At 69.1% G+C, this 86840-nt stretch carries 73 protein-coding genes (1 of these 73 only partly in view); 48 read left to right on the top strand and 25 right to left on the bottom strand.

The genetic code is table 11. From position 1 onward, the window contains the following. Nucleotides 1-146 precede the first annotated feature (146 nt). The 3 genes from Pmi06nite_RS25875 to Pmi06nite_RS25865 all read right to left on the bottom strand — a co-directional run bounded on the left by Pmi06nite_RS25875 (nucleotide 147) and on the right by Pmi06nite_RS25865 (nucleotide 2088). A complete protein-coding gene (locus tag Pmi06nite_RS25875) occupies nucleotides 147-1232 on the bottom strand; it encodes a Zn-dependent alcohol dehydrogenase (RefSeq protein WP_203955701.1) in 1086 nt (361 codons plus the stop codon). Nucleotides 1233-1282: 50 nt separating this feature from the next. Beyond that, nucleotides 1283-1477, bottom strand: coding sequence for a ferredoxin (locus Pmi06nite_RS25870; RefSeq protein ID WP_203955700.1), 195 nt, complete (start codon nucleotides 1475-1477; stop codon nucleotides 1283-1285). A 98-nt stretch (nucleotides 1478-1575) separates the two neighbouring features. Then, complete coding sequence (locus tag Pmi06nite_RS25865; protein ID WP_239114206.1) at nucleotides 1576-2088, bottom strand: pyridoxamine 5'-phosphate oxidase family protein; 513 nt, start codon at nucleotides 2086-2088, stop codon at nucleotides 1576-1578. A 148-nt stretch (nucleotides 2089-2236) separates the two neighbouring features. Here Pmi06nite_RS25865 and Pmi06nite_RS25860 point away from each other — a divergent pair, with 148 nt between their 5' ends. Then, nucleotides 2237-2881: a class I SAM-dependent methyltransferase gene (locus tag Pmi06nite_RS25860; protein ID WP_203955699.1), complete on the top strand. Its 645-nt coding sequence runs from the start codon at nucleotides 2237-2239 to the stop codon at nucleotides 2879-2881. A gap of 166 nt (nucleotides 2882-3047) precedes the next feature. Here Pmi06nite_RS25860 and Pmi06nite_RS25855 read toward each other — a convergent pair whose 3' ends face one another. The 3 genes from Pmi06nite_RS25855 to Pmi06nite_RS25845 form a co-directional block, all read right to left on the bottom strand. Then, nucleotides 3048-4109: a prenyltransferase gene (locus Pmi06nite_RS25855; protein WP_203955698.1), complete on the bottom strand. Its 1062-nt coding sequence runs from the start codon at nucleotides 4107-4109 to the stop codon at nucleotides 3048-3050. After that, nucleotides 4106-4819 (bottom strand): class I SAM-dependent methyltransferase, encoded by a 714-nt coding sequence (locus Pmi06nite_RS25850; RefSeq protein WP_203955697.1) that lies wholly within the window; start codon nucleotides 4817-4819, stop codon nucleotides 4106-4108. The genes Pmi06nite_RS25855 and Pmi06nite_RS25850 overlap by 4 nt, the downstream gene beginning before the upstream one ends. An 82-nt stretch (nucleotides 4820-4901) precedes the next feature. Continuing rightward, nucleotides 4902-6200: a glycosyltransferase family 4 protein gene (locus Pmi06nite_RS25845; RefSeq protein WP_203955696.1), complete on the bottom strand. Its 1299-nt coding sequence runs from the start codon at nucleotides 6198-6200 to the stop codon at nucleotides 4902-4904. Between the two features lie 206 nt (nucleotides 6201-6406). On the opposite strand from Pmi06nite_RS25845, the gene Pmi06nite_RS25840 reads away from it, so the two are divergent. After that, on the top strand, nucleotides 6407-7432 hold the full coding sequence (locus Pmi06nite_RS25840; protein WP_203955695.1) for a GDP-mannose 4,6-dehydratase: 1026 nt from the start codon (nucleotides 6407-6409) through the stop codon (nucleotides 7430-7432). 160 nt (nucleotides 7433-7592) lie between these two features. Here Pmi06nite_RS25840 and Pmi06nite_RS25835 read toward each other — a convergent pair whose 3' ends face one another. Beyond that, on the bottom strand, nucleotides 7593-8561 hold the full coding sequence (locus Pmi06nite_RS25835; protein ID WP_203955694.1) for a type IV toxin-antitoxin system AbiEi family antitoxin: 969 nt from the start codon (nucleotides 8559-8561) through the stop codon (nucleotides 7593-7595). Between the two features lie 306 nt (nucleotides 8562-8867). Next, nucleotides 8868-10070, bottom strand: a complete 1203-nt coding sequence (locus tag Pmi06nite_RS25830; protein WP_203955693.1) for a cytochrome P450 — start codon at nucleotides 10068-10070, stop codon at nucleotides 8868-8870. 253 nt (nucleotides 10071-10323) lie between these two features. On the opposite strand from Pmi06nite_RS25830, the gene Pmi06nite_RS25825 reads away from it, so the two are divergent. From Pmi06nite_RS25825 to Pmi06nite_RS25800, 6 genes are read left to right on the top strand one after another with little or no spacing between them, the layout of a single operon-like run. Beyond that, nucleotides 10324-11181: a fumarylacetoacetate hydrolase family protein gene (locus Pmi06nite_RS25825; protein WP_203955723.1), complete on the top strand. Its 858-nt coding sequence runs from the start codon at nucleotides 10324-10326 to the stop codon at nucleotides 11179-11181. Continuing rightward, a complete protein-coding gene (locus tag Pmi06nite_RS25820; RefSeq protein ID WP_203955692.1) occupies nucleotides 11178-12488 on the top strand; it encodes an L-fuconate dehydratase in 1311 nt (436 codons plus the stop codon). Before Pmi06nite_RS25825 ends, Pmi06nite_RS25820 begins: the two co-directional genes overlap by 4 nt. Nucleotides 12489-12522: 34 nt before the next feature. Continuing rightward, the gene (locus tag Pmi06nite_RS25815; protein ID WP_203955691.1) at nucleotides 12523-13275 is read left to right on the top strand and encodes an SDR family NAD(P)-dependent oxidoreductase; all 753 of its coding nucleotides are present in this window, start codon (nucleotides 12523-12525) and stop codon (nucleotides 13273-13275) included. 25 nt (nucleotides 13276-13300) lie between these two features. After that, nucleotides 13301-13606, top strand: a complete 306-nt coding sequence (locus tag Pmi06nite_RS25810; protein ID WP_203955690.1) for an L-rhamnose mutarotase — start codon at nucleotides 13301-13303, stop codon at nucleotides 13604-13606. After that, nucleotides 13603-14517, top strand: coding sequence for an aldo/keto reductase (locus tag Pmi06nite_RS25805; protein WP_203955689.1), 915 nt, complete (start codon nucleotides 13603-13605; stop codon nucleotides 14515-14517). The genes Pmi06nite_RS25810 and Pmi06nite_RS25805 overlap by 4 nt, the downstream gene beginning before the upstream one ends. A 44-nt stretch (nucleotides 14518-14561) precedes the next feature. Continuing rightward, nucleotides 14562-15434 carry an amidohydrolase family protein gene (locus Pmi06nite_RS25800; protein ID WP_203955688.1) on the top strand — a complete coding sequence of 291 codons (873 nt, stop codon included), beginning with the start codon at nucleotides 14562-14564 and terminating at the stop codon, nucleotides 15432-15434. Here the strand turns inward: Pmi06nite_RS25800 and Pmi06nite_RS25795 are convergent. After that, the gene (locus Pmi06nite_RS25795; RefSeq protein WP_203955687.1) at nucleotides 15377-16336 is read right to left on the bottom strand and encodes an AraC family transcriptional regulator; all 960 of its coding nucleotides are present in this window, start codon (nucleotides 16334-16336) and stop codon (nucleotides 15377-15379) included. The two genes, Pmi06nite_RS25800 and Pmi06nite_RS25795, sit on opposite strands and share 58 nt — an antisense overlap. A 106-nt stretch (nucleotides 16337-16442) precedes the next feature. On the opposite strand from Pmi06nite_RS25795, the gene Pmi06nite_RS25790 reads away from it, so the two are divergent. Next, entirely contained in the window at nucleotides 16443-17477 is a 1035-nt protein-coding gene (locus Pmi06nite_RS25790) for an aldo/keto reductase (protein WP_203955686.1), read from the top strand. A gap of 8 nt (nucleotides 17478-17485) precedes the next feature. Here the strand turns inward: Pmi06nite_RS25790 and Pmi06nite_RS25785 are convergent, their stop codons facing one another. Then, nucleotides 17486-18157: a FadR/GntR family transcriptional regulator gene (locus Pmi06nite_RS25785; protein ID WP_203955685.1), complete on the bottom strand. Its 672-nt coding sequence runs from the start codon at nucleotides 18155-18157 to the stop codon at nucleotides 17486-17488. Nucleotides 18158-18316: 159 nt separating this feature from the next. Next, nucleotides 18317-19477: a steroid 3-ketoacyl-CoA thiolase gene (locus Pmi06nite_RS25780; protein ID WP_203955684.1), complete on the bottom strand. Its 1161-nt coding sequence runs from the start codon at nucleotides 19475-19477 to the stop codon at nucleotides 18317-18319. 398 nt (nucleotides 19478-19875) lie between these two features. Between Pmi06nite_RS25780 and Pmi06nite_RS25775 the strand changes: the two genes are divergently transcribed. From Pmi06nite_RS25775 to Pmi06nite_RS25740, 8 genes are read left to right on the top strand one after another with little or no spacing between them, the layout of a single operon-like run. Further along, the gene (locus tag Pmi06nite_RS25775) at nucleotides 19876-21666 is read left to right on the top strand and encodes a peptide ABC transporter substrate-binding protein (protein WP_203955683.1); all 1791 of its coding nucleotides are present in this window, start codon (nucleotides 19876-19878) and stop codon (nucleotides 21664-21666) included. A 4-nt stretch (nucleotides 21667-21670) separates the two neighbouring features. Continuing rightward, nucleotides 21671-22618 (top strand): ABC transporter permease, encoded by a 948-nt coding sequence (locus tag Pmi06nite_RS25770; RefSeq protein WP_203955682.1) that lies wholly within the window; start codon nucleotides 21671-21673, stop codon nucleotides 22616-22618. A 24-nt stretch (nucleotides 22619-22642) separates the two neighbouring features. Next, complete coding sequence (locus tag Pmi06nite_RS25765) at nucleotides 22643-23569, top strand: ABC transporter permease (protein WP_239114205.1); 927 nt, start codon at nucleotides 22643-22645, stop codon at nucleotides 23567-23569. 6 nt (nucleotides 23570-23575) lie between these two features. Then, on the top strand, nucleotides 23576-25627 hold the full coding sequence (locus Pmi06nite_RS25760; protein ID WP_203955681.1) for an ABC transporter ATP-binding protein: 2052 nt from the start codon (nucleotides 23576-23578) through the stop codon (nucleotides 25625-25627). Continuing rightward, nucleotides 25614-26345 carry a TetR/AcrR family transcriptional regulator gene (locus Pmi06nite_RS25755; protein WP_203955680.1) on the top strand — a complete coding sequence of 244 codons (732 nt, stop codon included), beginning with the start codon at nucleotides 25614-25616 and terminating at the stop codon, nucleotides 26343-26345. Before Pmi06nite_RS25760 ends, Pmi06nite_RS25755 begins: the two co-directional genes overlap by 14 nt. Beyond that, nucleotides 26342-27946 carry a N,N-dimethylformamidase beta subunit family domain-containing protein gene (locus Pmi06nite_RS25750; RefSeq protein ID WP_203955679.1) on the top strand — a complete coding sequence of 535 codons (1605 nt, stop codon included), beginning with the start codon at nucleotides 26342-26344 and terminating at the stop codon, nucleotides 27944-27946. The genes Pmi06nite_RS25755 and Pmi06nite_RS25750 overlap by 4 nt, the downstream gene beginning before the upstream one ends. Nucleotides 27947-28005: 59 nt before the next feature. Beyond that, nucleotides 28006-28980: an agmatinase gene (gene speB / locus Pmi06nite_RS25745; protein WP_203955678.1), complete on the top strand. Its 975-nt coding sequence runs from the start codon at nucleotides 28006-28008 to the stop codon at nucleotides 28978-28980. 39 nt (nucleotides 28981-29019) lie between these two features. Then, nucleotides 29020-29376: a cupin domain-containing protein gene (locus Pmi06nite_RS25740; protein ID WP_203955677.1), complete on the top strand. Its 357-nt coding sequence runs from the start codon at nucleotides 29020-29022 to the stop codon at nucleotides 29374-29376. Nucleotides 29377-29393: 17 nt separating this feature from the next. On the opposite strand, the gene Pmi06nite_RS25735 is transcribed toward Pmi06nite_RS25740, so the two are convergent. Next, a complete protein-coding gene (locus Pmi06nite_RS25735; protein WP_373317334.1) occupies nucleotides 29394-29996 on the bottom strand; it encodes a TetR family transcriptional regulator in 603 nt (200 codons plus the stop codon). 311 nt (nucleotides 29997-30307) lie between these two features. On the opposite strand from Pmi06nite_RS25735, the gene Pmi06nite_RS25730 reads away from it, so the two are divergent. From Pmi06nite_RS25730 to Pmi06nite_RS25710, 5 genes are all read left to right on the top strand, one after another. Further along, nucleotides 30308-31378: an acyl-CoA dehydrogenase family protein gene (locus Pmi06nite_RS25730; protein ID WP_203955676.1), complete on the top strand. Its 1071-nt coding sequence runs from the start codon at nucleotides 30308-30310 to the stop codon at nucleotides 31376-31378. Next, on the top strand, nucleotides 31378-32550 hold the full coding sequence (locus Pmi06nite_RS25725; protein WP_203955675.1) for an acyl-CoA dehydrogenase family protein: 1173 nt from the start codon (nucleotides 31378-31380) through the stop codon (nucleotides 32548-32550). The genes Pmi06nite_RS25730 and Pmi06nite_RS25725 overlap by 1 nt, the downstream gene beginning before the upstream one ends. Before the next feature lie 87 nt (nucleotides 32551-32637). Then, nucleotides 32638-33552 carry a bifunctional MaoC family dehydratase N-terminal/OB-fold nucleic acid binding domain-containing protein gene (locus tag Pmi06nite_RS25720; protein WP_203955674.1) on the top strand — a complete coding sequence of 305 codons (915 nt, stop codon included), beginning with the start codon at nucleotides 32638-32640 and terminating at the stop codon, nucleotides 33550-33552. After that, nucleotides 33552-33977: a MaoC/PaaZ C-terminal domain-containing protein gene (locus Pmi06nite_RS25715; RefSeq protein WP_203955673.1), complete on the top strand. Its 426-nt coding sequence runs from the start codon at nucleotides 33552-33554 to the stop codon at nucleotides 33975-33977. Before Pmi06nite_RS25720 ends, Pmi06nite_RS25715 begins: the two co-directional genes overlap by 1 nt. A 127-nt stretch (nucleotides 33978-34104) precedes the next feature. Then, entirely contained in the window at nucleotides 34105-35277 is a 1173-nt protein-coding gene (locus tag Pmi06nite_RS25710) for a lipid-transfer protein (protein ID WP_203955672.1), read from the top strand. 230 nt (nucleotides 35278-35507) lie between these two features. Here Pmi06nite_RS25710 and Pmi06nite_RS25705 read toward each other — a convergent pair whose 3' ends face one another. After that, nucleotides 35508-36746 carry an RNA polymerase sigma factor gene (locus Pmi06nite_RS25705; RefSeq protein ID WP_203955671.1) on the bottom strand — a complete coding sequence of 413 codons (1239 nt, stop codon included), beginning with the start codon at nucleotides 36744-36746 and terminating at the stop codon, nucleotides 35508-35510. A 323-nt stretch (nucleotides 36747-37069) separates the two neighbouring features. Here Pmi06nite_RS25705 and Pmi06nite_RS25700 point away from each other — a divergent pair, with 323 nt between their 5' ends. From Pmi06nite_RS25700 to Pmi06nite_RS25680, 5 genes are all read left to right on the top strand, one after another. Further along, nucleotides 37070-38146 (top strand): ABC transporter ATP-binding protein, encoded by a 1077-nt coding sequence (locus Pmi06nite_RS25700; protein WP_203955670.1) that lies wholly within the window; start codon nucleotides 37070-37072, stop codon nucleotides 38144-38146. Further along, complete coding sequence (locus tag Pmi06nite_RS25695; RefSeq protein ID WP_203955669.1) at nucleotides 38143-38820, top strand: ABC transporter permease; 678 nt, start codon at nucleotides 38143-38145, stop codon at nucleotides 38818-38820. The genes Pmi06nite_RS25700 and Pmi06nite_RS25695 overlap by 4 nt, the downstream gene beginning before the upstream one ends. Next, nucleotides 38817-39479, top strand: a complete 663-nt coding sequence (locus Pmi06nite_RS25690) for an ABC transporter permease (protein WP_203955668.1) — start codon at nucleotides 38817-38819, stop codon at nucleotides 39477-39479. Before Pmi06nite_RS25695 ends, Pmi06nite_RS25690 begins: the two co-directional genes overlap by 4 nt. Nucleotides 39480-39515: 36 nt before the next feature. Then, the gene (locus Pmi06nite_RS25685) at nucleotides 39516-40430 is read left to right on the top strand and encodes an ABC transporter substrate-binding protein (protein ID WP_203955667.1); all 915 of its coding nucleotides are present in this window, start codon (nucleotides 39516-39518) and stop codon (nucleotides 40428-40430) included. Between the two features lie 351 nt (nucleotides 40431-40781). Continuing rightward, nucleotides 40782-41279 carry a flavin reductase family protein gene (locus Pmi06nite_RS25680; RefSeq protein WP_308442528.1) on the top strand — a complete coding sequence of 166 codons (498 nt, stop codon included), beginning with the start codon at nucleotides 40782-40784 and terminating at the stop codon, nucleotides 41277-41279. On the opposite strand, the gene Pmi06nite_RS25675 is transcribed toward Pmi06nite_RS25680, so the two are convergent. The 8 genes from Pmi06nite_RS25675 to Pmi06nite_RS25640 form a co-directional block, all read right to left on the bottom strand. Beyond that, nucleotides 41276-42136, bottom strand: a complete 861-nt coding sequence (locus Pmi06nite_RS25675) for a hypothetical protein (RefSeq protein WP_203955666.1) — start codon at nucleotides 42134-42136, stop codon at nucleotides 41276-41278. The two genes, Pmi06nite_RS25680 and Pmi06nite_RS25675, sit on opposite strands and share 4 nt — an antisense overlap. Next, nucleotides 42133-42687, bottom strand: coding sequence for an RNA polymerase sigma factor (locus tag Pmi06nite_RS25670; RefSeq protein WP_203955665.1), 555 nt, complete (start codon nucleotides 42685-42687; stop codon nucleotides 42133-42135). The genes Pmi06nite_RS25675 and Pmi06nite_RS25670 overlap by 4 nt, the downstream gene beginning before the upstream one ends. 133 nt (nucleotides 42688-42820) lie before the next feature. Continuing rightward, nucleotides 42821-43351, bottom strand: coding sequence for a GNAT family N-acetyltransferase (locus tag Pmi06nite_RS25665; protein ID WP_203955664.1), 531 nt, complete (start codon nucleotides 43349-43351; stop codon nucleotides 42821-42823). A gap of 29 nt (nucleotides 43352-43380) precedes the next feature. Further along, nucleotides 43381-45072: a signal peptide peptidase SppA gene (sppA, locus tag Pmi06nite_RS25660; RefSeq protein ID WP_203955663.1), complete on the bottom strand. Its 1692-nt coding sequence runs from the start codon at nucleotides 45070-45072 to the stop codon at nucleotides 43381-43383. 371 nt (nucleotides 45073-45443) lie between these two features. Continuing rightward, entirely contained in the window at nucleotides 45444-47591 is a 2148-nt protein-coding gene (glgB, locus tag Pmi06nite_RS25655) for a 1,4-alpha-glucan branching protein GlgB (RefSeq protein ID WP_239114204.1), read from the bottom strand. 70 nt (nucleotides 47592-47661) lie between these two features. Continuing rightward, a complete protein-coding gene (locus Pmi06nite_RS25650) occupies nucleotides 47662-49011 on the bottom strand; it encodes a maltokinase N-terminal cap-like domain-containing protein (RefSeq protein WP_203955661.1) in 1350 nt (449 codons plus the stop codon). Continuing rightward, on the bottom strand, nucleotides 49008-50741 hold the full coding sequence (gene treS / locus Pmi06nite_RS25645; protein ID WP_239114203.1) for a maltose alpha-D-glucosyltransferase: 1734 nt from the start codon (nucleotides 50739-50741) through the stop codon (nucleotides 49008-49010). Before treS ends, Pmi06nite_RS25650 begins: the two co-directional genes overlap by 4 nt. Nucleotides 50742-50772: 31 nt before the next feature. Beyond that, a complete protein-coding gene (locus Pmi06nite_RS25640; protein WP_203955660.1) occupies nucleotides 50773-52830 on the bottom strand; it encodes an alpha-1,4-glucan--maltose-1-phosphate maltosyltransferase in 2058 nt (685 codons plus the stop codon). Between the two features lie 524 nt (nucleotides 52831-53354). Between Pmi06nite_RS25640 and glgP the strand changes: the two genes are divergently transcribed. The 14 genes from glgP (at nucleotide 53355) to Pmi06nite_RS25570 (ending at nucleotide 73286) form a co-directional block, all read left to right on the top strand. Next, nucleotides 53355-55952, top strand: a complete 2598-nt coding sequence (gene glgP / locus Pmi06nite_RS25635) for an alpha-glucan family phosphorylase (RefSeq protein WP_203955659.1) — start codon at nucleotides 53355-53357, stop codon at nucleotides 55950-55952. Between the two features lie 1056 nt (nucleotides 55953-57008). Next, on the top strand, nucleotides 57009-58424 hold the full coding sequence (locus Pmi06nite_RS25630) for an HNH endonuclease signature motif containing protein (protein ID WP_203955658.1): 1416 nt from the start codon (nucleotides 57009-57011) through the stop codon (nucleotides 58422-58424). A gap of 291 nt (nucleotides 58425-58715) precedes the next feature. Continuing rightward, nucleotides 58716-60023, top strand: a complete 1308-nt coding sequence (locus Pmi06nite_RS25625; protein WP_239114202.1) for a glycosyltransferase family 4 protein — start codon at nucleotides 58716-58718, stop codon at nucleotides 60021-60023. Between the two features lie 62 nt (nucleotides 60024-60085). Then, complete coding sequence (locus Pmi06nite_RS25620) at nucleotides 60086-60859, top strand: enoyl-CoA hydratase/isomerase family protein (protein WP_203955657.1); 774 nt, start codon at nucleotides 60086-60088, stop codon at nucleotides 60857-60859. Between the two features lie 66 nt (nucleotides 60860-60925). Next, complete coding sequence (locus Pmi06nite_RS25615) at nucleotides 60926-61354, top strand: hypothetical protein (RefSeq protein ID WP_239114201.1); 429 nt, start codon at nucleotides 60926-60928, stop codon at nucleotides 61352-61354. 6 nt (nucleotides 61355-61360) lie between these two features. Next, nucleotides 61361-62596, top strand: coding sequence for a DUF6395 domain-containing protein (locus Pmi06nite_RS25610; RefSeq protein WP_203955656.1), 1236 nt, complete (start codon nucleotides 61361-61363; stop codon nucleotides 62594-62596). Further along, nucleotides 62593-63435: a M55 family metallopeptidase gene (locus Pmi06nite_RS25605; RefSeq protein WP_203955655.1), complete on the top strand. Its 843-nt coding sequence runs from the start codon at nucleotides 62593-62595 to the stop codon at nucleotides 63433-63435. The genes Pmi06nite_RS25610 and Pmi06nite_RS25605 overlap by 4 nt, the downstream gene beginning before the upstream one ends. Nucleotides 63436-63590: 155 nt before the next feature. After that, complete coding sequence (locus Pmi06nite_RS25600; protein WP_239114200.1) at nucleotides 63591-65156, top strand: flavin monoamine oxidase family protein; 1566 nt, start codon at nucleotides 63591-63593, stop codon at nucleotides 65154-65156. A gap of 1 nt (nucleotide 65157) precedes the next feature. Continuing rightward, complete coding sequence (locus Pmi06nite_RS25595; protein ID WP_203955654.1) at nucleotides 65158-65682, top strand: YbaK/EbsC family protein; 525 nt, start codon at nucleotides 65158-65160, stop codon at nucleotides 65680-65682. Nucleotides 65683-65787: 105 nt separating this feature from the next. Beyond that, the gene (locus Pmi06nite_RS25590; protein WP_203955653.1) at nucleotides 65788-67914 is read left to right on the top strand and encodes a serine/threonine-protein kinase; all 2127 of its coding nucleotides are present in this window, start codon (nucleotides 65788-65790) and stop codon (nucleotides 67912-67914) included. 11 nt (nucleotides 67915-67925) lie between these two features. Next, the gene (locus Pmi06nite_RS25585) at nucleotides 67926-69893 is read left to right on the top strand and encodes a serine/threonine-protein kinase (RefSeq protein WP_203955652.1); all 1968 of its coding nucleotides are present in this window, start codon (nucleotides 67926-67928) and stop codon (nucleotides 69891-69893) included. A 23-nt stretch (nucleotides 69894-69916) separates the two neighbouring features. Beyond that, nucleotides 69917-71257 carry a serine/threonine-protein kinase gene (locus tag Pmi06nite_RS25580; RefSeq protein ID WP_203955651.1) on the top strand — a complete coding sequence of 447 codons (1341 nt, stop codon included), beginning with the start codon at nucleotides 69917-69919 and terminating at the stop codon, nucleotides 71255-71257. 284 nt (nucleotides 71258-71541) lie between these two features. Continuing rightward, the gene (locus tag Pmi06nite_RS25575) at nucleotides 71542-72321 is read left to right on the top strand and encodes an electron transfer flavoprotein subunit beta/FixA family protein (RefSeq protein ID WP_203955650.1); all 780 of its coding nucleotides are present in this window, start codon (nucleotides 71542-71544) and stop codon (nucleotides 72319-72321) included. An 11-nt stretch (nucleotides 72322-72332) separates the two neighbouring features. Beyond that, the gene (locus Pmi06nite_RS25570; protein ID WP_203955649.1) at nucleotides 72333-73286 is read left to right on the top strand and encodes an electron transfer flavoprotein subunit alpha/FixB family protein; all 954 of its coding nucleotides are present in this window, start codon (nucleotides 72333-72335) and stop codon (nucleotides 73284-73286) included. A gap of 122 nt (nucleotides 73287-73408) precedes the next feature. On the opposite strand, the gene Pmi06nite_RS25565 is transcribed toward Pmi06nite_RS25570, so the two are convergent. Both Pmi06nite_RS25565 and Pmi06nite_RS25560 read right to left on the bottom strand, forming a co-directional pair. Continuing rightward, nucleotides 73409-74608 (bottom strand): MFS transporter, encoded by a 1200-nt coding sequence (locus Pmi06nite_RS25565; protein ID WP_203955648.1) that lies wholly within the window; start codon nucleotides 74606-74608, stop codon nucleotides 73409-73411. A 140-nt stretch (nucleotides 74609-74748) separates the two neighbouring features. Beyond that, nucleotides 74749-75240 carry a TetR/AcrR family transcriptional regulator gene (locus tag Pmi06nite_RS25560; protein ID WP_203955647.1) on the bottom strand — a complete coding sequence of 164 codons (492 nt, stop codon included), beginning with the start codon at nucleotides 75238-75240 and terminating at the stop codon, nucleotides 74749-74751. 106 nt (nucleotides 75241-75346) lie between these two features. On the opposite strand from Pmi06nite_RS25560, the gene Pmi06nite_RS25555 reads away from it, so the two are divergent. Then, on the top strand, nucleotides 75347-76516 hold the full coding sequence (locus Pmi06nite_RS25555; protein ID WP_203955646.1) for a cysteine desulfurase family protein: 1170 nt from the start codon (nucleotides 75347-75349) through the stop codon (nucleotides 76514-76516). Between the two features lie 47 nt (nucleotides 76517-76563). Here Pmi06nite_RS25555 and Pmi06nite_RS25550 read toward each other — a convergent pair whose 3' ends face one another. Further along, the gene (locus tag Pmi06nite_RS25550; RefSeq protein ID WP_203955645.1) at nucleotides 76564-77604 is read right to left on the bottom strand and encodes a DUF695 domain-containing protein; all 1041 of its coding nucleotides are present in this window, start codon (nucleotides 77602-77604) and stop codon (nucleotides 76564-76566) included. Nucleotides 77605-77706: 102 nt separating this feature from the next. Here Pmi06nite_RS25550 and mnmA point away from each other — a divergent pair, with 102 nt between their 5' ends. Next, nucleotides 77707-78792 (top strand): tRNA 2-thiouridine(34) synthase MnmA, encoded by a 1086-nt coding sequence (gene mnmA, locus Pmi06nite_RS25545; protein WP_275409604.1) that lies wholly within the window; start codon nucleotides 77707-77709, stop codon nucleotides 78790-78792. Nucleotides 78793-78816: 24 nt separating this feature from the next. Here mnmA and Pmi06nite_RS25540 read toward each other — a convergent pair whose 3' ends face one another. Next, nucleotides 78817-79449, bottom strand: coding sequence for an MBL fold metallo-hydrolase (locus tag Pmi06nite_RS25540; RefSeq protein ID WP_203955644.1), 633 nt, complete (start codon nucleotides 79447-79449; stop codon nucleotides 78817-78819). A 19-nt stretch (nucleotides 79450-79468) separates the two neighbouring features. Here Pmi06nite_RS25540 and Pmi06nite_RS25535 point away from each other — a divergent pair, with 19 nt between their 5' ends. From Pmi06nite_RS25535 to gatA, 5 genes are all read left to right on the top strand, one after another. Further along, nucleotides 79469-80554 carry a methionine synthase gene (locus tag Pmi06nite_RS25535; RefSeq protein ID WP_203955643.1) on the top strand — a complete coding sequence of 362 codons (1086 nt, stop codon included), beginning with the start codon at nucleotides 79469-79471 and terminating at the stop codon, nucleotides 80552-80554. Nucleotides 80555-80680: 126 nt separating this feature from the next. Beyond that, entirely contained in the window at nucleotides 80681-82870 is a 2190-nt protein-coding gene (gene ligA / locus Pmi06nite_RS25530) for an NAD-dependent DNA ligase LigA (RefSeq protein WP_239114199.1), read from the top strand. Between the two features lie 272 nt (nucleotides 82871-83142). Beyond that, nucleotides 83143-85224 carry a putative bifunctional diguanylate cyclase/phosphodiesterase gene (locus Pmi06nite_RS25525; protein WP_203955642.1) on the top strand — a complete coding sequence of 694 codons (2082 nt, stop codon included), beginning with the start codon at nucleotides 83143-83145 and terminating at the stop codon, nucleotides 85222-85224. A gap of 105 nt (nucleotides 85225-85329) precedes the next feature. Next, nucleotides 85330-85629 carry an Asp-tRNA(Asn)/Glu-tRNA(Gln) amidotransferase subunit GatC gene (gatC, locus tag Pmi06nite_RS25520; protein ID WP_203955641.1) on the top strand — a complete coding sequence of 100 codons (300 nt, stop codon included), beginning with the start codon at nucleotides 85330-85332 and terminating at the stop codon, nucleotides 85627-85629. Further along, on the top strand, nucleotides 85626-86840 hold the 5' portion of the coding sequence (gene gatA / locus Pmi06nite_RS25515) for an Asp-tRNA(Asn)/Glu-tRNA(Gln) amidotransferase subunit GatA (RefSeq protein WP_203955640.1). 276 nt of this gene lie beyond the right edge of the window; only the first 1215 of its 1491 coding nucleotides appear in the window; the start codon lies at nucleotides 85626-85628; the stop codon falls past the right edge of the window. Before gatC ends, gatA begins: the two co-directional genes overlap by 4 nt.

Here is an 86840-nt window from a genome sequence, read left to right as displayed (position 1 = left end):
AGTCTCGCTGGACCGAGGTGTGACCTCGGTCCAGAGCGTCACGGAGTGAGAAACGGCTCCGGTCCGGGTTCATCGGGGGCCCGGACCGGAGCCGTTTCTCGTCGTTGCCGTGGCCGACGCGCCGGGTGCCGGCACGTCGTACGGGCTCAGTCGAACATGACGATCTGGCGGAGCACCTCACCGCTCTTGAGCGCCGCGACGGCGTCGTTGAGGTCGGCCAGCCGGATCCGCGAGCTGATCATGCTCTCGAGATCGAGCTTGCCGGCCTTGTAGAGGTTCGCGAAGAACGGGAAGTCCCTGCGGACGTCCGCGCCGCCGTACAGGGAGCTGAGGAGGTTCTTGCCCTCGAACAGCAGCCCGAAGGCGGTCAGCGGCACCTGGTCGTCCATCGCCCCCGCGCCCACGACGATGACGTCGCCGCCACGCCGCGTGGCCTGCCAGGCGGTCATGATCGCGGCGGACTTGCCGACGACCTCGAAGCCGTAGTCGAAGCCCTGGCCGCCGGTGAGCGTGCCGATCGCGTCCATGAGCTGGTCGGGCGTGCACGCGTGCGTGGCGCCGACCTTCTTGGCCAGCTCGTGCTTCGACTCGAGCGGGTCGATGGCGAGGATCGTCGTCGCCCCCGACACCCGGGCTCCCTGGATCACCGACAGGCCCACACCGCCGCAGCCGACGACCGCGACCGTCGATCCCGGCCGTACCTTCGCCGTGTTGATGACGGCGCCGACGCCCGTGGTGATGCCGCACCCGATGAGCGCGGCGGCCTCGTAGGGGACCTCCGGGTCCACCTTGATGGCGCCCTGCCACGGGACGACGATCTCCTCGGCCCAGGTGCCGCAGCCCGCCATGCCGAAGGCGGGCGTCTGGCCGCCGTAGAGGAAGCGGGCCTCCATGAAGCTCTTCATGACGTAGGTCGTGCACAGGTTCGGCTGGCCGACGATGCAGTTGGGGCAGTCCCCGCAGGCCGGAGTCCAGTTGATGATGACGTGGTCCCCTGGCTGGACGGAGGTCACGTGGTCCCCGACCTCGACGACCTCGCCCGCGCCCTCGTGGCCGGGGATCACCGGCAGCGGCATGGGCAGGACGCCTGTCAAGACGGAGAGGTCGGAGTGGCAGACACCCGTAGCCTTGATCTTCACCCGAACGTCGGACGGGCCGACGGGCGTGAGGGTGAAGTCGTCACGGATGTCGAGTTTGTCGTCGCCGACCGCGTGCAAGAGAGCGCCGCGCATTGGACCTCCTGGGGGGTTACTCGTCTTCGAGTTATGAGTCTTCGAGCGACTTATGAGTCTTCGAGCGTCAAGGCGGCTTTGGGGCACGAGCGGACCGCGTGACGCACTCGGTCCAGCATCTCGGCGGGCGGCTCCGGCAGCAGGACGTGCAACTGGTCGTCGTCATCGACCTCGAACACCTCGGGCGCGAGGCCCATGCAAACGGCGTTCGCTTCGCAGATCAGGTAGTCGACCTTGACCTTCATGTCCGGCTCTCCTTCGCACGGTGGCTCGTCCGCACTCTCACTCCGGCGGCCGAGATCGTGTCGTTCCACCGACCTCCCGCCGACCGGTGAGGTCGCGCTCACCCAACGCTAGCGCCGGGCAGCTTGCGATGATCCCACGAGACGACGCGGGAAGGCTCGACGACGTAGGCGATCCGCTTGCGGGCGGTGTGCGCGACGTATTCACGCAACGAGCCGTCCTCGCCGCCGTTGGAAGCCGTGCCGTCGGGGGCGGCCATGCCCGTCATCCGCCGGGTGACGTCCATCCCGACATCGAGGACCGCTTCCGGGTCGTCGATGAGGCGGGCCGTGCCGTAGACCATGACGCCGCGCAGATCGAAGTAGTCGTCGCCGGACTCGACGAGGCAGGTGACTCTGGAGTCGCGGTCGATGTTCTTCGCCTTCTGGGCCTTGCGGTACGTCCAGAAGGTGATCTTTCCGTCGCTCAGGCCGTAGAACATGGTGACGAGGTGGGGGGTGCCGTCGCCGTTGATGGTGGCGAGCTGGAGCTTGCGCGCGTCGCGCAGGAACCCGGCGATCTCCTCGTCTTCCATCGCGATGCCTGCACGGCGGTTCACGCTGGGCTGGGTCACGCTGCAAAGTAGAACATGTTGCAGCAGTGCGGACAAGAGGCGAATGGAATGTTGTTCGGGTGCGTGTGCGGTGGTCGAGCGGGGCTCGGTAGGGTTCGACCGCGACGGCGAAACGGCCGTCCGCGAGAGCCGTACAGAGGGACAGCACATGGCCGTCACGATGCCCGACGATCTCCGCCGCCTTGCCGAGGAGGCGAGGGGTTTCATGCCACCCGCCGAGGGGCTGGCGCTGTTCGAGATCGCCGCCCAGTACGGCTCCCGCGGCCCGATCTGCGAGATCGGCACCTACTGCGGCAAGTCGGCCGTCTATCTGGGCGCGGGTGCGCGCGAGGCGGGCTCGGTGGTGTTCACCGTGGACCACCACCGTGGCTCCGAGGAGATCCAGCCGGGCTGGGAGCACCACGACGCGGACCTGATGGACCCCCGCTTCGGGAAGATGGACTCATTGCCGTTCTTCCGGCGGACCATCGCGGAGGCCGGCCTGGAGGACGAGGTCGTCGCGGTCGTGGGCGGCTCGGCGGCGGTGGCCCGATTCTGGAACACGCCGCTGGCGATGCTCTTCATCGACGGCGGCCATTCCGAGGAGCCGGTCACGAGGGACTACGAGGGATGGGCGCCCCACGTCCTGGTGGGAGGGGTCCTGGTGTTTCACGACATCTATCCCGACCCGGCCATGGGCGGCCAGGCCCCGTATCGCGTCTACCTGCGTGCGCTCGCCTCCGGAGCCTTCAAGGAGACCCGAGTGGTGGGCTCCCTCCGCGTCCTCGAACGCACCACCCCCTCCTTCGCGTGATCATGCTCAGGTTCGGCGACACGCCGTCCTGCCTGCGGCTCCTCCACCCGTGATCATGCACAGGTTCGGCCGCATGCCGTCCCACCTGCGCGAACCACGAGCGTGATCATGCACGGATTCGCGCGCACGCCCGATGACCTGCGGCTCAGCCGTAGTGATCACGCGATCAGGCGTGAGCGCGCTCGCACCCGCACTCGCCGGTGATCCGCACCTGCTGGCTCCCCGCGTCGCGGAAGACGCCGGACCCGGGAGTGGTCCGCGAAAGGGCGTCGGCCGCGAGGATCACCGCGGCCGCGGTGTAACCCGATCGCTCATGCGGGAAGTGCTTGCCGTTCACGAACTGCCAGCCGGTCCAGTAGGACCCGTCCTCGTGCCGCAGATGCTGCATGTCCGCGAACACCGTCAGCGCCCGCTCGTCGTCCCCGAGCGCGTCGAGGGTCATGACCAGCTCGCACGACTCGGCCCCGGTGACCCACGGCTGGTCGGACACGCAGCGCGCGCCGAGTCCGGGGACCACGAACGTGTCCCACTCCAGATCGAGCCGCTGGACCGCCTGCGGGCCGCGTACGGCACCGCCCAGGATCGGGTAGTACCAGTCCATCGAGAATCGGCTCTTGTCCGCGAACGCCTCGGGGTGCGCCGTCAGCACGTGCGCCAGCCGGTCGGCCGCCAACTCCCAGTCGGGTTGCGGATCGCCCAGCCGTTCCGCCAGCAGCACGCCGCAGCGCAGTCCCTGATGGATGGACGAGGAGCCGGTGAGCAGGGCGTAGGGGGCGGGTTCGCCGGAGGTGTCCCGCTCCCACACGATCTCGCCCCGGGTGGTCTGGAGATCGACGACGAAGTCGAGGGCCTTGGTGACCACGGGCCACATCGACCGGGCGAATTCCATGTCGCCCGTCACGAGGAGGTCGTGCCAGACGCCCACGGCGACGTAGGCGGCGTGGTTGGACTCCCCGCCCGTCTCGGAGGCCTCTCCGCCGACGAGCTTCATCGGCCAGGAGCCGTCCGGACGCTGATGCCGTACGAGCCAGTCGTAGCCCCTGCGCGCCTCGTCGCGGAGCCCGGCCACGGTGAGGGCCATCAGGCACTCGATGTGGTTCCAGGCGTCGACGTGACCCTCAGGCCAGGGGATGCCGCCGGTGGCGTCCTGGACCGCGGCGATGCTCCGCGCCGTCTGGACCACCTGCTCGGCGGTGATGACCCCCGGGACGGACGGCGCCGCCGTCATGCGGGCTTCCGGACGTAGACCACCACACTCTTCCCGATCAGAGGGTTGAGCACGGCTTCCGCGATCCGGGTGGCGGCGGGGCGCTTCATGATGTCCCACACCAGGAGTTCGTGGTACGCCTTGGCCAGCGGGTGGCCGTCGTTGTTCACGCCGACCGCGCATTTGATCCACCAGTACGGCGAATGCAGGCCGTGGGCGTGATGGTGCGGTCCGACCTCGAGGCCGGAGGACTTCAGCTTGGCCTGGAGCTCCGCCAACGTATAAATACGGATATGTCCGCCAGGCGCTGTGTGGTAGTCCTCGGAAAGGGCCCAGCAGATGCGCTCGGGGATGAAGTTCGGGACCGTGATGGCCGCCTGTCCGCCCGGCTTGAGGACCCGGACGATCTCCCGCATCGCGGCCATGTCGTCGGGGATGTGCTCCAGGATCTCGGCGGCGATGACGCGGTCGAACGACGCGTCGGGGAACGGCATGCCGAGCGCGTCGCCGACGACCGTCTCCCCGGTGGCTCCCGCGGGGATCTGCCCTTCCTTGTCCATCGCCGCGAACATCGCGGCCACGCCCTCGAGCTCGGCGGCGTCCATGTCGAAGGCGACCACGTCGGCGCCCCTGCGCAGCACCTCGAAGGCATGCCGGCCCGCACCGGCGCCGAGATCGAGAACGCGGTCACCCGGTCCGACGGGCAGCCGATCGAAGTCGACGGTCAGCACTAGCGCCACCTTTCGTATCGCAATGTCTTCGGGCCGCCGCACGGCAGGGCCCCATGTTCAGCGGCCCCGGTGGGGCCGGAGGTCAACGGGTGCGACCCGCATGCGCTGAGATGGCCTCGCGGTAGGCCTCGACCGTGCGCTGGGCGACGACGGGCCAGGCGTAGCGCTCCATGGCCCGGTCGTAACCCTTGCGGCCCACGGCCTCGCGCTCCTCAGGGGAGTCCAGGAGACGGCGCAGGACCGCCGCCAGTTCCTCGGGATCGCCCGGCTCGACCTGGATCGCGGCGTCGCCGACGACCTCGGGGAGGGCGCCCGTCCTGGAGGCGACCAGGGGGGTGCCGGAGGCCATGTGCTCGACGGCGGGCAGTGAGAAGCCCTCGTACAGCGAGGGGACGACCGACACCTCCGACGTGGCGATCAGCTCGGCGAGGGCCTCGTCCGAGATGCCGTGGACGAACGTGACGTGCTCACCGAGTGAGAGCTCCGAGACGAGCTTCTCCGTGGGCCCGCCGGGTGTCGGCTTGCTCACCACGGTGAGGTGGACGTCGCGCTCGGTGGCGAGCTTGGCGGTCGCCCGCAGCAGCGTCGCGACGCCCTTCATCGGGGAGTCGGCGCTGGCCACGGCCACGATCGAGCCCGGTCGCTTGGGCAACTCCGGCCGGGGGTGGAAGAAGCGGGTGTCGACGCCGAGGGGGATCAGCCGCATGTTGGCCTCGGGAACGCCGAAGTCGCGGTGGATGTCGGCCAGCGACGACTCGCTGACGGTCAGAATCGGGCTCAGCCGCGGGGCGACGATGCTCTGCATGCGCACGAACCCGTACCAGCGGCGCATCGAGAGCTTCTTCCAGCCCTTCGCGGCCTTGAGCTCGATCCGCCGGTCGACGCTGATGGGGTGATGGATCGTGCCGACGACCGGGAAGAACTTCTTGATCCCGAGCACGCCGTACCCGAGGGTCTGGTTGTCCTGGACGACGTCGAAGTCGCCCTGGCGCTTTTCCAGTTCACGGCGCGCGCGAAGGCTGAAGGTCAGCGGCTCGGGGAAGCCGGCCGTCCACATGGTGGCGACCTCCAGCACGTCGATCCAGTCGCGGTACTCGCGCAGCTTCGGCGTGCGGAACGGGTCGTCGTCGTTGTAGAGGTCCAGGCTGGGGACCTTGTTGAGGATCACGCCCTCGTCCAGCTCGGGGTACGGCTGGCCGGAGAAGACCTCGACGTGGTGGCCGAGGGCGACCAGTTCACGGCTGATGTGGCGCAGGTACACCCCCTGGCCGCCGCAGGTGGGCTTGCTGCGATAGGACAGCAGCGCGACTCGCAGCCGTTCCGCCAAGGGGCACCTCTTTCCCGCTGTGCCCTCTAGGGGGCTGGCACCGAACCCTACCATTTGACCTTTGATGGGACAGCTGGGGTGGAATTGTTCCTCGCGTTGCCCGCACCACGCCGGAACTGCGAAGTTAGCTTACCCGAACGATATTCGGTGTAACACGTTCTATCTAACGGTGGGCGACGATGGCATCCTGAGGCGGGCAGGGCGGTACATTCGCCTCTTATAGCTCTCATCGGGCTGGTCGGGCACAGCGAGGAGGACCGTTGGCCAAGCGCGCGCTTGTTACCGGCATCACCGGTCAGGACGGCTCTTATCTCGCCGAGCACCTGCTCAGTGAGGGCTATGAGGTCTGGGGCCTCGTCCGCGGCCAGGCCAACCCCCGCGTGTCGCGCGTACGGAAGCTCCTCCAGGATGTGCAACTCGTCCGGGGGGATCTGCTCGACCAGGGCTCGCTGATCTCGGCCGTCGAGAAGGTGCGGCCCGACGAGGTCTACAACCTGGGCGCGATCTCGTTCGTCCCGATGTCGTGGGAGCAGGCGGAGCTCACGGCGGAGGTGACCGGCATGGGAGTGCTCCGGATGCTGGAGGCCATCCGGGTGTGTTCCGGGATCACCGGTTCACGGGGCTCGGCTGCTGACCAGATCCGCTTTTATCAGGCTTCGTCGTCTGAAATGTTCGGGCAGGTCAGGGAGACGCCGCAGACCGAGAGCACACCCTTCCACCCCCGCTCCCCGTACGGCGTCGCCAAGACGTACGGGCACTTCCTGACGCAGAACTACCGGGAGTCGTACGGGATGTTCGCCGTGTCGGGCATCCTCTTCAACCACGAGTCGCCGCGCCGCGGCGCCGAGTTCGTCACCCGGAAGGTGACGCTCGGAGTGGCACGGATCAAGCTCGGCCTCGCCACCGAACTGCGCCTGGGCAACCTGGAGGCGCGGCGCGACTGGGGATACGCGGGGGACTACGCCCGTGCCATGCATCTGATGCTGACCGCGGCCCAACCCGAGGACTACGTGATCGGCACCGGGCGGACGAGGTCCGTACGGGAGTTGGTGGAGGCCGCGTTCACGGCCGCCGGGCTGGACTGGGAGCAGCACGTCGTCTGCGACCAGACCCTGCACCGGCCGGCGGAGGTCGACCTGCTGTGTGCGGATCCCAAGAAGGCCAGGACCCAGCTCGGCTGGGAGCCGACGGTGTCGTTCGAAGAGCTCATCGCGATGATGGTCGAGGCCGATCTCCGTCTCCTGGCGGACGGCCACGACCCCGATCACGACTCCTCCTGGCCCTAACCCCCACCTTTTCGGCGTGATCATGCACAGCTTCGGTGATGTGCGTCCTGACCTGCGCGTTTCCCGGTCGTGATCATGCGCAGATTCGGAGAAACACCCTCCCACCTGGGAAAACCTTCGTCGTGATCATGCACTCGCGGACGACCATCCCCGCCAGGCGTCACGCGGCATAACGACGATGCCTTGCCTCGCGGTCACGCAGCATGCGCAACTGCGTGAGGACGAACGTCATCTTCTCCCTGGACGGCCGCCAGCCTCTGGAGAGGAGTTTTCCGGCCAAGTCCTCCAGATACTCGGCGGGCCGCCCGAGAACATCGGATTTGCGAACGATGACGAGCTTCCAGCCGCATTCCCGAAGCTGAGCGCGCCGCCACGCGTCGTGGGCCCTGTCCTCGCCGCTGCTGTGATGTCTCGCCCCGTCGTATTCGACGCCGACCAGATGGCTCGGATAACCCATGTCCACGAACACCTCCGCGCCCGACGGCAGGATGACGGGTATCTGCGTCTCAGGCCTCGGCAGGCCGGTGTCGATGATCAGCACACGGGTCCAGCTCTCGCTCGGAGCCTGCGCGCCCGCGTCGCCGAGTCTCAGGACCTCGCGCAGCCTCTTCGCGTTGCGCTGCCCGGCGAGCGCGAGGGCCCGCTCGTGCAGGTTCTCGATCTCGACGCGGCGCCGGAGGAACTGGTCGAGCGCCGCCACGGCCTCCAGTCGCGGCAGAAAACGCGCGCAGTCGAGAGCCGTACGTTCTTGAGTGGTGATCGTCACGCCGCCCACGAGCGTGAGGTCCGCGGCGGCGATCTCGGCCTCGTATCCTCGGCAGCCGGGACGTCTCGGCCGCGTCCTTTCGCCTGCGGCGACCAGGAGTTCCACCGGCCAGTCATGGCTTTCCTTGCCCGGAGGAAGCACGTCGAGGCCCCACAACCACGCGGCCGTGCGGCGGCAGATGATCGCTGTGGGACCGCTCATAGCGGCGATGATCTGCGCTCGTACGGCCAGGGCACGCGGATGGTCTCCGGCGTAATAGGCCCCGAGCGCGAGCCGGTGAATCTCGCCCGTGGCGACGAGCGTGGTGAGCTCGTCCTTGTCGATTCCGCGCGCCCGGGCGGCTGCCGTCGTTATGAGATCCATGGCCGCACAGCATGCGGCTTCGCGCCCAAGGCCGTACGCGATTCCGCCTGGGCTGTGGATAACAAGGCACGCGCCGTCCCAGGGCCGGTACGGCGCATGCATGATCACGCAAGGAGTCGATGCAGGTGGGCCGGTGTTTCGCCGAAGCTGCGCATGATCACGAACAACAAAAGCCCAGCTCGCACAGCATGCCGCCGAACCTGTGCATGATCACGGCCAAGAAACGCGCAGGTCAGGCCGTCCATTCACGAACCTGTGCATGATCACGCCCAAGGGTCATGCCAAGGGGTCACGCCCAAGGGGGGACTACAGGGTGACGGGGAGGGATTTGATGCCGTTGATGAAGCTGGACCGGAGGCGGGCGGCCTCTCCGGCCTGCTGGAGGGTGGGGACACGCTCCGCCAGGACCTCGAACAGGACCCTCAGCTCCAGCTTGGCCAGGTGGTTGCCGAGGCAGAAGTGGGCGCCGCCGCCGCCGAAACCGATCTGCGGGTTGGGGGTCCGGCCGATGTCGAAGACGTCGGGGGACTCGAACACGTCCGCGTCGCGGTTGGCCGAGGTGTAGAAGACGACGACCTTGTCGCCCTCGGCGATCTCCTGGCCCCGGATGACCGTGTCGGTCGTGGCCGTCCGCCGGAAGAGGTTGACCGGCGAGATCCACCGGACGATCTCGTCGGCCGCAGGCCCCGCCAGGCCGCGGTCCGCGACCAGCCTGGACCACTGATCGGGGTGCTCGAAGAGAGTGAGCATGCCGCCTGAGGCCGCGTTCCTCGTGGTCTCGTTGCCCGCCACGACGAGGAGCAGCACGAACAGGTCGAATTCGTCGACGGTCAGCGTCTCGCCGTTCTCGGCCGGCTGGAGCAGCTTGGTGACGATGTCGTCCTGGGGGTCGTCCTTGCGGGCCGCGGCCAGCGCGTTGGCGTACGCGTAGACCTCCATGGCGGCGTTCTGGCCCTCGTCCGGGGCGGCGGCGTAGTCGGGGTCCTGGGCGCCGATCATCCGATTGGACCACTCGAAGATCTTGTCCCGGTCCTCGATCGGGGCGCCGAGCAACTCGCAGATCACATACAGCGGCAGCGGGGCCGCGAAGTCCGTGACGAAGTCGATCGAGGACTTGGCCTTCGCCTCATCGACGAGCTGGTGGCAGATCTCCCTGATGTGGTCTTCCAGCTTGCCGATGGCGCGCGGGGTGAAACCCCGGTTGACGAGCGAACGACGCCGGGTGTGCTCCGGCGGGTCCTGGTTGAGCATCATCATGCGCTGGAGCTCGCGCTGCGGCTCGGGCATCTCGTCGAACAGGGCGAGCTTCTGCGACGAGGAGAACAGGTCCGAGTGCCGTGACACGTGGACGACGTCCTCGTGCTTGGTGAGCGCCCAGAATCCGGGCCAGCCCCGCTCGGCGTCGCCCTCGTGCCAGAAGACCGGAGTGTTCTCGCGCAGCCAGCGGAGCTGGTCGTGCGGGGCCCCCTTGCTCGCGTAGTGGTCCTGGTCGACGAGGTTGATATCCATGGGACCACCTAGTGTCGAGGGTGAGGCCGGGGCTGGAAGATCGTTTATACCAGCCGTGTGACGAACCTCTTACTGAAACGTGTTCTATTACGGCTCCGGATCGTACGTCAAGGTGTGGCCGGGGTGGCCGGAGGGTGACATGACGCACCTTCGCCCGCAGGTCATCCGATGTGTGTGAGGCCTCGCACTTGACACCGGCCCCAGCTGTCAGGAATCTTCTCCTTGAGAAAACATCGGATGTATGGGGGCCCTTGTGAAGCTGCTCCGTGTTGGTGCGATAGGTGAGGAACGTCCGGCCGTGTTGGACGGCGAAGGCCGCGTCCGCGACCTGACCGGCCTGCTCGGGGGAGCGGACATCGACGGGCCGTTCCTGGCCGGTGGCGGCCTTGATCGGGTCCGCGCCGCGCTCGCCGGAGACGACCTGCCCGTCGTCGACACCGAGGGCCTGAGGATCGGGGCGCCCGTCGCCCGGCCGGAGAAGGTCGTGTGCATCGGCCTCAACTTCCGTGACCACGCCGCCGAGTCCGGCGCGGCCATTCCGGAGGAGCCGGTCGTCTTCATGAAGGCGCCGAACACAGTCGTCGGACCTTTTGACGAGGTGTTGGTCCCGAGAAAGAGCGTCAAGACCGACTGGGAGGTCGAGCTCGCGGTCGTGATCGGCAAGACCGCCCGCTACCTCGAGTCCCACGAGGAGGCGCTCGCCGTGATCGCGGGCTACGCGATCTCCAATGACGTCTCCGAGCGAGAGTTCCAGCTCGAGCGCGGCGGTCAGTGGGACAAGGGCAAGTCGTGCGAGACCTTCAACCCGCTCGGCCCGTGGCTGGTGACGGCCGACGAGGTCGCCGACCCCCAGGGCCTGGGCATGCGGCTGTGGGTCAACGGTGAGCTCCGCCAGGACGGCGACAGCAAGAACATGATCTTCGGGGTGGCCGAGGTCATCCGGTACCTGAGCTGGTTCATGGTCCTCGAGCCCGGCGACGTGATCAACACCGGTACGCCGGCGGGGGTCGCCCTCGGCATGCCCGACCACCCGTACCTGCGCGAGGGTGACGTCATGGAGCTCGAGATCGACGGTCTGGGCCGCCAGCGCCAGCCGGTCGGCCAGGCATGACGGCCGAGCAGGTCGTCGCACGGGGGTCCTCTGTGATCACGGCGATGGAGACCCACGACATCCGCTTCCCGACGTCGAGAGAGCTCGACGGCTCGGACGCGATGAATCCCGACCCCGACTACTCGGCGGCCTACGTCGTGCTGCGTGACGGCGACGACGAGGGCCACGGGTTCGCCTTCACGATCGGCCGCGGCAACGACGTCCAGACGGCCGCCATCAAGGCGCTGGAGCCGTACGTCATCGGCAAGAGCGTCGACGACCTCGGCGCGCTGTACCGCGACATGGTGGGCGACTCGCAGCTGCGCTGGCTCGGCCCGGAGAAGGGCGTCATGCACATGGCGATCTCCGCGGTCGTCAACGCCCTGTGGGACCTCAAGGCCAAGCGGGAGGGCAAGCCGGTCTGGCTGCTGCTGAGCGAGATGTCGCCCGAGGAGATCGTCGACCTCGTCGACTTCCGCTATCTCTCGGACGCCCTCACGCGCGAGGAGGCCCTCGCCATCCTCCGCGCCGCCGAGCCGGGCCGGGCCGAGCGGATCGAGCGGCTCAAGGAGAGCGGCTACCCGGCGTACACCACCTCTCCCGGCTGGCTCGGCTACAGCGACGACAAGCTGCGCCGCCTCTGCAAGGAGGCCATCCAGGACGGCTTCACGCAGATCAAGCTGAAGGTCGGCGCCGACCTCGACGACGACATCCGCCGCATGCGGATCGCCCGCGAGGTCTGCGGCCCCGGGTTCCGCATCGCCGTCGACGCCAACCAGCGGTGGGACGTCGGCGCGGCCGTCGCCTGGGTCAAGGCGCTCGCCGAGTTCGACCCGTGGTGGGTGGAGGAGCCGACCAGCCCCGACGACGTGCTCGGCCACGCCACCATCGCCCGTGAGATCGCGCCCATCAAGGTGGCGACGGGTGAGCACGTCCAGAACCGGGTGATCTTCAAGCAGCTGCTGCAGGCCGGCGCCATCTCCTACCTCCAGCTGGACGCCGCCCGCGTCGCCGGTGTGAACGAGAACATCGCGATCCTCCTGCTCGCCGCCAAGTTCGGCGTCCCGGTCTGCCCGCACGCCGGCGGCGTCGGCCTGTGCGAGCTGGTCCAGCACCTGTCGATGTTCGACTACGTCGCGGTGAGCGGATCCATGGACGACCGGGTCATCGAATACGTCGATCACCTGCACGAGCACTTCGTGACGCCCGTGGTGATCGAGAACGGCGCCTACCGGACGCCGCTCGCCCCCGGCTTCAGCGCCACCATGCACTCCGAGTCGATCGCGGACTACTCCTTCCCGGACGGGCCCGTCTGGAGATCCGCATGAGCCGCGCGGCCCACACACGTCAGGGATGTGACCGATGAGCACCGAATTCGAAGGACTTACCGCACTCGTTACGGGAGGCGGTTCGGGGATCGGCCTCGCCACGGCCACGCTGCTGGCCGAGCGGGGCGCCCGCGTGGCCTGCCTCGACGTCAACCCCCCGGGGGAGCCGTTCCTCGGGCTCAAGGCCGACGTCACCGACGACGCCTCCGTCCGTACGGCGGTGGCCGCGGCGGCCGAGCACTTCGGCGGGCTCGACATCGTCGTCAACAACGCCGGAATCGGGGCTGCGGGCACGATCGCGGACAACCCCGACGACGAGTGGCTGCGGGTCCTGGACATCAACGTCGTGGGCATGGTCCGGGTGGCCAGGGCGGCTCTGCCGTACCTGCGGCAGTCGAGTCATGCGGCCATCGTCAACACGTGCTCCATCGCCGCGACGGCGGGGTTGCCGAATCGCGCCCTCTACAGCGCCAGCAAGGGGGCCGTACTATCGTTGACCCTCGCGATGGCGGCGGATCATGTTGAAGACGGCATCCGGGTCAACTGCGTCAACCCGGGCACGGCGGACACCCCGTGGGTGGGCCGGCTGCTCGACGCCGCGACCGACCCGGTGGCCGAGCGCGCCGCACTCGAGCAGCGCCAGCCGATGGGGCGGCTCGTGAGCGCGCAGGAGATCGCCCACGCCATCGCCTACCTGGCCAGCCCGCTCGGCTCCGCCACCACCGGTACGGCCATCGCCGTCGACGGTGGCATGCAGGGCCTGCGGCTCCGGCCTCGATCGAACTGACATCGAGCTAGCAGGGAGTTCGCCCATGCAGAGGATCGCTCTGCGCACCCGGCTCAAGGCGGATGCCGTCGACGAGTACGAGAAGGTCCACGCGGTGATCCCGGAGGATCTGGACGCCGCCCTGCGAGAGGGCGGCGTGCACACCTGGCGGATTTGGCGCGACGGACTCGACCTGTTCCACTACGTGGAGGTCGACGACTATGAGAGCCTGCAGCGCTTCCTCCGGGACAGCCCCGCCGACCAGGCGTGGCAGGCCCGGATCAACCCGCTGCTCGACGCCGACTTCGACCCGGCCGCGACCGGCCTTCGCATGGTGTGGGAGCTCCCATGAACGTCACCCCCTACGGATTCGGCTCCGCCCCGCTCGGCAACCTCTACTCGGCCCTCTCGGACGAGGAGGCGTCCGCCGCGATCGACGCCGCGTGGGATGCCGGCATCCGCTACTTCGACACCGCCCCCCATTACGGCCTGGGCCTGTCGGAACGGCGGATCGGCGCGGCGCTGCGGGACCGGCCGCGGGAGGACTACGTCGTCTCCACGAAGGTGGGCCGTCTGCTCGAGCCGAGCTCGGCCGGTGGGCGTGACGACCAGGGCTTCGACGTGCCCGCGACCCACACACGTGTCTGGGACTTCTCCCGCGACGGCGTGCGGCGCTCGCTCGAGGAATCCCTGGAGCGGCTCGGCCTCGACTCGGTCGACATCGCCCTCCTCCACGACCCGGACGCCCATTACAAGGAAGCCCTCTCCGAGGCCTATCCCGCGCTGGCCGAGTTGCGTGCCCAGGGCGTCGTCAAGGCGATCGGCGCAGGGATGAACCAGACGCGGATGCTCGGCGACCTCGTCAGGGAGACCGACATCGACGTGGTGCTGCTGGCCGGGCGCTACTCGCTGCTCGACCGGTCGGGCGAGGAGGAACTCCTGCCGCTGTGCCTGGATCGCGGTGTGTCCGTCTTCGTCGGGGGAGTGTTCAACAGCGGGCTGCTCGCCACCCACGACCCCGCCGGCACCTACGACTACGCGCCCGCTCCCGCGGAGCTGCTGGAGCGGGCCAGGGCCATGGCCCGGGTGTGCGAACGGCACGAGGTCACGCTGCCGCAGGCGGCCCTGGCGTTCCCGCTCAGGCACCCGGCGGTGGCCTCGGTCGTCGTCGGCATGCGCTCGGCCGCGGAGGTCGAGCAGAACATGGCCCTGACCGACCTGTCCGTCCCCGACGACCTCTGGCCGGACCTCCTCTCCGTCTGACCGTCCGTCTGATCCAGCCGCGCACGACGACAAGGAGACGTGTCGTGATCGACGCGCATCACCATCTCTGGGACCCGTCCCGCCGGACCTACCCCTGGATGTCCGGGGACGCCCTCGCGCCGGTGCGCAAGCCGTACGGGCTGGAGGATCTCAGGCGGGAGACGGCCGCCGCCGGGGTGAGCGGGACGGTCCTCGTGCAGACCGTCTCCGACTTCGGCGAGACGGTCGAGTTCCTCGGCACAGCCGAAGGGTCGGACGGGCTGATCGCCGGTGTCGTCGGGTGGGTGGACCTCACCACCGGCGTGACCGATCAGGTGGAGCGACTGCGCGGATCGGCCGGGGGAGAGCTGCTCGTCGGCATCCGCCATCAGGTGCAGGACGAGGCGGACCCCGAGTGGATCGCCCGTTCCGACGTCCGCGCGGGGCTGCGCGCGGTCGCCGAGGCGGGACTGGCCTACGACCTGCTGGTGCTGCTGCCGCAGATCCCGGCGGCCCTGTCCGTCGTGCGGGACATGCCCGGCCTGCGTTTCGTGCTTGACCACGGGGCCAAGCCGCCTGTCTCCACCGGTGAGATCGAGCCGTGGGCGAGCGGGCTCGCCGAGCTGGCCAAGCTGCCGAACGTCGCGTGCAAGCTCTCCGGGCTGGTGACCGAGGCGTCGTGGACGGACTGGGAGACCCCGCAGATCGCGCCTTACGCGGCCCGCATCCTGGACTCCTTCGGCCCCGACCGGGTGATGTTCGGCTCCGACTGGCCGGTGTGCGAGCTCGCCGCGTCGTACGCGCAGGTGGTCGAGCTTGCGGGTGAGCTCACGTCGGGTCTGTCCGAGGCGGAGCGTGCGCGGGTCTTCGGCGGCACCGCTCAGGAGTGGTACGGACTGCCCGACATCGACGACCTGGACGCGTCCCTGCTCCGGTAGGCCCGGGGCGAGGTGCCCATGACCCGTTTGAACGCGTTGCTGAAGGAGCTCTCCGAGCCGTAGCCCCAGTTGCCGGCGATCGCGTGCACGGTCCGGTCGGTCTCGCGCAACTCCCGACTGGCCGCGTGCATGCGCCAGCGCATGAGGTAGTCGAGCGGGGTGGAGCCGACGACGGCCTTGAACCTCTCCGCGAAGGTCGACCGTGACATGCCCACGGTGGTGGCGAGGTCGTCGACCGTCCACTTGCGCGCGGCGTCCTCGTGCATCAGCCGCAGCGCGCCCCCGATCTGGGGATCGAGCAGAGCGCTGAGCCAGCCGCCCGGCGACTCGCCGTCCGCCGCCATCGTGGCGGCGTAGGTGCGCAGGGCCTGCACGAAAACCATGTGGACGATGCGTTCGGTCATGAACGCGGAGCCGAGCGCGGGCGTGGCCGTCTCCTGGTCGAGCAGCCGCATCGCCATGTGCAGGACTTCCGCCTGATTGGACGACGCGGGGACGTGCACCAGCGACGGCAGCACGTCGAGGAGCAGCCTGGCGTTGTGCTCGTCGAAGGTGAGGGCTCCGCCGAACAGGACGGTGTCGACGGTCGCGTCCCCGTACCGGACGCGGTCGATGCTCTCGGCCGCCAGGAACACCGGCACGGCGTCGACGGCCCGCGTCTCCAGGTCGCTGGACATGACGTACGGCCCGCCGCTGGTGACCATCCAGCAGTCCCCCTGCCGCAGCAGTGCCGGCGCGGCGTCCTTCGGCGAGATCCAGCAGGAGCCCGCCAGCACCACGCCGAACTTCGCGTACCGGTAGCCCCCCGGGAACCTCAGCGCCCAGGGGCCCCCGGCCTCGAAGCGGGAGGGCGCGGCGCTCTCGACGTTCAGCAGGGACAGGACGTGGGACAGGGCATCCAAGGGGGAACTCCGGACGATCGATCAGACAAATCGGACTTTCTCGCATGGATTGTCCGGATTTCCGTCTCTAGGGTTCAAGGGCAAGCTCGTAAAGACGGGGGAAATTATGAAATATCGCCTATTGGGCCGTACTGGCGTGCTCGTGTCGGAGATCTGCCTGGGTGCGATGACCTTCGGAGGTGCCGACCATGCTCTGTACAGCATGCTGGGGCACCTCGAGCAGGATGAGGCCGACCGCATCGTCGGCGCCGCCCTCGACGCCGGGGTGAACTTCGTCGACACCGCGGACGTCTACTCGGCCGGTGAATCCGAGATCATGCTCGGCCGGGCGCTCAAGGGCCGCCGGGACGAGGTCGTCCTGGCGACCAAGCTGGCCGCACGCGTGGGACCGGGGGTCAACGAGATCGGCCTGTCGCGTCTCCACACGGCTCGGGCCCTGGAGGACAGCCTGCGCCGGCTGCAGACCGATCACATCGACCTGTACCAGCTCCACAACGTCGACCCGCTGACGCCGATAGAGGAGACGCTGGGTGCACTGAACGACGCCGTACGGCAGGGCAAGATCCGATACATAGGATGTTCGAACCTCGCCGCGTGGCAGGTGGCGAAGGCGCTCGGCGTCTCGGCGTTGCGTGATCTGGCGGGATTCGTCTCGGTGCAGGCGTACTACTCGCTGGTCGGGCGGGACCTCGAGCACGAACTGCTGCCCATGATCGAGGAGCACGAGCTGGGCCTGATGGTGTGGGCGCCGCTCGCCGGGGGGTTCCTGTCCGGGAAGTTCGACCGTGCCGGCGCGTCCGACCCGGGCTCGCGGCACGCGCAGCAGGGCTACCCCGACTTCCCCCCGATCGACCGGACGCACGCCTACGACGTCATCGACGTGCTCAAGACGGTCGCCGCGCGCCACGAGGTCAGCGCCGCACGCGTCGCGCTCGCGTGGGTCCTGGCGCGGCCCTCCGTCACCTCGGTCATCGTGGGCGTCCGCAGGCCCGAGCAGCTCGCCGACAACGTCGCGGCGGCCGATCTGTCCCTCACCGAAGAGGATCTCGCTCAGCTCGACGAGGTGAGCCGGATCCCCGCGCTCTACCCCGCGTGGGTCCAGCGGAACAGCATCGCGGGCCGGCAGCGCCCCTCCCGGTGAGGAAGGGCTCACAGGGCCTGGCGGAGCCACTCCTCGACCCCGGCCACGTGGACGGTCGCCCAGGCCATCGCGATGTCGGGCTGGTGCGAGGCGATCGCCTCGTAGATGGCCACGTGTTGCTCGCGCGTCTTGCCCAGGGCGCCCTCCTGGGTGAGACCGCGCCACACCCGCGCCCGGGTGGTCGGCCCCGACAGGCTCTCGATCAGCGAGGCCAGGACGGCGTTGCCTGAGCCAGCCGCGATCCGCTGGTGGAACTCCAGGTCGTTGGCCACGAGCTGCTCGACGCTCGGCTCCGCCGGAAGGGAGTCGAGGATCTTGCGCAGGTCCTCGATGTCCTCGCCGCCCATCTGGGTCGCCGCCATCGCCGTGGCCGCCGGCTCCAGGATCCTTCTCACCTGGAAGAACTGCAGGACCGTGTCGTCCAGGTGGAAGTCGACCACGAACGACAGCGCATCCAGCAGCAGATGGGGTTCCAGGCTCGTGACATAGGTGCCGTCGCCCTGCCGTACGTCGAGGACGTTGATCAGGGCGAGCGCCCGGACGGCCTCGCGGAGCGAGTTGCGGGACAGGCCGAGGCGCTCGGCCAGGTCGGCCTCCTTGGGCAGCCGGTCGCCGGGGGCCAGCTCGCCCGAAATGATCATGTCCTTGATGCTGTCGATCGCCGCGTCGGTGACTGCCACGCCATGCACTCCTTGGAGTCCTGTCAGCGGGGGCGATCCCAGCGTGCGTGGACTCTTAGACATCCGATGTCTAAGAGTGTATGACGGGAAGTCCTCCCGTAGATCCCGACCGGAGTCCCGACCTCCTGTGGATTCCCGGGTTTCTCCGGAGACGACGTCTCAGATGCGCTCGAGGATGGTCGCGGTGGCCAGGGCTCCGCCGGCGCACATCGTGACGAGGGCGGTCGAGGAGTCCGATCGTTCCAGCTCGTGCAGCGCCGTCGTGACCAGCCGTGCGCCCGTCGCGCCGACCGGGTGCCCCAGCGCGATCGCGCCGCCGTTCACGTTGACCCGGTCCATGTCGGGCCGGTGGACCGACGCCCATGACAACACGATGGCCGCGAACGCCTCGTTGACCTCGAACAGGTCGAGGTCGCCGATCGACATCCCCGACCGGTCGAGCACCTTCGCCGTCGCGTCGACCGGCCCGTCGAGGTGGTAGTAGGGCTCGGACCCGACCAGCGTCTGCCCGAGGATCCGGGCGCGGGGCCGCAGGCCGTGCCGTCCGGCCGCCTCCTCGCTCATCAGCAGCACCGCGGCCGCGCCGTCGGAGACCTGTGACGACGTGCCGGCCGTGTGCGTGCCGTTCTCCCCGAGGACCGGGCGCAACCGCGCGAGCCCCTCCGTCGTCGTCTCCCGCAGTCCCTGGTCTCTGGTGACCGTACGGCTCTCGCCCGTCGGCTGTCCGTCCTCGCCGAGCACGGGAGCGGCCACGGAGAGCACCTCACGGCCGAACCTGCCGTCGGCCCAGGCCTTGGCGGCCAACTGCTGCGACCGCGCTCCGAACGCGTCCAGGTCCTCGCGGGTGAGAGCGCGGCGGCCGGCGATCCGTTCGGCGGCGGTGAACTGGTCGGGCAGGTCGATCGACCAGTCGTCCGGCCGCGGTTTCGCGGGCAGCACGTTGCTGCCGAGGGGCTGGCGGCTCATGACCTCCACGCCGCACGCGATCCCCACGTCGATGACGCCCGCCTGGATCAGCGCGGCGACGAGATGCACGGCCTGCTGCGACGACCCGCACTGCGCGTCGACCGTCGTGACCCCCGCCCCGTACGGCAGGCCCGCGTAGAGCCAGGCGTGCCGGCCCACATGACCGCCCTGCTCGCCCGCCTGGGTGACGCAGCCGGCGAAGACCTGCTCGACGGCCGTGGGATCGACGCCCGACCGGTCGACGAGCCCCTTCAGGGCGGCGCCGAGGAGAGCCTGCGGCTTGACGCCGGCGAGCAGGCCACCCCTCTTCCCGATCGGAGTCCGTACCGCTTCGACGATCACCGGGCTGCCCACGAGACCTCCGCCACGTCAGAACATCATTCCAGTGGAATGTAACGCGTTCTACTCCGGAGGGGAAGTCCGTGATGTATCGGCGGGGACCGAATCACCGCGAAGACGTGATCAGGGTGCCGTCCAGGTGATGGAAATGCAGGTGAAACGTAGTGTGGGGTCGCGTAACCAGTCGGAAATGGGTCGGGCAAAAAGGGATGGCCGATACCTTGTGCCCTATCAATTGATAGGTCTACTCTCTGCTCCACGGCCTCGGGTGGAGGCGGTTGGCTCCGCCCGATGACCCTTGGTCGACACCTGCTGAAGAGACATGAGGTGGTCCCATGCGGGAGACCGTGCCGTCGTCGCGGAGCAGAATCCCGTTACGTCGCCGATCGCTGGCAATCGCGTCCGTGCTCGTCATGAGCTGGCTTCTCGCCGCCTGTACCGGGGGCGGCGCCCCCTCGGCCGGTGTGAACGCTCCGGCGACCGGCGCACCGCAGGAGGGGGGCACGGCCACATGGGCCGAAGCGCCAGGAACCCCTCCGAACTACATCTTTCCGCTGGATGCCCTGCAGTACTTCAGCACCTCGAACATCAACCAGTTCCAGTACCTGATGTGGCGGCCGCTGTACTGGTTCGGCGACGGCGACAAGATCGTCGAGAATGACGATCTGAGCCTGGCCGAGCCGCCCAAGTACACCAAGGGCAACACCGTCGTCGACATCACACTGAAGCCGTACAACTGGTCGGACGGCAAGCCGGTGACCAGCAGGGACGTCACCTTCTGGATCAACATGCTGCGGGCCAACTCGGCGAACTACGGCGAATACGTCCCCGGGTTCTTCCCCGACGACGTGAAGTCGGTCGATGCGCCGAAGCCGAACGAGATCGTCCTGACCCTGGACGCCCCGGTCGACCCGACGTGGTTCACGTTCAACGAGCTCAGCCAGATCACCCCGATGCCGCAGCACGCCTGGGACAAGACCTCCGCCGCGGGCGCCGTCGGTGACTACGACCAGCAGACCTCGTCCGCGCGGGCCGTCTACAAGTTCCTCGACGGCCAGGCGAGCAAGTTGCAGTCGTACGCCTCCGACCCGCTATGGCAGGTGGTCGACGGGCCGTGGAAGCTGTCGGCGTTCCGGCCCGACGGGTACGCGGAGTTCGTCCCCAACGCGAGCTACTCGGGGGCGAACAAGCCACACCTGGCCAAGTTCGTCGAGCAGCCGTTCACGTCGGCCGCCGCCGAGTTCAACGCCCTGCGCGCCGGACAGCTGACCTACGGCTACATCCCGGCGACCGATCACGGCCAGGAGAAGGCGCTGCAGGCCACGGGCTACACCGTGGACCCCTGGTACCTCTGGTCGATGAACGTGATGCCCATGAACTTCCACAACCCCAAGGTGGGCGCGCTGTTCTCGCAGTTGTACGTCCGGCAGGCGATGCAGAGCCTGATCGACCAGCCGCAGTACATCAACGCGATCCTGCACGGCAACGGAGGGCCGGACAACGGCCCGGTGCCCACCAAGCCCGACTCTCCCTACCTCAGCGACGCCGGCAAGACGCCGCTGTATCCGTACGACCCGAAGCACGCCGCGGACCTGCTGCGGGCCAACGGCTGGAACGTGACCTCCGGAGGCGTGTCGACCTGCGCCTCTCCCGGCACCGGTAGCGGGCACTGCGGCGCGGGCGTCACGGCCGGGCAGAAGCTCAGTTTCGATCTCGTCTACGCCTCCGGCGTCCCGGAGGTCGACCAGGAGATGCGCGCCTTCAAGTCGGCGCTGAGCCAGGTGGGCATCGAACTCAACCTCTCGCAGACGCCCACCAGCGACATCTTCGGCGTCACCACGCCGTGCAAGCCGTCGGAGGCGGCGTGCTCCTGGCAGATGGCCTACTGGGGCACCGGCTGGGAGTTCGCGCCGGACAACTACCCGAGCGGCGAGGTGGCCTTCTCCACCGGCGCGGTCGGCAACTGGGGCAGCTACAGCGACAAGACCATGGACGAGAAGGTCAAGGCCACGACGACCGAGAACGACCCGTCCGTGTTCGCCGATTGGGAGGACTACACCGCCCAGCAGTTGCCGATGCTCTTCATGCCGACCGAAGCGAGCCAGGTGTCGGCCATCAAGAGCAGTCTCGGCGGCGCGATCCCGCAGCCGTCCGACGGCCTTTCGCTCACCCCGGAGAAGTGGTACTTCGTGAAGCAGGGATGACGACGTGAGCAAGTTCATCGTCCGGCGCCTGTGGCAGAGCGTGCTCGTCGTCCTCGGCGTGACCATCGTGGTGTTCGTTTTCACCAGGCTGTTGCCCGGCGGCCCGGCCCGGGCGATCCTCGGCCCCAGGGCCACGCCGGCGGCGATCGCGGCGTTCGACCACGCGAACGGGTACGACCGTCCGCTGGTGGCGCAGTACGTGGTGTGGCTGGGGCATCTGGCCACGGGAAACCTCGGGTACTCCTACAAGCTGAACCAGAGCGTGGCCGCCCTGATCGCCGACCGGCTGCCCAAGACGGTCCTGCTCGTCGGCATCGCGAACCTGATCGCCCTGGTCGTCGCCGTGCCGCTCGGGCTGGCCCAGGCGGTGAGGCGCAACCGGCTCACCGACTACGCCGTCACCGGTGTCGCGTTCGTCTTCTACTCGATGCCGCTGTTCTGGTTGTCGATCCTGCTGGTGATCGTCTTCTCGATCGACCTCGGGGCGCTGCCGCCCCAGGCGCCCCAGGGAGACTTCCTCGACGTGCTCACGCACCCGTCCGGGCTGGTGCTGCCGGTGCTCACCCTCACCCTGGTGACCGTCGCGTTGTTCACCCGGTACACCCGGTCGTCGGCGATCGAGGCGCTGACCCAGGACTACGTCCGGACCGCCCGAGCCAAGGGAGCCTCGACGAACCTCGTCGTGGTCCACCATGTCCTGCGGAACTCGCTCCTGCCGATCATCACGATGATCGGGCTCACCATCCCGGTCGTCGTGAGCGGGGCCCTGGTGGTCGAGTCGGTCTTCAACTTCCCCGGAATGGGCCTGCTGTTCTGGAGCGCGGCGCAGACCCAGGACTACCCGATCCTGCTCGGCACCACCGTCGTGGTCGGCGTGGCGACCGCGCTGGGGTCGCTGCTCGCCGACCTGTTGTACGCGGTCGTCGACCCCCGCATCCGATCCGCCCGATAGCCGGCCAGCAATGAGGAGACACCGATGACCCTCACCGAGGCGGAGATGCCGCCCCGACCCGGCCTCCCCGCCGCCCCGGCGCAGGAGGGCCGCGCGGCCGCCTCGCCGATCAGGGCCGCGCTCAAGGTCTTCGTGCAGAACAGGCTGGCGGTCCTCGGCCTCGTGCTGGTGGTGCTGATCGTCCTGTTCTGTTTCGTGGGGCCGCTGGTCTACCACACCGACCAGGTGCACACGAATCTCGACCAGGTGACCCTGCCCCCCGGGGCCGGGCACCCCGTCGGCACCGACAGCGTGGGATACGACGAACTGGGGCGGCTCATGGCGGGCGGTCAGACCTCGCTTGAGGTCGGCCTGGCCGCCGCGCTGATCGCCACCTTGTTCGGCAGCGTCTACGGCGCCATCGCCGGCTACGTCGGAGGCGTGGTCGACGGCCTGATGATGCGGGTCACCGACATCCTGCTGTCCATCCCGACGCTGTTCTTCCTCCTGCTGATGGCGACGATCTTCCGGCCGTCCAAGCCGGTGCTCATCATCGTCATCGCGGTGGTCTCCTGGCTCATCCCCGCCAGGCTGATCCGCGGGGAGACGCTTACTCTCAAGATCAGGGAGTACGTCCAGGCGGCTCGCGGCATGGGCGCGGGCGGACCGTACAACCTCTTCCAGCATGTGCTGCCGAACGCGATCGGCACGATCGCGGTCAATGTGACCTTCCAGATCGCGGATGCGATCCTCGCGGTCGCCGCCATGAGTTACCTCGGGCTCGGCGTCCCCCCGCCGGCCGCCGACTGGGGCGGGATGCTCTCCGACGGTGTCAACTACAGCTACTCCGGCTACTGGTGGCTGATCTATCCGCCGGGCCTCGCGATCGTGCTGACGGTCGTGGCCTTCAACTTCATCGGCGACGCGGTCCGCGACTCCTTCGAGTCCCGGCTGCGGACGGTTAGGGGCTGACCCGCCATGACCCAGAACGTCTCCGCCGCCCCCGCGGGGCTGCTGCGCATCGAGGACCTGCACACCCAGATCCGGTCCGGGGACACGACCGTGCACGTCGTCAATGGCGTCGACCTGCACGTCGACCGCGGCGAGGTCCTCGGGATCGTGGGCGAGTCCGGCAGCGGCAAGACGCTGACGGCCCTGTCGGTGATGAGGTTGCTGCCACACGGCGGGCGCATCACGGGCGGGCGGATCATGCTCGACGGCCGCGACCTGGTCCCCCTGTCGGAAAGCGGGTTGCGCCGGGTTCGTGGCGGTGAGATCGGCATGGTCTTCCAGGACCCGATGTCGTCGCTCAATCCGACCATGGCGATCGGTGACCAGGTCGCCGAGGCCGTACGGCTGCACCGGCGGGTCTCCCGGCGCCAGGCGGCCGCGCGTGCGGTCGAGGTGCTCGACCAGGTCGGCATGCCGGCCGCGGCCCGGCGCGTCCACGACTACCCCCATCAGTTGTCCGGGGGCATGCGGCAGCGGGTCATGATCGCGATCGCGCTGGCCTGCGAGCCGAAGCTGCTCATCGCCGACGAGCCGACGACTGCTCTCGACGTCACCATCCAGAAGCAGATCCTCGGTGTCATCGACCGGCTGCGGCGCGAGCTCGACATGGGCGTCGTCCTCGTGACCCACGATCTCGGCGTCGTCGCCGGCTACGCCGACCGGGTCGCGGTCATGTACGGCGGGCGGATCGTGGAGACGGCGGCGACCGACGAGTTGTACGGGCGGGAGAGACATCCGTACACGGCCGCGCTGTTCGACGCGCTGCCGGAGAGGGCCGTGAACACCGGCGAGCCGTTGCGGACGATTCCAGGGCAGCCGCCCGACCTGTCCTCGCCCATCACCGGCTGCGCCTTCGCCCCACGGTGCGTCCGGGCGACCGACCGGTGCCGCGCGGAGTTCCCCGCCGTGACCGTCGAGGCGGGCGGTCATGCCTACCACTGCTTCGTCCCGCTCGAGCACGTCGGCGCGGCCCCGCGCGCGGCCGTGGCCGAGCCCGCGGCCGGCCGGCCGTCCGATGAGGCGCCGGTCGTGGTGGAACTCGTCGACCTGCACAAGGAGTTCCCGGTGAACCGCGGCGTGCTCCAGCGCAGGGTCGGAAGCGTCAGCGCCGTCGCCGGTGTCAGCCTGAGCATCCGGGCAGGGCAGACCTTCGGCCTCGTCGGCGAGTCCGGCTGCGGCAAGACCACGATCGGCCGCATCCTGGCCGGCCTGGAGCGGCCCACGTCCGGACGGGTGCTGTATCACGGCGACGATCTCGCCGGCCTGCGTGGTGCGCGGCGCAAGCGGCTCCTGCGCGGAATCCAGTTCATGTTCCAGGACTCATACGCCGCCATGGACCCGCGGATGCGGGCGGGCTCCATCCTGGCCGAGCCGATGCGCGTCCAGCGCTCCGAGGACAGGACCGCAAGGCGGGCACGCGTGGAGGAGTTGCTGGGTCAGGTCGGGATGGCGCGCGGAGCGGTGCGCCGCTACCCCCATGAGTTCTCCGGCGGTCAGCGGCAACGGCTCGGACTGGCCAGGGCCCTCGCGCTGCGGCCCGAACTCGTCGTCGCCGACGAGCCGGTGTCCGCTCTGGACGTCTCGATCCAGGCGCAGATCCTGAACCTGATGCGCGACCTGCAGCGACAGACGGCGATCAGCTATGTGGTCATCTCGCACGACCTGTCCGTCGTCCGCTACATCTCCGACGTGATCGGTGTGATGTACCTCGGCAAGCTCGTCGAGGTCGGGCCCGCCGAGATCGTTTACGGGCGCCCGGCGCATCCGTACACTCGGGCGCTGATCGACACGGTGCCGGTGGCGGACCCCCCGCGCGAGCGGGCCCGACGCAATCAGGTACTCGGCGGTGAGATCGCGAGCGCGACCAACCCGCCGAGCGGCTGCCGGTTCCGGACGCGATGCCCCTACGCGGCCGACGTCTGTGCGTCGTCCGAGCCGCCACTGCGGCCCCTCGGACCCGGACTGCAGAGCGTGGCCTGTCACTTCCCCCTGGAGGTCAGCCCCGATGGCAGCACGTGAGCCCAACCGCTCGGCCGAGCAACTGGAGACCCGGCACCGGATCCTCAGAGAGGCCGCCACGCTGTTCGCCGACAAGGGATACGCCGCGACGACCACTCGGGAGATCGCTGCCGCAGTCGGCGTGCAACAGCCCTCGTTGTTCCATCACTTCGGGTCCAAGCAGGAGATCCTCGACAGCCTGCTCCGGGTCAGCATCGAGGTGCCGGCGGCGACTTTGAAGGCGCTCGTGCGCCAGGAGGGTTCACCGGCGGAGCGGCTCATGGCCCACCTGTTCCTCGACGCCCGGCACATCCTCAGCTGCCCCTACAACCTGCTGGGGCTGCACGCCGACGACGTGCTGCTCGGCGACTTCGGACGCTGGCGGGCCAAGCTCGACGAACTGCACCGGGGGATCCGCCGCCTCGTCCGCAGCGCCGTACAGGAGGGCGAGTTCGTCGCGGTCGAGCCGGAGTTCGCCCAGTGGACGCTCACCGGAGGCACCCTCGCGGTCATCCGGATCCACGGAGGAGCGCCACGCCCGCGCCCCGACCGGACGGCCTGGCAGGCGAGCCGCTTGCTCACCCGGATGTACCTCGCGCGGCCGGAGACGCTCGACGCGTGCCAGCGCGGCGCCTCGGAGATCGTCGACCGCATCCGCGCCGAGGCCACGCCGGAAGATTCGCCGGCGGACAAGCCGAAGGCGAAAGAGAAAGTGAAAGAGAAGGAAGTAGCGCCGTGACCCAACTACGCCCGGAATACGCCTGGTCACCTGTCGGCTGGTCGTCGGAGTTCCCCACCGATGACCCCGCCCACGCGGAAGTGTGGTGCTACGCGGACCGGTTCAGCTATCACCGGGGGGACCAGGTGCGGCTGCACGGCTCGACTACGGCTGAGACCTTCGACATCGAGGTCGTCCGGGACGGAGCGCGGCCGCGCACGGTGTTGCTGCTGGAGGGGGTCCCCGGAAAACACGCCTCGACGGCGCCGGACTGTTATGCCACCGGATGCGGCTGGCCGGTCCTCGCCACGATCGACGTGGACGCCTCGTGGTCGAGCGGCTTCTATCTCGTGCTGGTGCGCACCACGCGTGCGGACGGCACCGTGTTCGAGCGCGAGCACTTCTTCGTCGTCAAGCCGGACGCCGACGGGCCCAAGAAGCCCCTCGCGCTCGTGTTGTCGACCAGCACGATGATGGCCTACAACGACTGGGGCGGTGCGAACCAGTACCGCGGCATCGGCGACGATCCCCGCAACGACATCGGCGCGCCGGTCGTCTCCGCACGCAGGCCGATCGCGCGCGGCATGTTGCGCAAGCCTCCGGGGGCGCCCCGGGAGTCGAACTCGTTCACCCCGCCGCCCTTCTGGCAGCCTCGGTACGAGGCCTACGAGTGGGCGCGGTACAACGGCTACTCCCGCCATCACGCCGACGCGTTCTGGGCGACGTACGAGCGTCCGTTCGTGGTGTGGGCGGAGGAGGCCGGCTACGAGCTCGACTACCTCACCCAGCACGACCTCGACGCGGACCCCGACGTGCTCGCCGGTCACCGTTGCGTGATCCTTGTCGGCCACGACGAGTACTGGTCGTGGCGGATGCGCGACGCCGTCGACCGCCTCGTCGACAGTGGCGGGAACGTGGCGCGGTTCGGCGGCAACTTCTTCTGGCAGGTGCGCATCACCGACGACGGCGGCACGCAGATCTGCTACCGCGACCCGGCCGCCGACCCTGTGACGGAGACCGCGGACGCCCATCTGGTGACCACGGCCTGGGACTATCCGCCGATCGGCCGGCCTGCCGCCGAGACGATGGGCCTGACCGGCTCGTCGGGCGTCTACGCCCGGTACGGCAACGCGGCGCCGAGGTCCTCCGGCGGATTCACCGTCTACCGGCCGAACCACTGGGCGTTCGACGGCACCGATCTGTACTACGGCGACGTCATCGGCGCCGCGCCCGTCACCATCGCGGCATTCGAGCTCGACTCGGTCGAATACACCTTCCGGCAGGGCCAGCCGTACCCGACCTTCGTCGACGGAGCGCCGGAGAATCTGGAGATCATCGCCATGTGCCCGGCGGTTCTCGCGGAGGAGGACCGCTGGTCGGGCACCATGCCGCTCGGCAGCGGCGGCGCGTCGGAGAGCCAGGGCCTGCGCGAGCTGACGGGACGGACCGGTGATCCCGCCGATCCGTCCTGGCAGTACGGATCCGGGATGATGGCGACGTTCACCCGCAATGGCGGCACCGTCTTCAACGCCGGGACCACCGAGTGGGTCAACGGCCTCGTCGCGGGCGACTTCTTCACCGAGAAGATCACCCGTAACGCCCTCGACCGGCTCGGCGGATAGCGGCCGAGACGGCCGCCGCCAGTTCCCTGCCCGAACCGCGTACCCGAAGGACCCTGAGCATGCCTGAGCACACCGACGACGGCCCGATCGGTCCGGTCGACGCCTCTCTCGTCCCGCGATACGGCGGCGAGTCGACGTTCGCGAGGCTGCCACGCCTCGACCAGGTCTCCCACGCCGACGTCGCCCTGCTGGGCGTGCCGTTCGACAGCGGGGTCAGCTACCGCCCGGGTGCGCGGTTCGGGCCGGGGCACATCCGGCAGTCCTCGCGGCTTCTGCGCCCCTTCGATCCCGCGTTGCGGGCCGAGCCGTTCGCCGAGCAGCAGGTCGTCGACGCGGGCGACGTGGTCTGCAATCCCTTCGACATCAAGGCGGCGATCGAGGCGATCGACCTGGCGGCGAGTGACCTGCTGGGCCGGGGCACCAAGGTCGTGGCCCTCGGCGGCGACCACACGATCGCCCTGGCGATGTTGCGCGCTCTCGCCCGGCGGCACGGGCCCGTTGCCGTCCTGCACTTCGACGCGCATCTGGACACGTGGGAGACCTACTTCGGCGAGCCGTACACGCACGGCACGCCGTTCCGGCGCGCGGCCGAGGAGGGCCTGCTCGACGAGCGGCGCTGCGCGCACGTGGGCATCCGCGGCCCCCTGTACAGCTCGCTCGATCTCCAACAGGACGAACAACTCGGCTTCCAGGTCTTCACGGCCGACGACGTCGAGGGTCGCGGCGCCGCGGACGTCGCTCGCGGGGTGCGTGCGCGCCTCGGCGACGGCCCCGTCTACGTCTCGATCGACATCGACGTGCTGGATCCCGCGCACGCGCCGGGGACGGGCACGCCGGAGGTCGGCGGCCTGAGCTCGCGTGAGCTCCTGGTCATCCTGCGCGGGCTGGCCGGCATGGAGATCGTCGGCGCCGATGTCGTCGAGGTCTCGCCGTCCTACGACCATGCCGAGATCACCGGCATCGCGGCGGCGAACGTCGCCTACACGCTGCTGTCGTTGCTGGCGCTGAACTCCCGGCCGGACTCCGGCGGCTGAGCGTCACCTTCATCCGAGCCACGACTCTAGGAGGGTTCCATGGACATTTCCGCGATAACGGTGCTGGGCGCGACCGGCCGGGCTCCCTACGTGCCGCCGCTGAGCGACTACGCCTCGGCGTCGCCGTCATGGGCCGAGGCGGAGTTCGGCTGCTTCGACACGGCGACGGACTCGGTCCGGGTGGGCTACTGGACCGGTGAACCCGGCACCGTACGGCTGGATCCGTGGCCCTACACGGAGATCTGCTCCATCCTCACCGGGCGGGTCGCCGTGGCGGACACGGCCGGCGGGCGGATCGATTTCGGTCCCGGCGACGGTTTCGTGGTGCCGAAAGGCTTCGTGGGTGACTGGCTGACGCTGGAGCCGGCCACGAAGTACTTCATCGCGGTGGGATGACGCGTCCGGCCGAGCGGTCAGAAGTCGGAGAAGAGCCGCCCGGCGGCGATCTCGATCCTGCGCTGGACCTGCTCGTAGGTCCGGCGGCCGCGGAGCATCTCGAGCAACTCCTGCACCCAGACGCCGGACAACGACCCGGCCAGCGCGAACTGCTCCTCGGTCGCGCCCTCCATCGTCAGCCCGTCTCCCGCGACCCGCAGCAACAGCCCGGCCATCCGGTCGCCGAACGGTATGTCCACCTCGGCCATGATCAGCGAGCGGATCAGGGCGTCGGCGAGCTCCGGCTCGCGCATCAGCCCCCGGGTGGCCCGCATCAGGATGTCGACGGCCCGGCCCGCGGGTGTGGCGGCGCTGGGCGGGCGGCGCTCGATACTCGACTCCAGCGTGTCGATCTCCTCGCCGACCACGGCGACGACGAGATCCATCTTGGAGGGGAAGTAGCGGTAGAGGGTCCCGAGGGCGACGCCCGCACGCTCGGCGACGGTGCGCATCTGCATGGCCTCGACGCCGCCCCGTGAGGCGAGCGCGGCCGCCGCCTGGACGATGCGCTTGCGCCTTTGGTGCTGGCTCCGCGTCCGCACTCCCGGTGTGGGAGTGGGAGAGATCGGATGGCTGTCCACCACGGATGCCCCCTCGGAATGTGGCCCCGGGGCGTCCGCGCCGACAGGCGAGATACGCATAGGAACACGTTATCTGATTCCCGGTCTGACCCGGTGGTTACTCGCCAGTCACAAATACCGGGCCCCTTGCATGTCTTTTCATGTTTCAAGGGGATGTGGGAGCCGATCCGGGGATCACCCTATGGACACAGATTAGAATGTGTTCTAGTTTTCGGTTCTGTCAGGTATGCGAGGAGGCGGGTCCGGGGCGTACGGCGATGCCCCGGGGACGGCGCGGAAATCGGGACCGAGTTCGCCCTTCTGGAGGGCCAGTGGACTTCAATGTGGACGAGACCCAGGCAGAGCTGCGCACGCTTGCGTCCGACGTGCTCGATCGGGAGGCCGCGCAGGCGCGGATCGAGGCCCATGAAAAGAGCGGCCTGCCGTACGACGCGAAGACGTGGAAGGCGATGGCGCAGGCCGGCCTGCTGGGTGCGTGTCTTCCCGAGGAGGCCGGAGGCGCGGGCCTCGGCGCGGTCGAGATGGCGGTGATCCTCAGGGAGACCGGCGCCCGGGTCGCGCCCGTCCCCGTCCTGCCCAGCCTCGTCGCCGCTCTGACCGTCTCGCGGTACGGCACGGCCGCGCAGAAGGAGGCCCTCGCGCCGCTGGCCGAGGGAGAGTCGGTGCTCACGTTCGCCTTCAGGGAGCCGGGCGCGGATCCGGGGGAACCGCCGACGGTCACGGCCGCCGGCGGAAGGATCACTGGGCGCACGACCGTCGTCTCCCACGCCGCGGCGGCGTCGGGGATCCTCGTCCCCGCCCGGGTCGAAGGGGCGGGGGTCGGTCTCTTCCTCGTCGAGCCGAGGGCCGTGGCCGTACAGGAGGTGACGCTGTCGACGGGCGAGCCGGGCTCGGTGATCACCATGGACGGCGCTCCCGGAGAGGCGGTCGGCGAGGCCGACGGCGCGGCGTGGGAGTCGCTCCGGCTGCACGCGCTCGCCGGCGTCACCGCGACCGCGTCCGGCGTGCTGGCGGGGGCGCTCAAGCTGACGACCGACTACATCAGGACGCGCCGCCAGTTCGACCGGGTGCTGGCCGAGTTCCAGGCCGTGACCATGCAGATCGCCGACGTCTACATCGCGGGCAGGGCGCTCGACGTGGCCGTGTGGTCGGGAGCCTGGCGACTGGCCCAGGGGCTGCCCGCGGAGGAGGACCTGGCGATCGCCGCCTTCCACACCACCGATTCCGCCCTCAAGGCCCTCTACACCTGCCAGCACCTGCACGGAGGCATCGGCCTCGACGTGACCTATCCGCTGCACCGCTACTTCGCCTGGGGCAAGAACGCCGCCCACCTCCTCGGCGGCTCGGAGGCCCAGCTCGACCTGATCGGAGCGCTGGTCTGATGTACATCGAACTGACCCCGGAGCAGCGGCGGCTCAGAGACGAGCTCAGGGAGTACTTCGCGGCCTGCCTCACGGCCGAGGACCGGGCGAAGCTGGCCCAGGATCCGTTCGGCCAGGCGTACATGGAGCACTGCCGCAGGCTGGGACGGGACGGCAAGCTCGGGCTCGGCTGGCCCAAGGAGTACGGCGGCGGCGGGTACGGGCCGCTGGAGCAGCAGATCTTCGCCAACGAGATCGCCAGGGCCGAGGTGCCCTACCCGATCATCACGCTGCAGACCGTCGGGCCGACGCTGATGCAGTACGGCACCCCCGAGCAGAAGGACTTCTTCCTGCCGCGCATCCTCGCGGGGGACTGCCACTTCGCGATCGGCTACAGCGAGCCGGGCGCGGGCACGGACCTCGCGTCGTTGCGGACGACGGCCGTCAGGGACGGCGACGACTACGTCGTGAACGGGCAGAAGATCTTCACATCGGGGGCGCACCACGCCCAGTACATATGGCTGGCCGCCCGCACCGACCCGAAGGCGAGCAAGCACCGCGGGATCAGCATGATGATCGTGGACTGCGCGGACCCCGGCTTCTCCTGGACGCCGATCGTCACGATGGACGGGCGCCACCACACGAACTCGACGTACTACTCCGACGTCCGCGTCCCGGCGACCATGGTCGTCGGCACGGAGAACAAGGGCTGGGACCTCATCGTCAACCAGCTCAACCACGAACGGGTGACCCTCGGGCCCGCCGGCAACATCGCGCACACCCACGTCAGGTTCGTGGCGTGGGCGAAGAACAAACCGGGCCGGGACGGCAGGCCGCTGTACGACAACCCTGCGGTGCGGCGGGCGATCGCCCAGGTCTACGCGTACTTCCGGACGAACGAACTGCTGAACTGGCAGGTCGCCGCGAACATGGACCTCGGCTGGCTGGGCGCGCCCGACGCGTCCGCCACCAAGATCTACGGTTCTGAGCGCATGCAGGACGTGGGCCGGATCGTGGGCGACACCCTGGCCCGCTTCGGCGACCCCGGAGACGAGGAGACGCGGGACCTGATCGAGCGGGTCGACCGCGGCGTCAAGGGGGCGATCGTCCTCACGTTCGGGGGCGGCGTCAACGAGGTGCAGCGCGAGCTCATCGCCATGCTGGGTCTCCAGCTTCCGAAGCCGCCGCGATGAGCCTGCCGGGGTGAAACCTGTGGGGATGAATGTGGCGGGGTGAGACCTGCCGGGATGGGCCTGCTTTCGAAGGGACGAGGAGATGCGATGACCGATCTGCGGGACCATCTGATGGCGCTCGTGGACAAGGCGGTCGCGGCGGGGGAGGGTCCGCGCCTCGCGGCGCCCCACCCCGTGAACGACACCATGATCAGCCACTGGACCGAGGCGATGGGGGACCGCAATCCCCTCTACACCGGCCCGGAGGCCGTCGCCCCTCCGGCGATGATCCAGGTGTGGTCGATGGAGGGGCTGAGGCGGGAACCGGCCGCGGAGCTGCGGAGACCGGTGGACGACGTCTTCGAGGCGCTCGACGAGGCCGGGTACACGGGCGTGGTGGCGACCAACTGCGAGCACACCTACCACCGGTATCTCGCGATGGGGGAGAAGCTGACCTCGAGCACCCGCCTGCTGGACACCGTGGGCCCCAAGCGGACCGCGCTCGGAGAGGGCTACTTCGTCACCTGGAACGTGACCTGGTACTCGGGCGACGAACCGGTGGCCGAGATGATGTTCCGGCTGCTGAAGTTCCGGCCGATCGAGAAGGTGAGCCGGGAGCCGTACCCGCTGACGCCGGCCGTGAACGGCGACACCCGGTTCTTCTGGGACGGCGTGCGGCAGGGTGAGCTGCGGATCCAGAAGTGCGGCGCGTGCGGAGAGCTGAGGCACCCGCCGGGACCGGTCTGCCCTTCGTGCCGGTCGGCCGAGCGGACGCACATCGTGGCGGGCGGCACGGGGACGGTCTACAGCTACGTGGTGCACCACCATCCGGCCGTGCCCGGGCGGGAGACGCCGTTCGTGGTGGCCGTGGTGGAGCTTCCCGAGGGGGTACGGATGGTCGGAAATATCGTGCAATACCCCATCGAGGACGTGTATGTCGGCATGCCTGTGCGGGTGACGTATCAGGAGATGGACGACGAGCTGACCCTGCCGATGTGGGTCCCGACTCAGGAGGAGGTGTGATGCAGGTCGTCGCCGGAAGCGTGCTGCCGCCCCTCACGATCGAGTTGACGCCCACGGTCGTGATCTCGACCGCTCTCGCGACGAGGGACTTCACGCCGGTCCACCACGACCCGGCCATCGCGAAGGCGCAGGGGTCGAAGGACATCTTTCTGAACATCCTCACGACGGTCGGCCTGGTCGAGAGGTACGTCAGCGACTGGGCCGGCCCCGAGGTCCTGTTCCGCGGCATCAAGGTGAAACTCGGCGTGCCGGCCTACGCGGGCGACACCCTGACCTTCTCCGGCACCGTGGCGACCGTCGAGGAGGACGAGGCCGTCATCGAGGTGACAGGCGCGGTCAGCCTCGGCCCCCACGTCACCGCCTCCGCCGTGATCATGCACAGGTTCGGAGAGTTGCCCGCCGACCTGGCCAAACCCCGCGCGTGATCATGCACAAGTTCGTGATCATGTCTCGTGACCTGCGGCAACGCTCGCCGTGATCATGCGCACTTTCGCGATCAACGTCATTGACCTGCACCGACCGTTTTCGTGATCATGCAGAAGGGGTGAGTCCATGAGCTCCCTGTCCGGCCGTACGGCTGTCGCGGGCATCGGCGCGACGGAGTTCTCCAAGGAGTCCGGGCGCTCGGAGTTGCAACTCGCCGCCGAAGCGGTGTTCGCCGCGCTCGACGACGCGGGGCTCTCGCCGTCCGATGTGGACGGCATGGTCACCTACACGCAGGACTCCAACGACGAGATCGCCGTCGCCCGCGAGGTGGGCATTGGCGATCTGTCCTTTTTCTCCCGAGTGCATTACGGCGGTGGCGCCGCCTGCGGCACGGTTCTGCATGCCGCAATGGCGGTCGCGACGGGGGCCGCCGAGGTCGTGGTCTGTTATCGCGCGTTCAACGAACGGTCGGGCCGGCGTTTCGGCCAGCCCAATGCGAGGCTCAGTGGCGAGCCGTCCTCTCAGGGGCTCGAAATGAGCTGGCATGTGCCGTACGGGCTGATAACGCCTGCGGCCTGGGTTGCCATGTTCGCGCGCCGGTATATGCACCAATATGGCGTTACGTCCGAAGACTTCGGCCGGGTGGCGGTGGCCATGCGGCGGCATGCTTCGACGAACCCGGCGGCCTGGTTCTATGGGCGTCCGATCACTTTGGCCGAGCATCAGGCGTCGAAGTGGATCGTCGATCCGCTGCATCTGCTGGACTGCTGCCAGGAGAGCGACGGCGCCGTGGCCTTGGTGGTCACCACCACCGAGCGCGCCAGGGATCTTCGTCGCTCACCCGCGGTGATCGCTGCGGCCGCCCAGGGGTCGGGCTCGGGGCAGATGATGATGACGAGCTATTACCGAGACGACATGAGTGGTCTTCCGGAAATGGGCGTAGTTGGCCGTAAATTGTGGGAGAAATCCGGGCTTTCTCCATCAGAAATTCAGACGGCCATCATTTATGATCATTTCACGCCATTTGTTCTTAATCAGCTCGAGGAACTCGGATTCTGCGGCCACGGTGAGGCGAAGGACTTCATTCAGGACGGCGGCATCGAGATCGACGGTCATCTGCCCGTCAATCCGCATGGAGGTCAACTCGGCGAGGCCTACATTCACGGCATGAATGGCATAGCGGAAGCCGTACGGCAAATCCGGGGGACTGCTGTCAATCAGGTCGCAGGCGTACAGAACGTCCTCGTCACGGCCGGTACGGGGGTTCCCACGAGTGGCCTCATCCTGTCGCAAGGGTGAGGCGGTGCCGCGAAAAGCCCCATCCGTGCATGATCACGAACATCGTCGTCGCAGGTGAGAGGCCTTGATCGCGAATCTGCGCATGATCACGGCGAGTGTTTGCGCAGGTCATGCAATATGATCACGAACCTGCGCATGATCACGCGCGGGGTTTGCGCAGGTCGGCGGGCAACTCTCCGAACCTGTGCATGATCACGCGCGGGGGGCGGCGGGGTTGGATCGCGGCGGGCTTAGTGGGTGACGATCGTGGGGACGCTGAAGAACACGATCAAGGCGATGGCCAGGCAGATCAGGAAGCCCACGAGCTCCCACAACCAGTCGTAGTGGCGCTCGCCCGACTTGGCCTTCTTGCGCTTCTTGAGGCGAGCCCCGGGCTTTGCCGCCTGCTGCTCCGGCGTCTCGACCTCTACGGTCGCCGCCGGCTCGTTTTGCGGCAGGTCCGTTTCGGTGGGAGCGGGGGGCGCCGGTGGCGTGCCCACCAGAGCCTCGGCCACCGGCGTCGAGATCTCGGTGTCCTGCGCGCGCTCCGGCTCGACCGGGCGGAAGGCGTCGAAGGTCGCATCGGCCTGCACCGGGGCGGAAGCCTCCGGCGCCGGCTCGGGTGCCCTCCTCCGGCGCGTACGGCTGTCGCCGAGAGCGTTGAGGATCGACCCTCGCACCTTGGGCATGGGCTGGGTCATGGCCTCGTGCTTGGCCTTGCGCCTCGGCTCCGGCGCCTCCGATGCCGGGGTCGGGTCGGTCTGCACCAGGACGGTGTCCGTCGCCTGGTCCGGGTTGCTCAGGGGCAACGGCCAGGTGGGAGTCGTGGGCCACAACTTCTTGGCGGACAGTTTGAGGGGGCCGTCGCCCACGCCCGACTCTTCGAGGATCAGAGACGACAACACCCGGCCGCGTATCGCGGCGACCGGGCGGCGCCACGGCAGGCGGGCGAGGATGTCCGCGACCGGGGCGACCCCGATCGCGTCGTAGACCTCCGCCACGTCCGCAGCGACGTACGGGGCGGAACGGGCGGCCGCCGTCGCGGTCTCGAGAGTCTGGACGAAGCGCCGCTGCGCCCCGAACGTGAGCTCCTCCGCGGTGTCGGCGGCGACGTCGAGGACGACGGCGATCTCGGGGGTGTTCAGCCCGCAGACGGCCGACAGCAGCAGCACCTCGCGCTGGTGGGGCCGGATGTCACGGAAGACCCGCTCGATCAGCGCGGTGGCGGGGTCGGCGACGGAGTCGACGGAAGGCAGGGCGTAGCTGACGTCCCTGCGGTAGATCTCGCGACGAGCCAGGGCGTACAGGGCGGCACGGGGTGGTGGTTCGACCGTCGGGACGCCGGTGAACACCGCGACCAGTGCGTCGCCCGCGGATGTCGACTCGCCCAACTGGTCGTGGCAGTACGCGAACAGCCCGGCGGCGTGACGCTCGTAGAGCTCGGCGATCAGTTCGCTCCGCGAGCGCTGACCGGTGAGCGATGAGGACACGACCGGCTCTCCTCTGATTCGTAGTGGAGGGGCTGGAGGGATTCTTGAGAGTAATCATGCCAAGACAACGTGGTCGAGCGCACTAATAGATGCCCTATTGATAGATATTCCGGTGTTGGAATTCTCATATTGATCATGTCGGTGAATCATCGACTGGACGGGACAGATCGGACGAGTGCCCCGTAGGCTGACGGGCACGTCATGTGACCGGGCGGCACACGGTGAGCGCGGCGGCCGAGAAGGCCCACGGGAGTCGATCCCGGGAACACCGATGTCGCCCGGCCTGTTGTCGTGATCGCTTGCTGTCGAGGGACGAGGTACGTGTGATCACATTTGAAGGCGTGACCAAGCGCTACCCCGATGGAACGGTGGCGGTGGACGACCTCAGCCTCCAGGCGCCCACGGGCGCGATCACGGTCTTCGTCGGCCCTTCCGGATGCGGGAAGACCACCTCGCTCCGAATGATCAATCGCATGATCGACGCCACCTCGGGCCGGATCCTGCTCGACGACCAGGACGTCCGCGCGATCGATCCGCCGACGTTGCGCCGTGGCATCGGCTACGTCATCCAGCAGGCGGGGCTCTTCCCGCACCGCAAGATCGTCGACAACGTGGCGACCGTGCCGTACCTGCTGGGCTGGGACAAGAAGAAGGCCCGCGCGCGGGCGATGGAGCTGTTGGAGTTGGTCGGCCTGGACTCCAGGCTGGCCGGGCGTTATCCCTTCCAGCTGTCCGGAGGCCAGCAGCAGCGTGTCGGGGTCGCACGCGCCCTGGCCGCCGATCCGCCCGTGCTGCTCATGGACGAGCCGTTCAGCGCCGTCGACCCCATCGTCAGGGCGAGCCTTCAGGAGGAGTTGCTCCACCTCCAGTCGGAACTGCACAAGACGATCGTGTTCGTCACCCACGACATCGATGAGGCGATCAAGCTGGGGGACACGGTCGCCGTCCTCCGCGTCGGCGGACACCTGGCCCAGATGGCCGGTCCGGCCACGCTGCTGAGCGAGCCGGCCGACGACTTCGTCCGCGAGTTCCTCGGCAAGGACCGCGGCATCCGGCGGCTGTCGTTCGTGCCCGCCAAGGGGGTACGGCTCGGCTCCACTCCCGCCGACCTCGTGGTGGACGAGGACACCCGGCCTCTCGGATGGCGATCGAATGGCGGGCTCCTGCCGTACGGAACCTTCGACCCCGAGCGGGACTCGCTGCGCGCGGCGCTGGACGCGGCGCTGCTCTCGCCGAACGGCACGGCGATCGCCGTGGACGGCGACGGCCGCGTGATCGGGGTGGCGACGAGGGACGCGCTGGACGAGGTCCTCGCCCAGCACGCCACGGGGCCGGACGAGCAGGCTCGCGAGCCTGACGGAGAGGCCCCGGTGACCGATCCGAAGCGGGCGGAGTCATGAACGACGAGCCGCTGGTCCGCTGGGACTGGATCGCCAGAAACTGGGACAACGGCGGCCCATCGGCCATCAAGACGCTTCTGGAGAGCCACGTTGTGATGGCGTTGCTGCCGGTGGTCTTCGGGCTGCTCATCGCGCTGCCGCTCGGGGTCGCGTGCGCGCGGTGGCGCTGGCTCTACCAGCCGACGGCCGGGCTGATGAACGTCGTCTACTCCCTGCCGTCGCTCGTGTTGTTCTCCATATTCCTGTCCGTCACCGGGCTCACCCAGTCGACGGTGATCATCCCGCTGACCTTCTTCACACTGGCGGTGCTGATCCCCGCCGTGGTCGACGGGCTGGGCTCCGTGCCGGAGCACGTGCGGCAGTCGGCCGTGGCGATGGGCTTCCGGCCGCTGCGCCGCCTCCTTCAGGTCGAGTTGCCGGTCGCCGTGCCCGTGGTCCTCGGAGGCCTGCGGGTGGCGACGGTCTCCAGCATCAGCCTGGTGAGCGTGGGCGCGCTGATCGGCCAGGGTGGTCTGGGCAACCTCTTCATCGACGGATGGCAGCGGCAGTTCTACACGCCGATCGTCGTGGGGATCGTGCTCATCGTGCTGCTCGCCGTACTGTCCGACGGTCTGCTCGTGCTCGCGCAGCGGTTGCTCACCCCGTGGTCGCGGGCGAGGAGGAGGACGGCGTGAACTGGCTGATCGACTTCTTCGGTGACGCCGCCAACTGGTCCGGCCCCGACGGGATTCCCGCGCGCATCCTCGAGCACCTCGAGTTCTCAGCCGCGGCGTTCCTCATCGCGGCGGTGATCGCCGTTCCACTGGGTCTGCTGATCGGTCACACCGGCCGCGGCGCCTTCGTCGTCGTGGTCTCCGCGAACGCCGCCCGCGCGCTGCCCACGCTCGGACTCCTCGTGCTGGTCGTGCTGCTGATCGGGGTGGGGACCGTTCTGCCGGTCCTGATTCCCCTGGTCGTCCTGGCCGTCCCCCCGATCCTCGTCAACACCTACGAGGGTGTGCGGGGGGTCGACGCCGACCTGCGCGACGCGGCGTACGGCATGGGCCTGCGTGGGCGCCAGGTCCTTTTCCAGGTGCTGACGCCCAGCGCGCTGCCGCTGATCCTGCTCGGTCTCCGGCTGTCGGCGATCCAGGTGGTGTCCACCGCCACTGTGGCGGCCTTCGTCGGTCTGGGCGGGCTCGGGCGGTTCATCATCGACGGGCTCGCGACCAAGACATATTCGGACGTGATCGGGGGAGCGGTACTCATCGCGCTCCTCGCGCTGGCCGTCCAGTTGGGCTTCACGCTGCTCAACCGGGTGGTCGTCTCCCCAGGAGTGCGACAGGTCCGCTAATCTCCCTATTACCTCCCGATTGTGAAGGGATTATTGATGAAACGCATCCTCACCGCCGCCGTGGTCGCCGTGACCGCGGCGCTGACCCTATCCGCGTGTGGAGGTTCCGATCCGCTGACCTCTGCCACGCCGTCGAACGCGCCGGCGAGCTCGGCCGGAACGTCGGCCAAGGTCGTCGTCGGCTCGTTCAACTTCCCCGAGAGCATCCTGCTCGGCTCGATCTACGCGCAGGCTCTCCAGGCCAAGGGCGTCACCGTCGAGGAGAAGCCCAACATCGGCACTCGTGAGGTCGTCTACGACCAGGTCAAGAGTGGCGGCCTGACGGTCGTGCCCGAGTACATCGGCTCGCTGCTGGCCTTCGTCGACAAGACGAGCACCGCGAAGACCAAGGACGAGATCGTCGCCGGGCTGCAGGCCAAGCTTCCGGCCGAGCTCGGGGTCCTCGACCCCTCCGAGGCCCAGGACAACAACTCCCTGACGGTCACCAAGGAGACGGCGACCAAGGACAAGCTCACCACGATCGAGGACTTGGCCAAGGTGTCCAAGAACTACATCGTCGGCGGGCCGCCGGAGTTCAAGGAGCGGCAGGAGCAGAACTTCAAGGACGTCTACGGCATGGAGTTCAAGGAGTGGAAGCCGACGGGTGACACCACCGCTGACGCGATCAAGAGCGGCACGATCCAGGTGGGCAACGTGTTCACCACCGACCCCAAGATCGTGCTGAACGACCTGGTCTCGCTGCAGGACACCAAGAACGCGTTCGGCTCCGACAACGTCACGCCCCTCGTCTACAAGGCCGGGGTCGACGACACCGTCACCTCGACGCTCAACGCGGTCTCGGGCAAGCTCACCACGGAAACCTTGTTGTCCCTGATGAAGCGGATCTCCGTGGACAAGGACGACCCGCCCGTGGTCGCCAAGGACTGGCTGACCCAGAACGGCCTCCTCTAACCGCACCGACCCCCGTTTTCCCGCCCCTTTCCGCGTGATCATGCACAGGTTCGCGGAAAGGCGGCGTGACCTGCGTGAACGCATTTCGTGATCATGCGCGGATTCGTCAATGGGGTCGCCGGCCTGGGGAAGTAACGTTCGTGATCATGCACGGCCGACCGTGCATGATCACGAACACTGAAATCGCAGGCCAGGCCGTACGTCACAGAACCTGCGCATGATCACGGACTGGAAATACGCAGGCCGGGGGACAAGTCTGCGAACATGTGCATGATCACGGCATGGGTTCGCGCAGGTGGGAGGGCATCCGCCCGAACCTGTGCATGATCACGACGGGAAGGGGCGGGGGGCGTGTTCACCGAGGCCATGGGGCAGGTGCCCGCGGGGGTGGGGGTGGTCACGGTCAAGGACGGCCGCGACGACCTCGGCACCACCGTGGCCACGCTCCTTTCGGTGTCCCTCGAACCGCCTCTCGTCCTGGTCAGCCTCGACTCCAGCAGCTACCTGACCGAGGTGCTGCTCCGCAACGACCGGTGGGCGGCCAGCCTCCTCGCCGACGGCCAGCAGGCGATCGCGTCGAGGTTCGCCACCCCCGGACGGCCCAGCGCCCGACTGCTTCTCGCGAGCACTCCCCACCATCGCGGGGACCACAGCGAAGCCCTGGTCATCGATGGTGGAGTCACCGCACTCGAGGTCGAGACCACGCGGGTCGTCCCGGCGGGCGACCACACGCTCTTCATCGGCCAGGTCCTCGGCGTCGCCTATGTCGACGTCTCGAAGGCCCCGCTGGTACGGCTTCGCGGCCGCTACCGGCCCGTGCCGGGCATCAAGCCCACCCCGGAGGCCTAACCCTGTGGGTCGGGGCCGACGAACATGATCACTTGGCCGTCGCTGCCCGCGAGCGCGTTGTGGACGTACCAGTCTTGCTCGACCTTGTCGGCCGGGATCCCGTTCGGGTACGGCTGGTCGGAGCCGTCCTCCTCGTAGCGGTACTCGATCCGGGTGATGTTCCGTCTGGCGGCCTCGGCGAGGACGTCCGCCACGGTGCGCCCCTCCACGTCGCTGAGCCCGACCCCCTCGCCCGGTACGTCCCCCGGGCCGGTGTCGTACTGCTCGCCCGGCAGCGCGACCCGCCCGAAGACGACACTGAGATGTCCCTTGTAGGACACCGGGATCTTGACGCCCACGGCGCAGGCGTAGGGCCCGCACGCCCCCTCGGCGGTGATTGTGTCCACGCCGCCGGTGCCGTCCTCCTCCATGAAGATCAGGGAGCCTGCCTTCTGCGGGGACGAGGGCGCCATGCTCAGCCGGACGTTCAGCCCGCGTTCGGCGAACTCCTGCTGGTAGCGGGCCGGATCGGCGACCGGGTTCTGCACCGTGACGATCAGGTAGTCACCCTCCCGTTTGAAGGACAGCGGAGCGGCTTGGGCGCTGGGTGGTCCGACCTGCACAGGTCCGATCTGCTGGCCCGGGTCCGCTGAGGAGAGTGCGACGACCGCCGCGGTCGCCGTCGCTCCCACCACCGCGACGGAGAGGAGCAGCCGCCCGGCCCGCGCGCGCCGGGGCCTCACCGCGTGCGGCGCCTCCTCGGCGGTGGTGGCCATGATCCGTTCAGCCAGATCCGCCCTGGTCAGAGGGCTGACCATGGTGGCGGCCTCCTCGTCGGTCACCGAAGCGACCTTTCTGATCAGCAGTTCGGGATTCATGTGTGGTCTCCGTTCGCCACCCGGACCTCGGGCATCGGCATTTCGAACAGGGCGCCGCGGCTTTCCAACTCGCGGGTGAAGCGGCGGCGCGCACGGTGCAACCGGATCCGTACGGCGTTGCGCGAGCAGCCGAGCACGGTGGCGATCTGGCCCGCGTCCAGGTTTTCCCAGCCGACCAGCGTCAGAAGTTCCCTGTCGCGTTCGGGCAGGGCGGCCAGCGCCTCCGCGACCGGGCGAAGGTCCGCCGGCACCTCGCCGACATGCTCGTCGGCGAGGTCGGCCCGGAGCCGGTCGCCGAGCGCGAGTCGCCGGCGTTCGCCCCTTCGGTGATTGGCGAGCACGCGCCGGGCCACGCCGTACAACCATGGCCTGGTCTGCTCGTCCGGCGGCAGGTCGTCGAGCCGCCGCCAGGCGGTCAGGAACGTCTCGGCGAGGACGTCGGCGGCGTCGTGGGGGTTGGCGGTGCGGCGTAACACGTACCCGAGCACCGGGTCGTGGTTGGCCGCGTAGATCGCCTCGAAACGGCGCCGTTTCTCATCAGGGGGCGGCATCTCTCTCCTTTGGCGTACGCCGAGTCACGGCGTCTCGCGCGGAAGCTGACACCCGGCACATGTCCGGCAGCCGGCGAGGCATTTCACCACCACGAAGGTGATCCCACGCCGGGCGGAGGCCGAGGCGGCAGGGCTACCAGAGGTCGCCGTCCCGCCAATCACATGTGAGATCGCCCGTCAGGTCCGGGGTGACCGTCACCGGCAGGACGTGGACGCCGTCGTCGTCCTCCTCCGTCCGCCGGATCCCGTCCGGCGTGAGCGCCCACGTCCGCCCGAGCCAGAGCCTCCAGCCGCGTGCGGCGTAGAAGCCGAGGGCCCCGTCCGCGCTGCTCAGCGCACCCATGTCGTACGCGCCGCGGACCACCCGTTCCAGCGCGGCCATCACGGCCGCGCCGTACCCGTGCCTGCGCAGGTCCGCGCGCACGCCGACGGCCTCGACGTATCCCACCCGAAGAGCCCGGCCGCCGTGCATCAGACGCCGCTGGACGACGGACCCGTGCGCGACCAGATCCGCTCCCTCCCAGACCAGGGCGTGGACGCCGCCCAGGGAGTGATCCCAGTCCTGATCGCCCAGGTCTCCCTCGAAGACGTCGTCGAGGAGGGCGCGCGCCTCCCGCAGCGTGACGGTGTCCAGGTCCGCGGTGTGCGCGGTTCGGATCTTCATCGCACCGCCGTCCTGATCGAGCCGGGGGGTCAGCGGATCGTCCACCAGCCGGGGAGCACCAGCGGGCCGTAGGCCGGGAGGCCGAGTTCGCCTGCCAGCCGGGCCATCGGGCCCCACGCCTCCAGCCGGACCTTGGCGAGCGCGGCGGACCTGTCCTCGCTGGACTCCGGTGGGCGCAGCCGCTCCAGCGGATGCATGCGCGGATATGTCCGTACTTGGGTGCCCTTCGGTAGCCCGGCCTTCTTGCGAGCGAGGCTCAGCGCGTCCTCGACGCCGCCGAGTTCGTCGACCAGACCCGCTTCCCGGGCGTCGGCCCCCGTCCAGACCCGGCCCCTGGCGAGCTCGTGCGCCCGCTCCCTGGTCAGGCCGCGCCCCTGCGCCACCTTGCCGACGAAGTCGTCGTAGATCCGGTCCAGCCAGCTGTTGACCCGGGCCCACTGGGCGTCGGAGAACTCCCGTACCGGCGAGAACATGCCGGCGTTGGTGCCTTCGGAGACCGCCTCGGTGACCACGCCGAGCTTGCCCAGCAGCTCGCCGACGACCGGCTTGCCGCCGAACACGCCGATCGAGCCGGTCAGCGTGCCCGGCTGCGCGACGATGACGTCCGCGCCCATCGCGACGAAGTACCCGCCCGAGGCGGCGACGTCGCCCATCGAGATGATCACGGGTTTGCCGGCCTGCCTGGCGAGCACGACCTCACGCCAGATCGCGTCCGAGGCGACGTACGACCCGCCAGGGCTGTCCACGCGGAACACGATGGCCTTGACCTTGTCGTCCCGGCGTGCGGAGCGGAGCGCCGCGCACATCGTGTCGGAGCCCATGGCGCCGCCGCCACCGAGCGGTGAGCGGCCGCTGCGGCCGAGCCGGATCGCGCCGGTGCCGTGGACCAGCGCGATCACGTTCTCGCCGGGGTGGGGCAGCCGCTTGGCCAGCGCCGCCTTGGCATACCTCGACACGTACAGCAGATGGGCGCCGTCCTTGACCGCCTCGGCGTACACCTCGTCGCGGTACTTGAGGGCGTCCACCAGGCCGGCCTCCACCGCCTCCGGTCCCAGGAAGGGCCCCTGGTCGATGAGCTCGCGCACCCGCTGGGGCTCGAGCGAGCGGGCTTCGGCGATGCCCTTCGTGATCTGCTCGGTCACCGACTCCGCGATGCGGGCGGTGGACTCGCGGTGCGCCTCGGTCATGCGGTTCTGCGTGAACATGTTGGCCGCGGTCTTGTACTCATGGCGCTGGCCGAGCTGATACTCCACCCCGGCCTTGGCGAGCGCGTCCCGCAGGAAGCGCTGTTCGAGTGCGATGCCGGTCAGGCCCACGTCGCCCGACGGCTGGAGGTACACCCTCTCGAACGCGCTGGCCAGGTAGTACGGAACGGTCCCGGCGCCGAACTCGCCGAACGTCTCCGCGAACGCGATGGTCAGCTTTCCCGCGGCCCTCAGCTTCAGTACGGCGGCGCGTAACTCCTGGACCATGCCCAGGCCCAGAGGGTTGCCGCCGATCTTCACGATCAGGGCCTTGACCCGGGGATCGGTACGGGCGCGCCTGAGGCCGGAGATCACGTCGGTGAGTCGGGCCCTGCGCATGGACAGTAAGGCGCCGAGCGGGTCGGCGGGCGGTCCCTCGGACAGCCCCTCGGTGAGATCGAGCTCCAGCACGAGTGCCGCGGTACGGCGTTGCCGAAGCCTGTCGACGGTCTCCATGATGGCCTGTGTCGCGTCCATAAATGTCACCATAGGCGACGGCGGCCCCCCCACCTTGGTGGTGATCATGCACACATTCGTCGATCAGTGGCCGGACCTGGGGTTATCGCGTCCGTGATCATGCACGGATTCGAGTGAACCGCACCCTGGCTGGGGTGACACGCTTCGTGATCATGCACCCGGTTACGTCATGCATGATCACGTACGGCGAAGCGCCACGTCGGCCCGCTATCCACCGAATCCGCGCATGATCACGGTCGGAGTTTCCGCTGGTCAGACGGCGTTCGCCCGAGAGTGTGCATGATCACGAGCAAGGTTGGGGCTGGTCGCGGGGGCTGCGGCCGAACCTGTGCATGATCACGCGGTGGGCGCATCACGCGGTGGGTGCATGATCACGGGGAGGGGGGTGACTTTCGCAGCCAGACGGCGCCGAGTGGGGGGACACGGAGGCGGGCGGAGTACGGCAGGCCGTGGTGGGGGACGTCCACGGCGTCCACGGTGCCGAGGTTTCCGACGCCGCTCCCCGCGTACTCGTAGGCGTCGGTGTTGACGATCTCCTCCCAACGGCCGCCGACCGGGAGGCCGAGGTGGTAGTTCTCGTGCGCCCCACCGGAGAAGTTGGCGATGCAGGCCAGCATCGAGCCGTCCGTGCCGTACCGCAGGAAGGAGAAGACGTTGCCCGAGGCGTCGTCGGCGTCGATCCAGCGGAAGCCGTCCGGGGCGGCGTCCTGCGTGAACAGGGCGGGCGTCTCCCGGTAGACCCGGTTCAGGTCACGGACCAGGCGCTGCACACCCTTGTGGAAGTCGAAGTCGAGCACCCACCAGTCGAGCCCCTTCGACTCCGACCACTCCGCGCCCTGGCCGAACTCGCCGCCCATGAACAGCAGTTGCTTGCCGGGGTGGGCCCACATGAACGCGTAGAGCGCCCGGAGATTGGCGAAGCGCTGCCATTCGTCACCGGGCATCTTGCCCAGCAGCGACCCCTTCAGATGCACCACCTCGTCGTGCGAGAGGGGCAGCACGAAGTTCTCCGAGTACGCGTACATGAGGGAGAAGGTCATCTGGTGGTGGTGGTACTGCCGGAAGACCGGCTCACGCGCGAGGTAGTTGAGGGTGTCGTGCATCCAGCCCATGTTCCACTTGAAGCCGAAGCCCAACCCCCCGAGGTGGACGGGTCGTGACACACCGGGCCAGGCCGTCGACTCCTCGGCGATCGTCACGATCCCCGGCACCTCGCGGTAGCAGACGGCGTTCATCTCCTTGAGGAACTCGATCGCGTCGAGGTTCTCCCTGCCGCCATGGATGTTGGGCGTCCACTCGCCCTCGCGGCGCGAGTAGTCCAGGTAGAGCATCGAGGCCACGGCGTCCACACGCAGCCCGTCGATGTGGAACTCCCTCAGCCAGAACAATGCGTTGGCGACCAGGAAGTTGCGGACCTCGCGGCGGCCGAAGTCGAAGACGTAGGTCCCCCAGTCGGGGTGCTCGCCGCGCGCCGGGTCCGCGTGCTCGTAGAGCGGCGTGCCGTCGAAGCGCGCGAGCCCCCACTCGTCCATGGGGAAATGCGCGGGGACCCAGTCGACGATCACGCCGATGCCCGCCTGGTGCAGTTCGTCGACCAGGTGGCGGAAGTCGTCGGGCGAGCCGAACCGCGACGTCGGGGCGAAGTAAGACGTCACCTGGTAGCCCCACGACCCCCCGAACGGGTGCTCGGCCACCGGCAGGAACTCCACGTGCGTGAAGCCCATGTCCTTCACATAGGAGACCAACTGGGTGGCCAGTTCCCGATAGGACAGGCCCGGACGCCACGAGCCGAGGTGGACCTCGTAGGTGCTCATCGGCTCGGCCAGGGCGTCGCGGCCCGCGCGGTCGGCCAGCCACTCCTCGTCGCGCCAGGCGTAGTCCGGCTGCTCGACGATCGAGGCGGTCGCCGGGGGCACCTCGGTACGGCGGGCCATCGGGTCGGCCTTCTCCCGCCACACGCCGTCCATCCCGAGGATCTGGAACTTGTAGCGGGAGCCGGCCCCGATGTCGGGGATGAACAGCTCCCACACGCCCGAACGGCCGAGCGAGCGCATCGGGTGCCCGCCGCCGTTCCAGTGGTTGAAGTCGCCGATCACCCGCACACCCTGGGCGTTGGGCGCCCATACGGCGAACGCCGTGCCGTCGGTGTCCTCGTGGCGTAGGACGCGCGCGCCCAGCACCTCCCACAGCCGCTCGTGGCGTCCCTCGCCGATGAGGTGCAGGTCGATCTCGCCCAGTGTCGGCCAGTGGCGGTACGGGTCACCCGTCTCGTACGGCTCGGCACCCGGATACGCGACCCGCAGCCGGTAGTCGGGGATCTTGTCCACACCGGGGAGCGAGACCTCGAAGACCCCGAAGCTCGTGTGGTGCAGCTCATGCGGCCGGCCGTCGATCAGCGCCTCGACCTTCTCGGCGAAGGGCCGAAGCGCCCTGATCGTCACGCCGTCCTGCTCGAGGTGCGCGCCGAGGATCGAGTGGGGGTCGTGGTGCGCCCCGCCTGCCAGCCGGTCCAAGTCCATTTCTTTACCCTGTCCTAGAACCATCCGAGGTCCCAACAAATCAGTAGATACGCAGAGATCTGTGACGACCTCAGCTGAACGCGGACAGGGGGATGGGCAACCACGAGGGACGGTTACGCGCCTCGTACACGACCTCGTACACGGCCTTGGTCAACTCGAGCGCCCGGAGGAAGACCGCGTCCTGGCCGCGGATCCTGCCACCGGTCTCCGAGTAGCCCGCGAGGAACGCCGCCCGATTCCGCGCCGCCCACTCCTGCGCCCGTCTCTCCAGCGAATCCGCGCGCGGGTGACCTGCCAGCAGATGCCGGGCCGCGTATTCGAACGAGCGCAACATGCCCGCCACGTCGCGCAGCGGTGAGTCCAGAGCCCGGCGGTCGGCGAGGGGCTGGCCCGGCTCGCCCTCGAAGTCGAGCACCACCCAGTCGGCCGGCGTGCGCATGACCTGGCCGAGGTGATAGTCGCCGTGCACCCGCTGGACCGGTATCTCCTGGTCGAGGTCGGCCAGCCGGTCGAACGCCTCGTAGGCCACGTGCGCGTGCCCGGCCAGAGCGGGCACCTCGACGACGGCCTTCTCCAGGCGCCGCCGGAAGCGCTCGGTCATCCGTTTGATCTCGGGAGGTTCGATCACTCCCGTGGGAAAGGCCTCGGCGAGCTCGGCGTGGACCTCCGCGGTCGCCGTCCCGAGGCGAAACGCCTCCGCGGCGAAGTCCCCGCCCGCGTCCTCCGCCGGCGTGCCCTGTGCGGTGGCGTAGAGGTCGCGGACGCTGGTGAGCGCCATCGTCCAGCCCTCGTTGGCGTTGGACAGGTACTCCTGCATGATCGCCAGAGTCGTGGCCTCGCCGTCCAGCTCCGCCTCGATCCAGCCGTACGGCCTGGCGACGTGGGCCGATCCCGCTCCGGCGAGCGCGGTGATCACCTCGAGCTCGGGATTGATGCCGGGCGTGATCTGGCGGAACAGCTTGAGGATGTACATGTCGCCGTAGACCAGCGACGTGTTGGACTGCTCGGCGGTCAGCACGAGGCTCCGCTGCGAGGTGTCGATCGAGGTGCCCGGCACCCGGTGGAACCCGAGCCGCCGCACCCGCAGCTCGGAGTCCATGCCGTTCAGCAGCCGGGACGTCAGCGACGCGTCGTGGGCGGCGTCATAGGCGCACATCCGGCGGCCCTGCCAGTCGCACGACCCGATCAGGACGTGCTTCAGCCGGTCGGGCACCTGCGCCCGCAGGCCGAGCGGGATCTGGTACTGCGTGGTCCGCTCGCCCTGCCGTACGGACACGAGGGCGTGGACCAGCGCCGGGTCGCCCGGATCCAGCTCGGTCAGGGTGTCGACGGCCAGGTCATCGATCGCGCGCCCCTTGCCGGCGAACCACCGCTGTCCGGTGATCCAGCCGACCAGGAGCTCCTGAAGTGAAGTCGTCACTCCTCCTTCGCGCCGACCGCCCTCGAAGGTACGGGCAGTGTGAACCAGTAGAACCCATGCCCCGGAAGCGTCAAAAGATACGGAAGCTCGCCAATCGGCGGGAAAGGAACTCCGCCCATGCACTCGACGGGCATCGACCCCTCGAACCTGCGCAGGTCGAGCTCCACCGGCTGCGGGAAGCGCGAGAGGTTGTTGACGCACAACACGCGGTCGTCCCCGAGCTCCCTGACGAACGCGAGCACGCTCGGGTTGGATGAGTTGAGCTCGGTGAAGTCGCCCAGGCCGAACACCGGGTGGCGCTTGCGGATCTCGATCATGCGCTTGGTGAAGTGCAGCAGCGAGCTGGAGCTCTTCTGCTGGGCCTCGACGTTGATCGCCTGGTACCCGTATATCGGGTCCATGATGACCGGCAGGTAGAGGCGGCCGGGGTCGCAGTCGGAGAAGCCCGCGTTGCGGTCAGGGGTCCACTGCATCGGCGTGCGGACGCCGTCGCGGTCGCCCAGCCAGATGTTGTCGCCCATGCCGATCTCGTCGCCGTAGTAGAGCACGGGGGACCCGGGCAGGCTGAGCAGCAGGGCGGTGAACAGCTCGATCTGGTTGCGGTCGTTGTCGAGCAGCGGCGCCAGGCGGCGGCGGATGCCCACGTTCGCCCGCATACGCGGGTCCTTGGCGTACTCCGAGTACATGTAGTCGCGCTCTTCGTCGGTGACCATCTCGAGCGTGAGCTCGTCGTGGTTCCTGAGGAAGATGCCCCACTGGCAGTTCTCGGGGATCTTCGGCGTCTGGGCCAGGATCTCCGAGATCGGGTAGCGGGACTCGCGCCGGACCGCCATGAAGATGCGGGGCATGAGCGGGAAGTGGAAGGCCATGTGGCACTCGTCGCCCCCGGTCACCGGGTCGCCGAAGTACTCCACCACGTCGGCCGGCCACTGGTTGGCCTCGGCCAGCAGGACCCGGTCGGGATAGAGCCGGTCGATCTCCGTGCGGACCCGCTTGAGGTAGGCGTGGGTCTCGGGCAGGTTCTCGCAGTTGGTCCCCTCCTGCTCGAACAGGTAGGGGATGGCGTCCATCCGGAAGCCGTCGATGCCGAGGTCCAGCCAGAAGCGCAGCACCTCCAGCATGGCTTCCTGCACGGCCGGGTTCTCGTAGTTGAGGTCCGGCTGGTGGTGGAAGAAGCGGTGCCAGTAGTACTGCTGCCGCACCGGGTCGTAGCTCCAGTTGGAGGACTCGGTGTCGATGAAGATGATCCGGGCGTCCTGGTACTTCTCGTCGGTGTCGCTCCAGACGTAGAAGTCGCCGTACGGGCCTTCGGGATCGTTGCGGGACGCCTGGAACCAGGGGTGCTGATCGCTCGTGTGGTTCATGACGAGGTCGGCGATCACGCGGATGCCGCGCTTGTGCGCCTCGTCGACCAGCCTGACGAAGTCGCCCAGGTCGCCGAAGTCGGGAAGGATCTTCATGAAGTCGGCGATGTCGTATCCGCCGTCGCGGAGCGGGGACTCATACAGCGGCAGGAGCCAGAGGCAGTCGACGCCGAGCCACTGGATGTAGTCCAGCTTGTCGATCAGCCCGCGGATGTCGCCGGTGCCGTCCCCGTTCGAGTCGGCGAAGCCGCGGATAAGCACCTCATAGAAGACAGCCCGTTTGTACCAGTACTGATCCCGCGGCTTCTCGTGCGTGAAGGTGTTCGGGATGGGCTGGTGCTGGCTGGGCTGAGGTGTCGAGCTCACCTGTGGACTCCCCGGATGTGCAGGGCCGCGCTCACGGGCGGAGCACTGACCCGTGGCGGAGCGTGAAGACGTGTGCGGGATTGACGTGCGGGTCGAGGCGCACGAAGTCGGCCTGCCCCCAGTGGTACGACTCGCCCGACAGTTCATCATGGACGACGAACTGGTCCTGCCAGTCGAGACCGAGTGCGGGCATGTTCAGCCGGACAGTCGCCTCATGGGTGTTGTACGGATCCAGATTGACGACGGCCAGTACCACATCGCCTATGCCGTGCCGTCGTGTGGCCGTGTCGTAGGCGCCGGGCAGTCGCTTGGAGAAGCAGATCAGATCCGGCTGGTCGACGCTATGAAACCGTAGGTTACGCAATTCCTGGAGTGCCGGGTGAGCTCTTCGCAACAAATTGAGCTGCGTGATGAACGGGGCAAGACTCCGTCCCTCGCGCTCTGCGGCCGCCCAGTCGCGCACCTTGTACTGATATTTCTCGCTATCGAGGTATTCCTCGCTGCCGGGCCGTACCGGGACGTTCTCTGCCAGCTCATAGCCAGAGTAGACGCCCCAGGTCGGCGCCATCAGCGCCCCCAGCACCGCCCTGATCTTGAAGGCGGGCATCCCGCCGTGTTGCAGGTACTCGTGCAGGATGTCCGGCGTGTTGACGAACAGGTTGGGTCGCAGGAAATGCGAGGTCTCCTGGGCGAGTTCCCCGAGGTAGTCCTCCACGTCGGTCTTGGAGTTCTTCCACGTGAAGTAGGTGTACGACTGGTGGAACCCGACCTTGGCGAGTGTCTGCAGCATCGCGGGCCGGGTGAAGGCCTCCGCGAGGAACAGCACGTCGGGGTCGGTGGCGTTGATGTCCGCCAGCAGTCGTTCCCAGAAGCTCACCGGCTTGGTGTGGGGGTTGTCCACGCGGAAGATCCGGACGCCGTGATCCATCCAGAGGCGTACCACCCGCTTGACCTCGGTGTAGATCCCCTCGGGGTCCTTGTCGAAGTTCAGCGGATAGATGTCCTGGTATTTCTTGGGCGGATTCTCGGCGTACGCGATCGTCCCGTCGGCCCGGATGTTGAACCATTCGGGATGCTCCTTCACCCAGGGGTGGTCGGGGGAGCACTGCAGCGCGAGGTCCAGGGCGATCTCCATGCCCAGATCCCTCGCCCTGGCCACGAATTCGTCGAAGTCCTCGAACGTCCCGAGGTCGGGGTGGATTGCGTCGTGCCCGCCGTCCTCGGAGCCGATCGCCCAGGGCGAGCCGGGGTCGTACTGCTCCGGGGTGAGGGTGTTGTTGCGTCCCTTGCGGAACTGCGTGCCGATCGGGTGGATCGGCGGCAGATAGACGATGTCGAACCCCATCTGGGCGACGGCCGGCAGCCGCTTCGCCGCAGTCCGGAAATTTCCTGATTTGGGAGCGACCTTGGGGTCGCTGTCCCTTTCGGCCACCGCCCCCTCCGACCGGGGGAAGAACTCGTACCAGGATCCGAACAGCGCCCGACGCCTGTCCACCTGCACCCGGCCTCTGCCGGACCGTGAGACCAGGTCCCGCAGCGGATGCGCCGCGACCAGCGCGACCGTCTCCGGCAACTGCGCCACGGTGAAGCGCGCACGCGGATCGACGCGGTCGTCCCGTAGACGTTCGGCGATCGCCAGCAGCGTGGCCCTGTGCCCACAGGGATCGGCCCCGGCCTCGTCCTTGCAGTCGACGGCCCGTACGGCTCTCGCCGCCCGCTCGAAGAGTCGGGCCCCCTCCTCGCACATGAGGTCCGCGTCCATGCCGCGCGGGATCTTGATCTCCGCGTCGTGCATCCACGTCGCGATGGGATCACTCCACGCCTCGACGCGGAACTGCCACAGGCCCTCGGCCGGCAGCGTGACCTCCACGCTCCACTTGTCGGTGCCCGGAGCGACCTCCCGCATGCGCAGCAGCCGCCTCGACGCCCCGCTCGGGTCGATCAACACGACCCCGGCGGCCACGGCGTCGTGTCCCTCGCGGAACACGGTGGCGCTGATCTCGAAGGTCTCACCCGCGGCCGCCTTCGCGGGCCTGCGCCCGCAGTCGACGACGGGGTGGATGTCCTGGATTGGGATTCTTCCGATCATCGTCACTCACGTTAGCGACGGCACGCCCGGTGCCGCCGGATTTTCAAGATCTTCTCAATTGGTCAATCAGGTCGATTTCCGGGGTTGCCCGAGCGTTCACGTGACGCGGCCGATCTGGCCGCGCCGGATCATGCTCAGGTGGTGCCGGGGTGGTGCGGTGTCCTGCTGGTCGTGCCGTCGCGCGCCCGTGCCGTCCGGAGGCGGCACGTCGAGGAGCCCGTCACGGGGAACCTTCGCTCCTAGAGGGAGTGCCCCAATAGTCCCCTCTTACCCCTGCCGACGGAAAGACTGCACGGCGTGTTCGGGTGGCCGCTCTGTGGTGAGCGAGCACACGTGGGAGGGCCGTAGCATCGCCGGTGGGATTCACCTGAGCCAGTGTAGTTTTGTGAGGTTTGAGCGGGTTTGCTAGTGGTGAGAGCGCTTATGCAAGAAACCCAGGGGAGTGTCGTGCCCGCGGGCATCCCCGTATCGGACAGAGTGTTTCGGTCGCGCGTCGTGGCGCTGAGTAACTAGGGTCTGGCCCCGTGAGAGCTATCCGCAGGTTCACCGTCCGCACCGTCCTTCCCTCGCAGCTCGAGCCGCTGGGCGAGCTGGTCCGGAATCTCCGCTGGTCCTGGCACCCGGAGACCATGGACCTGTTCGCCGAGGTGGACCCCGAGGTCTGGGAGCGAGTGGACCACGACCCCGTCGCCCTTCTCGGCGCCGTGGAGGCCGACCGGCTGCGCGAGCTCGCCCAGGACCGGCGCTTTCTCCGCCGGCTGGCCGACGCGGCCGACGACCTCCGTGAGTACATGACCGCTCCCCGGTGGTATCAGTCGCAGGAAGGCGGCCCCGCCGCCATCGGCTACTTCTCCCCCGAGTACGGCATCGCCTCCGCCCTCCCGCAGTACTCGGGCGGTCTGGGCATCCTGGCGGGCGACCACCTGAAGGCGGCGAGCGACCTCGGCGTGCCGATCCTCGGCGTCGGCCTGCTGTACCGCCACGGCTACTTCTCCCAGTCGCTCTCGCCCGAGGGGTGGCAGCAGGAGCACTACCCGTCGCTCGACCCCGGTGGCCTGCCGCTCACCCTGCTCAAGGAGGCCGACGGCACACCGGCCCGGGTCGGGATCGGTCTGCCGGGCTCGCGCACGCTGCACGCCCAGATCTGGGTGGCCCAGGTCGGCAGGGTCCCGCTGCTGCTGCTGGACTCCGACATCTCCGACAACGACGCCGCGGCGAGGGACGTGACCGACCGTCTCTACGGCGGTGGCGGCGACCACCGGCTCATGCAGGAGTTGCTGCTCGGCGTGGGCGGCGTCCGCGCTCTGCGGGCGTACTGCCGGATCAGCGGGCACCCGGAGCCCGAGGTGTTCCACACCAACGAGGGCCACGCGGGATTCCTCGGCCTCGAGCGGATCCGTGAGCTCACCGAGGCGCGCCTGTCCTTCGACGAGGCCCTCGAGGCCGTCAGGGCCGGCACCGTGTTCACCACGCACACGCCGGTCCCCGCCGGGATCGACCGGTTCCCGACCGAGATGATCGCCAGGCAGTTCGGCGGGTCCAACGCCTGGCCGACGGTGAGCGTCGACCGCATCCTCCAGCTCGGCGCCGAGCCCGAGGGCCCCGACTCCGACCCGGCCGTCTTCAACATGGCCGTCATGGGCATGCGGCTCGCCCAGCGGGTCAACGGCGTCTCCGAGCTCCACGGCGAGGTCAGCCGGGAGATGTTCAAGGGCCTGTGGCCGGGCTTCGACGTCGAGGAGGTGCCGATCGGCTCGATCACCAACGGCGTCCACGCCCCGACCTGGGTCGGCCGCGAGGTCATGGAGCTCGCGGGCGACGAGCTGCCCTCCCTGATCGACATGTCGCAGGGCTGGGATGCCGTGCGGAAGCTCTCCGACGCCGATATCTGGTCCATCCGGGGCAGGCTCAGGGCCCACCTGGTGACCGAGGCGCGCAAGCGCATCAAGCAGTCCTGGCGTCAGCGGGGCGCCGCCGAGGCGGAGCTGGGCTGGGTCGACGAGGCGCTCGATCCCGACGCGCTGACGATCGGGTTCGCCCGCCGCGTGCCGTCCTACAAGCGGCTCACACTGATGTTGTCGGACCCGGAGAGGCTGAAGAGCCTGCTCCTCGACCCCGACAAGCCGGTCCAGATCGTGATCGCGGGCAAGGCCCACCCCGCCGACGAGGGCGGCAAGAAGTTCATCCAGCAGATGGTCCGGTTCGCCGACCAGGAGGACGTGCGGCACCGGATCGTCTTCCTGCCCGATTACGACATGACCCTCGGCCGGCTCATGGTCACCGGCTCCGACGTCTGGATGAACAACCCGCTGCGGCCGCTGGAGGCCTGCGGCACGTCCGGCATGAAGGCCGCGCTCAACGGCGGCCTCAACCTCTCCATCCGCGACGGATGGTGGGACGAGTGGTTCGACGGCAACAACGGATGGGCCATCCCCAGCGCCGACGGCGTCACCGACCCCGAGCGGCGCGACGAGCTGGAGGCGACGGCTCTGTACGACCTCATCGAGCGTGAGGTCGCCGACCGTTTCTACGACCGCGCCGCCGACGGCCTGCCCCGGCGGTGGCTGGAGATGGTCAAGCACACGCTCAGCTCGCTCGGGCCCAAGGTGCTCGCTGGCCGGATGTTGCACGACTACGTGGTCGGTCTGTACACGCCGGCCGCCAGCTCCGCCCGCGCGCTCGTGGCGGACGGATACGAGAACGCCCGTCAGTTCGCCGCGTGGAAACTGAGGCTCACCCAGGCGTGGCCCGGGATCCGGGTGGAGCACGTCGAGGCCGCGGGGATCGGGGACGCTCCCGAGCTCGGGGCGCGACTGGAGTTGCGGGCGACCATCGCGCTGGGTGAGTTGTCCGCCGACGACGTCCAGGTGCAGGCGGCCTACGGCCGTGTCGGACCGCACGACGAGTTGATCTCGCCCACCTACGTGACCCTCAAGGCCGATTCGGTCGACGACGACGGCAGGGCGTACTACACCGGAGACCTGCCGCTGGACCGCACGGGGGCCTTCGGCTACACCGTCCGCGTCGTGCCCTTCCATCCGCTCATGGCGTCGCCCGCGGAGCTCGGTCTCGTCGCCGCACCGGAGGAACCGGCGGGGATGACCAACGGAACCCTCCGTTAGAGGAGCCCAGATCCTGACCGCACGTTGGTCAGCGGCCGCCGGGTGACGCCGATCGGCGCCTGGCCGGTGGCGGGTAGCGGGGTGGCGGTGCGTCGCCGGTTGTGGCGGTCTCGACGTTGTGCGAGATCGCCACACCCGGTACGGGGGTGAGTTTGTGACGGATGAGCCGCTTCGCGCTGCCCCCTCAACAGCGTGATCATGCACGACCTCCCGCCTCACTGCCTTCGACCGCACGCAGTACCCGCACATCGAGGTCGATGCAGTACAGCCGCGTCTGCGGCTGTTGCCGTGCGGCCTCGATGGGTACGTGTCGGCTGGCCGTAGCAGCGTTTGTGATCATGCGCGGTCCCGCTTGTATCCGACGAGCGGTTGTCGGCCGTGGCCCCCGAGGCGTCAATCGCGACCGCTCTAGACTCGGTCCATAATTCTCGGCCGGAGTCCGCTCCATTGATCTGAACGTCATGGGGCTGCACGTCGTCGTGTGCGTACAGCCGTCCGTCGACGGTAGCGAGTGCGCCGAATCCCACCGACCTACCCGAACAAGCCGCCGGCCAGCAGATAGAAATTCTGTTCGAAAATCGTAGCGGAATGACTACTCTCCGTGAGATTATTAGGTTAGATTTTCGATTTGATGGAGAGGGGTTGGCGTGGCCGGAACACGAGGGCGGCACCCCTCATCTTCATTCGGTGCAGGGGAAATGCCGTGCGGTTCAGAGTGGTGGGCCGAGGTGACGGCCCGGGCGAGGTCGTGGTCGTCCGACGGTAGTTCGGCATTGAGTTCCCCGCCTGTGACTGATCCGTGGCCGGATTCGACTGCCGCCGACTCGTCCTTTCGGGGCTCTCCCGGCTGCGACTCGACTGATTCGGAGCCGCCTGCGCCTGCGTCTGCACCGGATGCACCGGATGCTCCCGATGCGGTCTTTCCTGCGCCGGCCCCGCTCCGCCTCACGCTCGTCCACCTCGAGTTCGTCCGCCCCACGCTCGTCCGCCTCTGGCCCGCACCCCTCGTCCGAGGCGCGGTCTTCGGCTGCCGGGTCTGAAGGGTCGGATGATCTTGTGGTCAGAGCTGTCGAGGTGCTTTCCGCGTTAGCGCTGGCCGAACTGCCCGACTCGCCATCGACCTGTCTGGAGCAAACGCAGGAGTTGCTTTTCGCCCGAGACCGATTGATTTCGGCGATCTCCACCCGGGTGGGCCGGGTGCATCGTGCGGGTGAGGCCAAAGCACACGGGCATGCCGGCACTCGGACCTGGCTTCAGGGAGCCTGCGGAACGAGTGCGGGATCAGCGTCCCACCTGGTCAAGCTCGCGACGGAATTGGCTCGTCTGCGTGTGGTCCGAGTTCGGTTCGCCGAGGGCAGTCTGTCGGAGGGGCAGGTCAGTGCGATCTGCGCCGCGACGAGCGGTCTCTCCGATGAGCAGGCGGAGATCGCCGAATCGATCCTCGTCTCATTGGCGGACCGGGCGACCCCGGCCGAGGTGGCCAAGGCGGGCCGATATCTGCGGGAAATGCTGGACCCGGGGCAGGCGGACAAGGAGAGGGACGCCGACTATGCGGGCCGGTATCTACAGGTCCGTCCGACCGGTTCGGGCGGAATAGCAGGGGAGTTCCGCCTTCCCCGAGAGGCGGCGGCCCGGCTCCGGACCTGGCTGGACGCCTATGCCAAACCGAAGACCGATGATGATGATGATCGGCCTCTGCGGGTTCGCAATGCCGACGCTCTCATGGCTCTCCTCGAGAAAAAGATCACCACTGAGCTGCTCGTCCTGGTCAATGTGGAATCCCTCCCCAAAGACCACCCACCTGATCCCGCCTCCGATCCCGCTGGTGGTCCTGCCGGCTACCAACAGGACGGTCGCGTAAACGGACACAGCCATGGGGATGCGCCGCCAGGTGAACGTTGCCCTGAACGTGGACCTGGACCTGGGCGTGAACCTGGACCAAGGGCCGCCTCCGGGGAGCGGCAATCGGGCCTGTCCGGTCTGGGGTGGGCGATGCCGGGATTGCTGCTGGCCACGGGGCAGTTGTTGTCGCCGGATGATGTGGCTCGGCTTGCGCGGACCTCAACGCTGGTGCGGCTGGTGATGGATGCCGACGGTCAGGTTCTGGATATGGGTCGTACGGCGCGCCTGGCCAATTGGGCTCAGCGCCGAGCTGTCTTCGCCCGTTATGCCACTTGCTGGGTCGACGGCTGCCCGCTTCCGGCCACCGTGTGCCAGATCGACCACGCGGACAACTGGACCGACGGCGGCATGACGGACCTGCGGATGCTGGGTCCGGCCTGCCAGTTCCACAACCGTGATCGCTATCGCCGTCCCCACCGCTACGAGCGCCGTCCCGAAGGTAAGGACCGCTGGGCGTTCAGCCGGACGGGACCTCGGCACACCTCCCGCAGACCATTACCCGCACGAGCCGCACCCGCCGACGCCATGAACAACACAGCGGCGGGCGCGCGTGGTCCGAACGCGCCTTGATCACGGGCCTAGCGCGGAGTGGGCGTAGTGGGGAGTGGGCGGGTATAGCGGCTTTGCGGGCACCGGCCCGGTCAGAGCGGACGCCAGGGCCGACGAGTGAGGTGACGCTGTCCTGGGGGCGACCGTGATCGTTCGGATCCCCCTCTCCTTCGACCATGTCCGGGGCCTGGCTTGGCTGCAAGGCGGGAACAAAGTGTGACGAAAGGGGCAAAAGGTCTGATTTAGAGGGTGACCCGTTCTGCGGGGGCGGATTCTGGAGGCCCGATGGACGCGATAGACCCAATGGACCCAATGGACCCGATAGACCAGATGGGCCAGATGGACCAGATGCGCTTGATGGACCCGGGCCCAATCGATCCGGCGGCAATCGACCCGGCCAAGGTGGACACGGCCAAGGTGGACACGGCCAAGGTCGACTCAGCCACGGTCGACTCAGCAAAGGTGGACAGGGCCCACACCGGCGCGGCCAAAATCGATCCTGCCAAGATCGATACTGCCAAGATCGACGCGGCGAAGCCGGCGGGTGGAGAGGGCGGCGACGGGGGCGGGCTCCACATCGCGATGGTGGCACCCCCCTGGTACGACATCCCGCCGAGAGGCTATGGCGGCATCGAGTCGATGACGGCAGACCTGGCGCGGGGCCTGACGCTGCGAGGCCATCGGGTGACGCTGATCGGCGCGGGTGAAGGCGTCGATCTGCGCACCTATGAGGAGCCGCCGTCGGAGCGCATAGGAGAGGCGATCCCGGAGATGGTCCACGCGGCCCAGGCCGCACGGTTCCTCGACGACATCGAGGCCGACGTGATCCACGATCATTCGCTGGCCGGTCCTCTGGGCGCCCGGGGCAGAGGAGTGCCGACGATCGTCACTTGTCATGGCGAGGTCACCGGTGAGTTCGGGCGGTTCTATCGCTCGCTGGCGACGACGGTCTCGCTTGTGGCCATCTCGTGGGCGCAGCGGGCCCTGGCGTCCGACCTCAACTGGATCGGCCGGGTCCACAACGCGGTCGACGTGAGCACGTTCCCTTACCGCGACCGCAAGGACGACTGGGTCCTGTGGCTGGGACGGTTCAACCCCGACAAGGGAGCCCACCTCGCGATCGAGGCCGCGCGGGCGGCCGGCCGCCGCATCCTGCTGGCCGGCAAACGGACCGAGCGTGCGGAGCAGGCTTATTTCGACACCCACGTCGAGCCGCTTCTCGGTCCCGACGTCGAATACCTGGGGGAGGTCGGTGCGGAGCTCAAGCGGGAGTTGTTGTCCAAGGCCCACTGCCTGATCTTCCCCCTCCAGTGGGAGGAGCCGTTCGGCATGATCATGATCGAGGCCATGGCCTGCGGCACGCCCGTGGTGGCGTTGAGACGGGGGTCGGTCCCCGAGATCGTGGTCGACGGCGTCACCGGATTCGTACGGGACTCCCTGCAGGAACTGCCCGCGGCGATCGAGGAGGCGGCCGGGCTGGACTTCGCCGCCGTCCGCGCCCACGCCGTGAGGCGTTTCGACGTCGCGATGATGGCACGGGGATACGAGCGCATCTACCGCAGAGCCATCTCGCGTGCCCAGGCGTGCGAGCCCCAGCACCTGCTCCCGCTGGCCCGCTGATCTATGGTGTTACGGTCTCGGCGTCTGTTACAGGACCGGGCGGGCGGAAGGACGAGGGTGTCATGGGTGAGTTCGTCAGCGTGGAGATCGTGGACCGGATCGCGACCATCCGGCTCGACCGGCCGAAGATGAACGCCCTGAACCGGCAGGTTCAGGAGGAGATCGCCGAGTCTGCCCGGCTCGTCGACGCCGACCCCGGCGTGCACGCCGTGATCCTCTATGGCGGTGAGCGGGTGTTCGCGGCAGGTGCGGACATCAAGGAGATGGCCGTCATGTCCTACGCGGACATGGCCGTTCACTCCAAGGTCCTCCAGGACTGCTTCACCGCGGTGGCCCGGATCGGCAAGCCCGTCATCGCCGCCATCACCGGGTACGCCCTGGGCGGCGGTTGCGAGCTCGCCCTGTGCGCCGACTTCCGCGTGGCGGGGGAGAGCGCCAAACTCGGCCAGCCGGAGATCACCCTGGGCATCATCCCGGGCGCGGGAGGCACCCAGCGCCTGCCGCGGTTGATCGGTCCTTCGAGGGCCAAGGATCTGATCTTCACCGGACGGCACGTGGGCGCGGCGGAGGCCCTGTCCCTCGGCCTGGTGGACCGGGTGGTGCCGGACGGCGAGGTCTACACCGCGGCCCTGGAGTTGGCCGCGACCTTCGCGGAGGGACCTGTCGCGGCTGTCAGGGCGGCCAAACTGGCGGTCGACCATGGGCTGGAGACCGACCTCGACACCGGTCTGGAGATCGAGCGGCTCCAGTTCTCCGGGCTGTTCGCCACGGAGGACGCCAAGGAGGGGATGACCGCTTTCTCTGAGAAGCGGAGACCCACCTTCACTGGCCGATAATTGCTGTCTGCCTGATTCGTTCCATAAGTGTGAGCGCGCGGTTCGTCAGGTCTATCGTTGCGACCCATGATGCGGTTCGTTGCACGCGTTCTGGTTCCGGCCCGACTGCGCCGGGCATTCCGGTCTCGGCTGGACGCGAGGTATATCACCAAGGCCGACCACCGGCAGGACGTGCGGAGCCTCCGGGAGGAGTACCGGCGGCTCCACCAGGAGGCCAAGGACGATCGCAAGCTGGATGCGGAGCATGCCCTGCGGGAGATCGAGCTGCTCCGCCACGAGGTCGCGGCGCTGCGCGATGAGGTCGTGCGGCTGAGGGATGCGACGAAGGAATCGCTTCAGAAGGTGAAGAGCGTTTCCGATGGCGCGGCGCAGGCCCGTCGGCTGGCGACCGAGGGGGCCGGCGCCATCGACCATGTGCTGCAGAGCGAGGTGCGCATCTGGCAGGCCATAGACACCCTGGCTTCCCGAATGCCCGACGCGGAACCTGTGAGGTAGGCCCGCATGCGTGTGAAGTGGACTTTTGACGAGGACGTCTGGCGGCTCACGTTCCTGCTCGACCCCGAGGACGAGCTCACGGGGACGTGCACGGACGGTCAGCGTCTGGAGCTGCGCACGAACACCTGTCAGGTGCGGCTCCCACCCTCTGAAGGGCGCGGGCCGGACGTCCACCCTGACTTGCTGGCGGTGGTCGCGTGGACGGTGACCGCTCCGTGGACCAGGCGGAGGGTGACCTTCGATCGGCCGATCTCGCCTGCGCTCGCCGCGGCGCTGCATGACGGGTGGGGTGTCGAAGCGGGCCCGGTGGGTGCGGACCAACGGTCGGGGACGCAGCTGGCGATCTCCTACAGCGGCGGCGCCGACTCGATGGCGGTGGCGGCGATCTTCCCCGATGCGCCCTTCATCCATTTCCGGCGGATCAGCCACCCCCGGGTGCCGAACCGGTGGGCCGACTACCGCTCCGATGTGACGGCACGGCTCGCCCGGGAGACGGGGCGCGACGTCACGATCGTCGAGTCCGACCTGGAATTCCTGCTCAAGTTTCCGTGGCCGGGATTCACCGAGCACCACGCCGTGGCCGCCGGAGCGCTCCTGCTCGCGGACGAGATGGACCTGGGCGGCATCGCGATGGGCTACGAGATCGGCTCGCGCTGGCTCGGCGGCGATCGCTACGTCCATCGATTCACGCCGGACAATCCCATGTGGTCGGCGAGTGGGCAGTGGGGCACGTTGTTCGAGGCGGCGGGTTTGCCGATCGTGCTGCCCGTCGGGGGTATCAGCGAGGCCATGACCATGCGGATCGCCCTGGGTTCCGAGCTTCGCGACCAGGTCCGCTGGTGCCTCCTCGGGCCTCACAGCGGTGCGTGCGGGGTCTGCGGCAAGTGCCTGTACAAGGAGTTGATCCAGGCCGCCGTGGAACGGCGCCCGCTCAACACCACGATCACCGCGACCGACAAGGTCGGTCGCAAGTGGCAGAACCCGCCTCCGTACGGTGGGCAGGAGATGATCGAGTACGGCATCGCGCACGTGCCCGGCATCGAGAACACGCTTTTCGCCAAGGCCGCCGAATACCTCCAGGCGTCGAAGGAGTCAACGCGCTGGCTGGAGCACTGTTACGCGCCGGCGATCGAGGAGATCCCCGAGCAGTGGCGCAAGCAGGTGGACGCCTTCATGGTGGACAACGTCGGTCTGATGACGGAGGACGAGGCGCGGCGGGTGGAGACCTGGGGGGCGGGATGAAGATCTATGTGTCGGTGGACATGGAGGGTGTCTCCGGCCTGACCGATCCCGAGGAGATGCACGCCGGAGGCCGAGGCTACGAGCGCGGGTGCGAGTTGATGACCGGCGACGCGAACGCCGTCGTCGAGGGGGCCTTCGACGCCGGCGCGGACACGGTGCTGATCAACGACGCGCACGGGTCGACCAAGAACCTCAAGATCGATCTGATCGACCCGCGGGCCTCGCTGATCAGGGGACCGGGCAAGCCGCACCGGATGGGGCAGGGCCTGTCAGGCGACTTCGCCGCGGCCTGCTTCGCCGGATATCACGCCCGGGCCGGTGTCCAGCATGGGGTGCTCAACCACACGTGGATGGGCAAGGAGATCCACGACGTCTACCTGAACGGAGAGATCTGCGGGGAGATACGCCTGGTCGCCGGCCTCGCGGGTTCCCTCGGCGTGCCCGTGGTCGTCGTCACCGGCGACGAGGCGGCGTGCGAGGAGGCTCGGGACCTGCTCGGTGACGTCGAGACGGTCGCCGTGAAGAAGGGGATCGACAGGTTCTCCGCCGAACTGCTGCCGCCGAGCGTCGCCCAGGCCCGCATCCGCGCGGCCACCGCCCGCGCGCTCGGCCGGCTGTCCGCCTTCCACCCCTACGTGGTGAGCCCGCCGTACACGCTGGGTGTGGAGTGGAACTCCACCGACATCGCGGCGGGCTGCGCGATCATCCCCGGGACCCGGTTGGTCGGGCCGAGGCACACCGAGTTCACCACAGACGATTATTGGGACATCATGTCCCTCTTCGGTATCTTCGCCACCATCGCTGGCCGGATCGCATGCGGCAGCGGGGTGTACGGCTGACCGCGGTGCATGATCACGTAACGCGTTGAGGCCGGTCGAATCTGGAAGGTTTGCATGATCACGCTTGCCGATGTGGCGGGTGGGACGGGATGTGCGAAATGCATGATCGCGTCCGATGAAATGCCAGGTCAAGCGGGGTACTCCGGAGTGCGCGCATGAGCATGCCCAAGGGTGACGGGATCTCACGGCGGGCCCTGCTGGTGGGGCTCGGCGTCGCCGGCGGGGCGGGGGCCATGTACGCGGCCATGGGCGCTCTCGGCCTCGCCCCCGACCGACAGGAAGACGACTACGCCCCCCCGCAGCGCTCCGACTTCGCGTTGAAGGGGAGGGCGGCCGCCAAGGTCGTGATTCTCGGCGGCGGCGTGGCGGGCCTGGCGACGGCCTACGAACTCGGTAAGGCCGGCTACGACTGCACGGTGCTGGAGGCGCGCGACCGGGTGGGCGGGCGCAGTTTCACCATCAGGGGCGGCGACCGGGTGTCTGAGCTCAACGGCGAGACCCAGGAGGCCCGGTTCGGCGACGGCGTCTACTTCAACGCGGGTCCCGGGCGCATCGCCCAGTGGATGGTCACCCTCGACTACTGCCGCGAACTGGGCGTTCCCGTCGAGGTGTTCGTCAACGACAACCCCAACGCCTACCTCTACAACCACGGGATGAAGGCCCCCGTCCGGGCCCGCACGGCACGGGCCGACACCTACGGGTACGTCAGCGAGCTTCTGGCGAAGGCCACCGACAGGGGTGCGCTCGACAGGACGGTGACCCGGGCGGACAGGGAGGTGCTCCTCGACTTCCTCTCGGAGTTCGGGGCGCTCAACGACGAGCACGTCTACTACGCCTCCGACCGCCGGGGTTACCAGAAAGATCCCGGAATCGACGCCGGAACGCCCCTCGGCCCGGTGCCGTCCCTCTCCGAGGTGCTCCGTTACGGTCTCGGCCGCACGGTGGCCTTCCCCTTCGGCTACGAGCAGTCCATGCCGATGTTCCAGCCCGTGGGCGGGATGGACGCCATCGTGCGCAAGCTCGCCGACGCCGTCGGACACGACCGGATCAAGACCTCGACCCAGGTCACGAAGATCTCGAACACGCCGGAGGGCGTCGACGTCGTCCACAGTGGCGGATCGATCACGGCGGACTACTGCGTCGCGGCTCTGCCGCCGCACGTCCTCGCCCGCATTCCGGGCAATCTCGATGCCCAGGTGCTCGGCGCGCTGCGGACACCCACGCCGTTGTCCGCCGGCAAGATCGCATTCGAGTACCGCCGGAGATGGTGGGAGACCGACGACCGCATCTACGGGGGCATCACCGAGACCGACCTCGACATCTCGCACATCTGGTACCCGTCGTACGGGTTCCACGGTGCTCGCGGTCTGGTGGTGGGCTACTACAACCTCAATGCCGAAGCGGACTCCTACGCGGCGATGAAGCACGCGGATCGGCACCGCCGGGCGATCGAGAACGGCGTGCGCATCCACGGGGACAAGTACCGGACCGAGATGCTGAGCAGCGTCTCCATCGCATGGCGCAGGCAGCCGCACATCGAGGGCGCCTGGGTGGGATGGCCCTCCTACGGCCCCGAGTTCAAGCTGCTGCAGGAGCCCGCGGGCCGGGTCTACTTCGCCGGGGACTGGCTCACCCACCTCATCGCCTGGCAGGCGGGAGCCCTCGGGTCCGCCCGTAAGGTGGTCACGGACCTGCACCAGCGCGTGTTGAAGGAGGGCTGAGATGCCGCTCGAATGGACTCCTGCCGTGGACAGGCTCGACCTGGTCGCGGACCCGGTGGCCAAGGCGATCTCGGAGGCGAAGTCGCCGGGCCCGGCGCTCAGCGTGGCGGAGATCGATCCGGAACTGGCGGACACGGCCGCGTTCTGCGAGCGCTACGGCGTCGCCCTGGAGGACTCGGCCAACTGCGTGATCGTGGCGGCCAAGCGGGGCGGCGAGACGCGGTACGCCGCCGTCATGGTGCTGGCGACCCAGCGCGCCGACGTGAACGGAGTCGTCCGCCGGCACCTGGACGCCCGCAAGGCGTCGTTCGCCCCGCAGGCGGACGCCGTGGCGATCACCGGGATGGAGTACGGGGGCATCACGCCCATCGGATTGCCCGCCGACTGGCCCGTCCTCGTTGATGAAAATGTGACTCGTCGCTCATTCGTGGTGATCGGGAGCGGCGTTCGGCGGTCCAAGCTGGGGCTTTCCGGAGAAGCGCTGGTCGAGGCGACCGCTGCGGAGGTCATCGCGCTCACTCTGTGACGATTAGTGGGAAACCACTTACCATTCTGTGGCGTTGTGCTTACTAGGAATGTGGCGCGATGGTTCACTCATGGACGGTGTTTTAGTCGGTATGGTGCTTAGGCCATGAATCAGGACGACCGACTGGGCCCATACCGGCTGCTGAAGCGGCTCGGAGAAGGCGGCATGGGTGTGGTTCACCTCGCCCTCGACGCCCGCGGCAGGCAGGTGGCCGTCAAGGTCCTGCGCCCAGAGGTGGCAGGGGACGACGTCGCGCGCAGAAGGCTGTCGCGCGAGGTCGAGACCATGCGCAGGGTGCGCGGCTCGCACATCGCCGAGGTCGTCGACGCCGACGTGACCGGGCGGCGGCCCTACATCGTCACCCGCTACGTCCCCGGCCGGGCCATCGACGAGATGGTCAAGCAGGACGGCCCTTTCTCGCTCGACGTCCTGCTCAAGGTGGCCCGCGGCGTGGCGGAGGCCCTCGTCGCCGTGCACGCCGCCGGAGTGATCCATCGCGACCTGAAGCCCGGCAACGTGCTCATGCTCGACGAGGAGCCGGTGCTGATCGACTTCGGCATCGCCCAGGCCGTCGACGCCACCCGGCTCACGCAGACCGGGATGTTCATCGGCACCCCCGGCTACCTGGCGCCCGAGATCATCGAAGGCCAGGAGGGCGGGTCCGAGGTCGACGTCCACGCCTGGGCCGGCACGCTGCTGTACGCCGCGACCGGCCAGCCGCCGTTCGGCAAGGGCACGCTGGAGATGATCTTCTTCAACATCACCTCCGGCAAGGCGAACGTGGAGGCCGCGCCCGAACTGCTCCGGCCCGTGTTGCGGGCCGCCTTCCACCGGGACCCCGCGAAGCGGCCGGCGGCGGCCGAACTGCTTCAGTGGATCGATCGTCTGACGCCGCGCCGCACCGGGTTCACCCCTCCCGACGAGATCTCCACCGTGGCGGAGGTCGATGAGGGCCGGCCGTCAGGTGTATCCGGTCCTTCCGGGCGGCCCGGGCACGCGACCGCCCCTACTCCCTCTGCTCACTCCGTTCCGTCAAGGCCGCGGTGGTCACCGCCGTCGCCCGCGCAGCCCCCGTCGTCCTCGCCGGGAGTGCCTCCGGTCGTCACTCCACCGGCGGCCGCGGCCGCGCCCGTCGGGGAGTTCGTGTCGCTTCTCGACGATGGCCCCGCCGCCCAGCAGGGCGACCCGTTCCCCACCGTCCGGGTGACGGGGGAGGACCTGCGCAAGGCCGGCCTCCCGTCCGGCCCGACCGGCCGTCCCAGCCCCTCGGGCGGGCTTCCGGCCGAGGGGGACATCCCCACGAGGAGGGTCACCTCCGAGGAGCTCCGCGAGGCGGCCAAGCCCAGCCAGGCCTTCTACGAGCAGGCTCCCGGCTCCAAGCCGGCGGAGGCGTACGAGCGGGCGCCCCGGGTCCAGCAGCAGCACCCGGCGTCGTTCCCGCCGGCCGTCCGGGTCCCCCCGCACGAAGTGCCCCCTCACGGCGCGCCACCCCACGGGGTTCCCCCGTTCAGGGCGGCCCCGCACGTGGCGTCACCCGCCATGGGGACCCCGCACGCGGGCGTGCCGGGCACGGCGGGCACGATGCCGTCCGCCCGGGTGGCTCCATCGACGGGCGGCGCGCTGCTGCAGCGATCCAAGGCCTACGGCGTGGCGAGCACGATGCTGCTGATCGCCATGACGGGCCTTGCGGTGATCGCGCCGCTGCGGGTGTGCCTGATCGCCCTGCCCGCGGTCATCCTGCTGAGGGCCGCCGACCTCGCGCAGCCGCGCCTGAGCAGCCGCCGGCCCGCGGGCGCCGCCGCCGCGGACGTGGTCCGGGTGCTGGCCGAGCCGGCCTCGCTGATCAAGTCGATCGGCATCACCGCACTGCTCGTGCCGCTCGCCGCGGTGCCGGGGGCGTTCGTGATGGTGCTGCTCACCTTGCTGGCGCGGTCGATGCCCGAATCCGCCGCGTGGGGCTGGGGCGTCGCCGTAGGCTTGCTGATCGTCTGCGCCGGGCCCGGAGTTCAGGGCCCCGGCCGGCAGATGCGGCGCACGCTTGCTTCGCTGGCGCCGGGCGGCGCGGCCGCGGTGAAACTGGCCTGGGGGGCCGGCGTCCTCGCGGCCCTGGTGGGGCTGGTCGCGCTCACCAGCGTCATGGGTAGACCAATAGCAGGGCACTTGTGGGGTCCCGTCGACGTTCAACCTGTGCATGAACGTCTGACGGAGCTTTACGGGACGGGGTATCGGTGACGGGGGACGACATGTCGGCTACTGAGGCTCCGGAACGAATCGGTCCCTACCGGCTGTTACGCCCGCTGGGCGAGGGCGGCATGGGAGTCGTCCACCTCGGGCTGGACGTCGAGGGGCGCGAGGTGGCCGTCAAGGTCCTGCATCCTCATGTGGCCTCCGACCTCAAGGCGCGCGACCGTCTCACCCGCGAGGTCGAGACCATGCGCCGCGTCCGCAGCGGGCGGGTGGCCGAGGTCCTCGACGCCGACCTGACCGGCGCCATGCCGTACATCGTCACCAGGTACGCGCCCGGCCGCACGCTGGAGCAGGCCGTGCAGGAAGACGGGCCGCTTCCGGACCGGGAGATCATCCGTCTCGCCCGGGGGCTGTGCGAGGCGCTCACGTCCATCCACGCGGCGGACGTCATCCATCGCGACCTGAAGCCCGCGAACGTGATGCTGGTCGGCGGCGAGCCGCTTGTCATCGACTTCGGCATCGCGCACCTGGTCAACGCCACCCGGCTCACGCAGACGGGGATGTTCGTCGGCACGCCCGGATATCTGGCCCCTGAGATCATCCGGGACTCGGAGATCACTCAGGCGGCCGACGTGCACGCCCTGGCGGCCACGGTGTTCTTCGCGGCGACGGGCAAGCCGCCGTTCGGCACGGGCACGTTCGAGGCGGTCTGCTTCCGCATCCTCGAGGGCAAGGCGAACGTCGACCAGGCGCCGGCGTGGTTGCGGGCCTGGCTCAGGCTCGCCCTGGCCACCGAGGTCGGATCCCGGCCGTCCGCCGGGTCGTTGCTCAGGCTCACCCAGACGCTCGACCCATCCGTGACCGCGCTGCACGAGAACGCGCAGGACGGCGGCACCCGGGTGCTCGGGGCGGGCGGCAACGGGCGCGTCCCCGACGGCACGAGGGTCCTCGACGACGACATCACCTGGCCGGGGCGTCCGGAGCGGCGCCAGGGACCGGACGCCTCCGACGACAGTTACTCCGACCTGCTCCCTCCGGTGAACTACGTCAGGCAGGAGCGCCCGCGCCGCGAGCCGCCCGGGCCGCGCCAGGCCCCGCCCGGCTACGGAACGGCGCAGCCTCAGCAGCCGCAGCCTCACCAACTGCAGCCTCAGCAGCCGCCTGCCTACCAGCCGGCGCCGTACCAGCCCGCGCCGTACCAGCCGGCCGCTTATCGGCCGTCGGCCGGTCAGCCGCCGCCACCGCAGCCCGACCAGCGAGTGGCCGGATATCCGGACCCGCGGGCGACCGTCCCGCCGCCTGGGCAGGCGGCGGGCGGAGCGTCCACGCAGTCCCGGCCGCAGGCGGGCGAGCAGCACAAGACTCCCTATCGGGGCAGCCATCCGCTCGTGTCGGCGTCTCTGCTCGTCGCGCTGGTGGCTCTGACCTGCATCCTCCCGGTGACCATGGCCCTGGTCGCCGTCGCCCTGTCGGTGTGCCTGCGCGTGGCGCACTACCTCTTCGAAGGTGTCGCGGAGCGACGGTCGATCCGGGGCAACAGCGGCGCCGACCCTCTTCTCGCCGTGGTCGGGGCGCCGTGGGCGCTGATCAAGGCCGCGCTCATGACCGTGGTCCAGGTGCCGCTCGCCGCGATGTTCGCCGTGTGCGCGTGGGGCGGTCTCTATTACCTCGGGGATCTGAGCACCGACCGATCGGCCGCGTACGCCGTCGCCGCCTTCGTGGCCGGGCTGTTCCTCCTGCCCGGAGGCGGCGCGCCGCGCAAGGCCGTCGCGAGGACGCTGAGCTCCTCCATCCGCAGCCCGGGCGCCGCCATGGTCGTCACGATCGCCGTGGGCGCACTGGCGTTCTTCGCCGTGCTGACGGCGATGTCCGCCAGCCCCGTCTGGACGCCGTGGCGGCCGCCACACGAGGTCATCACCGAGTTGACCCGGCAGGGCAAGCAGACCGTCGCCAACATCGTGAGCGGTCTGTTCGGCGATCTCCTGGACAAGCTCGGGCTCGGGTTCCTGAGCTTCTGGAACTGACGCGCCGGCACGGAGGGAGCGGGATGAGTTCGCAGGAAGACCTCGGCTCCTATCGCCTGCTCTCCTTGCTGGGCTCCGGCGGATTCGGCGAGGTGCACCTGGCGCTCGACGCCGGGGGGCACACCGTCGCGGTCAAGGTGCTCCATCCCCATGTCGCGTCCGACGCCTTCGCGCTCACCCGGCTCGCCCGCGAGGTCGAGACGATGCGCCGCGTGCGCGGGCCTCACATCGCCGAGGTCCTCGACGCCTCGCTGACCGGGCCGCGGCCCTACATCGTCACCCGCTACGTGCAGGGCCGCCCGCTCAACACGGTGATCGCGTCCGACGGGCCGGTCCGGGGCGACGAGCTCGTACGGCTCGCGCGGGGGCTCTCCGAGGCCCTCGGGTCGATCCACGCGGCGGGGGTCGTCCACCGGGATCTGAAACCGGCCAATGTGATCATCGCCGACGGCGAGCCGTACGTGATCGACTTCGGGATCGCCTGCGCGCTCGAGTCCGCCTCGGTCACGGCGTCAGGGGCCGTGATCGGCACGCCGGGCTACCTGGCTCCCGAGGTGCTGGAGGGGCGTGACGCCGGCCCGGAGGCGGACGTCTTCGCCTGGGCCGCGACCCTGGCGTTCGCCGCGGCGGGCCGCCAGCCGTACGGGACCGGACCGGCGGCGGCGGTCGCCTACCGGGTGGTCCATCGCGAGCCGGACCTGTCCGGTGTCCCCTCCTGGCTCGGCCCGCTGCTCGCGGAGTGCCTGCGGACCGATCCGGAAACCCGGCCGACCGCGCCGCAACTCGCCGCACGTCTCGGAGCGGCCGCCCCCGCGGTGGCCGAGCCGGCCGAGTCCCGTGGCGCGGGCAGACGACCGGCCCAGTCCGCCCCGCTGTACTCGAGTGAGCTTCCGCCCTTCAACGGATACGCCGATCCGGGCCCGCCGCGTGGACGGCACCCGCTCGACCACCGGGACGCCGAGGTGACCTCCGTCGGCGGGATCAACGATGCGCGGACCCAGGAGTGGCGGCCCACCGCGAAGAAGCGATCGATCGAGGACGTGCGAGCCCGGCATCGCCAGAAGCTGCACCGCCGCTGGGTGATCGGTTCGAGTCTGGTCATCGGGCTCTTCGCGGCGGCGGCCCGGCAGTACGTGCCCGAGGTCTCGCTCCTGATGCTCGTGCTGTACGGCATCGGGGTCGTCACCGACGCCGGGCTGGGGCTGCTCGCGAGATCGCGCTCCCGCGTGCTCGTGGACGTCATGGGCGGCGTCGGCGTCGTGGCCGTTTGGGCCCTGCTGAGCAGCCTGTTCAGCACGACGACGCTGCTGCTCGCCGTAGGCACCGTCCTGTTCCTGCTGATCGCCCTCGTCGTCGCCAGTTGACGGCGGCCGCGTGGGGGCGGCTTCAGGTTCTGGAATAAAGTTCGGTATCGTGGCGGGAGCGGACTTCCGGGTATGAGCACGGTCACGTCGCCCGTGCCCGGAGGTTTGCGACCAAGCTACCGATGGGTAACATGGCGCCTGGGGACCAGGGAGAACTCCGGGCCACCCGCTGTCATCGGGCTTTCGAGCTCCTGGCAGTCTTGCAAGACGTGCGCGTACCCCCACGGGCGCGTCCGATAAATCGCGGCGTCAGCCGTACGGAAAGGGGAGGTCGGCCACCGGCCATGAACATCGTCGTCTGCGTGAAGCAGGTCCCCGACACGGCGACCGAGCGCAAGCTGAGGTCCGATGACAAGACGCTCGACCGCGACGCCGCCGACGGCGTCGTCAACGAGCTCGACGAGTACGCCGTCGAGGAGGCGCTGCGACTCAAGGAGGCTCACGGGGGTGAGGTGACCGTCCTTTCCATGGGCCCGGCCAAGGCCACCGAGACCATCCGCAAGGCGCTCGCGATGGGCGCCGACAAGGCCGTCCACCTCAGCGACGACGCGCTGCGCGGGTCGGACGCCCTGTCGACCTCCTACGCCCTGGCGGAGACGCTCAAGAAGATCGGCTTCGACCTGGTGATCCTGGGTTCGGAGTCGACCGACGCCCGCACCGGCGTGCTCGCCGCGATGCTGGCCGAGCGGCTGGGCACGCCTCAGCTGACCCTCGCCAACAAGGTCGAGGTGGACGGATCGGCCATCGCGATCCAGCGGGTGACCGACTACGGCTACGACAAGGTGGAGGCCTCGCTGCCCGCCGTCGTGTCCGTGGTCGAGAAGATCAACGAGCCGCGGTACCCGTCCTTCAAGGGCATCATGGCCGCCAAGAAGAAGCCGGTCGAGACGCTCGCCATCGGCGACGCGGAGATCTCGGCCGACCAGGTCGGTCTGGCGAGCGCGTGGAGCGAGGTCGTGGACTTCGCGGCCGCGCCGCCCCGTGCGGCGGGCACCGTCGTCAAGGACGAGGGCGACGGCGGCGTCAAGGCCGCCGAGTTCCTCGCGTCGAAGAAGTTCGTCTGAGGGGCGTCGAGATGAGTGAGATTCTGGTGCTCGTCGAGCACGCCGACGGTGACGTCAAGAAGGTCACCCTCGAACTGCTGACCCTGGCGCGGTCGCTGGGCGAACCGTCCGCCGTCTGGGCCGGCCCCGGTTACACCGACGCCGCGAAGGCCAAGCTCGCAGAATACGGCGCGGGCAAGATCTACGTGGCGGAGAGCGAGGAGATCGCCGACTACGTCGTGGCTCCGAAGGCCGAGTTGCTGGCCAAGCTCGTGTCCGAGGCCTCGCCGGCCGCGGTGCTCGTCGCCGCCACGGCCGAGGGCAAGGAGATCGCGGGCCGCCTGGCCATCAAGACCGACTCCGGTGTGATCACCGACGCGGTGGGTCTGGGCGAGGGCTTCGTGGCCGACCAGTCGATCTTCGGCGGTGGCGTCAACGTGCGCAGCCGCGTGACCAAGGGCACGCCGATCGTGGCGGTCCGCCCGAACTCCACCGCTCCCGTGGCCGAGCCTGGCGCGGGCGCCGAGGAGAAGGTCGAGATCGCCCTGTCGGACGCCGCTCGCGGAGCGAAGGTCGTCGAGCGGGTCAAGCAGGAGAGGGGCGCCCGTCCCGAGCTCACCGAGGCGGCGATCGTGGTCTCCGGTGGCCGCGGCGTCGGCTCCGGCGAGAACTTCTCGATCATCGAGAAGCTGGCCGACTCGCTCGGCGCGGCGGTCGGCGCCTCGCGTGCCGCCACCGACGCGGGCTGGTATCCGCACCAGTTCCAGGTCGGGCAGACGGGCAAGACGGTGTCGCCGCAGCTCTACGTCGCGGCCGGCATCTCCGGTGCCATCCAGCACCGGGCGGGCATGCAGACCTCGAAGACCATCGTCGTGATCAACAAGGACTCCGAGGCCCCGATCTTCGAGATCGCCGACTTCGGCGTCGTGGGCGACCTCTTCCAGGTCGTCCCGCAGTTGACCGAAGAGATCGAGAAGCGCAAGTAGCCGGCGCGAATAGTCAGCAGCGCGAGCAGACGCAGGCACTGACGGGAGCGGCGCCGCACGACACGTGCGGCGCCGTTTCCGCTTCTCCGGGCCCATCCCGTACGGCTGTCGCCGTGCCATGGTCAGGCGGCGATCGCCATCGGCTCCTCCTCCAACTCCGTCAGCGTCTCCGTCCCGAGGACCACCGGCAGCGGCTTCGGCAGGAAGCGGGCGGCGCCGGCCACGAACAGGCCGAGCACGACCGCGGTCGCCATGGCGGCCCGCAGCGAGGTGAGCGAGGACAGCAGGCCGATCACGACCGGACCGAGGAGCAGGCCCGCGTAGCCCATCGCCCCCGCCTGGGCGATCGCCGGACCGGGGTTCGCCGTCGCCGTGCCCGCAAGAGACAGGGCCATCGGCGAGATCGTCGCCACGGCCATGCCGACGAAGATCATGGCGCCTACGGCGGCGAGGGCGGACGGGGCGGCGACGACCAGCAGGAACGTGGTCGCGGTCGCTCCACCGGAGAAGAGGATCAGCCCGCGTGCGCCGAACTTGCCGCGGAGCCGGTCTCCGGAGAGCCGGCCGAGCAGCATGCCCGCCTCGAAGGCCGGGTAGCCGAGTGCGGCGAGCGCCTCCGGGGCGCGGAGCGTGTCGAGGAGGTAGAGCCCGTTCCAGTCGGCGACGATGCCCTCGATCATGAACGCGCCGAACGTGATCGCACCGAGAAGGTAGATCACACCGGGCAGCCTCTTGCGGGAGTGACCCGGCTCGGGCGTGGTGGCCGGGTCCGCCACGTAGGTGCGGCTCAGGACGGCCACGACGGGGAGCGAGATCAGTGCGATCACCGTCAGGTGGGCGGTGAGCGACAGATCGGCCGCGATGGCGACGGTGCCGACGAGCCCCGCCGAGATCGCGCCCACGCACCAGCCCGCGTGCATGCCGCTCATCAGCGAGTGACCGTAGGCCTGCTCGACCGCCGAGCCCTGGGCGTTCATGGCGACGTCCACCGCGCCGAAGGCCATTCCGAAGGCGGCGGTGGCCAGCACCATGAGCGGGAAGGTGGGGGCGAAGGCGACGAGCACCAGCGAGACCGCGCAGAGCGGGGCCGCGATCCTGAGGACGCCGCGGCTGCCGACTCTCGCCATGACCACCCGCATCGCCTGCATGCTCAGCAGCGCGCCGACGCCCCAGGCGAGCAGGGCGACGCCGACGGACGACTCCGGTAACCGGAGCCGGTCCGCCAGCGCGGGAAGGCGCACGGTGAACGTTCCGCACATAAGGCCGGCCAGGACGAACGTGAGGACGGCACCGTAGCGGGCCTTCCTCAGGGCGCGGGTCATCACGGGTTCCTTTCCAGGGTTTCCGAGTCGGGTGAAGCGGGCAGACAGAAGCCGGTCGCCCTTACCGGTTGACTTGCCGGAAGGGGCGACCACCAAAAAGGGATCAGAAAAGAGCTCAGAAAAGAGCCCGGCAAAGGGGCTCAGAGCAGGGCGAGAAGTCCCTGCCGGACCGCTCCGTAGTCGACGATCGCGGGACAGTGGGTGGCGACCTCCCAGACGCCCTCGCACGCCAGCCGTACGATCTGGGACGTCTGCGGATGAGGCTCGTCGTCGAGGCCGTGCCGGTGCCAGCGGGCCATCGCCTCCCGCAGTGGTGCGAGGAGCGCCGGATCACCCGCCGCCCCCGTCACCACGGCCCAGCGTCTGAGCCTGCCGGTCTCGATGGCCTCGAAGGTCGCCTTCAGATAGGCCCTTGTGTACGTGCTCTCGTGCTGTGCCTCGATCATCGCGTCGAATTCGCCGATGAGGCGCTCGATCATGGCCTTGATCAGGGCTTCCTTGCCCGAGAAGTGATAGAGGAGACCGCCCTTGCTGACGCCGGCACGCTCGGCCACGGCGGCCAGCGTGAGCCCCTGGGACCCCTGGTCCTCCAGCAGGCATTCCGCCGCGTCGAGTAGCTCGTCCCTCCTCATGGCCGTTACTGTACCGGCTGGACGGTTAAGTAGCCAAATCCGGGGATGGAGCGTCGCCGAACCCCGGATACGCTTGGTTGGCTGAGGTAAGGAATCTGGAGGGGCCGTGGGAACTGCGTATCTGGACCATGCCTCGACCACCCCCATGCTTCCCGAGGCGCTCGAGGCCATGACCGCGCAGTTGGGGCAGGTGGGCAACGCCTCCTCCCTGCACGCGACAGGCCGGCGCACCCGCCGTGTCGTGGAGGAGTCCCGGGAGACGATCGCGAGCGCGCTGGGGGCCCGGCCGAGCGAGGTCGTCTTCACCGCCGGCGGCACCGAGGCCGACAACCTGGCGATCAAGGGGTTGTTCTGGGCCAGGAAGCGGCCGAGGGTCCTGGTCAGTGCGGTGGAGCATCACGCGGCGCTCGACCCCGCCCATTGGCTGGCCGAAAACCACGGTGCGACGGCCGAACTCCTCGAGGTCGACGAGCACGGGCGCGTGCACCCCGACACGCTTCGCGCCGCCATCGAGCGCGACCCGGAGGGCGTCGCCCTGGTGAGCGTGATGTGGGCCAACAACGAGGTGGGAACCGTACAGCCGATCAAGGCGCTCGCCGCGATCGCGCACGAATACGGCATCCCGTTCCACACCGACGCCGTGCAGGCGGTCGCCCAACTCCCCGTGTCGTTCGCCGAGTCGGGCGTCGACGCGATGACGGTCTCCGGGCACAAGGTGGGCGGTCCCATCGGCGTCGGCGCGCTGCTGCTGGCACGCGGCGTCGACCCGGTGCCGGTGCTGCACGGCGGCGGGCAGGAACGCGACGTCAGGTCGGGCACGCTGGACGCCCCCGCCATCGCGGGGTTCGCGGCCGCCGTGCGCGCGGCCGTCGACCGCCGCGCCGACACCGCCGAGCGGCTGTCCATCCTGCGCGACGACCTGATCTGCCGGGTGCGCAAGGCCGTCCCCGACGTCATCGTGAACGGTCATCCCACCGAGCGGCTGCCGGGGAACGCCCACTTCTCCTTCCCCGGCTGCGAGGGCGACGCGTTGCTCATGCTGCTCGACGCCAGGGGAGTGGAGTGCTCGACCGGATCGGCCTGCTCGGCCGGTGTGGCGCAGCCGTCCCACGTGCTCCTGGCGATGGGGCAGGACGGCGCCCGCGCCCGCGGCTCGCTGCGGTTCTCCCTCGGCCACACTTCGACCGTGGCCGACGTGGAGCGGGTGGCCGAGGTCATCGGCATGGTCGTGGAGCGCGCCCGCCGCGCCGGGCTCACCTCGGTCTCCGGAGGCTGAGCCGGGCCCAGATCAGGGCAGGCCAGGTCAGGTCAGGTCAGGTCGGGTCAGGTCAGGAAGTGCGCGACGGCGCTCCAGGACGGATCGTCGGACACGTCGACGCGCGCCCGGCCCTCCGCCCAGCTCAGGACGAGTTCCTTGATCACGAGTGCGGCGTCGCTCGACGGGTCGGCGTAGACGTGCAGCACGCGCGTGCCCCCGGTGCTCAGATGCGCGGCCAGCACGGCCGAGCCGAGCTTGTCGAGCCGCTCGCCGAGACGCTCCTCGAAGGCGCGCAGCGCCGGCAGGGACGCCCCGGACGGCTGCCCGTCCCCGTCCGCGTGTTCGTACGGCAGGCTGATCGCGATGTGCTGGTCGAAGAGCGGATGGTCGACCGGGCGCAGGGGGTAGCGGGCCGCCACCGTCAGACGGGCGCCCTGTGCGGTCTGGCCTTCGAGCACGGCCCACTGGTCGGCCTTGAAGCCGTCGGCCACGTCGGCGACGACGGCGGGAAGGTGGATCGCGGGGATGGCGTCGATGGGTTCGAACTCGGCCGCGACGATGTCCCCCACCCAGCGGGCGACCTCGTCCTCGCCCAGGAGCCAGTCGAGGGCGAGGAGGGTCGTCTCCAGCCGGGTCTCATCATCGATATCGGGAAATATCGGGTGAAAGGCGGAAACGTCGACCCGGGCCGTGCCCGGAGGAACGCGCAGGCCCAGCACCAGCCGGTCGAGGCCGAACTCCCTGCCGGCGACGTCGACGGCCATCTCGGCCGCCCTCGGATTGGCCTGGCGGGACGGGTGGAACTCCCAGAGATCGTCCGCCGGGGGAGCGGCCAGGGCCCACCTGTGCGCGAAGGAGCGCAACTCGGGATCGCCGGACGCGCTGACCACGAGGGCGTGCCGTGCCGTCCGGCCTGGTGCGATTTCCCAGATGAGGGCCGGATCAAGGGTGGTGACGGCGGCGCCGACGAGCTCGGAGAGCGCCTCGGTGTCCTCCGCCTCGATGTACGCGTCGATCTCGGGGCGGGTCTGCCGCCACCAGGTCCAGAAGTCCGCGATGGCCTCGGCCGGATCGACCGGCTGGCTCTTGCGCCCGAACAGTCGCATGACCCTGAATCCTCGCAGGTCGATCATCCCGGTGCCAACGCGGGCGCGAGAGCCGTCGGCGGCGGCGGATCAGCCCTGCCGTACGGGTAATCTCGAAGTGTTATGAGTTCCACTCAGAGGCTTCGCGTGCTCGCCGCCATGTCCGGCGGCGTGGACTCCGCCGTGGCCGCCGCCAGGATCGCCGAGGCGGGGCACGACGTGACCGGCATCCACCTTGCGTTGTCGTCGAATCCCCAGTCGTATCGGACCGGGGCCCGCGGCTGCTGCACGCTCGAGGACTCCCGTGACGCCCGGCGGGCCGCCGATGTGATCGGCATCCCGTTCTACGTCTGGGACATGGCGGAGCGGTTCCACCACGACGTGGTGGAGGACTTCGTCAACGAGTACGCCGCGGGCCGCACGCCCAACCCGTGCCTGCGCTGCAACGAGAAGATCAAGTTCGAGGCGGTGCTCGACCGCGCGCTCGCCCTCGGATTCGACGCCGTCGCCACGGGCCATCACGCACGCCTTTCGGACGGGGTGCTCCGGCGCAGCGTCGACGAGGGCAAGGACCAGTCGTACGTGCTGGGGGTGCTCACGCGAAAGCAGCTCGCCCACGCGATCTTCCCTCTGGGCGACTCCACCAAGGCGGAGGTGCGGGCGGAGGCCGCTCGCCGGGGGCTCGCCGTGGCAGACAAGCCGGACAGCCACGACGTCTGTTTCATCGCCGACGGCGACACCCGCGCGTTCCTGTCCGAGCGCCTGGGCGCGTCGGAGGGGCCGATCGTCGACGCGCTCACGGGCCAGGTGGTCGGGAGCCACGAGGGCGCCTTCGGATTCACCATCGGCCAGCGCAAGGGGCTGCACATCGACCGCCCTGCCGGCGACGGGCGGCCGCGTTACGTGTTGTCGATCGAGCCGGTCTCCAACACGGTCACGGTCGGTCCCCGGACCTCCCTGGAGGTGCGCGGCATCGTGGGCGAGCGGCCGGTGTGGAACGGGCCCGTGCCCGAGCCGTACGAGCCGATCCGCTGCACGGTCCAGTTGCGCGCGCACGGTGAGGTGTACGGCTGCCGCGCCCAGCTGTCCGGCGACCTGCTGCACATCGAGCTCGACACCCCGGCCACGGGTGTCGCGCCGGGCCAGGGCGCCGTGCTCTACGACGGCGAGACCGTGATCGGGTCGGCCACGATCGCCTCGGCCGTCTAGGACGGCTCGACTAGGACAGCTCGTCTAGGACAGCTCGACCGACTCGCCGATGGGGACGCGGCGGAAGTCGGCCTTCTGGCTGTCGGCCTCCATACCCAGGAAGTTGTCGATCAGCATCAGGCCGATGTCGTTGGCGAGGCCGTCGTGCGTGGAATACGCGCGGCCGGGGCGCACGTCGCGGAGATACTGGACCGTCTCGGCGAGCTTGACCCAGGGCCCTGTCGTCGGCACGAGCAGCGTGGGCACGTCGACTCCGGGAACGGTCAACGCGTCACCGGGATAGAAGACCTCCTCGTCCACCAGGAAACCGACGTTCTGGATGGGATCCACGCCGGGCAGGTTGACGGCGTGCCATTCGCCGATCACCTTCACGTCGAACCCGGCGGTGCTGAAGGCGTCGGTGTTCCGTACGACCTGGACCTTCGCCGGGATGTCGCCGAGCTGGTCGGCGACCGCCTGGCAGGTCCAGATCTCGAGACCGGCCGGCGCGCCCTTCAGCAGCTTCTCGTCCACATGGTCGAAGTGCTCGTGAGTGATCAGAACCGCGTCGGCTCCGTCGAGCAGGCCCTCTCCGCTGAAAGATCCCGGGTCGATGACGACCGTCGAACCGTCCTTCTCCAACCGCCAGCACGCATGGCCCAATTTGGTGAGTTTCATAGTCCCTAAGCTAGTCCTCGTGAATGACTATCCGTGGGGCGAGGCCACGGCCACAGGCGTGGGGTCGTATCCCGAAGAGGATCACCTCGCAGCCCTTCGTGTGGCCTTCGACGAGTTGCCCATGCCGTATCTGCCCGAGCTTCCCGCGAGGGGCGTCGGCGCGGACATGATCGGCAGGGGTGCCGCGCTCCTGGTGGAGATGCCCGTCGAGGTGCAGCCCTCTGGATGGCGGTTCGCCGACAGGCCGGGGCGGGACGCGAAGCGCGCCCGCGACCATCTGATCCGTGACCTCGACGGGCTCGAGGAGTCCACCCAGGGCTACGAGGGCCCTCTGAAGATCCAGGTCTGCGGGCCGTGGACCCTCGCGGGGGCGATCGAGCTCAGGTACGGGGACAAGGTGCTCGCTGACGCGGGAGCCGTACGGGATCTGACCGACTCTTTGGCGGAAGGGCTGGCCAGGCACGTCGCCGACATCCGCGGCCGGGTGCCGGGAGCGCGCCTCGTCGTCCAGCTCGACGAGCCGGGGCTGCCCGGGGTGCTCGCGGGAACCGTGCCGACGGCGTCGGGGTTCGGCCGTCTCCGTGCCGTGGAGCCGGTGATCGCCCGCGAGCATCTCGCCACCGTCCTTTCGGCCGTCGCGCCCAGCCCGCCGCGCCCCGGCACACAGGCGTGGCTCGAAGGCCCGCGGACGGAGGAGACGCCGGAGGGCGAGACGGGGTCCGGGGTCTTCCCGATCGTGCACTGCTGCGCGCCGGGCACGCCGTTCGAGCTGCTCCGTACGGCGGGCGCGCGCGGCGTGTCCGTGGACATGTCGTTGTTGCGCCACCGCGACGAGGACGCGATCGGTGAGGCGATCGAGGCCGGCACGGCGCTGTTCCTGGGAGTCGTGCCCGGCACCGACACCCGCATCCCCGATGCGGGGGTGATCGCCAAGCCGGCGATCGAGTTGTGGCGGCGGCTCGGGTTCGATCCCACACTGCTCGCCGGGCAGGTCGTGCTCACGCCCGCGTGCGGGCTCGCCGGAGCCTCTCCGCGGTACGCCAGGGCGGCCCTGGCCGCGTGCCGGGAGGCGGCCAAGGTGCTCAGGGACGACCCGGCGCAATAGCCGCGTGGCGCGTCCGCCGTGCCCACGTCTGGCGATGGCGCGCGGCGCCGATGGAAGATGCCTGAAGAGATGTCGGTGGTCGGCGATACGGTTTCCACAGGTCGTCGATGAGGGGAGACGGGCGACGTGACCGATCAGGTGAACGAGGCGGCGGGTGCCCCAGCACAGGCGCGCGAGCGGCACGCTCAGCTCACGGAGCTGATCGAGGACGCCAACTGGCGCTACCACGTGCTCGACTCGCCGACGGTGAGCGACGCGGAGTACGACGGGTGGATGCGGGAGATCAGGGTGCTCGAAGAGGAGCATCCGGACCTGCGCACCCCCGACTCGCCCACGCAGAAGATCGGCGCGCCGATCTCCACCGAGTTCGCCGCCGTCGCGCATCTGCAGCGGATGGAGAGCCTCGACAACGCCTTCAACGACGCCGATCTGGCGGGCTGGCAGGCGAGGGCCGAGCGGCTCGCCGAGACCGACCCCGCGCCCTACCTGTGCGAGCTGAAGATCGACGGGCTGGCCATCGCGCTCGTCTACGAGAAGGGGCGCCTGACCAGGGCGGCCACCCGGGGAGACGGCCGCACGGGTGAGGACGTGACGCCCAACGTGCGCACGATCGGCGACGTGCCCCAGCGGCTGGTCGGCGACGACGTCCCCGACCTGCTCGAGGTGCGGGGCGAGGTCTTCCTGCCCGTCGAGGGGTTCAAGAGGCTCAACGAGCAGCTCCTGGACGCGGGAAGGGCGCCGTTCGCCAACCCGCGCAACTCCGCCGCCGGATCGCTGCGACAGAAGGATCCGCGGATCACCGCCCAGCGTCCGCTCCGGATGATCGTGCACGGGGTGGGCAAGTGGGAGGGGACCGAGCCGCCCAAGACCCAGTCGGACACCTACGACCGGCTCGCGGCCTTCGGACTTCCCGTCAGCGACCGCTACAAGGTCGTCGGGACGCTCGAGGAGATCGCCGGCTTCATCGCCTATTACAACGAGCATCGCCACGATCCGGCGTACGAGATCGACGGCGTGGTCGTGAAGGTCGACAGGATCGTCGTGCAGCGCCAGCTGGGCTCCACGAGCAAGGCCCCCCGGTGGGCGATCGCGTTCAAGTACCCCCCGGAGGAGGTCACGACCAAACTCCTCGACATCCAGGTCGGCGTGGGCCGGACGGGGCGCGTCACGCCGTACGGCGTGATGAAGCCGGTCGTGGTCGCCGGGTCGACGGTGGAGCGGGCCACGCTGCACAACGCCTCGGAGGTGGTCCGCAAGGGCGTGCTGATCGGGGACACCATCGTGTTGCGCAAGGCGGGCGACGTCATCCCGGAGATCGTGGGCCCGGTGGCCGACCTCAGGGACGGGTCGGAGCACGCCTTCGTCATGCCGACCCACTGCCCCGAGTGCGGCACCGAGCTCGCCTACGAGCGCGAGGGCGACGCCGACCTGCGCTGCCCCAACGCCCGGGCGTGCCCCGCGCAACTGCGCGAGCGGATCTTCTTCGCCGCCGGGCGCAACGCCTTCGACATCGAGGGGCTGGGATACGTCGCCGCCACGGCGCTCACGCAGCCGCTTCCTCCGCAGGAGCCGCCGGTCCGGACCGAGGCCGACCTGTTCGACCTCACGATGGACCGGCTGCTGCCGATCAAGTCGGTGGTCCGCGACGTCGAGACCGGGCTCCCCAAGGCGGACCCGGAGACGGGAGAGCCGAAGGTCGTCTCGTTCTTCGCCACGATCGCGGGGGCGCCCAGCAAGAACGCGGAGAAGATGCTGGAGCAGATGGACAGGGCCAAGACCCAGCCGCTCTGGCGAGTGCTGGTCGCGCTGAGCATCCGCCACATCGGGCCGCCGACCGCACGGGCGCTGGCCGACGGGTTCCGCTCGATGGACGCGATCGCCGCCGCCTCAGAGGAGGAGTTGGCGGCGGTGGAGGGCATCGGCCCGCGCGTGGCCGCCACGATCAAGGAGTGGTTCGAGGTCGACTGGCACCGCGAGATCGTGGACAAGTGGCGGGCCGCCGGTGTGAGCATGGTGGACGAGCCGCCCGCCGATCAGTTGCCGCAGACTCTCGAGGGCATGAGCTTCGTCGTGACCGGGACGCTGGCGGGTTTCAGCCGCGATGAGGCGAGTGAGGCCGTCACCAGCCGCGGCGGCAAGGTCTCGAGTTCGGTCTCCAAGAAGACCAGTTTCGTCGTGGTGGGCGACAGCCCCGGGTCCAAGTACGACAAGGCGGTCAAGCTCGGCGTGGCCGTCCTCGACGAGGAGGGCTTCCAGACGCTCCTCCGGGACGGCCCGGAGGCGGCGGAGGCCGCTGCCGTCACGCCTGAGGCCTGATCGCTGATAAGGCTGGACATCAAACGTAATCACCGCAGGAAGCCGGGGCTCCGGCCCCGGCGTCGCGCTGGAACTTTCACCGTTCCGGCGAATCTGGGCCGCTTTTGTCAGTGGATCTCAGGAAATCTACCGTAACTGACCGTGCCCAACCGGTTTCGCGAAGTGGCCCAGAGGTCGTACCCTCCCATAGTGACCTCTTGGGGGGTTTCTGACCTATGGCGCTATCTAGCAATCTCTGGCCATCTGCCGAGATTGCCCGTTCTGGCAGTCTCATGGTGACTTCTGAGATTGCTCCAGCCGACGCGCGCGACACCGGGCCGCGCCCCGGCTCGCCCCTGTGGGGCTACTTCACGGCCGTCATCGTCCTGGGCTTCGCCGCGCTGATCGCGGGACAGATACGGCTCGGCGTCGCCGATCTCATGGACGCCACGCGGACCCCGTTGTTCTGGATGTTGGCCGTTCTCGTCGTGCTGGGTGAGCTGCGCCCCGTCATGGTCAGCTCCTCCACCCTGGTCGGCGGCACCCCGGCGTCCGCGATGTTCACCTTCGCGGTGCTCATGCACTACGGCCTGCCGACGGCGGCGTTGATGCAGGCCGTCGCGGTGGTCGTCAGCGGTGGGCTGCGCCGCAGGGCGTGGCACCGCGTGATGTTCAACATCGGGCAGGTGACGCTGGCCTGCACGGCGGCGGCCCTCGCGTTCGCCGCGTTCGGGATCCATCCGCGGCCGAAGGCCCCCTGGACGCCCGACGGCATGGACATCCCGGCCCTCGCCCTGGCCGCGTTCGCCTACTTCGTGGTCCGGGCATCGCTGGTCTGCTCGGCCGTCGCTCTCCACGAGCGCAAGCCGGTCCTGCGCGTCGTCAAGGCGTCGATCGGCCCGCAGGCCCTCGTCTACGGCGCGCTCCTCGGGCTCGCGCCCCTGGTCGCGGTGGTGATGTCGCACTCGTCGGCCCTGGTCCCGCTGTTCGTGGCGCCCCTCGCGGCGGTGCACTTCACCGCCACGCTGTCGCTGCGCCGTGACCACCAGGCCACCCATGACGGCCTGACCGGCCTGCCGAATCGGAAGATGCTCATCCTGCGCACCATGGAGGCGCTCGCCGAGGCACGCGAGCACGAGCGCGTCGGCCTGCTGCTCCTCGATCTCGACCGGTTCAAGGAGGTCAACGACACGCTGGGCCACCCGGTCGGCGACCGGCTCCTCCAACTCGTCGCCCATCGGCTCAGCCACAGCGTGCGGCCAGGAGACGTGGTCGCCCGCCTCGGCGGAGACGAGTTCGCCGTGCTCCTGCCGTCCATCAGGGACGCCCACGCGGCCAAGGAGGTCGCCTCGCGGTTACGGGTCGCGCTCACCCAGCCCGTCCGGCTGGAGGGCATGACCTTCGATCTGGACGCCTCGATCGGCATCGCGCTCTACCCCGACCACGCGCCCGACTTCGAACTGCTGCTGCAACGCTCGGACGTCGCGATGTACCTGGCCAAGGAGCACCGGACGGGTGTGGAGTTCTATGTGGCGGACAAGGACCGCAACTCGCCCGAGCGGCTGAGCCTGCTCGGCGATCTGCGGCTGGCCATCGAGTCGGGCGACCTCGACCTCCACTACCAGCCCAAGGTCAGGTTGAGCGACGGCACGGTCGAAGGCGTCGAGGCCCTGCTGCGCTGGTGGCACCCCCTGCGCGGCCCCGTCTCGCCGGTCGAGTTCATCCCGCTCGCCGAGCAGTCGTACCTCATGCGCGAGATCACCCGGTACGTCATCAAGAAGGCGCTGGCCCAGGCCGGGCGGTGGTGGGAGGCCGGCATCGGCGTGCCGATCTCGGTGAACGTGTCGGCGCGCGACCTGCTCGACTCCAACCTGCCCGAGCAACTGGAGGCGGGGCTGAAGGAGTTCGGCCTGCCGGTGGACGCGATCCGCCTGGAGATCACCGAACGGGTCCTGATGACCGACCAGGCCTACATCGCCGACACCGTCAGGACGCTGGCGGACATGGGGGTCCATCTCTCCCTGGACGACTTCGGCACCGGCTATTCCTCCCTCGTCCGCCTCCAGCGGCTGCCCGTCTCCGAGGTCAAGATCGACGCGTCGTTCGTCCGGCGGCTGGCGGAGTCGGCCGACGACGAGCAGATCGTCCGATCCATCGTCGACCTGGTCGGCTCGCTGGGACTGCGGGCCGTCGCCGAGGGCGTGGAGTCCCTGGAGATCGCCACGATTTTGCGCGAGATGGGCTGTCCCGCCGGTCAGGGCCGGTGGCTCGCCAAGCCCATGTCCGCCACGGAGACCGCCGTCTGGCTGCGGTCCCGCCTGAGCCCGGCCTTCGTCGCGCGCGCCGTCGACCAGGTACGGCTCGCCCCCCATTGACCTGCCCGGCCTCGACGGCCCGGCCTTAATGAGTCGGTCGCGCTCGGAGACGAGCCCTAGGATGGGAAAGTCCAATCTCCATCCATGAAACGGGTTCGACGACTCATGTCCGCCATAACCCGCGATGAGGTCGCTCACCTCGCCCGGCTGTCCCGGCTGGCGCTGGACGAGGGGGAGCTCGACCACTTCGCCGCCCAGCTCGACCAGATCGTCGGCGCGGTCGCCCGCGTCGCGGAGGTCGCGGCCGGAGACATCCCGCCCTCTTCGCACGCACTGCCGCTGACCAACGTGTTCCGTCCCGACGAGGTACGGCCGTGCCTGACGCCGCAGCAGGCGCTCTCGGGCGCGCCCGCCGTCGAGGACGACCGGTTCCGCGTGCCCCGCATCCTCGGGGAGGAAGCATGAGCCTGATCCACAAGACCGCCGCGGAGCTGGGACGGCTCGTCGCCTCCCGGGAGGCCTCCGCCGTCGAGGTCACGCAGGCCCATCTCGACCGGATCGCCGAGGTCGACTCCAAGGTCTCCGCGTTCCTGCACGTGGACGCGGAGCGGGCGCTCGAGCAGGCGCGCACGGTGGACGAGCGGATCGCCAACGGCGACAGGCTCGGCCCGCTGGCGGGCGTGCCCATCGCCCACAAGGACATCTTCACCACCGACGACATGCCGACGACCGCCGGGTCGAAGATCCTCGAAGGCTGGCGCCCGCCGTACGACGCGACGGTGACCCGCCGCCTCCGCGAGGCCGGCCTGATCATCCTCGGCAAGACCAACCTCGACGAGTTCGCGATGGGCTCCTCCACGGAGAACTCGGCGTACGGGCCCTCGCACAACCCGTGGGACCTGTCCAGGATCCCGGGTGGCTCGTCGGGCGGCTCGTCCGCGGCCGTCGCCTCCTTCCAGGCGCCGCTGTCGACCGGCACCGACACGGGCGGCTCGATCCGCCAGCCCGCCGCCGTCACCGGCATCGTCGGAATGAAGCCGACCTACGGGGGGTCGTCCCGATACGGCCTCATCGCGTTCGCGTCGTCGCTCGACACACCGGGCCCGTTCGCCCGCAACGTGCTCGACGCGGCGCTGCTCCAGGAGGCGTTCTCGGGTCACGACGAGTTCGACTCGACCTCGATCGACGCGCCGGTCCCGCCGGTGGTCGAGGCCGCCAGGCAGGGGGACGTCGCCGGGCTGCGCATCGGCGTGGTCAAGGAGTTCGGCGGCGAGGGGTACCAGCCCGGCGTCCTCGCCCGGTTCCACGAGACGGTCGACCTGCTGGAGTCCCTCGGGGCCAAGGTGGTCGAGGTCTCCTGCCCGACGTTCGGTTACGCCCTCCCGGCGTACTACCTGATCGCGCCCTCGGAGTGCTCGTCCAACCTCGCCCGTTTCGACGCCATGCGGTACGGCCTGCGCGTCGGGGACGACGGCACCCGCAGCGCCGAGGAGGTCATGGCGCTCACCCGGGCCGCCGGATTCGGGCCCGAGGTCAAGCGGCGGATCATGCTGGGCACCTACGCCCTGTCGTCGGGCTACTACGACGCCTACTACGGCCAGGCGCAGAAGGTCCGCACGCTGATCTCGCGGGACTTCGAGGCGGCGTTCCACCAGGTCGACGTGCTGATCTCGCCG

The sequence above is a fragment of the Planotetraspora mira genome, assembly GCF_016863275.1.
Lineage (GTDB): Bacteria > Actinomycetota > Actinomycetes > Streptosporangiales > Streptosporangiaceae > Planotetraspora > Planotetraspora mira.
The sequence above is the reverse complement of the archived record's forward strand: the minus strand, read 5'-3'. Positions and strand labels throughout refer to the sequence as shown.

Excerpts from the sequence above, each read along its gene's own strand:
- gatC (WP_203955641.1), top strand. The coding sequence starts at position 85,330 with ATGTCCGCCATAACCCGCGATGAGGTCGCTCACCTCGCCCGGCTGTCC.
- Pmi06nite_RS25595 (WP_203955654.1), top strand. The coding sequence starts at position 65,158 with ATGCCGCTCGAATGGACTCCTGCCGTGGACAGGCTCGACCTGGTCGCG.
- Pmi06nite_RS25675 (WP_203955666.1), bottom strand. The coding sequence starts at position 42,136 with ATGAATCCCGAACTGCTGATCAGAAAGGTCGCTTCGGTGACCGACGAG.
- speB (WP_203955678.1), top strand. The coding sequence starts at position 28,006 with ATGCCTGAGCACACCGACGACGGCCCGATCGGTCCGGTCGACGCCTCT.
- Pmi06nite_RS25615 (WP_239114201.1), top strand. The coding sequence starts at position 60,926 with ATGATGCGGTTCGTTGCACGCGTTCTGGTTCCGGCCCGACTGCGCCGG.
- Pmi06nite_RS25685 (WP_203955667.1), top strand. The coding sequence starts at position 39,516 with ATGAAACGCATCCTCACCGCCGCCGTGGTCGCCGTGACCGCGGCGCTG.
- Pmi06nite_RS25855 (WP_203955698.1), bottom strand. The coding sequence starts at position 4,109 with ATGACGGCGGCGCCGTCCGTCCCGGGGGTCATCACCGCCGAGCAGGTG.
- Pmi06nite_RS25740 (WP_203955677.1), top strand. The coding sequence starts at position 29,020 with ATGGACATTTCCGCGATAACGGTGCTGGGCGCGACCGGCCGGGCTCCC.
- Pmi06nite_RS25715 (WP_203955673.1), top strand. The coding sequence starts at position 33,552 with ATGCAGGTCGTCGCCGGAAGCGTGCTGCCGCCCCTCACGATCGAGTTG.
- Pmi06nite_RS25805 (WP_203955689.1), top strand. The coding sequence starts at position 13,603 with ATGAACGTCACCCCCTACGGATTCGGCTCCGCCCCGCTCGGCAACCTC.
- Pmi06nite_RS25875 (WP_203955701.1), bottom strand. The coding sequence starts at position 1,232 with ATGCGCGGCGCTCTCTTGCACGCGGTCGGCGACGACAAACTCGACATC.
- Pmi06nite_RS25570 (WP_203955649.1), top strand. The coding sequence starts at position 72,333 with ATGAGTGAGATTCTGGTGCTCGTCGAGCACGCCGACGGTGACGTCAAG.
- Pmi06nite_RS25820 (WP_203955692.1), top strand. The coding sequence starts at position 11,178 with ATGACGGCCGAGCAGGTCGTCGCACGGGGGTCCTCTGTGATCACGGCG.
- Pmi06nite_RS25620 (WP_203955657.1), top strand. The coding sequence starts at position 60,086 with ATGGGTGAGTTCGTCAGCGTGGAGATCGTGGACCGGATCGCGACCATC.
- Pmi06nite_RS25575 (WP_203955650.1), top strand. The coding sequence starts at position 71,542 with ATGAACATCGTCGTCTGCGTGAAGCAGGTCCCCGACACGGCGACCGAG.
- Pmi06nite_RS25790 (WP_203955686.1), top strand. The coding sequence starts at position 16,443 with ATGAAATATCGCCTATTGGGCCGTACTGGCGTGCTCGTGTCGGAGATC.
- Pmi06nite_RS25590 (WP_203955653.1), top strand. The coding sequence starts at position 65,788 with ATGAATCAGGACGACCGACTGGGCCCATACCGGCTGCTGAAGCGGCTC.
- mnmA (WP_275409604.1), top strand. The coding sequence starts at position 77,707 with ATGAGTTCCACTCAGAGGCTTCGCGTGCTCGCCGCCATGTCCGGCGGC.
- Pmi06nite_RS25665 (WP_203955664.1), bottom strand. The coding sequence starts at position 43,351 with ATGAAGATCCGAACCGCGCACACCGCGGACCTGGACACCGTCACGCTG.
- Pmi06nite_RS25710 (WP_203955672.1), top strand. The coding sequence starts at position 34,105 with ATGAGCTCCCTGTCCGGCCGTACGGCTGTCGCGGGCATCGGCGCGACG.
- Pmi06nite_RS25610 (WP_203955656.1), top strand. The coding sequence starts at position 61,361 with ATGCGTGTGAAGTGGACTTTTGACGAGGACGTCTGGCGGCTCACGTTC.
- Pmi06nite_RS25860 (WP_203955699.1), top strand. The coding sequence starts at position 2,237 with ATGGCCGTCACGATGCCCGACGATCTCCGCCGCCTTGCCGAGGAGGCG.
- Pmi06nite_RS25720 (WP_203955674.1), top strand. The coding sequence starts at position 32,638 with ATGACCGATCTGCGGGACCATCTGATGGCGCTCGTGGACAAGGCGGTC.
- Pmi06nite_RS25550 (WP_203955645.1), bottom strand. The coding sequence starts at position 77,604 with ATGCGACTGTTCGGGCGCAAGAGCCAGCCGGTCGATCCGGCCGAGGCC.
- Pmi06nite_RS25760 (WP_203955681.1), top strand. The coding sequence starts at position 23,576 with ATGACCCAGAACGTCTCCGCCGCCCCCGCGGGGCTGCTGCGCATCGAG.
- Pmi06nite_RS25755 (WP_203955680.1), top strand. The coding sequence starts at position 25,614 with ATGGCAGCACGTGAGCCCAACCGCTCGGCCGAGCAACTGGAGACCCGG.
- sppA (WP_203955663.1), bottom strand. The coding sequence starts at position 45,072 with ATGGACGCGACACAGGCCATCATGGAGACCGTCGACAGGCTTCGGCAA.
- Pmi06nite_RS25815 (WP_203955691.1), top strand. The coding sequence starts at position 12,523 with ATGAGCACCGAATTCGAAGGACTTACCGCACTCGTTACGGGAGGCGGT.
- Pmi06nite_RS25670 (WP_203955665.1), bottom strand. The coding sequence starts at position 42,687 with ATGCCGCCCCCTGATGAGAAACGGCGCCGTTTCGAGGCGATCTACGCG.
- glgB (WP_239114204.1), bottom strand. The coding sequence starts at position 47,591 with ATGGACTTGGACCGGCTGGCAGGCGGGGCGCACCACGACCCCCACTCG.
- Pmi06nite_RS25835 (WP_203955694.1), bottom strand. The coding sequence starts at position 8,561 with ATGGATCTCATAACGACGGCAGCCGCCCGGGCGCGCGGAATCGACAAG.
- Pmi06nite_RS25640 (WP_203955660.1), bottom strand. The coding sequence starts at position 52,830 with ATGATCGGAAGAATCCCAATCCAGGACATCCACCCCGTCGTCGACTGC.
- Pmi06nite_RS25625 (WP_239114202.1), top strand. The coding sequence starts at position 58,716 with ATGGACCCGATAGACCAGATGGGCCAGATGGACCAGATGCGCTTGATG.
- Pmi06nite_RS25585 (WP_203955652.1), top strand. The coding sequence starts at position 67,926 with ATGTCGGCTACTGAGGCTCCGGAACGAATCGGTCCCTACCGGCTGTTA.
- Pmi06nite_RS25775 (WP_203955683.1), top strand. The coding sequence starts at position 19,876 with ATGAGCTGGCTTCTCGCCGCCTGTACCGGGGGCGGCGCCCCCTCGGCC.
- Pmi06nite_RS25605 (WP_203955655.1), top strand. The coding sequence starts at position 62,593 with ATGAAGATCTATGTGTCGGTGGACATGGAGGGTGTCTCCGGCCTGACC.
- Pmi06nite_RS25525 (WP_203955642.1), top strand. The coding sequence starts at position 83,143 with ATGGTGACTTCTGAGATTGCTCCAGCCGACGCGCGCGACACCGGGCCG.
- Pmi06nite_RS25600 (WP_239114200.1), top strand. The coding sequence starts at position 63,591 with ATGAGCATGCCCAAGGGTGACGGGATCTCACGGCGGGCCCTGCTGGTG.
- Pmi06nite_RS25725 (WP_203955675.1), top strand. The coding sequence starts at position 31,378 with ATGTACATCGAACTGACCCCGGAGCAGCGGCGGCTCAGAGACGAGCTC.
- Pmi06nite_RS25695 (WP_203955669.1), top strand. The coding sequence starts at position 38,143 with ATGAACGACGAGCCGCTGGTCCGCTGGGACTGGATCGCCAGAAACTGG.
- Pmi06nite_RS25870 (WP_203955700.1), bottom strand. The coding sequence starts at position 1,477 with ATGAAGGTCAAGGTCGACTACCTGATCTGCGAAGCGAACGCCGTTTGC.
- Pmi06nite_RS25765 (WP_239114205.1), top strand. The coding sequence starts at position 22,643 with ATGACCCTCACCGAGGCGGAGATGCCGCCCCGACCCGGCCTCCCCGCC.
- Pmi06nite_RS25565 (WP_203955648.1), bottom strand. The coding sequence starts at position 74,608 with ATGACCCGCGCCCTGAGGAAGGCCCGCTACGGTGCCGTCCTCACGTTC.
- Pmi06nite_RS25830 (WP_203955693.1), bottom strand. The coding sequence starts at position 10,070 with ATGGATATCAACCTCGTCGACCAGGACCACTACGCGAGCAAGGGGGCC.
- Pmi06nite_RS25845 (WP_203955696.1), bottom strand. The coding sequence starts at position 6,200 with ATGGTAGGGTTCGGTGCCAGCCCCCTAGAGGGCACAGCGGGAAAGAGG.
- Pmi06nite_RS25540 (WP_203955644.1), bottom strand. The coding sequence starts at position 79,449 with ATGAAACTCACCAAATTGGGCCATGCGTGCTGGCGGTTGGAGAAGGAC.
- Pmi06nite_RS25810 (WP_203955690.1), top strand. The coding sequence starts at position 13,301 with ATGCAGAGGATCGCTCTGCGCACCCGGCTCAAGGCGGATGCCGTCGAC.
- Pmi06nite_RS25560 (WP_203955647.1), bottom strand. The coding sequence starts at position 75,240 with ATGAGGAGGGACGAGCTACTCGACGCGGCGGAATGCCTGCTGGAGGAC.
- Pmi06nite_RS25580 (WP_203955651.1), top strand. The coding sequence starts at position 69,917 with ATGAGTTCGCAGGAAGACCTCGGCTCCTATCGCCTGCTCTCCTTGCTG.